Origin of the sequence: Martinezella calliandrae, from assembly GCF_030272695.1 — a bacterium.
GTDB classification, from domain to species: Bacteria; Pseudomonadota; Alphaproteobacteria; order Rhizobiales; family Rhizobiaceae; genus Rhizobium; species Rhizobium calliandrae.
In genome coordinates, this window is sequence record NZ_JARFYN010000019.1 from 1 (window position 1) to 105,423 (window position 105,423).

Consider the following 105,423-nt stretch of genomic DNA (forward strand, 5'->3'; position numbering starts at 1 on the left):
TGATAAGCGAAACCATCAGAAAGCTCCAAAACAGAGCTCCCTAAAGAATCCATATCACATCAAACCGCCACACCTTTTTTCAAATGCGATTCCCCTGCGTTTCAATCCATGCAGGTTCGATTCGTCCAACCCATCATTGACAGCGGCAAACTCCGGATGAAGCTCAGGTGAACGCTATCGTCATGCCATATTCAGTGCCTCCCGACTACCTTTGAATCAACGTCCTCGGAGACGTTGTACAAGAGCAAAATGTTCGGAGAAGCCCCGTGAACAAGTTCTTCATTGCCTCTGCAATCGCCCTTTCCTCTCTTGCAGCCACAACACTCCCCTCCCAGGCGCAAGGCTACGGTCCCGATTACCACCACCATCACTATCCCGATTATCATCACCGTCACTGCTTCACGAAAGTCGTGAAAGAATGGCACCACGGCCATAGGGTCGTTCGGGAAGAGCATGTCTGCCGGTAATATTTCTATATTTCTAAATCAGGCCCGGCCTTGCGCCGGGCCGTTCTTCGCGGCGACATCCGTCATAGCACCGAACCTGTCGAAGCCTCCAACCTTCACGAGATCGCCGGAAGACAATTTGAGGCCGGTTGGTCGCCGAACCATTGAACGAAGCGCCGCTGCTTTGAGGCAGATGTCAACTGGATGCTTGACGAGAGGGAGGTTGGTGGTCGCACGACCAGAAGCAATGATATGACCCAAGGCGCTCAGCGCTTCGACCACCTTGCCCTCGCGATCGGCATTCATGTTTGCCTTCATGAACTCGCGCACGCATTCGGAGAGGCGCCGATAGTCGCTGTCTTCCCAATCATCCTGAGATTGCGAGGAAGCCGTACCCAAGAGTTAGCGATAGACATCCAGGTCAGTGGGCTTGGTCGCGATGCCATCAGCGTCAGTCGACTTAAAAATGATCAACAAAGCTGAACACGAGATCGACATTACCACCCCATTTTGGGCAGAGGAGCGGAAAGAACAACATCACGCGTTCTCGGCCCATTTTACCGATGTATGTTGAAGTCTTCTCTGTTCGTCGTGGTGAGGTGATGGTGCCCCCGGCAGGGTTCGAACCCGCGACCCCCTGATTACAAATCAGGTGCTCTACCAACTGAGCTACAAGGGCACATCGGCATGCCAAGTAGCAGATTTTCATTTCCTGTAAAGGGAAAATCCGCCGTCTGGCTTTGGCGCCGCAGATCAAAACGCCTTTGCGGGTTCACCAGTCTCCGCAAAACGTCTTGTCGCATAGGGGGAATATCATTACCTAGTATGATTATTCAAAGGAAATTGCATGTCACGCGCTTTTCAATCTGTTTGTTTTCTCGCATCGACCGCACCGGAAGCCCAGGCCGCGCGGGAAGATTTGATTCGGCTTTACGGCCAGACGCCGCAGGAAGATGCGGATATTGTTGTGGCCCTCGGCGGCGATGGTTTCATGCTGCAGACTCTGCACAACACCATGAACTCCGGTAAGCGCGTCTATGGCATGAATCGCGGCTCCATCGGCTTCCTAATGAACGATTATCGCACGGAATGCCTGGCCGAGCGTATCGACGCGGCGGTCGAAAATGCCTTTCATCCGCTGCAGATGAGCACGCGCAACGAAGACGGCAGCACCTCCGTCGCACTCGCTATCAACGAGGTATCGTTGTTTCGCCAGTCCTATCAGGCGGCAAAGCTCAAGGTTGAGATCGACGGCCATGTGCGTCTGCCGGAACTGATCTGCGACGGCCTGATGGTGACGACGCCGGCCGGCTCAACCGCCTACAATCTTTCCGCCCACGGCCCCATCCTGCCGCTGGAGGCGCCGCTGCTCGCCATCACTCCCGTCAGTGCTTTTCGCCCGCGTCGTTGGCGCGGCGCCCTGTTGCCGAATAAGGTGACAATCGACATCACCGTGCTGGAGCCGGAAAAACGCCCTGTTAACGCGGTTGCCGACAACACCGAGGTCAAATCGGTCGTGGCCGTCAGGATCGCCCAGACCGAAGACACGACGGCACGCATTTTGTCGGATCCGGACAGGTCGTGGTCGGAGCGGATATTGGCGGAGCAGTTTTCGGATTGAGGTTTGTTTGCGCATCGGCGCAACGCGGCATCTCAGCCAACAAAAAGCCCCGTCTCCGGGGCCTTTCATCGATCAAATAGATCCTGCTATCAGTCCACGTCGTCGACAACCGCATCCGCGGCGCCGCTGATGCGGTGAGCTAGGGCGGCTTCCATGAACTCATTGAGATCGCCGTCCAGCACGTCGTCGGGGGCCGTGCTGGCGACACCGGTACGCAGGTCCTTGACGAGCTGATAGGGCTGCAGAACATAGGAACGGATCTGATGGCCCCAGCCGATATCGGTTTTCGAGGCGGCTTCGGCGTTGGCGGCTTCTTCCCGCTTCATCAGTTCCGCTTCGTACATGCGGGCGCGCAGCATGTCCCAGGCCTTGGCGCGGTTCTTGTGCTGTGAACGTTCTTGTTGGCACTGCACGACGATACCGGTCGGGATGTGCGTGATACGCACGGCCGAATCGGTCGTATTGACGTGCTGCCCGCCGGCGCCGGACGAACGATAGGTGTCGATGCGGCAGTCGCTTTCATTGATCTCGATCTGGATCGAGTCGTCGACGACAGGATAAACCCAGATCGACGAGAAGGAGGTATGACGGCGGGCGTTGCTGTCGTAGGGCGAGATGCGCACCAGGCGGTGAACGCCCGATTCGGTCTTCAGCCAGCCATAGGCATTGTGGCCCTTGACCAGCAGCGTCGCCGATTTGATGCCAGCTTCTTCGCCATCGTGGACTTCGAGCAGTTCCACCTTGAAGCGCTGCCGCTCGGCCCAGCGCGTGTACATGCGCAGCAGCATGTTCGCCCAGTCCTGGCTCTCGGTACCGCCGGCACCGGAATGAACTTCCAGGTAGGTGTCGTTGGAATCGGCCTCGCCCGACAGCATAGCTTCCACTTGCCGGCGCGCGGCTTCCGCCTTCAGGCCCTTGAGGGCTTCCTCGGCCTCGCGGACGACATCGGGATCGCCCTCTTCCTCGCCAAGCTCGATCAGCTCGACATTGTCGGAAAGCTGCCGCTCAAGAGCACGCACGCCGTTGATGCCGTCATCGAGCTGCTGGCGCTCGCGCATCAGCTTCTGTGCTTCGGTGGCATCGTTCCAGAGGGTCGGATCCTCTGCCTTGTTGTTCAACCAGTCCAGTCGTCTTACCGCCTGATCCCAGTCAAAGATGCCTCCTCAGCAGGCTTATGGCCTGCTTGGTTTCGTCGACTACATTCTCGATTTCCGCTCGCATATTTCCGTTTCTTTACTCGGCCATTCGCTGTGAACGGCTGTTCGATTCAAAGAGTGTTGGTGACATAGTGACACATGCCGCGACTGTAAAGCCCCGCGGCTGATCATCGAAGAAATCCGATGAGATCAGAAGAGACCGCCCGCGCCCGAGGTGACCGCCTGGTTGGCCTGCGGCGAAGTCTTCAGAATTTCCTCAGGAGCGACCTGCGCTGCCGCATCGCCGCCGCCGATGACCGTATAGGTGGTGGCCGGGCCGGTGCCGGGCTTGAAGGCCTCCATGATGGCGTCGGGATCACCGGGCTGTGCGGCCATGCCGGTCGCGCGGTTGACGGCCATCATGTTCATGCCTGCCGGGACCTGGAACTTCTGCGGCGCCTGATCCTTAGTGGCAGCCTGCATGAACTCGTTGAAGATCGGCGCAGCAATCGAGCCGCCGGTCGCGCCGCGGCCGAGCGTGCTCGGCGTGTCGTAGCCGATATAAAGGCCGGCGACAAGGCTCGGCGTAAAGCCGACGAACCAGGCGTCCTTCTCATCATTGGTCGTACCGGTCTTGCCGGCGACATCGGTGTTGAGCTTTACCTTGCCGGCCGCCGTGCCGCGGATGACGACGCCCTGCATCATCGACGTGACCTGATAGGCAGTCATCGGGTCAAGCACCTGCTCGCGATTATCGGCGATGACGGGCTCGTCCTGGTTCTGCCACGCGCTGAAATTGCAGGTGTCGCAGACTCGTTCCTCGTGCTTGAAGATAGTCGCGCCGTAACGGTCCTGAATGCGGTCGATCAATGTCGGCTTGATCTGCTTGCCGCCATTGGCAATGACCGAGTAGGCGGAAACCATACGCAGCACCGTCGTCTCGCCGGCGCCAAGCGCCATGGCAAGAACCGGATTCATATGGTCGTAGATACCGAAGCGGTCGGCATATTCGGCGACCAGCGGCATGCCCATATCGGCGGCGAGGCGCACGGTCATCAGGTTGCGTGAATGCTCGATGGCAAAGCGCAGCGTATGGGCGCCGCCGCCCTCGCCTTCATAGTTTTCCGGCTTCCACACCTGGCCGTTGCTGAGCGTGATCTGGAGCGGATCGTCGAGAATGACCGACGCAGGCGTATAGCCGTTATCCATGGCCGCGGCGTAAACGAAGGGCTTGAAAGACGAGCCCGGCTGGCGCTTTGCCTGGGTGGCGCGGTTGAACTCCGATTGCGCATAGGAGAAGCCGCCGACCATAGCGAGCACACGGCCGGTATGCGGGTCCATGACGACGAGGCCGCCCTGCACCTTCGGAGGCTGGCGCAGGCGATAGATGCTGGAATCGGAATCGCCGGTTTTCTGGACGTAGATCACGTCACCAGCGTTCAGTACGCCGCTCGGCGATTTCGCCGTCTTGCCGCCATTGGCTGAGCGATAGGCCCAGCGCATGTCGGCGGCGCCGATCGTACCGCGCTTTCGGTCGCCTGCGACCTTGCCGGCAGCGTCGACACTCGGCTGCAGGCCGATATCGACGGTCTGGTCGGACACCGAAAGCACGACGGCCAACTGCCATTCCGGCACATCGCTCAAGGCCGGGATCTTGGCAAGCTCCGAACCCCAGTCCTGCGATGTCGCGATCTGTTTGATCGGCCCGTGGAAGCCGCGGCGCTCGTCATAGTCGACGAGACCGTCCTGCAGTGCCTTGCGCGCTTCCAGCTGCATTTGCGGATCGAGCGAGGTGCGTACCGAAAGCCCGCCCTCATAAAGCATCTTCTCGCCGTACTGGTCGAGCAACTGGCGGCGAACTTCCTCTGAGAAATAGTCAGAGGCGAAAAGCGACGGCCCGTTCTTCGGCGGCACGACGCCGAGCGGCTGCTTTTTGGCGTCCTCGCCGTCGCTCTGGCTGACATAGCCGTTCTCGACCATGCGGTCGATCACCCAGTTGCGGCGCGTCATTGCAGCGTCGGGGTGGCGGAACGGATTATAGTTGGACGGACCCTTGGGCAGCGAAGCGAGATAGGCCGAGTCGGCAATGGTCAGCTCGTTCACCGACTTGTCGAAATAGGTGAGCGCGGCACCCGCGATGCCATAGGAATTCAGGCCGAAATAGATCTCGTTGAGATAAAGCTCGAGGATCTTGTCCTTGCTATAGGTCTGCTCGATGCGGAAGGAGAGGATCGCTTCCTTGATCTTGCGGTCGAAGGTCTGGTCGGCCGAAAGCAGGAAATTCTTGGCAACCTGCTGGGTGATGGTCGATGCGCCGACAAAACGGCGGCCGGAACCAATGTTCTGGAGGTTGACGGCAACGGCACGCATCAGGCCGCCGACATCGACACCGGGATGATTGTAGAAGTTCTTGTCTTCGGCTGAGAGGAAAGCGGCCTTGACGCGATCGGGAATGGCCTGGATCGGCAGGAACAGCCGGTTCTCGCGCGAATATTCCTTCATCAGCGCACCGTTACCGGCATGAATGCGGGTCGTCACCGGCGGAGCATACTTTGCCAGGACCTCATAGTCGGGCAGATCCTTGGAGACGACGCTCAGATAAATGGCCGCAGCCGCAGCCGCACCCAGGAACAGGATGCAGCCCAGCCCAAAGAAATATCCAATCAGTCTGACCATATGATGCTACCGGTGCTTCTCTTCATGCGGCGCATGTGCGAGACCATCGCACATTCACGGGCGTTTTGCACGCTCAAGGTGTTAATGCAAGACGGTAACGGCACAAAGCCGTGCATGCCGCCTGCGGGGCAAACAGTACTTCGCTGTAACGGCGGGAATGTGAGCAAAATAGGGCTCTCCGCCAGTATTCCTCACTTCATCCCAGACCATAAGCAGTGGCTGTTACATGGAAGACACGAACGGCGCTCATCGTCCCCATGCTCAGCCGCCATTCGCAATGGTCGAAACGCGGTATTGTTTCACGGCATCGGTAAGCCGGTCGGCCAATTTCTGCCGCCAATCAGGATCGAGGAGCAGCTTTTCATCATCCTTGTTCGAAAGGAAGCCGAGTTCGAGCAAAATCGAGGGAACGTCGGGCGCTTGCAGGACGCGGAAGCCGGCATGGCGATGCGGATTGTTGATCATGGCGATCTGGCCGGTGAACGAGGTCAGCACGTCCTGCGCCAGCGATATGGAAAAAGCCTGTGTCTCACGCCGCGTCAAATCCATCAGAATATCGGCGACCGCCGCGGGCTGAGCCTGCGTCTCGGCACCGGCGAGCTGATCGGAATTGTTTTCGCGATCGGCGACTTCGCTTGCGAGCTTATCGGAGGCCTTATCGGAGATCGTGTAGACGGTCGCGCCCCGGATATCCTTTTGCTTCAACGTGTCCGCATGCAGCGAAATGAACAGCGAGGCATGGTTCTGTCGGGCGATGGTGACCCGCTGCGACAATGACAGATATTCGTCCTTGTCGCGCGTCAGAAACGCCTTGATGCCGGGCTGGGCATTCAGCTTGTCGGCCAGAAGCTTGGCGAAGGTGAGCGTGATTTCTTTTTCCTGCGTGACCCCGTCGCTGGCGGTGGCGCCGGCATCGATGCCGCCATGACCGGCGTCGACAGCCACGAGAAAGGAGCCCGGATCGGCCTTTTCCATCGATGCCACCGGGCCGACATCCTTTGCGGTGTCGTCGTTGGTCCAGCTCTGTTGCCTGATCAGCTCCGCAAATTGCGCGGCGGGTAGCATCTCGGCGTCGAGTACCAGGCGATGCCCCTTGCCGTCTTCATCGGCCTGCACCTTGGCCATGACCAGCTTCACCGGCTTGGCCGCCGTCAGGACGATGCGGGCGCTGTCCTCATCCATGGTGCCGTAGCGTATGTCCTTGAAGAGGCCGACCGGCTTCAGATCCTTTGCCGGAAAGCCAAAGGCCGTTGCCGGAAGGTCAACGACAACGCGCACGGGGTTGTCGAGATAATGAACAAAGAAGGCCGGCTCGCGATCCAAATCGATGACGATTCGCGTACGGGCATCGTCGCCGGCGATGCGTGCGCCATAGGCGAGCAAGGGATCTGCCGCGGCTACAGCCGTCGCAAACGGCGAAAAGATTGAAAGAGCCGTCACTGCGAGGGCCGCTCCTGCAATTTGCAAAGCCCTCACCTCATTCTCCATCGCATGCCGCTATCCCTTTAACAACTGCTCACCGCGCCCCATATCGGTTCCAATGTTGTTTTTGAAGTCCAAAAATAACCGGAAAATCGCGGGTAATGCGGTGGTGTTGATGTGATGGCGTGCCGGGAGAAGAATCGGAAACGCCGTCCCCTCGTCTTCATCACACGACGAATCCATCAATATTATGGCATACTTGGCTTTCCCCTTGCTATTGTGACAGATTAAACATACAACGCATATTAGGGTAGAAGTGTTGACGGGATAGAGTCGCCGCAAAGGCAGCCGCCTCGAGTACTGGGCGCCACAAGCGGCCGTCATCCGCCGTCTCCGGTGCTTCTGCTCCCATACTGGATATCTGAGTTTCCGGTTTTGCGCGGGAAATTCATCGGTGGAGAGCCACCAAACGCTCTTTAAAAAGAGAGCACATTCATCGGACCCGGTTGATGGGTCTAAGGCATTGTCGATCTCGCTTGGTTACGGATGTTACCGCTGCAGCTTTTTCAGGAATTGAACAGACCCCGGGGAACTAAAGTCCCGGCCGTTGTCTGGCTGCTGTCATCGCAAAACAACCAATCGCGACTTTCATTATCCGGCGCAGCAATGGTGGATCGCATCCAGCCTGTCCCAGCGACAGGCCGGCGCCGTTCCGCATGCCGGCGCCGAGGAGCACAGCTTTCATGGCAGACAAAATGCTTATCGATGCGTCTCACGAGGAAGAGACGCGTGTTGTTGTCGTTCGCGGGAACCGCATAGAAGAATTTGACTTCGAGTCGCAGCACAAGAAGCAGATCCGCGGCAACATCTATCTCGCCAAGGTGACGAGGGTCGAGCCCTCGTTGCAGGCCGCCTTTGTGGATTACGGCGGCAACCGGCACGGCTTCCTGGCCTTTGCCGAAATTCATCCTGACTACTACCAGATCCCGCTTGCCGACCGGCAGGCACTCCTGAAGGCGGAAGCCGAAGAGCATCGCCGTGATGACGATGTCGAGCACGTCGAAACCGCGCTTGATCTTTCCCAGCAGGAACAGCCCGACATCGGTATCGTCCACAAGGACGAAGCTGAAGCTGAAGTCGTTGTCGCAGAAGAAGCCCAAGCGGAAGCCCCTGCCCAGGTAGCGGCTCCCGCCGAGGAAGAAGCTCCAGCAAAGAAGCCGAAGCCGCGCCGCAGTCGCAAAAAAGTGGTTGCCGAAGCTGCCGCCCAAGAGGCTCCTGCAGTCGAAGCGACGGCAACAGTCGACGCTCCAAGCGAAGACGAAGAAGGCCCGTCCGGCGAAATGGCAGCGATGGTTGAAACCGACTCGATTTCCGAAGACGTCGACGTTTCCAAGCGCCGTCATGACGACGACGACGACGACGATCATGACCACGAAGAAGAAGTGATCGAATCCGTCGGCGCCGAAGACGCGATGGAAGAGGTTCCGGACCGCACACAGCGCAAGCCGCGAAAGCAGTACCGCATCCAGGAAGTCATCAAGCGCCGCCAGATCTTGCTGGTGCAGGTGGCCAAGGAAGAGCGCGGCAACAAGGGTGCAGCGCTCACGACTTATTTGTCGCTTGCAGGCCGCTATTCCGTTCTGATGCCGAACACGGCGCGCGGCGGCGGCATCTCCCGCAAGATCACCAATCCGCAGGACCGCAAGCGCCTCAAGGAAATCGCAAAGATGCTCGAGGTGCCGCAAGGCATGGGCGTCATCCTGCGTACTGCCGGCGCCAACCGCACCAAGGTCGAGGTCAAGCGCGACTTCGAATATCTGATGCGCCTGTGGGAAAACGTCCGCACGCTGACGCTCGCTTCGACCGCTCCCTGCCTGGTCTACGAAGAAGGCAGCTTGATTAAGCGCTCGATCCGCGACCTCTACAACAAGGATATCGGCGAGATTATCGTTGCCGGCGAAGAGGGGTATCGCGAAGCCAAGGACTTCATGAAGATGCTGATGCCGAGCCACGCCAAGGTGGTTCAGCCCTATCGCGACATTCACCCGATTTTCTCGCGCTCCGGCATCGAAGCGCAGCTTGACCGCATGCTGCAGCCGCAGGTGACGCTGCGTTCTGGCGGCTACCTGATCATGAACCAGACGGAGGCGCTGGTTTCAATCGACGTCAACTCCGGCCGCTCGACCCGGGAGCATTCGATCGAAGACACCGCGCTCCAGACAAACCTGGAAGCGGCCGAAGAAATTGCGCGCCAACTGCGCCTGCGCGACCTTGCTGGCCTGATCGTCATCGACTTCATCGACATGGAAGAAAAGCGTAACAACCGTGCTGTCGAGAAGAAGCTGAAGGAGTGCCTGAAGAACGATCGCGCCCGCATCCAGGTCGGCCGCATCTCGCATTTTGGCCTGCTGGAAATGTCGCGTCAGCGCATCCGCGCTTCGGTTCTCGAAAGCACGACGCAGATCTGCTCGCATTGCGGCGGCACCGGTCACGTCCGCTCGCAGTCCTCCGTTGCGCTGCATGTCCTGCGCGGCATCGAAGAGTATCTGCTGAAGAATACGACGCATGATATCACCGTGCGGACCACGCCGGACATCGCGCTCTATCTGCTGAACCACAAGCGCCAGACGATTGTCGATTACGAAAACCGCTTCGGCGTCTCGATCGTCATCGACGCGGACAATGCGGTTGGCACGCAGCATTTTGCGATTGATCGCGGTGAGCCCGTCGAAAATCCGGTGAAGATCGAATCTCTGTTCAACTTCGCAGCCATTCCCGAGGATGAAGACGACGATATCGTCATCGAAGCCGACGAGGACGAAGACGAAGAACTCGAAGAAAAGGCCGCCGGCGTCGAACAGGAGCCTGTCGCCCGCTCTGAATCCAATGAAGGCGGCCGCAAGCGCAAGCGCCGCCGCCGCCGTCGCGGCCGTGGCAATGAGGCCCAAGCCGCCTCCGATTCCGCCGATACATCCCCTGAGGATGGTAGCGAAGAAGCGGATGAAGGCGACGAGGACGACAATAGCGGTAGCAGCGAAGTCGCTACCGTTTCTGGCGAGGATGGACAGCAGAAGCGCAAGCGCCGCCGTCGCGGCAAGCGCGGTGGCCGCCGCAATCGCGACGGTGAAGGCAATGAATTGGCCGCCGGCAGTGAAGCAGCCGGCTCCGACGAAGGCGTTGACGACGAGAATGACGGCGAAGAGGATGTCCTGACCGTCGATGAAATCATTGTCGCCGAAGGTGAAGCCGCCGTCGAAAGCCAGCCGGCCATGGCGGCTGTCGAAACTGCGCCCGTCGTTGCCGAAGAGGTGAAGCCCAAGAGCCGCAGCCGTCGCAAGCCGAAAGCCGAAGCATCGCCGGTCGAAGCCCCGGTTGCCGAAATGGCAGCTGCCGTTGACGCAGAAGTCGAAACTGTCGCCGAAATCGCCGGCGATCTCGACAGTGCCGTCGAACCGGTGGTCGCAGCGGAGTCCGAGGTGATCGAAGCCGAGGGCAAGCCGATACGCGCCAACCGCGAGTCGAACGTCTCTTCCTCCGAGCCGGTGGTCAGGTCCACCCGCACGAGCGAAGGCGGCGATACGGATGGCGAGCCGACCAAGCCGAAGAAGGCCGGTTGGTGGCAACGCCGTGGCTTCTTCTGAACACTGCTGTTCGGACCGAAATAACAAATCCGGCCGTGGCAACACGGCCGGATTTTTTGCCGGTTACAGTAATGCGGATGGAAGGTGCGCCATAATAGATTGTTCTGTTACACGAGCCCTCGTCCCTCGAGGGTCGCTTCGCTTCATCCCTTACACGTCGAACCGCGAGTTACGCTTTACGGCGCGGCAAGTTGCAAAGCCGGTTCCGCCCCGTCCTAAGGCGCATTTCGGCGCAACCTCGAAGGATTGGGCGGCCCGGTTCGGCTGCCAATCCTGAAATCCTAATCAAATACTTCCTAAAATACTTTCGAAACCTGCTGTAACTTACTGATATCGGATTTATTTCAGCCAGGCGGCCATGCGTTCCGCCGCCTCCTCGATCTCCGCGTTCGAGCCGGCATAGGAGATGCGCATCGTGCGGTGTCCCTCGATTGGATCGAAATCGAGGCCGGGTGTGGCGGCGACGTTGATTTCGGCCAGCATCTTGCGGGCGAAGGCCATGCTGTCGTTGGTGAACTTGCTGACATCGACGTAGGCGTAGAAAGCGCCATCCATCGGCGAAGCGATGGAGAAGCCGATTTCGGGCAGACGGCGCATTAGGAAATCGCGGTTGCGGCGATAGCTTTCGCGGTAGACATCCAGCTCCACCCCTGACCCGAGTGCTGCGGCCGCGGCAATCTGCGAAAGTTCCGGCGCTGAGATATAAAGGCTCTGGGCAACGCGCTCGATTGGTCGCACCAGTCGCTCCGGCAGCACCATCCAGCCGATACGCCAGCCGGTCATGCAGTAGTATTTCGAGAAGGAATTGATGACGATCGCTTCGTCAGTCAGTTCCAGAGCACTCGTCTCTTCGCCGACGAAGGTCAGGCCATGATAGATTTCGTCGGAGATGAAGGCGATCGAGCGGTCGGCGCAATACTCGGCGAGCGCTTTCAGCGCAGCCTTGCCCGTCACTGTACCGGTCGGATTGGCGGGGCTTGCGAGCAGCACGCCCTTCAAACGTTTGCCGCTGGCTGCTTGCGCTACCTCCAGGCTCTCCGGCGTCAGCGTGAATTGGGTCTCGGCGGTGACAGGCACTTCGAGGACGTCCAGCCCGAGGGCAGCGAGAATATTGCGATAGGCGGGATAGCCGGGACGGGCGATCGCAACGCTGTCGCCGGGATCGAACAGGGTCAGGAAGGCGAGATTGAATCCGGCCGACGAACCGGTGGTGATCGCGATCCGCTTTGGGTCGATGGTGAGCCCGTGCCGAATTCGATAGTGACCGGCTAGCGCCTGTTTCAGCGCCAGCGTGCCGAGTGCATCCGTGTAGCCGATGCGGCCGTGACCGAGTGCTTCGCGCGACGCCTCAAGCGCGGCCTGCGGCGTTGGATGCGATGGCTGGCCAACCGCCATTGAGATGACGGCATGTCCCGCCTGTCGCCGGCGCGTCGCCTCCGCCAGCACATCCATCGCGTGAAAGGGTTCGACATCGCTGCGTTTGGATAGGGAAAACAAGGTCACTTCTTTCTCGGATCGGATTAGCGCCAGACAATTGCCGCAATATTAGCCTGTTCACAATCCCGCGATTGCGGCTTTGTCGTGAAAATTCCTGTTTCTGGAAATAAGCATGCGCCCTAAATTGCTCGCAAGCATCTGTGGATTTTAATCAGGCAATGATATCCCGAAGCGGACGATAAACCTCAGCATCTACCCAAACGAGGACCCAATGACCTTTTTTTCCAAGACCCTGCTGACGGTTTCAGCGATCGCCATCACCGCGTCATTCGCAATGATCCAGCCCGCAGCCGCGCTGGATGACCAACAGAAAAAAGAATTTGGAGAGTTCATCAAGCAATATCTCGTCGAGCATCCGGAAGTTCTCTTGGACGCGCAGGCGGCGCTTGAGAAGAAACAGGATGAGCAGCGCATCGCTCAGTCGGCCCAGGCTGTCGCCCAAAACAAGGATGCCATCTTCAATTCCAAGAATGATGTCACGATCGGCAATCCAAAGGGCAACGTCACCGTCGTCGAATTCTTCGATTATAATTGTACCTATTGCCGCCATGCACTCCCCGATATGGACGCGCTGCTGAAGCAAGACCCGAACGTGCGTTTCGTGCTGAAGGAGTTCCCGATCCTTGGGCCGGACTCCGTTGCCGCATCCAGGGTCTCCGACGCTTTCCGTAAGCTAGCACCGGAAAAATATGCCGAATTCCACCATACGCTGCTCAGCAGCGACGGCCGCGCCTCGGAAGACAGCGCCATCGAAGTCGCGACCTCACTTGGCGTTACCGAGGCGGCAATCCGCGCCGAAATGGCCAAGAGCCCGAACAATGATTCGGTAAAGGCTACCTACCAGCTCGCCACTGATCTCAACGTCACCGGCACGCCGGCCTACGTCATCGGTAACGAGGCGATCTCGGGCGCGATCGGCCTCGACGCGATTCAACAGAAGATCGCCAATGTCCGCAGTTGCGGCAAGACGACCTGCTAAGCCGCGGAAATGATTGCCTCGTTCGTCTTAAAGGTTGCATAAAGGACACAGTGGCGTATCAGAAGATGCGCGAGCCATTCCGAAGTCGAGCCGATTTCAGGAGCATGCGTAAATTCGCCAAATTCGGGGCGTTTCCACACCTACACATGCGCAACCTATGCCCTGGGGGCTTTCCTATGGGCCCTCGGGAGTCTATAGGTTGCGCTGCACTTTGACGGAACCTCTGATGGCGCAAACCATTTTCGTCCTAAACGGACCCAATTTGAATGCCCTTGGCAAACGCGAGCCGGGCATCTATGGCGGCAAGACTCTCAAGGATATAGAAGCCGACTGCAAATCCGTGGGCGAAAGCCTCGGGTTCGTCATTGACTTTCGCCAGAGCAATCATGAGGGCGTGCTGGTCGACTGGCTCCATGAAGCCGGAGATGTCGCTGCCGGCATCGCCATCAATCCGGGCGCCTATGGCCATACGTCGATCGCGCTTCATGACGCAATCCGTGCCATTTCCATTCCAGTGGTGGAGGTTCATATCTCCAATATTCACGCACGCGAAGAATTCCGGCACAAATCGATGATCGCGCCCGCCGCTAAGGGCATGATCTGCGGTTTCGGGCCCTACGGCTACATCCTGGCGCTGCATGCGCTGAAATCCATCACGCAATAACAAGAATACAGGGCAAGACATCCATGGCTGAAAAGAAATTGGGCATCGACCAGGCGTTGATTCGCGACCTCGCTAATATTCTGAACGAGACGGATCTGACCGAGATCGAAGTCGAGCAGGAAGATCTGCGTATCCGCGTCTCGCGCGCCGGCACGACACAATATGTTCAAGCGCCAATCGCAGCACCCGCTTATGCCGCAGCCGCACCTGCCGTCGCCTCTGCGGCGGCCGCAGCCGCCGCACCTGTCGGCAAGTCCCGCAATCCCGATAACGTCGTCAGCGCACCGATGGTCGGCACAGTTTACATGGCGCCTGCACCGGGTGCTGCGCATTTCATCGAGGTCGGCGCTTCTGTCAAGGAAGGTCAGACGCTGCTGATTATCGAAGCGATGAAGACGATGAACCAGATCCCCGCGCCGAAATCCGGCATCGTGACCGAAATCCTCATTCAGGACGGTCGGCCGGTCGAATACGGCGAAGCCCTGGTCGTCATCGAGTAGGCCCCATGCCCATGATTTCGAAGATTCTCATAGCCAATCGCGGAGAGATCGCCCTTCGTGTGCTGCGCGCCTGCAAGGAGCTTGGCATTGCGAGCGTAGCGGTTCACTCGACCGCCGACGCCGACGCGATGCATGTGCGTCTAGCGGATGAAAGCGTGTGTATCGGCCCGCCGCCGTCGCGCGAGAGCTATCTCAACATTCACCAGATCGTCGCGGCCTGCGAGATCACTGGCGCCGACGCCGTGCATCCGGGCTATGGGTTCCTGTCGGAGAACGCCAAGTTCGCCGATATTCTTGAAGCACATGGCATTACCTTCATCGGACCGACGGCGGACCATATCCGCATCATGGGCGACAAGATCACCGCCAAGACGACCGCGCAGCAGCTCGGCATTCCTGTCGTTCCCGGCTCGGACGGCGAAGTGAAGACCGAGGCGGACGCGCTGCGGACGGCAAGGGAAATCGGCTACCCCGTGCTGATCAAGGCGACCGCCGGCGGCGGCGGCCGCGGCATGAAGGTGGCGCGCACGGAAGCGGATGTCATCGAAGCCTGGTCGACGGCGCGTACCGAAGCGGCGGCCGCCTTCGGCAATGAATCCGTGTACATGGAAAAATATCTCGGCAAGCCGCGCCACATCGAAATACAGGTGTTCGGCGACGGTGAGGGCAATGCCGTGCATCTCGGAGAGCGCGACTGCTCGCTGCAGCGCCGCCACCAGAAAGTTTGGGAAGAAGCCAATTCGCCGGCACTCAACGTCGAGCAGCGCATGAAGATCGGTCAGATCTGCGCCGACGCCATGAAGAAGTTGAAGTACCGCGGCGCCGGCACGATCGAGTTCCTCTACGAAAACGGCGAGTTCTATTTCATTGAAATGAACACGCGCCTGCAAGTGGAGCATCCAGTCACCGAAGCGATCACCGGCATCGATCTCGTGCACGAACAGATCCGCGTCGCCTCGGGCGGCGGTCTTTCGGTGACACAAGATGATGTGCATTTCCACGGTCACGCCATCGAATGCCGTATCAATGCCGAGGACGCGCGTACTTTCGTGCCCTCGCCCGGCACAATCACGCATTTCCATGCGCCGGGCGGCCTTGGCGTGCGCATCGATTCCGGCGCCTATCAGGGCTACAGAATCCCGCCTTATTATGACAGTCTGATCGGCAAGTTGATCGTGCATGGCCGCACTCGCGTCGAATGCATGATGCGTCTGCGCCGTGCGCTTGATGAGTTCGTGGTCGACGGCATCAAGACCACCCTACCCCTGTTCCAGGAACTGGTTTCCAATCAGGATATCGCCAATGGCGATTACGATATACACTGGCTGGAAAACTATCTGGCGAAGGGATCGGCTTGACCTATGGTAGGACCGCGTGGCAGAAATCCCGGCATTACTCCGGAGATTCTGTTGCGCGCCTATTCCATCGGGCTCTTCCCGATGGCGGAATCGGCTGACGATCCGGAAATCTTCTGGGTCGAGCCGGAGCTACGCGGCGTCCTGCCGCTCGACACGTTCCACGTTTCGAAAAGCCTGGCGAAGACCATCCGCCGCAAGCCCTTCGATATTCGTTTCAATACGGATTTCGACGGCGTTATCGCCGCCTGCGCCGAGCAGACCAACGGCCGACCAAGCACCTGGATCAACAAAACCATCCGGACGCTCTATTCGACCCTGCACCATATCGGCCACGCCCATTCTGTCGAGGCCTGGGAAGGCTCCAGGCTGGTCGGCGGGCTCTACGGCGTCTCGCTCGGCTCGGCCTTCTTTGGCGAGAGCATGTTTTCACGCCGCACAGACGCCTCGAAGATCTGCCTCGTCTATCTTGTCGAACGCCTCAAACAGCGCGGTTTCACCTTGCTCGATACCCAATTCACCACCGAGCATTTGAGAACATTCGGCGCAATTGACGTGCCGAAGGATCAATACGCAAGAATGCTGGAAAAGGCGATGGAATCACCCAATCTCAGCTTTAAGGACAATTGAAACCTAGCCGACGCGTACGAGCAGCCAGCGTTCGGAATAGGCACTTTGACCATCCTGGGGAGGGTAATTGTGGTAAAGCGTCACAGTTCATAAATGCCGCCATCAACAACCCGGTCGGCGACGTTGGTGCTGATAATAGTCGAGATAAGGTTAGCCGGCTTGAGCAATGCTCGGGAAACTCCATTGGTATGACGCGATCGCACGCGCGGCTTCGCTGAACAAATCAAGGAGCCGAGGATTGACAGAGTCGTCTACATATTCCGGTGTGGGTGTCATCTTGATGGCGGCTGGAGCACCGCCTGTGCCGCTGCTGAAATTGATATAGAGCTTGTCCTTGATTTGGTCCTGCGCCGCGTTCAAAGCCTGTTCTTCCAATGTTCGTATTTTCGTTTGAGCGTGGCGTATCCACACCTTTATCGCTGCAAGGCTGACGGACGACGTGAACAGTTCACCACTGAGGCTTTCCCGGCTTCAAATCCCGGTTGTTCTCTGCTATCGTTTCGCGCGAAGAGCGTTTGCGCGTTGAGGTTTCATTTTGCCTTTGTAATTGCCGGTCTCATCCAAAGCACCCAGTGCATCAGGGCGGCCTAGCTAGCGCCGACTGGTGAATATTCATGTCCATCGGGTGATGGCCTGAGACCGGTTTGGCATTATCAAACGCGCCCAGCGCAGCCACTGCTGTCTCAGCTCTTCAGCCGTCCTTCAACATCGCCACACCGTGCCCTGACGGGCTTGTCTCACCGCCAGCTTGTGGACTTCCAGACGGAAGACCAAGACGGTATGTGCAATGTTCTTCAGGTCCGTTGGACCATCTCGCCTCGAAGCTCGCCTCAGCCATGGATCGCCTGCAGCGGTTGTGGATCACCGAGACCCTTCAGATCGAGCGGCAAAATCAGGCTCAATTTTAATGGCAAGAGGCTTGACGCCTGGCTCATTTACAAATGCATCGATTGTCAAAAGACCTGGAACCGAACGCTGTTCGAGCGAAGGACCGTTCACGACCTAGCCCGCTCCACGCTCGAGGCATTGCAGCGCAGCGATCCGAATTGGGTGCGAGCCCAAGAATTCGATCTCGACGAATTGAAGCGAAAAGCCAATCGCATCGAGGAACTGCCGGAGGTCATCATTCGGAAAGTCGCCAGAAATGAGCCAAGCGAATGGACTGTGCTGGACATCGAGATATTAGTCGAGTTCCCAATGAATCTGCGTCTTGATCGGTTGCTGGCGTCAGAACTGGCGATCTCGCGTTCGCGGATTCAGGCTCTCCACGATGGGGGTAGATTGAAAGCCCATTCGGGCCGTCACGACTTTCTGCGCCACAGGCCCAAAGACGGGATGAGGATCACCCTCGACCTGTCGGAGGCGGCCGACCGTCAGGAAATAGCTGAAGCCGCGGCCGATCTGGGATGAAGCTAAAACTATGCCCGCAGAAGCAAGGCTTCTGCGGGCGGTACTTTGTAGTACATTTCTTGAAAGCGACTACTTAGCGCCAGCGCTATCCGGCGGCGGGATATCAGACTTCTGTTTGCACTCTTTCAGCCAGACGTCATAGATCGGATGTTCGACGGCGTTGAGGCCCGGGCTGTCGGCAAACATCCAACCGGTGAAGATGCGACGGATGCGGCGGTCGAGCGTGATCTCGTCCACCTCGACAAAGCCGTCGACCTTCTGCTGCTCGGTATCGTCACGGGAATAGCAGGCCTTCGGCGTCACCTGCAGCGCGCCGAATTGCACCGTCTCGTTGATGTAGACATCGAAAGTCGTGATGCGGCCGGTGATCTTGTCGAGGCCGGAGAAGACCGCGACGGGGTTGGAAATACGCGCCGCCTCCGCTGATGGCGGCACAAGAGCGCCCATGGCGAGGGCGAGCGCCACTCTCGACATCGCACGCAAAGAAGCGCTCCGCGTGAAAAACGTCATATCCGCCAATCTCCGCTTGGTCTCGGTCAAAGCGCCTAGCATGAGCCGGCACATTCTGCGCCTAAAGGCCAATTGTGGCCAAAGGACGGGCCGGCCTTCTATGCTCAGTTGCCCGGGGTCCAGGCGTCATAATCGCCAGTAACGCGCGGACGTTCGCCTGCAACGGACAGCGAGCCCGGCGGACGATAGGCCTGCGGCGAGCCAGTCGGATTGGCGCGGTGGGCCTTCTGCCATTCCTTGGCAACATAGTTGTCTTTGGTCGGCGGTACGTCGGTCCGATGATGCATCCAGCCGTGCCAGCCCGGAGGAATCGCGGAGGCTTCGGCATAACCCTTGTAGATCACCCAGCGCTTCGGAAGACCGTAGGAGGACATTCCGCCCTCGTAATAGACGTTGCCGAATTCATCCTCGCCGACGCGCTTGCCGAACCGCCAGGTCGCGAATCGGGTGCCCATCGTCTGACCGTTCCACCAAGTGAAGGTTTGTACGAGTAAATTCCACATGTCTTTTCCTTATGCCCGTTGGGAGCAGGCCAAACCAGAATTCGATAGTTTGCTTATGCCGCCTGACAAGCGGATTGTCCAGAGATTCACATGGGAAACGCGCTTCATTTCAAGGCCATCTTGAAGCCGAGATGGCTCGGCTTGAAACCCAATCTTTCATAGAAACGATGGGCATCCTTGCGAACGGCGTTCGAGGTCAATTGCACAAGCCGCACGCCGCGGCCTTTTGCCTCGGCAATGCAAAAATTGATCATCGCAGCACCGATCCCCTGCCCGCGCAGATCGACACGCGTCTGCACGGCTTCGATGATCATCGAGGAGGAGCCGCGGCCGTTCAGCGAAGTCATGAGCATGGTTTGGAACGTGCCGACAACGTCACCCGCCAGTTCGGCAACGTAGAGTGTCTGATTCGGCGAGGCCTGGATGGTGCGGAAGGCGCGGAGGTAGTCGTCATAGGCAGCCGGATCGACGGTATCGCCGTGCCCGCCGAGCGCATCGGCGGCGAAGAGCGAGATCAAGGCGCCAAGATCCGCCTCTCGGGCTTCGCGGATCAACAGATCAGTTCCAGTTATCGCCAAATTCTTCTGATCCATTTAGTGGCTTACCAGCCGCTTCTCAAACACTAGCGCCGGAATACCTGACTGTCCCGGCCCGGCATTTTCGTTGCGACCGACCTCGGCAAAGCCGTGGGCCTCGTAGAAGGAGATTGCTTCGGCATTCTCGGGCTCGACATCGAGGCGCATGACCTCAGCGTCCGGAAAGCAGGTTTCCAGCTCGGCGAAGATGTCGCGGCCGATGCCGTTTCGCTGCAGCGACGGGCGGACATAAAGCATATGCAGAAGAACGGTCTTTGTCATCTGCTCGGACATGACGGCATAGCCCATGCCGCCGATATCCTCGCCATTGTCGGCAACCAGGAACTCAGATTGCGGCTTTGCCAGCCGCGCTCTCAGCTTGGCCGGCGATAGAAGAAGTTCGATCAGTTCATCGACTTTCGCCGCGCCAAAGTGCCGGTCATAAGCGGCGTGCCAGGTCTCCACGAGAAGGTCGCGGACCTTCCCGAGATCCTGTTCGCCGGCCGTGCGCACGAAATACACGGAGCCTATTCCTCTTCGATGCCGAGCTTGGCCTTGACGAGGGCCTGCACGGCCTGCGGATTGGCCTTGCCACCGGTCGATTTCATCACCTGGCCGACGAACCAGCCGGCAAGCGTCGGCTTGGCCTTGACCTTAGCAACCTGGTCCGGATTGGCGGCGATGATCTCGTCGACGGCCTTTTCGATGGCGCCGGTGTCGGTGACCTGCTTCATGCCGCGGGCCTCGACAATCTCTGCGGGATCGCCGCCTTCAGTGAGCACGATCTCGAAAAGGTCCTTGGCGATCTTGCCGGAGATGGTTTCGGCCTTGATCAGGTCGATGATAGCGCCGAGCTGGGCGGGCGAAACCGGGGTCTCCTCAATGGTCTTGCCGGTTCTGTTCAAGGCGCCCAAGAGGTCGTTAATGACCCAGTTTGCGGCGATCTTGCCGTCACGGCCAGCGGCGACCGTTTCGAAATAATCGGCAATCGCCTTTTCCGAGACGAGCACGGAGGCGTCGTAGATCGAGAGGCCATGGTCGCGAACGAAACGCTCCTTCTTGTCGTCGGGCAATTCCGTCAGCTTGGCTCTCAAGGCATCAACAAACACGTCGTCGAATTCGAGCGGCAGCAGATCCGGATCGGGGAAATAGCGGTAGTCATGCGCATCTTCCTTGGTGCGCATGGAGCGGGTCTCGCCCTTGTTCGGATCAAACAGGCGGGTTTCCTGGTCGATCGTGCCACCGTCCTCGAGGATCGCGATCTGTCGGCGGGCTTCATATTCAATCGCTTGGCCGATGAAGCGAATGGAATTGACGTTCTTGATCTCGCAGCGTGTGCCGAACTCGCCGCCGGGGCGGCGCACGGAAACGTTGACGTCGGCACGCATCGAGCCTTCGTCCATGTTGCCGTCGCAGGTGCCGAGATAGCGAACGATCGAGCGCAGCTTGGTCATATACGCCTTGGCCTCATCCGACGAGCGCATGTCCGGCTTGGAGACGATTTCCATCAGTGCCACGCCGGAACGGTTGAGGTCGACATAGGACATGGTGGCGTGCTGGTCGTGCATCGACTTGCCGGCGTCCTGCTCCAGGTGCAGGCGCTCGATGCCGATCTCGATGTCCTCAAACTGGCCCTGGCGATCCGGACCGAGCGAAATGACGATCTTGCCCTCGCCGACGATCGGGTCCTTGTATTGCGAGATCTGATAGCCTTGCGGCAGGTCGGGATAGAAATAGTTCTTGCGGTCGAAGACCGAGCGCTTGTTGATCTTGGCCTTCAGGCCAAGGCCGGTGCGCACCGCCTGCTTGACGCATTCCTCATTGATGACGGGCAGCATGCCGGGCATGGCGGCATCGACCAACGAGACGTTGGAATTCTGCGGCTTGCCGAACTCGGTCGAAGCACCGGAGAAGAGCTTGGATTTGCTCAGCACCTGGGCATGGACTTCCATCCCGACAACAACTTCCCAGTCACCGGTGGCACCGGGAATGAAGCGCTTCGGATCTGGCGTGCGGACGTCGACAATGGTCATGAGAGGCTCTTGAAATGCTGTTCTTCTGAACTTTGTGAGGTAGAGCAATTGGCGGTGCGGCGCAAGGCTTTCAGCACTGCGCAGACGCTATATGCCCGTGCCCTATGCCCCGTCACCGCTGTCCACCAGCGCTTTTGAAAGTCCGACGGTCGGCACATCGCGATCGAGCTTCGGCGAATAGTCGACGGACAGCCAATGGATGGCGTAACCATTCGCCTTGAAGAATTCGATCGCATTGGTGTTGCCGGCGTGGGTCTGAACGGCGATCTTCTCCAGCCCCTGCTCCAGAACATCCTTCTCGATCTGTGCCAGCAATGCCGAACCAAGTCCCTGCCGCAGATGATCGGGATCGATCCAGAAATCGGAGATATTCTCGTCCAACGCTTCGCGCGCCGCCCAGCCGGCAACCAGTCCGTTGAGCTCCACGACAGTAATCGTCAGCCAGGCACCCTGGGTGAAATTCGAGAAGGCTTCACTGGCATTTTCCAACAGCGCGTCCGTGCCGCCAATCGACCCCATGGCCGTTTGCCATGACCGCAGGCCGATACTGACCAAGATCTCCGTCTCTCCCTCGTGCGCATTGCGAATATGGATCATCGGGCCCCCGCCGTTTCCAGTAGTAAAACACCGGAAAACGGCTTTTTCCAGCGGCCAAATAGCAACAGGTGCTGGGAGGCTGTCTATGTTTAACAAGGGTGAAACTTGACCGCAGGGTACAACCTGCTTTAGGTAAGACCCATGTTTAACTTTTCACAGACCCGGTAAACGCCCCGCCCGCAAGCCATCTTGAGCGCTGGGCCAGAGACGAAGCCTCGACTTCCCTACAGGGAACGTCGGATCGTTTTGTTGCGCCTTAGGGTGCTTTCCGGATCTTGAAAACCATGGATATTTCCCGCGCTGAACAGCGCATTCTGCATCTGCTCGCCCAAGGCGGGCGCATCGAAATCAACCGCACTGAAAACAAGAAGTTCGAGACGGTCAGCTGCTTCACCCGCGATGGCTGGCTCTATCCCGGCTTCGGCCTCGATCTCTTCCGCAAACTCAAACGCCTGAAGGCCATGAAATCGGCCGGAGGGCATCCCTATCGGATTACCGAGCGGTGATTGAGATTGGTCAGGGCGCAGCTGGATAATAGATAAAGCAATAGAGGTGGGGCCCTCACGGGGCTCCACCTCGTCCTAACATTACAGGCGAAGCAAACATTTGCCGGAGCACGCGATTTCTCTACAGTAGTTCGCCGCGCGCCAATTCAGCCGGCTATTTCCAAGATGCGATCGCTAATTCACCCTTTCACCAGCGGCGGTGTCCAAGCCGTTGAGAGCTTCGTCACGCGGCCAGTAAATCGCTACCGCTCACCACCACTTCGAAGGCGTGAACTTGCCCGCGGCCTGCTCGATGACGTGCGCGGTCTTGAACAGCGTTTCCTCGTCGAACGGCTTGCCGATCAGCTGGAGGCCGAGCGGCAGGCCCTTCGTGTCGAGGCCAGCGGGGACGGCGATGCCAGGGAGACCGGCCATGTTGACCGTCACTGTAAAGATGTCGTTGAGGTACATCTTGACCGGATCTGATACGAGGTTCTCGTCGGCAATACCGAAAGCCGAAGACGGCGTGGCGGGCGTCAGGATGGCGTCGACGCCGGCGTGGAAAGCGAGTTCGAAATCGCGTTTGATCAGCGTGCGAACTTTCTGGGCGCGCAGATAGTAAGCGTCGTAATAGCCGGCAGAGAGCACGTAGGTGCCGATCATGATGCGGCGCTTGACTTCCTGGCCGAAGCCGGCCGCGCGTGTCTTCTCATACATATCGACAATATCCTTGCCGTCGACACGCAGACCATAACGCACGCCGTCGTAGCGCGCGAGGTTCGACGAAGCTTCGGCGGGCGCGACGATATAATAGGCCGGCAGGGCGTATTTCGTGTGCGGTAGCGAGATATTGACGATCTCTGCGCCGGCATCCTTCAGCCAGGCGACGCCCTGCCGCCAAAGGGTCTCGATCTCCTCCGGCATACCGTCGATACGGTATTCGTTCGGGATGCCGATCTTCATGCCCTTGAGCGACTGGCCGAGCGAGGCTTCGTAATCCGGCACCGGCATGTCCACAGAAGTGGTATCCTTGGGGTCGACGCTGGCCATCGACTTCAACAGGATGGCGGCGTCTCGGACATCGCGGGCGATCGGGCCGGCCTGGTCGAGCGAGGAAGCGAAGGCGACCACGCCCCAACGCGAGCAGCGGCCGTAGGTCGGCTTGATACCGACCGTTCCCGTGAAGGCAGCAGGCTGGCGAATGGAGCCGCCAGTGTCTGTGGCGGTGGCGCCAGCGCAGAGATGCGCGGCAACGGCAGCGGCCGAACCGCCCGACGAGCCGCCGGGAACGAGCTGCTGGTTGGAGCCGGTAGCACGCCAGGGATTGATAACTGGACCGTAATAGGAGGTCTCGTTGGAGGAGCCCATCGCGAACTCATCCATATTGAGCTTGCCCAACATGACGGCGCCGTCGTTCCAGAGGTTCTGCGTGACGGTCGACTCGTAGTGCGGCTCGAAACCATCGAGGATGTGGCTGCAGGCCTGCGTGTGAATGCCTTCGGTGCTGAACAGGTCCTTGATCCCCAGCGGAATGCCTTCCAGCGCGCCGGCCTTGCCTTCAGCAAGGCGGACGTCCGACACCTTGGCCATTTCAAGCGCCTTTTGCGGCGTCACCTTCACATAGGCGTTGAACTGAGCGTTGGCCGCCTCGATCGCCGAAAGATAGGCCTCAGTCAACTCGGTGGCGGTGATATCCTTGGCGCGCAACTTTTCGCGAGCTTCGGCGATGGTCAGGCTGGTCAGTTCACTCATCTTGTTTCGCTTCAGGTCTAATGAGGGCAATGGGTCGGAACAGGCTCGTGCGGCCGTTATTCGACGACTTTAGGAACCAGAAAGAAATTCTGGTCGGTATTCGGGGCATTGGCGACGATGTCGGCGGCCTTGCCGCCGTCGGTGATACTATCCGCCCGCTTCTTCATCGCCATCGGCGTGACGGAAGTCATGGCTTCGACACCATCGACATTCACTTCGGAAAGCTGCTCGACGAAGCCCAGGATGCCGTTCAATTCGCCCATCATCCGCTCGGCTTCGTCATCGCTGACGGCGATGCGGGCGAGATGGGCGACGCGTTTCACGGTTGCAAGATCGACGGACATGGCATTCTCCGGATAGGACTTTTCCTACCCGCTATAAAGGCCATGTCCGCCATACGCAACGTACTTTTGTCAGGCGGAAACGCTGCCGCCCGGCTTCGGTGCTGCGACCGCCGTCTTCGAGCCTTCCAGACCGGCGATGAACTTTTCCGGGGTCTGGTCGATGATCGGGAAAGTGCCGTAATGGCAGGGAATGGCGGTCTTGAAATTGAAGAAGCGCTGGCAGGCTAGCGCGGCAACAGCGCCGCCCATGGTGAAGCGGTCGCCGATCGGCACAATGCCGATGTCCGGCTGGTGGAGTTCGTTGATCAGAACCATGTCAGAGAAGATGTCCGTATCACCCATGTGGAACAGCGTCGGTTCGTCGTCGAAATGCAGCATCAAGCCGTTCGGGTTGCCCAAGGAATGCGAAACGCCGTCCTCGGTAAGCTGAGCAGAGGAGTGCAGTGCATTGGTGAAAGTCGCCGAGAAGCTGCCCAACGGAACCGTGCCGCCGGTGTTGCCCATTTCCAGCTTGTCGACACCCTTGCTGCCGAGCCAGGCGGCGAGATCGGCATTGGCGAGAACGACGGCGCCGGTGTCTTTGGCGATCTGAACTGTGTCGCCGACATGATCGCCATGGCCGTGGGTTAGCAGGATATGGGTGATGCCGGCGCTGACGTCCTTGATGTTGAGCCCGGCGCCGGCAAAGGATGCATTATAGCTCAGGAAAGGGTCAATAAGGATTTTAGCCTTGCCCGTTTCGATGCGAAATGCGGCGTGGCCGAGCCAAGTGATTTTCATGGATTTTCTCCTTAATACTTGATTTCAAATGCAAGGCTGGTGTCTTAGGACATATCCGAAACCGTCACAAAGAAAAGCGGTACGGACTTCAATTTGTTTTGACGGGGGATGAGGCCTGGTGACGACGCTGACCATCGAAGACCTCGCCGTTATGCTCCTGCCCGGCCAGCCGATCGCTGGGCTCGATCTCGGCACCAAGACGATCGGACTTGCCATGTCCGATCTCGGCCGGCGGTTCGCCACGCCGCGCCCGGTGATCAAGCGCGTGAAATTCACGCAGGATGCTCAGGTGCTGCTCGCCTTCGCCGATAAAGAAAAGGTCGCGGCCTTCGTCATTGGCCTACCGATGAACATGGATGGCTCAGCCGGCCCCCGCGTGCAGGCGACGCGGGCCTTCGTGCGCAGCATGGCCGACAAGACCGACCTGCCCTTCGTCTTCTGGGATGAACGACTGTCGACGGTGGCCGCCGAACGGGCGCTGCTGGAAATGGACGTTTCACGCGCGAAACGCGCCGAGCGTATCGACTCGGCCGCCGCAAGCTTCATTCTTCAGGGGGCTTTGGACAGGCTTTCGGCTCTCGGCAGGACAGTCTTTCCCGAGACCTGACGACGCCGCCACCAGGCCAGGATAGCGGCGCGCTTGCGAAAGCCGAGGAGGCAGAAGACCAACAGGCTGTCGAATGCGACGGCGCGTGCGACCAACGGCGGAATGGTTTCGGGAGGAATGCCGAGTATCTTGCCATAGATCTGGAAGACCAGATCATGCATCTGCCGCGTGAACATGAAGACGCCGAAGCTCATGTCGTAGTATGACAGGTAGTACCACGCCCCGAGAAACGAGACGGGCGCGGCCCAGAATATCAGCAACCACTTCATGCGGTTCCCCTTCGACGCTGGTATTGCGTCGCTTCGACCGAACGGACCAGCCAATTCGACAGTGCCATAGCGCTCAACACTACTGCCGGCACTGTTATATCTAGTGCCAGAGCGGCGAAGAACATCATCGCCGCGACAAGAAACGCTATTTTTGCGGGTCTGGACCCCATGGCTGCACGCTTGGTGGTTAACAATCTCTTTTCGCACAGTGGCGAGTTCACCGATGCTGCGCAATGTAAACCATTTGTTAAGGTTAATGGCCGGGCGGAGTTGTGGATATCTCCCGCGCGGCTGGACCGTCAGCCGTAAATGCCGCGTACGATCCGCTTCAGTGCTATGGCCGCCTTCTCCCAATCCTTCGTGGTTTTCAGCACAAGACCGGCGCATTGGCCGCTGACGGCCGCCGAGAGAACGAGATGCTGGATGGCGGCGAAGATCACGGCATTAACGCCGATCGTGTCGATCCCTTTCGGCGGTGTTAGCGAGCCGCGCATGCGCTCGATCCAACCGGCAAGCGCTTTTGAGCGGGCCTCCGACAGCCGCCGCACCTGCTGGGTATTCTCGGATACCTCCCAAGCGACGATACGGCGCATCAGCGGATCTGCGCGCAAAGCCTCGAGGAACAACAGGGCGAGCCGCTCCATCAGGTCGCCATAGGTCAGCAGGAACATGCCGCCGGTGTCGTCGGGAATGCGATCCTTCACCCAGCTTCCGAGATTGGTGCCGATCGCCTCTACCAAGCCATCGAGGCCACCGTAGTAGCGATAGATCAGTTGCTTGTCGCAGCCGGCGCCGCGAGCGACCGCGTTGATGCCGAAATTCTGAAACCCCACATCCGCCAAGAGCCGTTTCGCGGCATCTAGGATCGCTTGTTCGGTAGCGGCGCGGTTACGCACCCGCTTCTGCGCTTCAGCCGGCGTTTCGATCGGTTTTTTCAGAACGGCGTTTGCCCTCGGCATTATCTCGACCCCAACCTGTCACCTGCTGGTGAATAACAAGCCGCACGGAAGTGAACAACGAGCCGATGAGTTTCGACGGGTTTAAAGCTGTGCAATCCACAGATTACAGAGATTGGCCGAACCAGACGGTGGTCTCCAAGGCCAATCCGGGCGGCAGTTCCAACCGGGAAAACCCGCGCGATGCCCAGAAGCGTATGCCATTGTGGTTGCCGACACTTGCACCCAGATGCACGCCTTTGACTCCATGGGCGCGGGCGGTGCGAAGCCATCTATCGAGAAGCGCGCTGCCGATGCCCTGTCCCTGCGTGCGCGGCAGCAGATTCATATGAATATGCGCCGGGAACGGATCGGTCAGAGCAGCGGGCGCTCGCTTCGGATGGTGGATCATGAAACTCCTCCGCTGATCCGCATCCCAGGCCGAAGGATCACCTGATGGCTCCGCATAGCGTTTGCGCAAGGCCGGCCACCACTCGCGCTCCAGGCGCTGCTCGAAAGCAACGGTATCGAAGGCGCCGACGATATAGCCGCAGACCCCCTCGCCATCCTCGGCCACCAATGCCGCTTCAGGATGAAGCGTGGCGTAAGGGGCGGAATAGATGTGCCCGATCATCCTTCCATCGCGATGGAGTAGTGTGGCGTCCTTGCCTGCATCGCCGGTCACCAGGGAGATGACATAGAGCTGGTCGATGTCATCGGGTTGGACGGGGCGGTGGTTGATCATGATTGCCTCTTCCATAGGTCTGGAAAATTACGCGTGCAGGATAGATTGGTCCGGACCGAATAATCATTTCAAAGTGACGGCTCACGTCCATTCGCTGATGCAATATACGATTAATCACTGGCTCGGAATCCTGCTGTCGATAGTAAATCACCTGGGAAGCGAACAGGGTATTTGAAATATCCCACTCGAATATCCGCGCGACGTCCGACCTTGAAGCCAGAAGCCAATCCTTCACAGGCATCAATAATGATGGCATGAAAGGCCTCCGCTTGCGTTAGCGACCAGTTTTCAACGGTAAATCGCCATCTTTCTTCGAGTTTCCGAAAGCGGCGACAGGCTGTACTCGCCTGACTTACTCGCCACGTGCAGCTCGCATCCGCTTCAGGAATGCGGCACTGTCGGAGGGGCCGGGTTTCCGGGGTCTTCTTCGGCGATCAGTGCGTCTTGAAGGGCTTGACCTTCGCTTCGCGTTCCTCGAGCAGACGCAACCCTGCCCGGACAACGTCGCTTGCGGAGCCATACCGACCCGTCTGCACCTGATGATCGAACGACAGCTTCAAGTCGCCGGCGGATATAACAAATCCACGATGTAGCTCGCGTCAAAGCGGGCATCCAGCATGCCGTAAGTGGCGCGCCAGCCGCCCGCCAGGCGGGTTTCGATGAAGGCATCGGCGATCTTGCCTGCGCCCAGGCGATAGAGTTCGGCGGCGCCGGCAGCGAGTGCCATCTGCTCGATCAGCAGACGGGCCGCCCCTTCGTCTTGCTGGCAAAGCGCCATGGCGGCGCGCAGAACATCGATGGTCTTCTTGCCGGCTGGACCGAGATCGCGGGCAAGGCCGGCGAAGACAGTTTCGAAAAGGTCCTTGCCCCGGTTCAGAACGCGCAGCACGTCGAGCGCCATGACGTTGCCGGAACCTTCCCATATCGCATTGACCGGCGCCTCGCGATAATGACGGGCGATCGGACGCTCCTCTATATAGCCGCTGCCGCCGATGCATTCCATCGCCTCGTAGATCAGCGCGGGCGCGATCTTGCAGCACCAATATTTCGCGACCGGCGTCATGACGCGGGCATAGGCGGCATCTTCACTACTGCTGCTTGCCTTGTCGAAGGCTTCCGCCAGACGAAAGGCGAGTGCGGTCGCCGCGGCGACATCGAGCGCCATGTCGGCAAGCACGCGCGTCATGATCGGCTGATGGACCAGCATCTTGCCGAAGACACTGCGACCGCGGGCATGGTGCACAGCTTCGGCCAGCGATGCGCGCATGATACCGGCAGACGCCAGCGCACAATCGAGGCGCGTCAGGGTCACCATATCGAGAATGGTGCGGATGCCGCCATCGGGGGCGCCGAGCAGGAAGCCGAAGGTATCGCTGAATTCAACTTCGGAGGACGCATTCGAGCGATTGCCGAGCTTGTCCTTCAGCCGCTGGAACTGCAGGCCGTTGGCCGAACCGTCTTCAAGCAACCGCGGCACCAGGAAGCAACCCATGCCGTCCTTGGTCTGCGCCAGCATGATGAAGGCGTCGCTCATCGGCGCCGACATGAACCATTTGTGACCCGAGAGCCGGTAGATGCCGTCGCTGACCTTGTCGGCGGTCGTCTTGTTGGCGCGCACATCTGTGCCGCCCTGCTTTTCCGTCATGCCCATGCCGATCGTCACGGCGCTCTTCTGCATGGCCGGCTTGTTGGATGAATCATATTTGCGCGACAGAATCTTCGGCGCCCAATCCTTCTGCACCGCCGGGGACGCCATCATCGCCGCGACCGAGGCGCTGGTCATGGTCAGAGGGCAGAGATGGCCACATTCCAATTGCGCCGTCAGATAAAAGCGCGCGGCGCGGACCTTGTGCGACTGCCCTTTGGCGTCGGGATCAGCCTGTGGATCCCAGATCGAGGAATGCAGACCTGACGACATGGAGCGGCGCATCAGCGCATGCCAGGCCGGATGAAACTCGACCACATCCAGCCGTTCGCCGCGCGGACCATGGGTGCGCAGTTGCGGCACCCCCTGGTTCGCCATGCGCGCCAGTTCCTGCGCCTCGTGCGAGGTGACGTAGCGGCCCATCTGCTCCAGATCTTCACGCGTCGAGCGCGGCAGGCCGGATGTCAAATCGACGATTAGCGGATCGGACCGATAGGCATTGATACCGGACCAGAGGCTCGGCTGGTTCAGTTCGGCAAATGTGTCTTCAGTCCGGGTCGGTTGGGTCATGGATCGCTTGTAGAGCAAGAGGGTTGCAAAAGGAAACTGGAAGTTTCGTCTCCCAACAGCATAGCTGCTGTAGCGAGATTCGGGCCAAATTGCATGGGGAACAAACGGGCGCGACGAATGCCCGCGCTTGCCCCTGGCGCACTCCCTCTTTATAGACCCCCTGACGAAATCCGGAGGACAGCGTCATGGCCTTCTTTCCCCACCGCCACCTTATCGGCATCAAGGGCCTCACCGAACAAGATATCACCTATCTTCTCGACAAAGCCGACGAGGCGGTGAAGATCAGCCTCCAGCGAGAAAAGAAAACGTCGACGCTTCGCGGGTTGACGCAGATCAATCTCTTTTTTGAAGCCTCGACGCGGACTCAGGCCTCCTTCGAGCTGGCAGGCAAGCGGCTAGGCGCCGACGTCATGAACATGTCGGTCGGCAATTCCTCCGTAAAGAAGGGCGAGACGCTGATCGACACGGCGATGACGCTGAATGCCATGCGTCCGGACGTGCTCGTCATCCGCCATTCCAGCGCGGGTGCCGCCTCTCTCCTAGCGCAAAAGGTTTCCTGCTCCGTCGTCAATGCCGGCGACGGCCAACACGAGCATCCTACGCAGGCGCTACTCGACGCGCTGACCATCCGCCGCGCCAAGGGCAAACTCTCGCGCATAATTGTCGCGATCTGCGGCGACGTGCTGCATTCGCGTGTCGCGCGCTCCAATATCCTGCTGCTGAACGCTATGGGCGCGCGGGTTCGCGTCGTGGCGCCCGCCACGTTGCTGCCCGCAGGGATCGCCGACATGGGCGTCGAAGTCTTCCATTCGATGAAGGAAGGGCTGAAGGACGCCGACGTGGTGATGATGTTGCGGCTGCAACGCGAGCGCATGTCCGGTGCCTTCGTGCCGTCAGTGCGCGAATATTTTCATTTCTATGGGCTCGATGCGGAGACGCTGAAGGCGGCCAAGGAGGATGCGCTGGTCATGCATCCCGGTCCGATGAACCGCGGCGTCGAAATCGCCTCCGAAGTGGCCGACGGCCCGCAAAGCGTGATCGCCGAGCAGGTGGAAATGGGCGTCGCGGTGCGCATGGCCGTCATGGAGGCGCTGCTGATTTCACAAAACCAGGGGCCGCGCACCGAGGGAGCTGGCGCATGAGCAACTCAATCGTTCTCCAGAATGTTCGTATCGTCGATCCCTCGCGCAATCTCGACGAGGTCGGCACGATCATCGTCGAAAACGGGGTCATCCTGGTTGCCGGCAAGGAAGTGCCGGGTCATGCCGCTCCGAAGGGGGCGAATGTGCGGGATTGCACCGGCCTCGTTGCAGTGCCCGGCCTTGTTGATGCCCGCGTGCATGTCGGAGAGCCCGGCGGCGAACATCGCGAGACCATCGCTTCTGCGAGCCGTGCGGCCGCTGCGGGCGGCGTTACCTCCTTCATCATGATGCCGGATACCGATCCAGTCATCGACGACATTGCGCTGGTCGAGTTCGTTAAGAAGACGGCGCGCGACACGGCTGTCGTCAACGTCTATCCGGCAGCGGCGATCACCAGGGGCCTCGCTGGCGAGGAGATGACGGAAATGGGCCTCCTCAAGGAAGCAGGCGCTGTGGTCTTCACCGACGCGCATTCCAGCGTCCACGACACGCAGGTCCTGCGCCGTATCATGACTTATGCGCGCGAATTCGGCGCTGTCGTCTCCTGCGAGACCCGTGACAAATATCTCGGCGCCAACGGCGTCATGCACGAGGGTTTGCTCGCGAGCTGGCTTGGGCTGTCGGGCATTCCGAAGGAAGCCGAGCTCATCCCGCTCGAGCGCGATCTAAGGATCGCAGCGCTGACCCGCAGCCACTATCACGCGGCGATGATCTCGGTGCCGGAATCGGCGGAGGCCATCCGCCTCGCCCGCACACGCGGCGCAAAAGTTACTTGCGGCATCTCGATCAACAATCTGGCCCTCAACGAAAACGATATCGGCGAATACCGCACCTTCTTCAAACTCTATCCACCGCTGCGCTCCGAGGATGACCGCACGGCCATGATCGAGGCGCTTGCAGACGGCACGATCGATATCATCGTTTCGTCGCACGACCCGCAGGACGTGGATACCAAGCGCCTGCCTTTCGGAGAGGCTGAGGACGGCGCGGTCGGGCTGGAAACACTGCTTGCAGCCGCGCTCCGCCTGCATCACAGCGGTGAAGTGGGCCTGATGCGGCTGATCGACGCTCTGTCGACGCGGCCGGCGCAGATCTTCGGTCTTGACGCCGGGACGCTAAAGCCCGGCGCCAAAGCGGATATTGCTTTGATCGATCTCGATGAGCCTTGGCTTGTCGCCAAAGACATGCTTCTTTCGCGCTCGAAGAATACACCATTCGAAGATGCGCGAATGACCGGGAGGGCGGTCGCGACTTATGTCGCGGGCGAGCTGGTTCACGGTCTCTAGGCAGAGCTGGGAATTAGGGGGAACATAAGGTAATGGCAGATTTCTGGACATGGCAGCTGACCCTGCCGACGGCGCTGGCAGCTATTGTCATCGGCTACCTGCTCGGCTCCATCCCCTTCGGCCTGCTTCTAACGCGCATGGCCGGCCTCGGCGATGTCCGCAAGATCGGCTCCGGCAATATCGGCGCGACCAATGTGCTGCGCACCGGCAACAAGCCGCTTGCGGCGGCAACGCTGCTACTCGATGCCTTGAAGGGCACGGCCGTCGTGCTGATCGTTTCGCACTTCTTCGGCGAGGACGCGGGCGTGCTCGCCGGCTTTGCGGCCTTCATCGGACACATCTTCCCGGTTTGGATCGGCTTCAAGGGCGGTAAGGGCGTTGCTACCTATCTAGGCATTCTCCTGGGTCTCGCGCCATTGATGGCCTTGATCTTCGCGATCATCTGGCTGGCCATCGCCTTCACCACCCGTTACTCCTCGCTTTCCGCTCTGGTTGCAACGCTTGTCATTCCGGTTGCACTGTGGATATTGGGTGCCGACAAGATTGCCGCGGCGATGGCAGTGATGACCATCGTCTCCTGGTACAAGCACAAGGCCAATATTATCAGGCTGACGGCCGGCACGGAAAGCAAGATCGGAGCGAAGGTGTAATAGCAAACAGGCAGCGTAGGATGAACCGGAATTGCGCTGACCGAAAAACAAAGATCCGCGCTGCGACGGCACCAATGGTTGCTGAAAGACGGCGCGCTGATCGTTACCAGCCCCGATGATGTCATCGAGGCGCTGAGGCCGCTGCTGAGCGCGATCTTTTCCGCGCGCAGCTCGCCGAAGCATCTGCCGAAAAGAGCGCCAAACCGATATCGCCGCCACCGGAACACACCGATTGCTGCCAGATCATCGATGCACTCGCACCGACGTCGGTCGACGATATCATCAGGCACATCGGTATCCTCCGTCCATGCCGTGCTTCTCGAACTGGACATGGCCGGCCGGCGGCATCGTCCCCGCGGCGGATTGGTGTCGATTTCGACGCTGGATTGAAAGTGTCGCGGACCATCCCGATATCATGGCGGCACCCCGCCGGGAGCGTCCGGAAACGTTTATCCCGATTTGTAACATTGATACCATTCCGCGGGGATCGCATCGCCGTGCCGACCGCAAAAATCGAACTCAGCTCTTGACCGCGACGAATTCCCTGTCCATGTCGGAAGGCCGGGGAAACTGAAATACCCGGCTTCTCCCGCGTCTTTTTCCGGCGCGACCTCGTATTCAGAGATTTATGATGAACGTTGTAGTGGTGGAATCGCCTGCCAAGGCCAAGACAATCAATAAGTATCTGGGACCCGGATATAAGGTTCTTGCTTCCTTCGGCCATGTGCGCGACCTACCTGCCAAGGACGGTTCGGTCCTTCCCGATCAAGACTTCGAGATGCTCTGGGAAGTCGATGGCGCTTCGCAAAAGCGCATGAAGGACATCGCCGATGCGGTGAAATCCTCCGACGGCCTGATTCTCGCGACCGACCCGGATCGCGAAGGCGAAGCGATTTCCTGGCACGTGCTCGACCTTCTGAACAAGAAGCGCGTCATCAACGGCAAGCCGGTAAAGCGCGTCGTCTTCAACGCCATCACCAAGAAAGCAGTGCTCGACGCAATGGCCGAGCCGCGCGACATCGACGTGCCGCTGGTCGACGCCTACCTTGCCCGCCGCGCCCTCGACTATCTCGTCGGCTTCAATTTGTCGCCGGTGCTGTGGCGAAAGCTGCCGGGCGCCCGCTCGGCCGGCCGCGTGCAGTCGGTAGCGCTTCGCCTCGTCTGCGACCGCGAGTCGGAGATCGAACGCTTCATCTCCGAAGAATACTGGAACCTCTCGGCGATCCTGAAGACACCGCGCGGTGACGAATTCGAAGCGCGGCTCGTGGCCGCCAACGGCAAGCGCCTGCAGCCGCGCTCGATCAGCAATGGCGAAGAAGCCGGCAAGCTGAAGGCGCTGCTGGAAGGCGCCGCCTACGTCGTCGACACGGTCGAAGCAAAGCCGGTCAAGCGCAATCCAAGCCCGCCTTTTACCACCTCGACCCTGCAGCAGGCCGCCTCCTCCAAGCTCGGGTTCTCGGCATCCCGCACGATGCAGATCGCGCAGAAGCTCTATGAAGGTGTCGATATCGGCGGCGAGACTGTCGGTCTCATCACCTATATGCGCACGGACGGCGTGCAGATGGCGCCGGAAGCGATCGACGCGGCGCGGCGCGCCATAACCGATCAGTTCGGCAACCGCTACCTGCCAGAAAAGGCGCGGTTCTATTCGACCAAGGCCAAGAACGCCCAGGAAGCGCACGAGGCGATCCGCCCGACCGATTTCGATCGCTCGCCGGATCGCGTCCGCAAATTCCTCGATGCCGACCAGATCAGGCTCTATGATCTCATCTGGAAGCGCGGCATCGCCAGCCAGATGGCCTCGGCCGAGATCGAGCGAACAACCGTCGAGATCCTGGCCGACAATGCTGGCCAGAATGCAGGCTTGCGCGCCGTCGGCTCGGTGATCCGCTTCGACGGCTTCATCGCCGCCTATACCGACCAGAAGGAAGACGGCGAGCAAAGTGACGATGCTGACGGCGAGGATGGCCGCCTGCCGGAGATCAACGCCCGTGATAACCTCGCCAAGCAGAAGATCAATTCGACGCAGCATTTTACCGAGCCGCCGCCGCGCTATTCGGAAGCATCGCTGATCAAGAAGATGGAAGAGCTCGGCATCGGCCGCCCGTCGACCTACGCGGCGACGCTGGCGACGCTTCGCGACCGCGATTATGTGACGATCGACAAACGCAAGCTGGTTCCGCAGGCCAAGGGCAGGCTCGTCACAGCCTTCCTCGAAAGCTTCTTCACGAAATACGTCGAATATGACTTTACCGCCGATCTCGAAGAAAAGCTCGACCGCATCTCCGCCGGTGAATTGAACTGGAAGGATGTGCTGCGTGACTTCTGGCGCGATTTCTTTGCCCAGATCGAGGACACGAAGGAGCTGCGCGTCACCAATGTCCTCGACGCGCTGAACGAAGCGCTTTCTCCGCTGGTCTTCCCCAAGCGCGAAGACGGCAGCGATCCGCGCATCTGCCAGGTCTGCGGCACGGGCAACCTGTCGCTGAAACTCGGCAAATACGGCGCCTTCATTGGCTGCTCGAACTATCCGGAATGCAACTACACGCGCCAGCTTTCCTCGGAAGGCGGCGCAGAGGCCGAAGCCACCGGCCTGAACGAACCGAAGGCACTCGGCACCGATCCGGTAACCGGCGAGGAGCTGACGCTGCGTTCCGGCCGCTTCGGGCCCTATATCCAGCGCGGTGACGGCAAGGATGCCAAACGCGCCTCGCTGCCGAAGGGATGGAAGCCCGAGGATATCGACTATGAAAAGGCCATGGCGCTAATCTCGCTTCCGCGCGATATTGGCAAACATCCGGAAACTGGCAAGATGATCTCGTCCGGCATCGGCCGCTACGGGCCGTTCCTGCTGCATGACGGCAGCTACGCCAATCTCGAGACGGTCGAGGACGTTTTCACCGTTGGCCTCAATCGCGCCGTCAGTGTTCTTGCCGAAAAGCAGAACAAAGTAGCCGGAGGCAGGGCTCGCAGCGGCACGCCGGCCGCATTGAAGGATCTCGGCGAACATCCGGACGGCGGCGGCGCTATCACCGTTCGGGACGGCAAATACGGCCCCTACGTCAATTGGGGCAAGGTCAATGCTACGCTGCCGAAGGGCACGGATCCGCAGGCGATCACGGCTGAAGAGGCCTTGGCGCTGATCGCCGCAAAAGCCGGCAAATCCGGCGGCGCGAAGACAGCCAGAACGTCGGCAAAGGCCAAAACCGCGGCTGCCGCCAGCAAGATGACGAAGACTGCGGCCAAGCCCAAGGCCAAAACGGCTGCAAAGGCTCCCGCCAAGGCGAAAACGGCCATGACAACGAAGAAGAGCGCAGAGTGAGCAGAGAACCGCGTGGCAGGATATCATCGTCGGAGCGACGCTCCGGCAAGGCTGGCCGTGCGGCAAAGAATAGCGGCGCGCAGGAACCGATGATGGCGATCGTGCACGGCGTGCTGCCGCCACGCGAAGTCATTCTGCGCTTCATCGCCGATCACCCGCAGCAGGCTTCCAAGCGGGAGCTTGCCAAAGCCTTCGGATTGAAGGGCGAGAGCCGTGTCGAACTCAAGAACCTCCTGCGCGAGCTCGAAGACGACGGCATGGTTCAGAAGAGCCGGAAGTCGCTCATCCGCCCCGGAGCATTGCCGCCGATCGCAGTCCTCGACATTACCACGCGCGACAAGGACGGCGAGCTGATCGGCCGTCCCACCGAATGGCCAGAAGAAAACGGCGTGGCACCGGCCGTGCTGATCAAACAATCCTCCTTGCCCGGCGGCCGCAACGGCAAGGGCAAGGCACCTGTGGCCGGCATGGGCGACCGGATCCTCGCCAAGATTTTTCCGGCTGTCGATCGCGGCGGCCCCGCCTATAGCGCGCGCATCATCAGGGTCATCGACAAGCGTCTGGCAGCGACCATGGGGGTCTTCCGCGAGACGCCGGGCGGCGGCGGACGCCTGATGCCTATCGAACGGCGCGGCGAAGAAATGATCATCGATCCGGATTATACCGGCGGCGCAGAGGACGGTGATCTGGTGGAGGTCGAAGTGGCTCGCCTCGGCCGCTTTGGCCTGCCGCGCGCCAAGGTGCTGTCAGTCATCGGCTCCGTCGCTTCGGAAAAGGCGATCTCGATGATCGCCATCCTTGCGCACGGCATTCCGCATGTGTTTCCGCAAGCTGCAATCGCCGAAGCGGACGCCGCCAAACCGGCCACGATGTCGCATCGCGACGATTGGCGCAGCCTGCCGCTGATCACCATCGATCCGGCCGACGCCAAGGACCATGACGACGCGGTCTATGCTGAAATGGACCCCTCGCCTGACAATCCGGGAGGCGTGATCGTCACCGTCGCCATCGCTGATGTCTCCTGGTATGTCCGTCCCGGTTCCGCACTGGATCGTGAGGCGTTGAAGCGCGGCAATTCGGTCTACTTCCCGGATCGCGTCGTGCCGATGTTGCCCGAGCGCATCTCCAACGATCTCTGTTCCCTCAAGGAAGGCGTAGACCGCCCCGCCCTTGCCGTGCGGATGATCTTTTCCAAGGAAGGCCGCAAGGCGGGCCACAGTTTTCATCGCATCATGATGAAGAGTACCGCCAAACTCTCCTATCAGCAGGCGCAGGCGGCGATCGACGGCAAGCCGGACGACAAGACCTTGCCGATGCTGGAGCCGATCCTCAAGCCGCTTTGGCATGCCTATGAGATCATGAGACGCGGCCGCGACCGGCGCCAGCCGCTTGAGCTCGACATGCCCGAACGCAAGATCCTGCTGAAGCCGGATGGCACGGTCGATCGCGTTTTCGTGCCGCCGCGTCTCGACGCCCACAAACTCATCGAAGAAATGATGATCCAGGCAAATGTCGCAGCCGCCGAAACGCTGGAAAAGAAGCGTCAGGTGCTGATCTACCGCATCCACGACGGCCCGACGCTTGCCAAGCAGGAAGTGCTGCGCGAATTCCTTGCGACGCTAGGCATCTCGCTCGTCAAAGGCGGAAATGTCCGCGCCAACAGTTTCAACGGCATCCTGGCGAAGGCCGAAGGTACAGCGCATCAAACCATGGTCAACGAGATGGTGTTGCGCTCGCAGAGCCAGGCTATCTACAGCCCCGACAATATCGGGCATTTCGGCCTGAACTTGATGAAATACGCCCATTTCACCTCGCCGATCCGCCGCTATGCGGACTTGATCGTGCATCGTGCCCTCGTCGGCTCGCTTGGCTTCGGTGAAGGCGGCATCACGCCGGACGAGGAGGCAACGCTCGACGATATCGCCGCCGAAATTTCCACCTTCGAGCGCCGCGCGATGGCTGCCGAGCGCGAGACGGTCGACCGGCTGATCGCGCATCATCTTGCCGGACGCGTCGGCGAAGAATTCGAGGCGCGCGTCGGCGGTGTCACCAAATCGGGACTTTTTGTCACCCTGCCCGCCTATGGCGCTGATGGTTTCATCCCTATATCTACGCTCGGCTCCGACTATTTCATTTATGACGAGGCGCATCAGGCGTTGACGGGTGAAAAGACGGGGCTCGGCTTTCGTCTTGGCGATAGCGTTGCGGTGCGTCTGGCGGAAGCGATTCCGCTTGCTGGCGCTTTGCGCTTCGAAATGCTGAGCGACGGCCGCGCCATGCCCACGGCGGTGCGCTCCTTCCACAAGGCGTCGCGACGCAATAAGACCCCGGCACGCAAAGCGCCGGGAACAAGACCGCCCCGCGGACGCCGATAAACGACGGTCGCCGGAAGGAAGGAAACGTTCATGACGAGCAGCCCGTCCGATCCCGTTACCCGCTATGTTGGCCCCGACGAGGCCGAACGCCCGCTCGGGCGCTCAATTGTCCGCGGCTTGCTGAACCGCTGCCCGAATTGCGGCACGGGAAAACTCTTCAGGGCCTTCTTAAAGCCTGTCGACCGTTGCGCCGTCTGCGGCGAGGAGCTGTTCCATCAGCGTGCCGACGACCTGCCGCCCTATCTGGTGGTCCTGCTGCTCGGCCATGTCGTGGTCGGTGGCTACATGTTGACGGATATGGCCTATCACCTGCCGATCTGGGCGCATCTCGCCATATGGGCTCCGATCACGGTGATCACCGCACTTGCCTCGATCCAGCCGATCAAAGGCGGCGTCATTGGCCTGCAATGGGCCCTACGGATGCATGGCTTCGGCGGCCATGACGACAGTCCGGAAGAATGGGATCAGGGGAACGGCCGCTCGTGAACGATGTGTTCGGACTGATCTCACCAGCCTTGCCGGCTGGCGGGGCCTGGCGTGCCCCATTACTCCCTTTGGGCAGAACCGCTATCGATCCAGCGCATATTCGTGATTCGCGGGAATTGCTTGAACTCCAATGGCTTGACATCGGCGGCATTTCTTGTCTGAACATGCCGGGCGTCGAGAGGATCATTCCGGAGGATGTGACCGATCCCATGAAAGCCGACCCGTCACCTGGATTTGGCCGAGCCGTGCCTTTCTATCTTCCGCGTTGCGAACGATTCGTTCGCTACATGCTCTAAGGATCAATTCATGTTTGAACCGACGAACGGCAAGGCCGGCCAAGTCGAAGAAATTCATTGGCCTTCGCTCGTCGCCGCCATTTCGTCCGTTTCCGCCGTCGGCATCGCTATCGGCCTCGGCCTTCCGCTTCTCAGCATCATCCTGGAAAAACGCGGCATTCCGTCGAGCCTGATCGGCCTGAATACCGCCATGATGGGGATCGCCGCGATGATAGCGGCCCTGATCACCACCAAGCTTGCGCACCGATTCGGTGTCGTGCAAACGATGATTTGGGCCGTCGTGCTCTCTGCACTGAGTTCGCTCGGGTTCTACTACGCCGAAAGCTTGCTGCTCTGGTTTCCCCTGCGCCTGATCTTCCACGGGGGCACCACCACCCTCTTCATCCTGTCGGAATTCTGGATCAACGCCGCCTCCCCGCCCTCCAAACGCGGCTTTGTCCTCGGCCTCTATTCCACCGTTTTCTCGCTCGGCTTTGCAGCCGGCCCCCTGCTTTTCTCGCTGGTCGGCAGCGAGGGGCTGACGCCCTTCATCATCGGCGCCTGCATCATTCTGGCGGCGACGATCCCGATCTTCATTGCCCGCAACGAGAGCCCCATCGTCGACGAAAAACCGGAACTGCATTTCATACGCTACGTCTTCCTAGTGCCGACGGCCACGGCTGCCGTCTTCGTTTTCGGCGCGGTGACCGTCGGCGGCGGATCGTTGTTCACCAGCTATGCGACTCGGCTTGGCTTTAACGAATCACAAGCCGCACTCCTGCTGACCGTGATGGGTGTCGGCAACTTCGTCTTCCAAATTCCCTTGGGGCTGCTTGCCGACCACTTGCGCGACAAGAGAACGCTTCTGTCAATCATGGCGGCCATCGGCCTGATCGGTGCGCTTCTATTGCCCTTGCTTGCCTCCAATTGGATACTTCTGGCGGTTATCCTGCTGTTCTGGGGCGGTTGCGTCTCGGGCATGTATACGGTGGGCCTAAGCCACCTCGGAACACGGCTGACGGGCGTCGATCTTGTGGCAGCCAATGCTGCTTTCGTTTTCTGTTATGCGGTTGGTATGGTGCTCGGCCCGCCGATGATCGGTAGTGCCATGGATATCGCCAACCCCAGCGGTTTTGCCTGGGCAATCGCCTTTTTCTTTGGGCTTTATGTCCTGCTTTCCGCGATACGGGTGCTTTTCATGGGCAGCAGGGGTTGACTTTTCGGGCGCGATTTGTAGTTTCGCGCCAGAATTTGCCGTGGACCTCCGCACCAGCTGTCCACGGCTTTCATTTTTCTTAAAGGCAGGACGACCATGGCCAAGGCTACCACCATCAAGATCAAGCTGCTGTCGACGGCCGACACAGGTTTCTTCTATGTCACGACGAAGAACAGCCGTACGATGACGGACAAGATGACGAAGACGAAATACGACCCGATCGCTAAGAAGCACGTCGAGTTCAAGGAAACAAAGATCAAGTAAGTTTTCTAAACTTCTGATTACAAAAGGGCGCAACCGCAAGGTTAGCGCCTTTTTCTTTCGGTGGTTTTCTTTTTTCTGTGTAAAACCTTATGAAGGTATAGGAAAAACAGTAAAATCTAAAACTCAACTTTCTGATATTGAATGACAATGAAAAACGCCGCTCTTCCTTTGGAAGGCGGCGTTTCAAGCTGGGGGCCGGCTAGCCTGCAAAACGGCACGAGGAACCGCTTGAAATTGCCTGCCAGCCGACCGACCCCACGACCCAGGAGATGCGGCGGACCTGAGCATCATGGGGTATTTCCACGCCCTTGCGGGCTATCCTTGTATGAAACTAAATTTGCGCGAAATCGGAAGAAAATCAACAAATTCTTAATGATAAAAAATCCTCGTTTGCGCGAATGGTTAAAATTCGTGTTTTCGTTCAGTTCTGTCGCCCGCAAAAATAACAATCCAAAAGCGAGTACACCTGAAAATCGAAGAGATAATTATCGTTTTCCTAGCAGGTTCTCACTACAGATATTTGAGCGCATTTGCCTACCATAATGAAAATCATGATACGCATCAGATACCCTCAGTTTTTTACTTAATCAACTTCTTGTCGCTCAAATTTATTGCAGCATACGCATAATAGACATCGTATTTCTATCAATATGGAAAGTATTTATAGGGATTTTCTGGGACGATTATCGAGCCTATTCTCTTGTGGAATCGGCATGCACATAACCGTGGAACAAAGATTAAAATTTGTTAATCCCTGTTCATAACTCAGAAAAGCCCTTAGATATTGAAGGGCCTTGATCTGGTTCGGATCGTTTCGATCAGGCGGCTGCCGCGACAACCCGGTTGCGGCCCGCGTTTTTGGCCTCGTACAGGGCGCGGTCGGCATGCTTCATCAATTGCTCGGGCGTTTCGACAGTCTCTAAACGGGACGCAATACCGAAGGAAGCCGTAACGTCGAGCGCGATCCCTGACGCCCGCAGCGTGAAGGGCATGGTCTGCACGGCAGCGCGGAGGCGCTCGGCAACGGCGGCGGAAACCTCAGCGGACGTATCCGGCATAACCACCACGAATTCCTCGCCGCCATAGCGGCAGGCCAGATCGGCGCCGCGCACGGTGGAGCGGATGCGGGCGGCAAACTCCCTCAGCACTTCGTCGCCTGCATCATGGCCATAGGTGTCGTTCACCTGCTTGAATCGATCGATATCCGTGATCAACACGGAGAGGGGCCGTCCGCGCGTCAAAGAGCGGTTGAAGAGGATCTTTAGGTGATTGTCGAGATAGCGCCTGTTATTGAGGCCGGTGAGCGCGTCAGTGACAGCAAGCTCGATCGTGTGCTGCACACTGGCACGCAGACGGTCGTTGTATCGTTTGCGGCGGATCTGGGTCAGGCAGCGGGCAACCAGCTCGTTCGGATCGAGCGGCCGGACGATATAGTCGTTGACGCCGAGATCGAGCGCACGGACGATCATCTCGTCAGCCCCTTGATCGGTCACCAGCAGCACCGGCAGGAAGCGGGTCCGCTCCAGCGAGCGGAGCTGCGAGCAAAGCCTTAGTGGGTCGTAGCCATCGAAATTCGAATTGACAATGACGAGCTCGAACGGCTTTTCCGCAGCTTCGACCAGGGCTGCCTGCGGATCGGACGTCACCGCCACCTCTGCGATCGGTTTCAGGGCGCGGATGATACGTTCCTGCGAATTGGCGCGGCCGTCGACCAGCAATACTTGGCCGTCCTCGTCGACGCGGCCATCGCCCGAGCGCATCAGGTCGTCGATGCCGAAGTTGCGAGCCGTCTCGTTACGCATGCGCAACTCATCGCTCAGCGTCTTCAGGCGCAACAGGCTTTTGACCCGCGAAATGAGTTGCAGGTCGTTTACCGGTTTGGTCAGAAAATCGTCGGCGCCAGCTTTCAGGCCACGCACGCGATCTGCCGGATAATCGAGCGCCGTGACCATGACCACGGGAATATGTGTTGTGCGTGGATCAGACTTCAGCCGCTCACAGACCTCGAAACCATCCATGCCAGGCATCATGATGTCGAGCAGGATGAGATCGACTTGCGTGCTCTCGCAGATGGCGAGTGCCTTCAAGCCGTCTTCCGCCGTTAGCACGTCGAAATACTCGGCCAGCAGCCGCGCTTCGAGCAGCTTTACGTTAGCGGGAACATCGTCAACCACCAGGATACGCGCGGTCATAAGTCTTTCCCCGCGCTCAGGCGTCGCCCAAATAAGTCTTGATGGTCTCGATGAATTTCGGGACAGAGATCGGTTTGGAGACATAGGCCTCGCAGCCGCCTTGACGAATACGCTCCTCGTCACCCTTCATCGCAAAGGCCGTGACCGCGATCACCGGGATGACGTGCAAATCATCGTCTTCCTTCAGCCACTTCGTCACCTCGAGCCCGGAGACTTCTGGAAGCTGGATATCCATGAGGATCAGGTCCGGGCGATGTTTTCGAGCGAGATCAAGCGCTTCCATACCGTTTCTGGTCTGGATCGTCGTGTAGCCGGACGCCTCGATCAGATCGCGAAAGAGCTTCATATTGAGCTCGTTGTCTTCTACAATCATCACCTGCTTAGGCATGGAGAGCTGTCCCTGCATCCGGTATTGCATCCATTCTATGAAAATATAACGTCGCGAGAAATCGATTCCAGAAATACTTGAATCCGACGCTAGCGGCATTTGGTTGAAAAATAGGTAACTTACCGCTCAAAATGCAAAGCAACTTCAAGAACCCAAAGAAGGCGGCCGCCGATCCGCAGGAAACCGCGATCGCCGTACTTGGCTGGCTCGCCAATGAGCCGGATATGTTTGGCCGCTTCCTAGCCCTTACCGGCGTCGAACCGGCGCAAGTGCGCGATGCCATCAACGAACCTGCATTTCTGGCAGGCATGCTGGATTTTCTGATGAACCACGAGCCGACATTGCTTGCTTTCTGCCAGGCAAGCGGCATCGCGCCCGAATCGGTTGCCGCGGCTTCAGCGCATTTCTCGCCGCCCGGTCTTTCCTCTGGGGAATATTGACCATGGATACTGCTGCAATCGAACTGGACACATCGCATGTCCGCCTCGGAGACCGGCCGCTGATCGTCTGCGATGTCGATGATGTCGTGCTCCACTTCTTCGCGCCTTTCCTGAACTACCTGGATAGTGAAGGCCATGAATTCCTGCCGCGTTCCTTCCGGCTGACCGGCAACGTCATTTCGAAGGCGAGCGGCAAGGCGCTGGAAGAAAAAGAAGTCCGTCGGTTGATCGATGCCTTTTTCGAAGCGCAGGAGCAGTGGCAGATGCCCTTCGATCGGGTCATCGACACCCTGGGCGGCTTCTCCAAGAACGCCGATATTGTCTTCCTCACCGCTATGCCGCCGCAATTCTGGACCCAGCGACGCCGCCTTCTCGACCGGCTCGGCCTCGCCTATCCGCTGCTCGCCTCGCTGCAACCCAAGGGACCGATCGTGCAGGCCCTGCATGGCGATCGCACCTTGCCTGTTACCTTCATCGACGATATGGCGCACAATCTGCATTCGGTTCGCGACCATGTAGCAACCTGCCTTCTCATCAACCTGAAGCCGGATTCGATCGTCCACCGCATGGCGCCGGCTGCCGCGGCGGATATACCCCAGGCGAATGAGTGGGCTCAGGCGGAGCCGTTGATCCACGCCCACATCGCCGGCTGAGAACCCCCGCGCCGGCATCAGAGAACGAGGCGCATCAAGGGACGCCCGTCCTTTCGTTTTGCGACTTCGGAAAATCCGGCCGCCTCGAATATCCGCAGCGAGCCGACGTAGAGACCGACCGATTTCGACTGTTTCGTCCGTTCGATCGGACAGCCTTCGAGAATGCGCGCACCCGAGGTCGTGGCAAAATTCACCGCCTCCGACAGCATGCGATGGCTGTATCCCTTGCCACGATCACGCGAATTCATGAAAAAGCAGCTCACGGCCCAAACCGAGCTGCCTTCGGCATCGGCCGGATCGAGCGGCCGTGATACGGTTTTCGGCGAATTCCACATCGGTAGTTCCGATCGAGGACCTACCTGCGCCCAGGCGATCGGACGCTGGCCGATATAGCCGAGAAGGCCGGGCGGCGGGCCCTTTGTGACACGAGCCCGCATGAATTCCTTCTTCGCATCGCCATCCATCGTCTTCCGCTCTGAGGTCGGAATCCGGAAATGGGTGCACCAGCAGCCATAACAGGCGCCACTTGGCCCGAAAAGCGTTTCGAAATCGCCCCAGCGATCGGCCGTCAAAGGCACTGCTTTCAATTCCACCAGCATCTCCTCCCGCTGCTTTCCGTCTTGAGACTCACGAATTTAAAACATAAGGTAGCTATGTTCAATTTTTGTTCTATTTTTATGACCAGCGCGCCAGATAAAGTTTCCGGTTTTTGCCGCGATTGCTTGAGCGAGCAATCCCCCGAGCGCACGCGTTGCCGGGCCTGCGGCAGTCCGCGCCTGGTCTATCATCGCGAGCTCTATGGCCTGACGCTCGCGCATATCGATTGCGATGCCTTCTATGCGTCGATCGAGAAGCGCGACAATCCGGAACTGGCCGACAGGCCGGTCATCATCGGCGGCGGCAAACGTGGCGTCGTGTCCACCGCCTGCTACATCGCCCGCATCCATGGCGTCCGGTCGGCCATGCCGATGTTCAGAGCGCTCGAGGCCTGCCCGCAGGCGGTCGTCATCCGCCCGAACATGGAAAAATATGTCCGCGTCGGTCGCGAGGTGCGCGCGCTGATGCTGGAGCTGACACCGCTGGTACAGCCGCTTTCGATCGACGAGGCCTTTCTGGAGCTCGATGGTACGCAGCGCCTGCATCATGATCCCCCGGCTCGTATCCTTGCAAAATTCGCCAAGCGCATCGAAAGCGAGATCGGCATCACCATTTCCGTCGGCCTTTCCTACTGCAAGTTCCTCGCCAAGGTCGCCTCCGACCTGCAGAAGCCGCGTGGATTTTCCGTCATCGGGCGGCAGGAGGCCATCTCGTTTCTGGAACCACGGCCGGTGACCACAATATGGGGCGTCGGCAAGGCTTTCGCGGCGACGCTGGAAAGCGACGGCATCCGCACTATTGGCCAATTGCAGACGATGGAGGAAGGCGACCTCATGCGCCGCTACGGCGTTATCGGCCAGCGACTTTCCCGTCTGTCGCGCGGCATCGACGACCGCACAGTGCATCCGAACGAGGCGGCAAAGAGCGTATCGTCGGAGACGACCTTTTTCGACGACATTTCCCGCCACGACGATCTGGTGCCGATTTTGCGCGATCTGTCGGAGAAGGTATCGCGCCGCCTCAAGCGCAGCGGCATCGCCGGGCGAACTGTCGTGCTGAAGCTGAAGACTGCGGATTTCAAAAGCCGTACCCGCAACCGCCGGCTCGAGGACCCGACGCAGCTTGCCGACCGCATTTTCCGCACCGGCTTGCGACTGCTCGAGCATGAGACCGACGGAACCAAGTTTCGCCTCATCGGCATCGGGGTCACCGACCTCTGCGACGCTGCCCGCGCCGACCCTCCCGATCTGGTTGACGAACAGGCGATGCGCCGGGCCGCGGCGGAAGCGGCGATGGACAAGCTCAGGGAAAAATTCGGCAACAAGACAGTCGAAACCGGCTATACATTCAGCGGCAAGCGCGAGAGCTGAACCATCGCCGGCAGCATGTCCGTCTCTTCATCGAAAAGTGCCGCGCGATTGGCGAGCGCCTGCTCGTAGTCCGGCCTGATCGAGATCGCCTTTTCATAACTCGCCAGCGCCTCGTCGGAGCGCCCCAGGCGGCGTAGCGCGTTTCCCTTGTTGTTATAGGCAATCGCATGATTTGGCTCGAGGGCGATCGCCTGATCATAGCGGACGATGGCGCCTTCGAAATCCCTGACCGCGGCGAGAAGATTGCCGTAGGTGCAATGGGCTGCGGCTGAGTCGGGGCGAAGCTCCAACGCCCGCCCGATCTCGGCCTCAGCCTCCTTCGCCTCCCCGCGCAGCAGCAGGAGTATGCTCAGCCGATGTGCTGCATCGAAGTCTCCGGGGTTTTCGGCGATCGCAGCGCGACATTGCTTTTCTGCCTCGGCGCGGTCGATGGCACCTTGACTGTCGGTCACGGTGTCCGTGACCGCGTCATCGGATGTGATTGCCTGCCATAGCATCCGCGACGCCACAATTTCGCGGTAGAGCGCCAGGGCATCCTTGTGTAACGGCTCGATCGCGAGAACCTGTCGGCAGCCTATCTCGGCATTGGCCAGATCGCCGGCTGAATACAGGCTTTTGATGCGGGCAATGACGAACGGCAGGCAATGCGGGTCCAGCCGCTCGCCGAGATTCCGCCCCGTCCTGGTGTCGATCCGGAAGCGCTCGATCCGCCGGCTGACCGAACCGAAAATAAACTTGTGCTCATAATTGCCGGGTCCGAGATCGTAGATGCGAAAGCCGCTCTCTATCGCCCAGCGGATCGTATGGGCATGTACCATCAGGCCCGGCGACAGGCCTCGGATCGAGACATCGCGCCCGCTCAGGAAACAGAGCAAGCTCTTTCTGGGGCGATCGATAAGGACGGCGGAGGCCGCTATCGGCACCTGGTCATGCCAGAGAATCGGTAGAAAAAGACCGCCGCTGCGCAAGCAATCCGGTAGAATGGCGTGCGAGTTGTCGAGAACATAGCGCGTGTAGCCAGGATTGCGCCTTCCCCATTGCCTTTCCCAAAGGCTGAGCAGCGTCGCCAAATCCGCTTCGATGGTCTCGGCGTTGCCGTGGGTCACCCGGAATCCCGCGGCCCCATCCAGCTGACGCAGGCAATGACGGATGTTCCGCCGCGCCCGCCAATGCAATTTGTCACGAAGGAACGAGCCGAAATCCGCCGGCAGCGTCACATGGACATGGATTTCCGGATCGATCCGCTCGGCCGCATCCGAAATCTGCGCAGGGCGCTTGACCCTGTCGCCGACAAAGTCCGCCGGCGGAAAATGCTCGAGGAATGACCCGATCCGCGCAGACGACCGATCGATATCGTCAAGATGCAGGCTGGACCAGTGAAAAGAGCGAACGCAATCAGCAAAGGCTGGGACGGCAGCATTGGCGAAGGCGGGATCGCAGAGAATACCGGTATAGGAGGCAAAATAGGAGCCGCCCAGGACGATGGTGTTGTAGAAGCCTTTGCCCCGGTCCAATCCGGTGCCAAGCTGGATCGGGAAGAAGGCCACATAGGCGCCTTCAGCATCTTCCCTTGCAGCCAATACCATCCAGGGCAGAGAACGCGAGGCAAACCAGCTCGATATCCAGGTCCAGGACAAGAAGCACTGCGCTTCCGGGTCGATCTCATAGATCCGATCCCAGTTGTCTTTCAGCGCTTGCAGATCTTCCAGCTTTTCGATCACGTCCACATGCATGTCGAACGCCCGCCCGGTTCCCCATCCTGCAATTTAAGATACACATAAAATACATTCTGTAGCAATTGCGACTATCGGGCAGGCCTTTGCCGGATGAAACGCCCAAAAAGCAATTTAAGCGGATGGCATGCCTTCAAGTCTTCCTTAAACTTCGAAGTCTAACCTGCGGCGATACGAGTATTGCGTTTTGGTATGTTTATATGACGTCGCGTTTTCTTTTCGGACTTGGCCTGTTGTCGGCCACAGCCCTCATTCATCCTGCCTTTGGCGCGGAAGATGCCCGCACATTACAGATCGTCGTGTCGAAGGACCAGCAATCGCTTGCCGTCTTTGACGGCGACAAGGTGGTGGCGACGTCGAAGGTTTCGACCGGCAAACGCGGTCACGCGACACCGAGCGGAATCTTCTCCATTCTGGAGAAGGAGGTCTATCACGAGTCTAATCTCTATTCGGATTCTCCGATGCCCTTCATGCAGCGGCTAACCTGGTCTGGCATCGCACTGCACGAATCCAGTTCGGTACCGACTTATCCTGCCTCGCATGGCTGCGTGCGCATGCCCAAGGCTTTCGCCAAGATGCTCTACCAGATGACCGAGCGCGGCGTGCATGTCGTCATCGCCGATCAGCCGCTGGTGCCGCAGCTTTTCGAACATGCCATGCTGTTCCAGCCCGAAGCCGTCCCCGCCTCTGTTCTGTTTTCCGATCTTGAACTGCGCCCGACGACGGCCTTCCTAACGCAAGCACAGCCGGTGCAGGTCGCCACCAACGACGTCGCTGCCCTGCCCATGCCAAAGCCTACACAGGCGGCACCCGTCGATGCGGCGCCGCTCGGCATCCTCATCACCCGCCGGGGTCTGCGCGAAAATGTCCGCGACCTGCAGGGGCTGCTGAACGGCATCGGTTTTGCGACCGGGACACCGGACGGGATGCTCGGACCGGCGACTGTGCAGGCGATCGAGGACTTCAAGAAAGCGCATAACATCAAGACATCGGGCGGACTGGTGAGCCCGGCTTTGATGAAGGCCGTCTACAACGTTGCCGGCAAGGGCGAGCCGCCGAACGGCGAAATCATGGTTCGCCAGAACTTCAAGCCGCTATTTGACGCTCCCGCTGTCATCGCCGAGCCCCAGGAAGCGCTCGGCACGCATTTCTTCACCGCCCATACGATCGACAAGGTGAACGGCAAAGCGGACTGGTTTGGCGTGACGCTGGAAGACGATCTTTCCAAGGAAACGAAAAAGCGGCTGGGCATCACCAGCGAGGCGCAAGCGGAATCGCCAGACGCCACCGATCGTGCGCTCGATCGCATCACGATACCCAATGACATTAGGCGCAAGATCGAGGACCTACTGACGGCCGGCTCGTCGCTGACGATTTCCGACACCGGCATCGGCCCGGAAACCGGCGACCAGACCGATTTCATCACCATCACCAATCGCGGCGCCCTTGGGAAAAAGGGCTAGACCAGCTCGACGTCAATTACGCCGGGCGCGGTGCGCAGTGCGGCCGCGATTTCCGGCGTGATGCGATATTTCTCCGGCAGCGCGACTTCCACCTCGCGCTTGCCCTCCTCCTTGATGACGATGAAGGAGACGAGGCCGTCGCCCTTGGCGTTGAGGTGGACGGCCACCGCCTTCAGGGGGCCGGAATCGCGGACGTAGACGCGTAGCGCCTTCTGCATCTGCAGCGACTTTTCCTCCAGCGATTGCGCCGTCTGCAGGCGCAGGCTGATGCCTTCCGGCCGCTCGTCCGCCTGCGCGGTAATGACGAAGGATTTGCCGACTTCGAGCACGTCGCGATATTGATTGAGCACCTCCGAGAACAGCACGGCCTCGAACTGGCCTGAGGCATCGGAGAAGACGAAGATGCCCATCTTGTTGCCGGTGCGCGTCTTGCGCTCTTGCTTCGAGATGACGGTGCCGGCCAGGCGGCCGTTGCTGGCCCCCTGCTTCACCGCCGTCGAGAAATCGGCGAAGGTCTGCACGCGCATCTTGTTCAGCACGTTCTTGTAGGTGTCCAGCGGATGGGCCGTGAGATAGAAGCCGAGCACCTGGAATTCGCGCAGCAGCCGCTCCGAGGCAAGCCAGGGCGTAAAGGGTGGCAGAAGGATCTTCTCAGGTCCCGAAGCCGCACTTCCGAACATGTCGGACTGGCCGCTTCGCTTGTTCTCCTGCGCGACTTGCGCATAGCCCATGATCCGGTCCAGCCCGCCGATCAGTTGCGCGCGGTCGATATCGAAACAATCGAAGGCGCCCGCGGCAATCAGGCTTTCCAGCACACGGCGGTTGATCTGCTTCGGATCGATGCGCAGGCAGAAATCCTCGATGCCAGCAAAAGGCCGGTCGCCGCGCACCTCGACAATATGAGCGACAGCAGATTCGCCGACACCTTTGATGGCGGCCAGTGCGTAATAGATGCGATTTTCGCCCGTCTCGAAATGACGGAACGAGGTCTGAATCGACGGCGCGATGACTTCAATGCCGAGACGCTTGGCGTCCTGGCGGAAGTCGTTGACCTTTTCGGTGTTCGCCATATCGAGCGTCATAGACGCCGCAAGGAACTCCACCGGATAATGCGCCTTCATATAGGCCGTCTGGTAGGAGACGATGGCGTAGGCAGCGGCGTGCGATTTGTTGAAGCCGTAGTTGGCGAACTTGGCGAGCAGGTCGAAAATGACGTCCGCCTGGCCCTTCGACACGCCATTCTTGACGGCGCCATCGACGAAGCGTTCGCGCTGCTGGTCCATCTCGGCCTTGATCTTCTTGCCCATGGCGCGGCGCAGAAGATCAGCCTCACCGAGCGAATAGCCGGAAAGTACCTGCGCGATCTGCATCACCTGTTCCTGATAGACGATGACGCCCTGTGTTTCCTTCAGGAGATGGTCGATCGTCGGATGGATCGATTCGATCTCCTCTTCGCCATGCTTGCGGGCATTGTAGACCGGGATATTTTCCATCGGGCCTGGACGGTAGAGAGCCACCAGCGCGATGATATCCTCGATGCAGTCCGGGCGCATACCGATCAGAGCCTTGCGCATGCCGGCACTTTCCACCTGGAACACGCCGACCGTCTCGCCACGCGAGAGCATGTCGTAGGTCGTCTTATCGTCGAGCGGGATGCTGGCGAGATCAAGCGTAATTCCGCGCTTGGCGACGAAATCGACCGCCGTCTTCAGCACCGTCAGCGTCTTCAGGCCGAGGAAGTCGAACTTCACCAGGCCGGCCTGCTCCACCCACTTCATGTTGAACTGAGTGACCGGCATGTCGGAGCGCGGGTCTCGATACATCGGCACGAGCTTCGACAGCGGCCGGTCGCCGATGACGATACCGGCGGCATGCGTCGAGGCGTGGCGATAAAGGCCCTCGATCTTCTGGGCAATGTCGAGCAGACGGGCGACGACCGGTTCCTTGTCGGCTTCCTCCTGAAGGCGCGGCTCTTCCTCGATCGCCTTGCTGAGCGGCGTCGGATTGGCGGGATTGTTCGGCACCAGCTTGCAGATCTTATCGACCTGACCATAGGGCATTTCCAGCACGCGGCCGACGTCGCGAAGGGCGGCGCGCGCCTGAAGCGAACCAAAAGTGATGATTTGCGCTACCTGTTCTCGGCCATATTTGCGCTGCACGTAACGGATCACCTCTTCGCGGCGGTCCTGGCAGAAATCGATATCGAAGTCGGGCATCGATACGCGTTCCGGATTGAGGAAGCGCTCGAACAGCAGCGAGAAGCGCAGCGGGTCGACGTCGGTGATCGTCAGCGCATAGGCGACCAGCGAGCCCGCGCCCGAACCGCGTCCGGGTCCGACCGGGATATCGTGCTGCTTGGCCCATTTGATGAAGTCCGAGACGATCAGGAAGTAACCGGGGAACTTCATGCGCTGGATAACGCTGAGCTCGAATTCCAATCGCTCGCGATAATCGTTCTCCACATAGCCCGGCGCCATGCCGAGCGAGGCGAGCCGCCGGTCGAGACCTTCGACCGCCTGGGCGCGCAATTCTGCCGCCTCGGCGCGTTCGGCCTCCTCCGCATCGTCGGTGGCGCCGGTGAAGCGCGGGAGGATCGGCTTGCGTGTCTTCAGGACGAAGGAACAGCGCCGGGCGATCTCGACGGTGTTTTCCAAGGCTTCCGGAAGATTGGCGAATAGCTTCGCCATATCGGCGCGGCTCTTCAAATAATGGTCCGGCGTCAGCCGGAAACGGGTATCGTCCGAAACGATGGCATTGTGGGCGACGGCCATCAGCGCGTCATGAGCATCATAATCGTCGCGGGTCGGGAAAAACGCCTCGTTGGTTGCGACCAGCGGCAGGTCATGCTCGTAGGCGAGCGCGATCATCTTCTGTTCGTGGCGGCGATCATAGGTGCCATGACGTTGCAGTTCGACATAAAGGCGATCGCCAAACAGGTCCTTCAGTGTCAGCAGGCGCGACAGAGCCTGCGGCGCATGACCCTCCTTCAGCGCCATATCGACCGGGCCGCCGAGTGAACCGGTCAGCGCGATCACGCCATCTGTACCGATCTCCTCCAACCAGGAGGCGGTGATATGAGGGGCGTTGTTGCCTTCGCCGCCAAGATAAGCGCGGCTGACGAGATCGACCAGCCGCTCATAGCCCCGCTCCGTAGCTGCAAGCAACACGATGGACGGCAGCTTGGCCAAGGCCTGCTGCCACCCACGCTTCTCGCTCTCGACACCGTCTTCCATGTCGATAGACACCTGGCAGCCGATGATCGGCTGCAGCCCCTCGTCCATCGCCTTTTGGGAGAACTCCAGTGCAACGAAAAGGTTGTTCGTATCGGTAATGGCAATGGCCGGCTGATTGTCGCCGGCCGCCTTGGCGAGGATCTTCTTCAGCGGCAATGCGCCTTCGAGCAGCGAATAGGCAGAATGGACGCGAAGATGCACGAATTCCGGCGTGTCACCGACCGGCGCATTCGGTGCGCCGCTGCTACCCATATCCGCCATCATATGCCCTTCCGCATGCCCAAATGAATCGGCTGCATTGTCGGCATAGCGGACGATAAAGTCCAGAAGTTGATCTCATGAATCACGAGCGCATCGCAACACCCGTGGGGACAAGAGTCACATCGCCATCATGATGAGGGAAAAACTGGCAACAAACATGACGATGGAGGTGAATGCTGCAACGTCTCGAATGATATCGGTCATTTACGCGCTCCTTACTCGTTATGTTTCCTTTTTGTTCTATTTATGTTCGAGAGTCAATAGGTGCATCAATAAATTTCACTGTCGTTGTTTTGGTCGAAGTCGATGGACCGAAGGCACAACCCTAAGCTATGAAAACGCGAACGGAGAGATCACGATGAAATCACTTGCCTGCGCTCTCATTCTGCTTTCGGCTACATCGGCACTTCACGCCGAAGATATGGTCGCGCCCGACCGCATCATCGACGCCGCAATCGGCGACTGGAACAAGGACGGCAAGCCGGACCTTGCATTGCTGGCGTTGGCCCCGCCGAACGATCAGGCCGACAATACAATCGGCATCTATATTTATCTACGCGACCAAGAACATGCGCTGCTGAAGCTGGCGGCCGCCGCACCTGACAAGATATCGGGGAGTGCCGAGCCCGGCGGCATGGTCGGTCAGGAGCCGTCAATCGCGGCGCTGCCCAATGGTTCGATTGCCGTTACCTCGCAGAACGACGCGATCGGGCGGGATCGCTGGCATCGGACTCTCACCCTCGCCTTCCGTAACAACGCCTTCGTCGTTGCGGGCTACACCTATGATTACCGGGATACTCTCAATCCTGACGGTGGCTTCACCTGCGACTACAATGTCCTGACGGGTAAAGCGACAAAGGGCGGCAAGGAACTCAAGACCGACGCCAAGACCATCAAGATCCAGGACTGGAATGTCGATATCGGCCAGAAAAGCTGTGGCCTAAGCCAGTAACGACAGCCATTTGTTCACTATATGTTCTTTACACGATACGGCATGCGTGCCATCCTCAGCTCTCATCATGGGATGGAGAGAGCCGTGCCGGATCTTGCAGAGCTGAATTATTTTATTGTCACTGCGAAGGCGGAGACCTATGTCGGCGACGGCATGGCTCTACCGTCCTGCCGCAACGGTTCGCATGATTTCGGCTACACCAGCGGGCGCTGGCGCTATCTCGACAGCTATTTCGGCGGCACGGATTTCGCCGGACAGGAATTGGTCTGGCTGGACGACGAACCAGTATGGGCCATGAACTATTTCGGACGGATCGCGGAGCCTGATCTGATCGACGCCAAGGCTGCGGGAATGATCACCAAAGCGGCTCTCATGCGGCTTTACCTTGATGAGAAACGCTTTCTTGGCGGCTTTGAATTCAACCATCCGCTTGGCCGCTATGTCGATCGCAGCACCGGTAACTGCGATCATTTTATCGGCCGCGAGGTCATCCTGGTGAATGAGTGCAAGGCATATGAGCTCGACTATCGCGGCGGGCTGATCGTCCCCTGACGAATGCCGTCAAAACTCAACGACCTTGCCGTCGTGGATGGTAACGCGACGATCCATGCGAGCGGCGAGTTCGTGATTATGCGTGGCAATCAGCGCTGCGAGACCCGACTGCCGCACCAGTGCTTCGAGCGCGTCGAAAACATAGTGCGCGGTATCCGGATCGAGGTTGCCGGTCGGCTCGTCGGCCAAAAGCACCAACGGTGCGTTGGCGACAGCGCGGGCGATGGCGACACGCTGCTGCTCACCGCCGGAAAGCTCGGCCGGGCGATGGTCGGCGCGGTGGCCGATGCGCATATAGTCGAGAAGCTGGGCAGCGCGGGCGGCCGCTTCATTCCAGGAGAGACCGGAAATCAGTTGCGGCATCATGATATTTTCCAGCGCCGAAAACTCCGGAAGCAAATGGTGGAACTGGTAGACGAAGCCGATCTCGCTGCGGCGGACGGCCGTACGCTTTTCGTCGGATAGTCCCTCGCAAGCACAGCCGTTGATCGTCACCTCGCCGCCATCGGGGTGCTCGAGCAGACCCGCGACATGCAGAAGCGTCGATTTCCCCGTTCCTGACGGTGCGACAAGGGCTACGATCTCGCCGCTACTCAAGGCAAAATCTGCGCCCTTCAGGATCGAAAGCCGCGTCTCACCCTGCCCGTAATGACGCTCCACGCCCGTAAGCTGGAGAACGACGTTGCGCTTCATCAAATGTGGAATTCCTTATTCGTACCGTAGCGCCTGCACTGGATCGAGCCGCGAGGCGCGCCAGGCCGGAAAGATCGTGGCGAGGAAGGAGAGCGTCAACGCCATCACGACCACTGAAGCGGTCTCACCGAGATTCATTTGCGCCGGCAACTTGCTGAGGAAATAGACCTCGGGATTGAAGATCACGGTGCCGGATATCCAGGAGAAGAACTGGCGGATCGATTCAATGTTGAGGCAGACGACGACACCGAGCGCCACGCCAGCGACAGTGCCGACAACGCCGATCGCCGCACCCGTCATGAAGAAGATCCGCATGATCGCCCCGGATGTCGCGCCCATGGTGCGTAAGATGGCGATATCGCTTCCCTTGTCCTTCACCAGCATGATCAAGCCGGAAATAATATTAAGCGCAGCGACGATGACGATCAGCGTCAGGATCATGAACATGGTGTTGCGCTCGACCTGCAGTGCCGAGAAAAAGGTCTCATTCACCTGCCGCCAGTCGGTGAGAAAAACCTGCCGCCCTGCCGCCGCCTCGATCTGCGGCCTCAATTCGTCGACATCATCCGGATTATTGACGAACAGCTCGATCTTCTCGACGATCCCTTCCGCATTGAAAAAGAGCTGCGACTCCTCCAGCGGCATGAAGACCACGGAGGAATCGTATTCGGACATGCCGACTTCGAAGATGCCGGAGATCGGATAGGCTTTGACGCGCGGATTGACTCCGAAGGGCGTCACGTCGCCGTCGGGCGCAGTAAGCGTGATCTGATCGCCGACGGTAAGTCCGAGCTGCCGGGCCAGACGTGAACCGACCATAACGCCCTGCCCGGCTTTGAAGCCGACCATGTCACCATCGACGATGTGGTCCGAAACGGTCTTGAGCTTGGTGAGGTCCTCGGATCGGATGCCGCGCACGAGAGCACCGGTGCCCGAACCGCCGCGGCCGGAGGCAAGCGTCTCTCCTTCGACCAGCGGCAGAGCCATGGTGACGCCGGGGACAGCGGCGAGCCTCTGCGCCAGCGAGGCATAATCATTCAGCGGCGAATCCACCGCCTGGACAACGACATGACCGTTAAAGCCGAGGATCTGCTTGAAGAGTTCCGCGCGAAATCCGTTCATGACGGCCATGACAATGATCAAAGCCGCGACGCCGAGCATGATGCCGACCAGCGAGAAGCCAGCGATGACCGAAATAGACGCTTCCTTGCGCCGGGCGCGCAGATACCGCCATGCGACAAGCCGCTCGAAGCCAGAAAACGGGCGCGCTGACGGGCTGGTTTTGAGGACCTTCTCCTGCTGCTCCATTACCGCGCTCGCCGCCATTCGCTTCTCATCCTATCGTTCCATCAGCCCGCCAGCCGATTGAGCGCCGCTTCGACGGTCATCGTCTCCCGGGCACCCGTCTTGCGGTCCTTGACTTCCACTTCGCCACTCGCGATCGAACGAGGCCCGACGATGATCTGCACCGGCACGCCAATCAGATCGGCGGTGGCAAACTTCGTTCCGGCGCGATCGTCCCTGTCGTCGAGAAGCACATCCTTGCCGGCCTTTGACAGCGCAGCATAGGTCATCTCGCAAGCGGCGTCGCAGGCCTGATCGCCGGCCTTCATGTTGATCACGACGGCATCAAAGGGCGCGACCGAGGCCGGCCAGATGATTCCGTTCTCGTCATGCGATGCTTCGATGATGGCGGGAACAAGGCGTGTCGGGCCAATACCGTAAGATCCCATGTGGACGGCATGCTCCTTGCCGTCAGGTCCTTGCACTTTCGCGCCCATTGGCTCAGAATATTTGGTTCCGAAATAGAAGATATGACCGACTTCGATGCCGCGGGCCGACAAGCGCTCGGCCTCGGGGATGGCATTGAAGGCTGCCTCGTCATGCATTTCGGAGGTTGCCGCATAAAGCGAGGTCCACTTGTCGAAGATACCCTTCAGCCCTGCCACATCATCAAAGTTCGTGTCTTCCGCAGGAATGTCGAAATTGACGAAATCTTTGTGGCAAAAGACTTCCGATTCGCCGGTGTCGGCAAGGATTATGAATTCATGGCTGAGGTTGCCGCCGATGGGGCCGGTATCGGCGCGCATCGGGATTGCCCTGAGGCCGAGGCGATTGAAGGTACGCAGATAGGCCGTGAACATCTTATTATAGGATTGCACAGCACCTTCCATCGTCAGATCGAAGGAATAGGCGTCCTTCATCATGAACTCGCGCGAGCGCATGGTGCCAAAGCGAGGACGGATCTCGTCGCGGAACTTCAACTGGATATGGTAAAGGTTCAACGGCAAATCCTTGTAGGACTTGACGTAGGAACGGAAGATGTCGGTGACCATCTCCTCATTCGTCGGGCCATAGAGCATCGGCCGCTCCTGACGGTCCTGGATGCGGAGCATCTCCTTGCCATAGGCGTCATAGCGGCCGCTTTCCTGCCAGAGCTCAGCCGACTGCAACGTCGGCATCAGCAGCTCGATTGCGCCGGAACGGTTCTGTTCCTCACGAATGATATTGTTGACCTTGTCGAGAACGCGCTTACCAAGGGGCAGCCAGGAATAGATGCCCTGCGACTGCTGGCGGATCATGCCGGCGCGCAGCATCAGCCGATGAGAAACAATTTCAGCCTCTTTGGGATTTTCCTTCAGAATGGGCATGAAGTAGCGAGACAGACGCATGGGCGGATTCCAGATGGTTTGACGTTCCGCATCCAGCGGAATCGCTCGAAAAATTAACTGCTGGAGGCGTTCATAACTGCTTCGGCGCAGGAAAGAAACCCGCATTTAGCGCGAGCAAACCGGGTGAACACCCGCAAAAGCAGAGTAACCTCGTATATTTTTCGAATTTCGAAAAGATGCACGTTTCTAAGGATTTGTGAGCGAAATCTGTCAACAGAAAAATTCTGCGCGACTGTAGCAAAAATGCAAAAAAATAGATGACAAGGCTCAATCTTTGAGCTAATTTTAGCTCACAAAAGAGGCAAGAAGGCTAAATTCTTGCCGTTTCGCGGTCAAGTCTTGGGAGGATCAGATCTTAGGCGCGCTTGCTCGCAGCCCCGGCAACGGATAAGGATCACGCGATACTTAAAAACAAGGCTTTCAGCCTTGTTTTTTTTTGCTTATCTACCCTGAGCGATCGCCTGTTTATTTCAATCGACGGGCTTTAACCTGTTTCCAGCCACAATGAACTTACGTTGCGGAAGGATCACCGTTTGCGCCGCCTCTTTGCCTCAGGCAGATGACAGGGGTGTGACGAATTCTGGGCTATTCAGTGACGACCGATTTTCATCCGAAAATTGCGGAAAATTTTCAAGGATGAACCTCAGCCATCAATCGCGTGGAACAATCGGCGGGATCGAGTCGAAGCCAAAGCCGAGATAGTGCGAGCTGACATACCATGCGCCGTAGATCACCGCCGATACCAGCGTCGTGATCAGCACGATCCTCCAGCCGCGAAATTTCGTCGGCGCACTCTCGACGGTGCCGAGGATGACATGGTTGTCTTCGGCTTGCGTGCGCAAACCAAACGGCAGGACGGCGAAAAGCGTGATCCACCAGACAACGAAATAGACCGCGCAAGTCGAAAAAATCTGCTGGGCCATTATGCTCCCCTTGAAGCAGGCCGCGAACCGGCTGCCCTCTCCTCACTCAAACCAGCTTATAGAACCAAAGCCCCGCATTTCAAAGCACAGCTCAGCGCGCTAATGTCACATAACTGCGCCGCGCTGCCAGCATGGCGCGCAAAGGACGCAGCAACACCTCCGGATTGCGCGGGGTCAGCGTTGCTCGAGTTCAATGAGAGTCCCGAAGAAATCCTTGGGATGCAGGAAGAGCACCGGTTTGCCGTGAGCGCCGATCTTCGGCTCGCCATTGCCGAGTACGCGAGCACCCGCCGCAATTAGCTGATCGCGCACCGCGAGGATATCATCCACCTCGTAGCAGATATGGTGCATGCCGCCGTCCGGATTCTTGATGAGGAAGGCCGATACCGGTGAGGCATCGCCGAGTGGTTCCAGCAACTCGACCTTCGTGTTCGGCAATTCGATGAAAACGACGGTGACGCCATGTTCCGGCAGAGATTGCGGCGCCGACACTTTGGCGCCGAGCGTATCGCGGTAGATGGCGGAAGCGACAGCGATGTCAGGAACGGCAATAGCAATGTGATTGATGCACCCGAGCATGGCTGCCCCCTTCCTCTCGATCAGATCGAATCGCCTGTTACCCCGTGACGCGCGTGACGAACACGGTCACGACCGGTTTCTTGCCCCAGCTCTGGTTGGCCGCGGCGCGCACAGCGCGGCGGACGGCCTCCTGCAGCATGTCGATATCCTTGCGGCGGGCGCGCGGAATGCTCTCGATGGCGCCGACGATGGCGTCGAAGAGCGTGTCTTCCATATCCTCGCCCTCGTCGTCATAGGCCGGAAGGCCGATCGGCACGAGATCGGGATCGCCGACGATATCATAACGGGCGTCGAGTACGACGTTAACGGCGACATGGCCGACATAGGAGAGCTTCTTGCGCTCGCCAATGCCCATCTCGTCGAAATCGCCGATCAGCGTGCCGTCCTTGAAGATGCGTCCATGCGGCGCCTCGCCAATCACCTCGACCGGCCCCGGCGCCAACCGCAAAATATCGCCATTGCGAACCCGCGGCACGATGGAAATACCGGATTGCTCGGCCAATTCCTTGTGCGCGGTCAGATGCGTTGCCTCGCCATGCACCGGCACCACGACCTTCGGCCGAGTCCATTCATACATCCTCTGTAGCTCGTTGCGGCGCGGATGGCCGGAGACGTGAACCAGCGCCTCGGCGTCCGTCACCACATGCACCCCCTGCTCGGTGAGGCCGTTCTTGATATCCTGGATTGCCTTCTCGTTGCCCGGAATGGCGCGCGAGGAGAAAACGACGATATCGCCGGCGGCAAGCGCCACATTGCGCATCTCATCGCGGGAGAGTTTCGCAAGGGCAGCACGCGGTTCGCCCTGGCTGCCGGTCAGAATGACGACGACCTTGTCGCGCGGGATATAGCCATATTCGTCTTCGGCGATGAACGGCTTGATGCCCTCCATAATACCGATGTCACGCGCGACATCGACAACGCGCTTCAGCGAACTGCCCAGCAGCAATATCTCGCGGCCCGCCGCCTCGGCGGCTTCAGCGATGGTGCGGATACGGCCGACATTCGACGAGAAAGTGGTGATCGCCACCCGCCCCTCGGCATTCTCGATGATCTTGCGCAGGCTTTCCGAAACATCCTTTTCCGAGGGAGAGACGCCGTCACGCAACGCATTAGTGGAATCACACATAAGCGCCAGCACGCCTTCGTCGCCGAGCTGGCGGAAACGGGCCTCGTCTGTCAGCGGTCCGAGCGATGGTTCGTGGTCGATCTTCCAGTCGCCGGTGTGGATGACATTGCCGACCGGCGTGCGGATCATCAGGGACATTGGTTCGGGAATGGAGTGATTGACGGCCACGCCCTCGATACTGAACGGACCAACGTTGATACGATCGCCGGCCTTGAACGGCGTGACGGGGATCTCACCCACCGACTTCTCATAGTCGCGCTTGGCTTCCAGCAACCCGGCGGTAAAGGCCGATGCGTAGATAGGAACATTGAGGCCGGGCCAGAGATCACTGAGCGCCCCGTAGTGGTCCTCATGCGCATGCGTGATGATGATGCCTTTGAGATTCTTGCGCTCCTTGGCGAGGAAGCGGATGTCGGGGAGCACGAGATCGACCCCCGGCAGATCCGGCCCTGGAAAGGTGACGCCGCAATCGACCATGATCCACTGGCGACGTTCCGGCGCGCCATAGCCGTAAAGCGCGAGATTCATGCCGATCTCGCCGACGCCGCCAAGTGGCAGAAACACCAGTTCGTCTTGGTTCGCCATATCTATCTTCTACCTAACGATTAAAAAAAACGTCGCCCGCGGCGATCGGCAAAATCTTGCCGTCACCGGTATCGAGCATCAACAAGCCATTATCATCGATTCCGACGAAATGGCCGGAAATCGAACGGTCCGGCAGGTGTACAGTGATCTTTTCACCAATGCCGCAGGCGACCTCGCGCCAACGTGCGGTCACCTCGCGAATGCCTTTGCCGCCGTTCCAGACGGTGAGCGCTTCGGCCATGGACGCATAGAGATGAGCAAACAACTCTTCCGGCGACACTGTCGTGCCATGCTCATGTAGACAGGTGACTGGGTAGTGCGGATTTTCCGGCATCACCGAAACGTTGATGCCAATGCCGATCACCAGCGCATATCGTCCATCGGGAAGTGCCTCCCCCTCGATCAGAATGCCGCAGGTCTTCTTACGGCCGATCAGAATGTCATTCGGCCATTTGACCTCGACAGGCTCGGCGGCCAGCGGCAACACACTGCGCACCGCCTGGTGCACAGCAACCGCAACCGCGAGAGGGAGGGAACCCAGGCGATTCACGGGAGCCGGATCAATCAGAAGAAGTGAAGCATAGAGGTTGCCGCGTTCGGACGCCCATAGGCGCCCACGGCGCCCGCGGCCGCCCGTCTGGCGGCCTGCCGTCACCCAGAGATTGCCGGCATCACCTGTTCGCGCCCGCTCTAGGCACTCGCTGTTGGTGGACGCAGTCTCTGAAAGAGCATCATGCCGGAAGTCGCCGAGCGACTTCCGGCTGTTCATGTCAGACGCCATCAAAACAGCGTCGCGGCAGCAAGATCGGCCGCACCGCCGATAGCACCGCCGAAGAAGACGTAGGTGATGACGAAGAGACCGGAGAGCCCGAAGACCAGACGCAGAGATCCGGCGGTGCGGGTGAATTCGTCCTTGGCTTCATCGAACCACATGACCTTGATGACGCGCAGATAATAGTAGGCGCCGACGACCGATGCGAGAACGCCGATGATGGCGAGCGCATAGAGATGGGCCTGAATGGCCGCTACAAAGACAAAGTACTTCCCGAAGAAACCGGCGAGCGGCGGGATACCGGCAAGCGAGAACATCAGCGCCGTCAGCACCACCGCCATGAACGGATTGGTCGTCGAAAGACCGGCGAGGTCGTCGATGTCTTCAACTTGGCGGCCGTCCTTGCGACGCATCGCCATGATGATGGCGAAGGAGCCGAGCGTCATGACCATGTAGATGACCATATAAAGCATGACACCGGAGACACCAGTCTTGTTGCCGGCAGCGAGGCCGACCAGCGCATAACCCATGTGACCGATGGAGGAATAGGCCATCAGTCGCTTGAAATTGCGCTGACCGATCGCGGCGAAAGAGCCAAGCAGCATGGAAGCGATCGAGATGAAGACGATGATCTGCTGCCAGTCGGCGAGCACCGGCTGGAAGGCGGTAACGACAATACGCGTCAGGATCGCCATGGCCGCAACCTTCGGAGCACCGGCGAAGAAGGCGGTGACGGGAGTCGGCGCACCTTCATAAACATCCGGCGTCCACATGTGGAACGGCACGGCGGAAATCTTGAAGGCTAGGCCTGCGAGAACGAAAACCAGGCCAAAAACGAGGCCGAGCGAACGGGTTTCCGCGGTAAGAGCCGTAGCGATTGCGTCGAAAGTCGTGTGACCGGTAAAGCCGTAGACCAGCGACATGCCATAGAGCAGCATGCCCGAGGACAGTGCGCCGAGTACGAAATACTTCAAGCCGGCTTCCGTCGACTTGATGCTATCGCGATTGATGGCGGCAACGACGTAAAGTGCCAGCGACTGCAGCTCCAGCGACAGGTAGAGCGAGATCAGGTCATGTGCCGAGATCATCAGCAGGATGCCGAGGGTTGCCAACAGCAACAGCACCGGGAATTCGAATCGATCGAGCTGCTGCTCACGCGCCTGCCCCATGCTCATAAACATGGCGACGATCGAGCCCACCACGGCCACGATCTTCATGAAACGAGAGAAGCCGTCGGCGAGATAGGCGCCGCCGTAAGCCAAGCCTTCGCCCGGCACGAAAATGATCCAGAGACCGGCCACCGCGAGAACCGCAATGGCAAGGCCGGTGACCGTCGGTCCCGACCGTTCGCCCGCAAAGACGCCGATCATGAGCAGCACAAGCGCACCGACCGCGAGGATGAGCTCCGGGATGGAAAGGTGCAGGCTTGCAAGAATTGTGTCAGCAGTCATGTCGAATAAGTCCCGTCATCAATTCATCGACAGCGCAACATTCTGCGCGGCGTGCAGGGCTGCGGTGTAGTTGTTCACGAGCAGATCCACCGAGGCGGCAGTCGCATCGAAGATCGGAGCCGGATAGACGCCGAAGAAAATCGTCAGCGCGATCAGCGGATAGAGGATGAGCTGTTCGCGCGGCGACAGATCGAGCAGCTTCTTGAGGTTTTCCTTCTCCAGCGCGCCGAAGATGATCCGGCGATAGAGCCAAAGCGCATAAGCGGCTGAAAGAATGACGCCAGTGGCAGCGAACAGCGCAACCCACGTGTTGGCGCGGAAGACACCGATCAGGGTCAGGAATTCACCGATGAAGCCGGAGGTGCCGGGCAGACCCACATTCGCCATGGTGAACACCATCATCGCGACTGCGTATTTCGGCATATTGCTGACGAGACCACCATAGGCCGCGATCTCGCGGGTATGGGTGCGGTCATAGATCACACCAACGCAAAGGAAGAGCGCACCCGAGACGATGCCGTGCGACAGCATCTGGAAGATCGCACCCTGAACGCCCTGCTGGTTGGCAGCAAAGATGCCCATGGTGACATAACCCATGTGCGCAACCGAGGAATAGGCAATCAGCTTCTTCATGTCCTCCTGCATCAGCGCCACCAGCGAAGTGTAGATGATGGCGATGACAGACAGCGCAAAGACGAGCGGCGCGAAATATTCCGATGCGTTCGGGAACATGCCGATCGAGAAGCGGATGAGACCATAGCCGCCGAGCTTCAGAAGAATACCCGCAAGGATAACCGAGCCCGCGGTCGGCGCCTGAACGTGCGCATCAGGCAACCAGGTGTGCACCGGCCACATCGGCATCTTCACCGCAAAGGAGGCAAAGAAAGCCAACCACAGCCATATCTGCATCTGCGGCGGGAACTTGTAGGCAAGCATAGTCGGGATGTCGGTCGTGCCGGACTGCCAGTACATCGCCATAATGGCGAGAAGCATCAGCACAGAGCCGAGCAGCGTGTAGAGGAAGAACTTGTAGCTGGCGTAGACGCGATCCCTGCCGCCCCAGACACCAATGATCAGGAACATCGGAATGAGGCCCGCTTCGAAGAAGACGTAGAACAGCACGATATCCAGCGATGTGAACACGCCGACCATCATCGTCTCGAGGACGAGGAAGGCGATCATGTAGTCCTTCAGACGCTTCTCGACCGAGAGCCAGCTCGCCAGCACGCAGAAGGGCAACAGGAAGGTCGTCAGGATGACGAACAGCATGGAAATGCCGTCGACTCCCATGTGATAGCTTATGCCGGAGTTGAGCCAGTCGTGCTTTTCGATCATCTGGAAGCCCGGGTTGGCATTGTCGAAGCCAATCCAGACAAACAGCGAGACGATGAAGGTGAAGACCGTCGTCAGGAGCGATACGTTCAGAATGTTGCGGCGGCCGTTGGGTCCGTCATCCCGCATGAACAGCAGGAGAAGGACACCCACCAGCGGCAGGAACGTGACCGTTGAAAGAATAGGCCAATCGGTCATCAGAGGGAACTCCCGAGCATCATCCAAGTAACGAGGGCTGCAATGCCGAGCAGCATCGCGAAGGCATAGTGATAGAGGTAACCGGTCTGCAGGCGAACGACGCGGTTGGTCACATCGACGACTCGAGCGGCGACACCGTTCGGGCCGATCCCGTCAATGACACCGATATCGCCCTTCTGCCAGAGGAAGCGACCAAGCGCTTTAGCGGAGCGGACGAAGAGAAAGTCATAGAGCTCGTCGAAGTACCACTTGTTCAAGAGGAACTCGTAGAGCACGCGATGCTGCTGCGCGAGAATACGCGGTGTCTCCGGCGACCTGATATACATGTACCAAGCCAGTACGAAGCCGACCAACATGGCGACGAACGGGCTGACGCTGACCCAAGCCGGAACATGTTCCATCTCTTCGAAGATATGGTTCGCAGGCAATGTGAACAGCGCGGTCTTCCAGAACTCGCCATAGGCCTCGCCAACGAAATCGCTTCTGAAAACCATGCCGGCGAGGATAGCCCCAAGCCCCAGCAGATAGAGCGGGATCAGCATGACGTTCGGCGATTCATGCACATGGTGCATGACTTCGTGCGAAGCGCGGGGCTTGCCGAAGAAGGTCAAGAAGATCAGGCGCCAGGAGTAGAAGCTGGTAAACAGCGCTGCGATGACCAGGAGCGTAAAGGCGAATCCGGCGACCGAGCTGTGCGAGGCGTAGGCGGCCTCGATGATGGCATCCTTCGAAATGAAGCCAGCAAAACCGAAATGGGTGAAGGGAATACCGACGCCGGTAATCGCTACCGTACCGATAATCATAACCCAGAAGGTTTTGTTGATGTGCGGACGCAGGCCACCCATGTGACGCATGTCCTGCTCGCCGTCGACGGCGTGGATAACCGAACCGGCCCCCAAGAACAGCAGGGCCTTGAAGAAGGCGTGCGTAAACAGGTGGAAGATACCCGCGCCATAGGCGCCGACGCCGAGAGCGACGAACATGTAGCCGAGCTGCGAACAGGTCGAATAGGCGATGACCCGCTTGATGTCGTTCTGCACCAGGCCGACCGTCGCCGCAAAGAAGGCGGTGATCGCCCCGATGACGGTGACGAAAGCCAGCGCGTCCGGGGACAGTTCGAAGATCGGCGACATGCGGGCGACGAGAAAGACACCGGCAGTGACCATCGTGGCAGCATGGATGAGCGCCGACACCGGGGTGGGGCCTTCCATGGCGTCCGGCAGCCAGGTGTGCAGCAGGAACTGCGCCGACTTACCCATCGCGCCCATGAAGAGGAGCAGGCAGACGCCGGTCAGTGCTTGCGCACGATCAAGATGCATGCCGAACAGGTTGAGCACGATGTCGCCCGGCTGACCGCCCTGCCCTGCGGCAAAGCTCTGAGCGTTGCCGAAGATGACGTCGAAATTGATCGAGCCGAAGAGAACGAAGACGCCCGCGATGCCGAGCACGAAGCCGAAGTCGCCAACGCGGTTGACGATAAAGGCCTTTATCGCAGCTGCAGAGGCCGACGGCTTCTTGTACCAGAAACCGATGAGCAGATAGGAGGCCAGACCGACCCCTTCCCAGCCGAAGAACATTTGAGCAAGGTTATCGGAGGTCACCAGCATCAGCATGGCGAAGGTGAAGAGTGAAAGGTAGGCGAAGAAGCGCGGACGATGCGGATCGTGATGCATGTATCCGATCGAGTAGACGTGAACCAGGGTCGAAACCGTGTTCACGACGATCAACATCACCGAGGTCAGCGTATCGATGCGCAGCGTCCAGGAGACGTCGATACCGCCGGACTGGATCCAACGCAGCACTTCGACCTTGATCGGGCCATCGGCATGACCGAGCGCGACCGTGAAGAAAACGATCCAGGACAGAACCGCGGCGACGATCATCAAGCCGCTAGTGACATATTCCGAAGCTTTGGCGCCGATCCCGCGGCCGAAAAGGCCTGCGATAATCGCGCCGATCAGGGGAAGAAAGACGATAGCCTTATATAAAAACATAGCTTTATCAGCCCTTCATCATGTTGACGTCTTCGACCGCGATGGAACCGCGGTTACGATAGAAGACGACGAGAATTGCAAGACCGATGGCCGCTTCGGCAGCGGCGACAGTCAGAATGAACAGAGCGAAAACCTGGCCGACGATGTCGTTGAGGAACGTCGAAAAGGCGACCATGTTGATGTTGACCGCGAGCAAAATGAGTTCGATCGACATCAGGATGATGATCACATTCTTGCGGTTCAGGAAAATGCCGAAGACGCCGAGCACGAAAAGGATGGCGCTGACCGTCAGGTAGTGGGAAAGTCCGATGACCATATTCTTGTTCCTTTGACCCTCGTGCCTCGCCTTAGACGCCCTGCCCCGGCTTGACCTTGACCACCTCGACGGCGGTCGCGGGCGTGCGGGCGACCTGTTGGGGAATGCTCTGACGCTTGATGTGCGTGCGATGCTTCAGTGTCAGCACGATCGCGCCGATCATCGCGACCAGGAGCACAAGGCCGGCAATCTCGAAGAAATAAACGTAGTTGGTATAGAGTACGTCGCCGAGCGCGGCGGTGTTCGTCCGGGTCGTCAGCGCGGGGATCGGCATGGCGACCGACTTTGCGATCGTGGGCGAAATCACGCTGCCGCCGATGACGACGATCAGTTCGGCGGCGAGGATGATGCCGATCAGCGCGCCGATCGGCGCATATTCCAGAATACCTGCCCTGAGCTCGGAGAAGTCGATGTCGAGCATCATGACGACAAAGAGGAAGAGAACCGCGACGGCGCCGACATAGACGACCAGCAGGATCATCGCCAGGAACTCCGCCCCCATCAGGAGGAAGAGACCCGCCGCATTAAAGAAGACCAGGATGAGGAACAGGACCGAATGGACCGGATTCCGCGACGAGATAACCATGAACGCCGACGCTACCGCGACAAAGGCGAAGATATAGAAAAAAAGAGCCTGCAGACCCATGTTGGTGCCTTTTTCGTCTTCCCCCGGGCAGCCGGGAGTGTCCCTGCCCGATGGGACTTGGCTGGACAAAATGTCCGGCAAAGCCCCGGTCTCTATTCGACCGCGACGGCGACAATCTCGGCCGCCCGTCTCGGCATATTCAAAATTCCGCTTAGCGGTACGGCGAGTCCATCGCGATATTGCGCGCGATTTCACGCTCCCAGCGGTCGCCATTTTCCAGAAGCCGCGCCTTGTCGAAGTAAAGCTCTTCGCGGGTTTCGGTAGCGAATTCGAAGTTCGGCCCTTCGACGATCGCATCGACCGGGCATGCTTCTTGGCAGAAGCCGCAATAGATGCACTTCACCATGTCGATGTCGTAGCGCACCGTGCGGCGGGTGCCATCGTTGCGGCGCGGCCCGGCTTCGATGGTGATGGCCTGAGCAGGACAGATGGCTTCGCAGAGCTTGCAGGCGATGCAGCGCTCTTCACCATTCGGATAGCGCCGCAGCGCATGTTCACCGCGGAAGCGCGGGCTGACCGGCCCCTTTTCGAAGGGATAATTGATCGTCGCCTTCTGCTTGAAGAAGTAGCGCATCGACAGAAAGAATGCGCCGACGAATTCCTTGAGGAACAGCGAGCTGACGGCGTTGGAAATTCCGGCCATCTTCAACCTCCAAATCTGCTTGAAGCGAGGATCGACATCATCATGCCCATCCTGTCAGCTTCAGCACGAATGCAACGATAACGACCATCGCCAGCGACAGCGGCAGGAAGACCTTCCAGCCGAGGCGCATGAGCTGGTCGTAGCGGTAGCGCGGCACGAACGCCTTGACCATCGCGAACATGAAGAAGACGAGGCACGACTTCAGCAGGAACCAGATGATGCCCGGGACCCAGTTCAGGATCCAGATATCGATCGGCGGCAGCCAGCCACCGAGGAAGAGGATCGTGGTCAGCGAGCACATCAGAACGACGGCGGCATATTCGCCAAGCATGAACATCATATATGGCGAGGAGCCATATTCGACCATGAAGCCGGCAACAAGCTCCGATTCCGCTTCCGGAAGATCGAAAGGCGGACGGTTCGTTTCAGCGAGGGCCGAAATGAAGAACACGATGAACATCGGGAACAGCGACAGCCAGTGCCAGTCGAGGAACGACGCCGGCAGGCCGAGCTTGGTGCCGAGGCCGGTCTGCTGCGACATGACGATATCGGTCAGGTTCAGCGAGCCGACGCAAAGCAGCACTGTGACGATGACGAAGCCGATCGAGACTTCATAGGACACCATCTGCGCGGCTGAACGCAGCGCGCCGAGGAACGGATACTTCGAGTTCGAAGCCCAGCCCCCCATGATGATGCCGTACACTTCAAGCGACGAGATCGCCAGAATGTAGAGGATGCCGACATTGATGTCGGCGATGACCCAGCCATGCGCCACCGGCACGACAGCCCAGGTGGAGAGCGCCAGAACCACGGAAACGAGTGGGGCCAGCAAAAAGACGGTCTTGTTGGCGCCGGCCGGGATGATCGGCTCCTTGACCATGAACTTCAGAAGGTCAGCGAAGGACTGGAATAGGCCGAAAGGACCGACGACGTTCGGGCCACGGCGCAGCTGAACCGCTGCCCAGATCTTGCGGTCGGCAAGAAGGATGTAGGCGATGAAGATCAGCAGGCAAACGAGGAGCAGCAGGGACTGACCGATGATAATCAGCGCCGGCCAAAGATAGGTCGAAACGAATGAATCCATAGTCCTTTGCCCTTACTCTGCCGCAGCCTGGAAATTGTTGCGGGCCAATGCCGAGCACTCCGCCATGACGGCAGAGGCACGCGCTATCGGGTTCGTCAAATAGAAGTCTTTGATCGGCGAAGCAAACCCGGATTTTGTCATCGCGCCGGCTTTTTTCGCGAGTGCGACAATTTGGGCGCTATCGCCTTCGGCGATCTCGTCAATGCCTGCGAAATGCGGGAAAGCAGCATAGAGCTTGGCACGCAATTCTCTCAACGAATCAAAGGGAAGCTTCTTGCCGAGCACGTCGGAAAGGGCACGAATGATGGCCCAGTCCTCGCGCGCGTCGCCCGGCGCGAAGCCAGCACGGTTGCCCATCTGAACTCGGCCTTCGGTGTTGACCCAGGTGCCCGACTTCTCGGTGTAGGTGGCGGCCGGCAGGATAACGTCGGCAATGTGCGCGCCGTTGTCGCCATGCGAGCCGATATAGACGGTGAACTTCGCGCCCTTGCGGCTGAAGTCCAGCTCGTCGGCACCGAGCAGGAAGAGAACGTCCATCGACGAGAGCATCGCGGCAGCATTGACGCCCTTTGCGCCCGGCACAAAGCCGAGGTCGAGGCCGCCAACACGGGAAGCCGCGGTGTGCAACACGGCAAAGCCGTTCCAACCGTCCTTCACGACGCCGACAGCGGCGGCGAGCTTGGCGGCATTCGCAAGCACCTCAGCACCGTCTTCGCGAATAAGCGCGCCCTGGCCGATGATGATCATCGGCTTTTCCGCGTTCTTAAGAACATCGGCAAAGCCGTGCGTTCCGCCGACGACATCGGCCAGCGTATCCGGACCGGCGCCGAGATAATCATAGGAGTAACGCAGGTCGGCATGTTCGCCGATCACGCCGATCGGGAACTTGCCGCGGCGCCAGCGCTTGCGGATTCTTGAGTTCAACACGGCCGCTTCGAAGCGCGGGTTGGCACCGATGATCAGCAGCGCATCGGCGGCTTCGATGCCCTCGATGCTCGGGTTGAAGATGTAGCTTGCGCGGCCTAGCGACGGATCAAGCGCCGTCCCGTCCTGGCGACAGTCGAGATTTTCTGATCCCAGCGACTTCAGTAGTTCGGAGAGCGCGTACATCTCTTCGACAGAAGCGAGGTCGCCGGCAATCGCACCGATCCTGTCGCCGCTGGTGGCGGCAACCGCGGACTTGATGGCGGTAAAGGCGTCGCTCCAAGTCGAAGCCTGCAGGCGTCCGTCCTTGCGGACATAGGGCTTGTCGAGGCGCTGCGTCTTCAGACCGTCCCAGATGAAGCGGGTCTTGTCGGAGATCCATTCTTCATTGATCTGCTCGTTGACGCGCGGCAGGACGCGCATGACTTCGCGCCCGCGGGTATCGACGCGGATGGCCGAGCCAAGCGCGTCCATGACGTCGATCGATTCGGTCTTGTTCAGCTCCCACGGACGGGCCGTGAACGCGAAGGGCTTCGAGGTCAGCGCGCCGACCGGGCAAAGGTCGACGACGTTGCCCTGTAGCTCGGAGGTCATCGCCTGCTCGAGATAGGTGGTGATTTCCGCATCTTCACCGCGGCCGATCAGGCCGAGTTCGGAAATGCCGGCGACTTCCGTCGTGAAGCGGACGCAGCGCGTGCAGTGGATGCAGCGGTTCATCACGGTCTTGACGAGCGGACCGATATATTTGTCCTCGACGGCGCGCTTGTCTTCCTGATAGCGCGAACTATCGATGCCGAAGGCCATCGCCTGGTCCTGAAGGTCGCATTCGCCGCCCTGGTCGCAGATCGGGCAATCCAGCGGATGGTTGATCAGCAGGAACTCCATTACGCCCTCGCGGGCCTTCTTGACCATCGGCGTATTGGTGAAGACTTCCGGAAGCTCGCCGTTCGGGCCGCCGCGGATGTCGCGCACGCCCATGGCGCAGGAGGCCTGCGGCTTCGGCGGGCCTCCCTTCACCTCGACGAGGCACATGCGGCAATTGCCGGCCACCGACAACCGTTCATGGAAGCAGAAGCGCGGGACTTCGGCGCCGGCTTCCTCGCACGCCTGGATAAGCGTGTAGTGATCCGGAACTTCGATCTCTTTACCGTCAATCTTCAGTTTTGCCATCGTCCACTCAGTCCTATCTCACGTCTGCCGCCGAACCTGGCCTCAGACAATTTCATGACCGCAATACCGTCTCGCCAGCGGCACGGCATTTCAGCCGTGTGGCACCGGTTTTGCTCACAATCACCTTTGCCGAACCTTGCCCCCACAAGATCGGCACCCCGGCTGAAACGTCGCGGGCCGCGCCCGCAACATGCTCACCGCTCAATTTCACGCTCTTCGGCAGCTTGCGGCATAGCCGAAGAAAATCCTCAGCCCCGGCCCTTTGGCCGGAGCGCTTTTGCCTGGCCGACCCAGTCGTCACGACGGATACGACCGTCGAAACCGAGCTCCGAATCGATCCGTTCGATATCCGCCTCACTCCAGGCAGCGATATCGACAAAGCGCTGAATGCCGCGCCCGTTCAGAACCTGCTCGAGCTTCGGACCGATGCCCGATATCCGCTTCAAGTCATCCGCCTTAGCGGCCGCCTTGCGGCTGCGCGCCGGCGCCGCCGCCGGCTTTGTCGCGACCGGCTCCGCAGCAACGGCTTTGGCACTGGTCCTGGCTTTGGCCGGCGCCTTCGCCGGCGCTGCTTTCGCGGCGACCCGCTTCGGCTCGACCTTCTTCACCTCAGCCGGCTTGGCAGCGGGCGATGCCGTCACCGGCTTTGGCTCCTCGGTCCCGTCACTCTTTGCCGCCGGCTCAGGCGCAGCTGCCCCATTGTTTTCCTCGTCGAACGCGACAGCGAGCTTGTTGGTCGCCTCGACCGCGCCTTGCAGCGCGCCGAAGAACGCGCCCGCCATCTGCGAGGAGAAGCCGAACCCAATCGCGGTCGCGGCGGCAAAGGCAGCAGCCGGATGCGACATCAACGGATGGATCGGCAAGGTAGGCGAATTCCGCAGCATGTCCGCAGCAATACGGGTGAGATCAGCCGACATATCGTCCGCTCCGCTATTCTGCTTGGTATCTGTGGTCTTCGCCATGATCGTCCTTACTCGGCCGCTTCCAGCACCGCGCCGTGGCTCGTCGCATTGGCCGTATATTGGTCGATGCGTTTTTCGATTTCCGGGCGGAAGTTGCGGATCAGGCCCTGTACCGGCCATGCGGCGGCGTCGCCGAGCGCACAGATGGTATGACCTTCGATCTGCTTCGTCACCTGGAACAGCATGTCGATTTCGCGCTTCTGCGCATTGCCCCGGGCCATGCGCTCCAGCACGCGCCACATCCAGCCCGTGCCTTCGCGGCACGGCGTGCATTGGCCGCAGCTTTCGTGCTTGAAGAAGGCCGAGATACGGGCAATCGCCTTGATGATATCCGTCGACTTGTCCATGACGATCGCAGCCGCGGTACCGAAGGACGATTTGACTTCGCGCAGGCCGTCGAAATCCATCGGGCAGTCGATGATGTCCGCTGCCGGAACAACCGGGCACGACGCGCCGCCGGGGATGACGGCAAGCAGATTGTCCCAGCCACCGCGAATGCCGCCGGCGTGCTTTTCAATCAATTCGCGGAAGCTGATGCCCATCGCCTCTTCGACCGTGCACGGACGATTGACGTGACCGGAAATCATGAACAGCTTGGTGCCGACATTGTTCGGACGGCCGAAGGAGGAGAACCAGCTGGCGCCGCGGCGCAGGATCGTCGGGGCAACGGCGATCGACTCGACGTTGTTGACGGTGGTCGGGCAGCCATAGAGACCCATGTTGGCCGGGAACGGCGGCTTCAGGCGCGGCTGGCCCTTCTTGCCTTCCAAGCTTTCGAGCAGCGCGGTTTCTTCGCCGCAGATATAAGCGCCGGCGCCGTGATGAACAAAAACGTCAAAGTCCCACCCGAGCTTGTTGTTTTTGCCCAGAAGTCCAGCATCGTAGCATTCGTCGATCGCCGCCTGCAGGGCTTCGCGCTCGCGCATGTATTCGCCGCGAACATAGATGTAGGCGGTGTGAGCGCCCATGGCGAAGCCGGCGACAACGCAGCCTTCGATCAGCGTATGCGGATCGTGGCGCATAATATCGCGGTCCTTGCAGGTGCCTGGCTCGGACTCGTCGGCGTTGACGACGAGATAGTGCGGACGGCCATCGCTTTCCTTCGGCATGAAGGACCACTTCAGACCGGTCGGGAAGCCTGCGCCACCACGACCGCGAAGGCCGGAAGCCTTCATCTCGTTGACGATCCAGTCCCGGCCCTTTTCGAGGATCTGCTTGGTGCCGTCCCAGTGGCCGCGCGCCATCGCGCCTTTCAGGGACTTGTCCTTGAGACCGTAAATATTGGTAAAGATGCGATCCTGATCCTGTAACATACCTTACCTCTTACTCAGCCTTGTCGCCGACAGCCGTATTGTCTTCTTTGGCCGGAGCCGCCTTCGGATGCTCTGCGGGCAGCACGGTTTCGCCGTCGGCTGGGCTCTTCAGCGCCGGGTTGGTCTCAGCATCGCCACTGACGGGCCTTGCTGCCTCGGATGGCGGTAGAGCGACCGTTTCGGCGACGACCTTAACACCAGACTTCTTCTTCGTCGCCGGCTTCGGCGAATCCCTTAGCGAAGTCAAACCGCCTTCCGGCGCGGAGAAAATACGATCGATCTGCGGACCGGTCGGGACTTCGCTGCCCTTGCCTGCGACGAATGCATCGATGATCTCTTCGAGACGTTCCGGCGTCAGATCCTCATAGGTATCCTTGCCGATCACGACCATCGGTGCGTTGACGCAAGCGCCCTGACATTCAACCTCTTCCCAGGAGAGCGTGCCTTCGGCATTGCGCTCCAGTGCGTGGCCGGCGATCCGGCTCTTACAGACCTTCACCAGGCCTTCGGCGCCGCGCAACATGCAGGGGGTCGTGCCGCAAACCTGGATATGAGCGCGGCTGCCGACCGGATGCAGTTGAAACTGCGTGTAGAAGGTGGCGACCTCGAGCGCGCGGATATAGGCCATGTCAAGCATATCGGCGATCTTTTCGATGGCCGCCTTGGTGACCCATCCGTCCTGCTCCTGCGCGCGCATCATCAGCGGGATGATCGCGGATTGTTGGCGGCCCTCGGGATATTTCTTGATCGTCTTTTCCGCCCAAGCCGCGTTCTCCTGGTTAAAGGCGAATGCGGCAGGCTGGAATTGATCTTCGGCTAGTCGACGAACGGACATCTTTCACGCCTTATCTCAGTTTAAGGACCCACACCGCGTATCCGTCAGAGACGAAAATTCGCAGGCATAGGCCGACTGGTCTTTCTGCATAAACACAACGAATTTACCGCCATTCGGTACAGCGGCCTTTATTTCATAGCCGCGTGACACGAGATCGGCCATGGTCGATGTCGCGCTCTGCGAGGCTGTATTCCCACTCTTGGCACTATTCGAGCTTTTCACATTCGAACCTTGCACAGAGATGCTGGGCAACGCCTGCGTCTTTCCTACCTGCTGAGCCGAAGCTCCGGAAGCAACGAGAACCGCAGCAACGATGACCGGCCAAAGCTGCATCAGCGATCCACCTCACCGAATACGATGTCGAGCGAACCGAGCACGGCCGCGACGTCGGCAAGCAAATGGCCGCGGCACATGAAATCCATCGCCTGCAGATGCGCATAGCCCGGAGCACGGATCTTGCAGCGATACGGCTTGTTCGAACCGTCGGAGACGAGATAGACGCCGAACTCGCCCTTCGGCGCTTCGACGGCGGCATAAACCTCACCGGCCGGCACATGATAGCCTTCGGTGTAGAGCTTGAAGTGGTGGATCAGCGCTTCCATCGAGCGCTTCATCTCACCGCGCTTCGGCGGCACGACCTTACCGTCGAGCGAAGAGACCGGGCCAGTCTTGGCATCCCCGAGCAAGCGATTGACGCACTGCTTCATGATGCGGACGGACTGGCGCATCTCGATCATGCGGATCAGATAACGATCGTAGCAGTCTCCGTTCTTGCCGATCGGAATGTCGAATTCGAGATCGGAGTAGCATTCATAGGGCTGCGCGCGGCGCAAATCCCACGCAGCACCCGAGCCGCGTACCATGACGCCCGAGAAGCCCCAGGCCCAACAGTCTTCTAGCGACACGACGCCGATATCGACGTTACGCTGCTTGAAAATGCGGTTGCCAGTGAGCAACTCGTCAATATCGTCAAGAGCCTTCAGGAAGGGATCGCACCAGTCGCCGATATCCTGCACCAGCTTTTCCGGCAAATCCTGGTGGACGCCGCCCGGACGGAAATAGGCGGCATGCATGCGCGAGCCCGAGGCGCGCTCGTAGAACACCATTAGCTTTTCGCGCTCTTCGAAGCCCCAGAGCGGCGGCGTCAGGGCCCCGACGTCCATGGCCTGCGTCGTCACGTTCAGTAGATGCGACAGGATGCGGCCGATTTCCGAATAGAGGACGCGGATCAACTGGCCGCGAATCGGGATCTCGATGCCAAGCAGCTTTTCGACGGCCAGCGCATAGGCATGTTCCTGGTTCATCGGCGCCACATAATCGAGGCGGTCGAAATAAGGGACGGCCTGCAGATAGGTCTTCGTTTCGATCAGCTTTTCCGTGCCGCGATGCAGCAGGCCGATATGGGGATCGACGCGTTCCACAATTTCGCCGTCCAATTCGAGGACAAGACGCAATACGCCGTGCGCAGCCGGGTGCTGCGGACCGAAATTGATGTTGAAGTTGCGAACGTTGTGTTCTGTCATGGCGGCGATGCTCGCGTTTTCAGATCTTCAGAGAATGGCAGGCTTCGCCCGCCACACGCCACAAAATTATGCCTTCGCCTTCTCATCGCCCGGTAGCACGTAGTCCGTGCCTTCCCAGGGGGACAAAAAGTCGAAGTTACGGAATTCCTGCTTCAACTCTACCGGCTCGTAGATGACCCGCTTGGCAGCGTCGTCATAACGGACTTCGACGAAACCGGTGGTCGGGAAATCCTTGCGCAGTGGATGGCCTTCGAAGCCATAGTCGGTCAGTAGGCGGCGCAGATCCGGGTGGCCGGTGAAGAGAACGCCGTACATGTCCCAGGTTTCGCGCTCGAACCAATCGGCGCCCGGATAGACGCCGCAGGCGGAGGGAACCGGCTGATCTTCGGCGACCGGAACCTTGACGCGGATGCGCAGGTTCTTCTTCGGCGAAAGCAAGTGATAGACGACGTCGAACCGATCGGGACGCTGCGGCCAGTCAACGCCGCAAATATCCGTCAGGTTGACGAAACCGCATTTGGCATCATCGCGCAGGAACGTCAGCAGCGCGACCACGTTTGCGGCTGTTGTCGTCACGTTCAGTTCGCCATACTTGATTTCGAACGACGAAATCAGGGCGCCGCGGACTTCCGTGAGATAGGTGGCGAGCTCGTTCAGGGCTTCACTCATATTGCCTTGTCCCCTGCATTACCGTTCGATCGTGCCGGTGCGCCGGATTTTCTTCTGCAGCAGAAGCACGCCGTAAAGCAGTGCCTCGGCTGTGGGAGGACAGCCCGGTACATAGATGTCGATCGGCACCACGCGGTCGCAGCCACGCACAACGGAATAAGAATAATGATAATAGCCGCCGCCATTGGCGCAGGAGCCCATCGAGATGACGTAGCGCGGCTCCGGCATCTGGTCGTAGACCTTGCGCAGAGCCGGAGCCATCTTGTTGGTCAGCGTGCCGGCGACGATCATGACGTCGGACTGACGCGGTGAGGCGCGCGGCGCGAAACCGAAGCGCTCGACGTCATAACGCGGCATGGAAACCTGCATCATTTCGACAGCGCAGCAGGCGAGACCGAAGGTCATCCACATCAGCGAGCCGGTGCGGGCCCAATTGATCAGCTCGTCCGTCGAAGTGACCAGAAAGCCCTTGTCGGCAAGTTCATTGTTGATCTCGCCGAAGAACGGATCATTGCTGCCAGCGGGCTTGCCCGTTGCGGGATCGATAATCCCCTTCGGCTGCGGCGCAACGAGCGTAGTGTTGCTTTGGGTTACTCCCATTCGAGCGCTCCCTTCTTCCATTCATAGATAAAGCCGATGGTCAGCACCGCCAGGAACACCATCATCGACCAGAACCCGAACCAGCCGATCGCACCGAAGGATACGGCCCAGGGGAAAAGGAAGGCGACTTCCAGGTCAAAGATGATGAAGAGAATCGACACAAGGTAGAAGCGGATGTCGAACTTCATGCGGGCGTCGTCGAATGCGTTGAAGCCGCATTCGTAAGCCGACAGCTTTTCCGAATCAGGCGCCTTGAAGGCGACGGCAAACGGCGTAATCAACAACGCCAGGCCGATCACCACGGCAATACCAATGAAAATCGCTATCGGAATATAGGAACTGAGCAGTCCAGTCATCATGTCCATCCCTGCTTGCCATGGACGCCGGGGTGGCGCCTTTGAGCAAATGCCCAAGCCAAGCGAAAGAGCGTTGCAACAAAGCCGTGGTTAGCGCAGCCGGAGCGCGGGCGCAAGCCTTTTGAATGTGTCGTTTCAAGCACTACCGAACCGGGCTTATCAGCAAGCTGCAACGATATCGCGACAAATCGGCGCAAACATAGAACAGTGTTTTCGCAGACGCAGCAAATTGATGATTGATTGTAATGGCTTGAAACAAATGGCGCGAGTGACGGGGCTCGAACCCGCGACCTCCGGCGTGACAGGCCGGCACTCTAACCGACTGAGCTACACCCGCGCAACGTTTGACCTATTGGCCAGGCGAAAATCCGGAATTAGTGCTTTAAAATGGCGCGAGTGACGGGGCTCGAACCCGCGACCTCCGGCGTGACAGGCCGGCACTCTAACCGACTGAGCTACACCCGCATTTCATTTCAAGCATTCCGGATGCTTTCGCACCCATCAAAGCGGCCTCTCGCCGTTTGATGAGCGGCTAACTACGGGGTTCGTGTTTGGGTGTCAAGCAGGTTTAAATACAAATCCATGACAGAGTGCGAATTGTTTGCACAACCTTCGCCGACGCATCTCGGCTCCGCCGATTTGGCATGGCAGGTTCGCGCCTCACGCATTTCAAAAGCGGCTCATACACGCCCCCCACATATGCTGCTTTTGCGAAAGGACATAGTGGCGATATCGACTTGGAGGGGCGACGCCATCAAAAAAATCAAAAAATCTTCACAAACACTCTTGCGGTTTTTTGCCGTTCCGCATAGATCACGGCCACCGAACGCAGCGGGGCAATGACCGCTTGCATGACGGGCGATTAGCTCAGTTGGTAGAGCGCCTCGTTTACACCGAGGATGTCGGGAGTTCGAGTCTCTCATCGCCCACCATTTTCCAAACATGAAATTGATTGGTTGATATCGTGGCTTTCGAGCTACTTCGCAGCGCCTTTTTGCGTAGCAGAACGGTGCAAACGCCCTGCGCCGCTGGCGTCGATCTAGCGCTTCCAATCAACGGGGCCATCGTCGAGCGGTTGAAGCTTTAACACCAGATGCGAGTCGGGAGTTTGCATGCACGGCGAAGGACCGCATGATCTGGCTGAGGGCATCCTGGTGGCTATGGAATGGCGAGTGCTAGCGCGATTGATAATCCATCTGAAGCTGCAAGGGATAGACGAAGAATCGCGGTTTGTCGGCGATCTAGCGCTCGGTCGTCGCCTCAACCTCGCGCGCCTGTGGAGCCAGCCGGCATATTCCACTAGCGGATGATAGAGCGCTTGGCGCCGATAGCCAGGACGGAGAATCCACAGAAAAGCGTTGGGAAGATTGTAGAGGAGATGATGCACCAGCCTCCGCCGAGAAGCTGTGCCCGAAGCGACGGCCCCAATCCGACTCGGGAAGGCTCGCTGAAGCCTCCACGATGTAGAGCGAATCGACGGGAAAGTCGGAATTGGATGACATTCCGTCGCGCTCGATGGTTACCCAATCCGGTCGCGGATATCACATCTCGACCACATTGCTACACATTCAGTGGAGAGAATTTCGCCGCTGCCGATAAAGACGTCCACGATTGCCCGCGCGCCCACAATGCCCGCTTTCGTATCATCTGGACACCGTTCGCCTATCTCTGCCTCCATCACCGTGAATCAGTTTCACGGGGTCCGACAAATCGGGAGAGTGGAAAAAACGATTTGAACGGAGAAGGACAATCTGCGCCGCCTGCACGAGACGCAGACGCTTGGGGACCGGGCGATCAATCCCGCATGCAGCCGAGACAAATCAAACCCGAAAATCCTGATCGGAACGAATCTGCATATTCGATCGATGTGACAATCGCAGCCTCCATCACAATCTGAAAGAGCTGCCGCCTTTGCAAACCGATGGAGCCGTTTCGCATTTATCCGCGATACTGCTCGTCGGTTACATATTCCATCCAGTCGGCGGCTTTGCCGTCCTGCATTTCCTGAATGGCGATATGCGTCAACGCGGTATCCGGCCCGGCGCCGTGCCAGTGTTTTTCGCCCGGCGCAAACCAGAGGACGTCGCCGTCGTTGATTTCCCGGATTTCGCCGCCCCAGCTCTGGGCAAGGCCTTTGCCGGATGTCACCACCAGAGTCTGGCCAAAGGGATGCGTATGCCAGGCCGTGCGGGCGCCCGGATCGAAGCTGACATTGACGACCTGGATGCGGGCCGGTGCCTGCGCCTGCATCAATGGTTCCTGGCGTACGGTGCCGGTGAAATATTCGGCCGGCGCCATCAGCGACGGGCGCGATCCTTTAGGCTTGATCTCCATGGCGTTTCTCCTGCCTTGCCGAGCTGGCGTCTTGCTCTCCGCCGTCAGCCTATGCCATCCGATGACGTCATCCAAGCGACAACGTCGATGTCCGGCCTGACGCTTTAAAGGTGGATCAGATCCAAGTCCGTTCCGATCTCGCGTTTGGCAATCTCGACCAGGCTCATTTCGTGAGTGAAGAGTATGGTCTGGAAATGCTCCGTCGTGCCGGCGAGCGCCTTGAGGCCGGCGCTAGCGCGGTCATCGTCGAAAGTCTGGAAAATGTCGTCGACGATCAATGGCGCGGGCTCGTTGCGGGATGAATAATCCTCCAGAAAGGCGAGCCGCAAAGCGAGGTAAAGTTGATCGCCCGTGCCCTCGCTCAGGCCCTCCAGCGGTACGCGCTCGCCGCCTGAGCGCTCCGCCAGCAATTGCAAAACGTCCTTTTCGTCATGCTCTTCAACCAGTCGCGTGAAGCGGCGGCTAGTCAGCAGCGAGAACAAATCCCCCGCCCGCGTGATGACCGGATCGGCCTGGTGCTCGCGGTAGGCTTCCATCGAGCTTGTCAGCATCCGTGCTGCAAGTTTCAGCACCACCCATTGCCGCGCCAAGTCCTTGGCTTCCCGTTCAGCGGAGAGCTTTTCGAAGACGGCGTATTCGGCGCTGATGCCGGTCTCTAGCGCGCGCTGCTGGCGCTGGTTTTCCGACAAACGCGCCATGAGTTCGCCATGCGCCGTGAATTGCCGGAGATCTTCGGCGGTCAACCGCTCGATCTCCAGTTCGGCGGCGACGCGCTCGAAGCCGATAAGCTGGGCGCGGGCTTCATCCTCGCCCACGCCATCGGCCTGTTGGCGGAAGCGGCCCCGGCTTTCGGCCAACCGGGTGTTCAGCCGGGCGCGCTCGCGCAGGCGCGACAACAAGGCCGGCAGATCGATATCGTCCGGCAGACCCGCTGTCAGCCTAGCGAGGTCGGCCATCACCGCAGCAAGCGCCTCGCCACAGCGGACGGCCTGCGCCTCCGCCTGCTGGCGTTCCTCATCGAGCCGGTCGCGCTTCTTCTGTTCGCCGTGCGCCGCACCAGCGCGTGCGTGCAACGCTTCGGCCGCGGCGTCCGACGGCAGGTGGTCGAGTTCATAGCCAGCGGTTGCGGCAAGTGTTGCGAGCCGACGCTCGAAATCGGCCATGTCGCGTCGCATCCCGCTGACGCGGCGTTGGCGGTTGTCGTGCTCCGCCAAAACGTCCGGCAGCTCGGTCCACGCCTTCAGTGCCGCCGCCGCCATATCCAGCGTTGCATCCGTGGGAAGGCCGAACAGGGGGACGGCTCTGCCGAAAGCGTCGCGCCAATCGGCCTGATCGCACTCGATATCCCGCTGCTGCGCGCTAAGACGCATCAGCCGGTCGCGTGCCGCGACGATTTCGCCTTCACGCGTGCGGCTCTCGCTCCAGCGCTCCGAAAGCAGACGGAGGTGTTTTCTCAACCCTTCTGCCATCGCACCCGTCGGCAGCCGGCCGCTTTTATAGCCGGTGGCGTCGGCAATATCCTTCAGTGCCGGCGAGACCCCTGCTTCGGCAAGGGCAGCTTCATCCCGCTCGTCCAGCAGATCGCGCAGAGCGCGGCGTTCCCGGAACAACCCTTCGACCGCGCGCCGCCACTCCAGCATGGCTGCCGGGTCGAGGGCAGTGATACCGCAGGGCTCGAACAGCGCCGCAAAGGCCGCAAGCGCTTTTGCCAATGTTTCTTCGCACTCTCGCAGTCGCTTCGCGGCAGCCTCACGCTCCTGTCGCAGCCGCTCCTGTCGCAACCTGTTGTCCGCATGACGCGAAACCCGCTCTGCATCGCTCAGCGCGATATCGGCAAGGCGATCCGCTTCCGCCATACTTGTCGTGAGGGTGGCGATCGCCTTGCCATTGGAAGGCACGCCACCATCCGCCAATGCGTTGCGGATCGATTGCCACAGGACATCGCGAGTGTCGCGCGCGTCGGCAATTTGTTCATGCGTCACGATCGGACCCGTGCGCTCGGCTGCTTCCAGCGCCTGCTCGATCTCGGCTAGCTGCTCGTTACAGGTGCGCGCCTTATCGGATGCCTCGCGCAGGCTGCTGCGCATGGCGTCAATCGTTTCGCGATGCGCGGCAATCTCGGCACTATCCGGCAGCGGCGCGGTAAAGAGCGCGCCGATATCGGCAACCGGCGGGCGCAAACGAGCGGCCGCCTCTTGAAGGTCCGCTTTGATACGGCGGATCTGTGTCTCCAATCCATCCAAGCGGGCAAGGGCGGAGAGACCCGGGGTCAATGCCTCCAGCTGGTCGATATAGGGCCGAGGATCGATTAGGCGACCCGAGAAACTCTCTCTCTCCAACGCCGTCAATTGTCTGTGTTCGCTGTCCGCTTGCGCTGCGATCCCCTGGCCTTGCAGAAGCAAATGCCTGCCTTCTTCGACCAATTCGGAGAGGCGTGCGCGCTCGGCATCGCTCGGCTGCCGCTTGTCCAAATGCGCAACGTCGGCAAAGCCAAGACGGCGGGCGAGCTGCGCAAGTGCTGCGTCATAGCCCGCCAACTCCTGATCGACGCGCGGCAGATCATCTCGCTGGCTGCGGTAGTTGCCGGTATCGGCAAAGAGCTGTGTGATATCGTCCGATATCCGCAGCAGCGTTTCGTCTATCTCAATCGATGACAGCTCTTCGCGGGTGCGCGCGGCTAGCTGCTCGGCGCGGCGCAGCTCATCCTCGGCGGAACGCTTGTCGCTCACGCCCTGCTCCAGCCGGTCCGCAAAACTGTCCGGCATCGCGTCCAGATCGGTGAGGCTGACGAGAGCCGCCATCTCGCGGTCGATATCGGCCAAGAGCGGCTGCAACGTCTTCAACCTCTGTAATCGGTCGAGTGCCTGCCGCGTCTGGCGGCGCTGGTCCTGCAGGCGCTCCAATTCTGCCTCGATCTCCGCGGCTTCCGTTAACAGCTTCTTCCAGTCACCGGATTTGAGCTCACTGTCGCGTTCGGCCTTGCGGGCCTTGTCATGGCGGTCCAGCGCCTGATAGAAACTGCGATCCTTCGACCGTCGCTGGGCATAGATCCCGTCCGCTTCGCCCTCGAGAGACTGCCGCAAGCGAGAGAGGCCGGTAAGACCGGAGGCGGCGGAAAACAATAGGCTGCCGATCTCTCCGCCGCTGTGCAGCATGGCCGTTGCTCCCTGGCGCAAACGGAGGGAATCGAGGCCGAAAGCGCGTTCGAATACGTCGCGGCTCAAATTTCCGAGGAACGGCGACAGGGCATCCTCGGCAAGCGGAGTCTCCTTTTCATCAGGCGCGAGCAACGTGTTCTTGCGCCCGCGGCGGCGGCGGAAAGCCAGTGGTGCGCCATCGCGCGCGCTGATGGCGGCGCCGACACGCAGGCTTGTCGGTTCATGCAGGAAGCTCTGTTCGGCGGCAGCGGGAAAGCCGAAAAGCAGATCGGAAATAGCGCTGAGCGCAGAGGATTTGCCCGCCTCGTTCGGCCCATAAATGACATGCAGCTTCGCGCCGGCGCGAAAATCGAGCGTGCGGTCGGTCAGCGCGCCGTAGCGGAGGATGTGGAGCCTATCGAAGCGCATGGGTCAGCCTGCCCCCTGCCCGCGCGCCAGCAGCAATTGCCGCGCCTCCTCGATCAGCATCTCGATGGTATCGTCCAACGGCAACTGAGACGTCCCGAGGCCTGCAGGCAAGCGTGTTGCGATCTCACCGACGAGCCTGTTCGCCTCCGCCACGATATTCGCATCGCCGACATGTTCGGCCAGCAATTGGCCGAGATCGAGCGTGCCATTGGCCTTGACAGCGCTCGCGGCCGGCGGCTCCAGCCGCAGTTCCAGCTTCTCCAGCCAGATGTCCTCATGCACGCGGTGGCACGCCGCCTCGACTTCGTCGCGCCATTGCTGGCGATTGGCGGCAATGACGCCCTGCAGCGGCGTTGTACCCGACAGCCGGACACGCAGCGCCATCATGCGCCCCGCCATATCATCAGCAAGCGGCTGCGCGGCCTGCTCGACTCGACGCAGGATCGCTGCCTGGTCATCGTCGGGATCGACAGCGATATCGACCTGCCCAAACCGCGCCTCGTCGACGATCAGGCGCTCATGGCTGATACGGCCGCCCTCCTCGACGGTCACAAGTACAGCGCCCTTGGCGCCGCGCTCGCGAATGCTCCGGCCCTGCAGATTGCCGGGGAAGATCACCAGCGGGTCGCTCGCCACCACCTCGTAGTCGTGGACGTGGCCCAGAGCCCAATAGTCGTAGCCGCGCGACCGCAAGTCATTGACCGAGCACGGCGCATAGGGCGCATGCGGCTCGCGGCCGGTGAGCGACGTGTGGAGAACGCCGATGTTGAACCAGCCGGACACCGGCGCGGGATAGCCAAGCGCCAGGTTGTCGTTGGCCGAGCGCTCGGCAAAGCCCTGTCCGTGCAGCGCCACCTGCAAGGCCTCCAGCTTGACGGAGTCGGGCTTGTTCGTCGGGAATTCGTAGACATTGGCAGGCAGCGTTATCGTCTTGGTGATGACGCTGGCCGCATCGTGATTGCCGCGCAGCAGATAGACCGGAATGCCGGTACGCTCCAGCCGCGCCAACTCCCGATTGAAGAACAGGCCGATCTTATTGTCCTTCCAATCGCCGTCATAGACATCGCCGGCAATCAGCAGGAAATCGACCTGTTTTTCGATCGCCAACCCCACGAGTGTCGAAAAAGCCTTGCGGCTGGCCTCCACGAAGACAGAAGCGACGGCAGCATCCTTCAGCGCCAGCCCCTGGAAAGGGCTGCCGAGGTGGAGGTCGGCGGCATGGATGAAGCTGAAAGAGGGCATAAGCTCCGGTCATCATCAGATATCTGGCACCCTCTTTTAGGGAAATACTGGTTCGATGAACACCGTGCCGCATCCGTCATCCAACGGTTTCGTCTATTGCCGGCTCCTGTCATACTCCTATGTCACACAATTGCGATTTCGGAGTTTCGTCCTAGGCTTGTCCGCACTCTGGGCGGCTGGTAGTGCCTTGGCATTTCATCACGAACGGAGACAATCCCATGAAACACCATGCTTTCGGCCGCACGTCCTTTATCGTTACGGATGTTGGCTTTGGCGCCTGGCAGATCGGCGGCGCCTGGGGCGATGTCAGCGAGGCCGACGGTCGCGCCGCGTTAAATGCCGCTCTCGACTCCGGCATGACCTTCATCGACACGGCTGACGTTTATGGAGATGGCCGCTCGGAAAAGATTATCGCGGACGTGCTGAAGGCTCGCGGCGGCACGCGCCCGATGGTGGCGACCAAAGCCGGCCGGCGCCTCAACCCGCATGTCGCCGACGGCTACAACAAGGCTAATCTTGAAGGCTTCATCGACCGCAGCCTGAAAAACCTCGGCGTCGAGAGTCTGGACCTGGTTCAGTTGCATTGCCCGCCAACGGAGGTTTTCTATCGCCCGGAAGTCTTCGCCGGTCTCGACGAACTGCAGAAGGCCGGCAAGATCAAGGGATACGGCGTCAGTGTCTCGACAGTCGAGGAGGGATTGAAGGCGATCGAATATCCGGACGTGCTCAGTATCCAGATTATCTACAACATCTTTCGCCAGCGTCCCGACCATCTTTTCTTCAAGGAAGCCAAGCGCAGGAACGTCGCGGTCGTCGTCCGTGTGCCGCTCGCTTCCGGACTGCTTTCCGGCAAGATCACTCGCGACACCAAGTTCGCCAGCGACGATCATCGCAACTTTAACCGCCACGGTGAGGCCTTCGATGTCGGCGAGACCTTTGCCGGCGTGCCTTTCGACGTCGGTCTGCAGGCCGTCGAAGAAGTCCGCAAGCTGGTCCCCTCGGGCACCAGTATGGCCGCCTTTGCGCTGCGCTGGATCTTGATGAGCGAAGCGGCCACGGTCGTCATCCCCGGCGCCCGCAATGCCGAGCAGGCCAAGGCCAATGCAGCCGCCGCCGACCTCGCACCGCTTTCAGCCGAAGTCATGTCGGCAACGCGCGAAATCTACAAGCGCCTGATCGCGCCGCACGTTCATCAGCGCTGGTAACGGCTGGCGTTTTTCTGAGGGCAAATGGCCGGGCGCTAACCCGGCCATGAATATTTTGAGCCGTCGGCCGGCATCCGAAAACGACGCATAGCCGTCCGTCCCGAAACTCAGGGTTCAAGGAGGAAATTCAATGAAAGTGGCTCTCGTAACCGGCGCCTCACGCGGACTTGGCGCAGTGATCGCGCGGGAACTTGGGGAGGCAGGTTGGGCCGTTGCGGTCAACTATGCACATGACACCTGCGGGGCAGACTCCGTGGTCGACTCGATCCGACAGCGGGGCGGCAAAGCCTATGCGGCGAAATTCAGCGTCATCGACAAGGCTCAGCTTACCGTTGGCCTTACTGCTATCAAGGACGCGCTAGGGCCCGTCGACCTGATCGTAAACAATGCGACCGGGCCGCAGCCGGAAATGCCGCTGATGGAGCAATCCTGGCAGACCCATCTCGATCAGCTCGAGTTCTTCGTCAAAGCGCCGTTGGAACTGCTCCAGGCCGTATTGCCCGATTGGCGGACGCGCAAATCCGGGCGAGTTGTCAATATCGGCTCGGAGGTAGCGGAACTCGGTAATCCTTACTTCGGAAACTATGCGTCGGCAAAAGGCGCCATGCTTTCCATGACCCGCTCCTGGGCCCGGGAACTCGCGCCGGAGGGAATTACCGTCAATCTCATAGCTCCCGGCTGGATTCCCGTCGAACGGCACGCCGCAGCGTCCCAGCAGGCGATCGATGGGTATCTAGCTCAAACCCCACTGAGACATTTTGGAACACCGGAGGATGTCGCCCACATGGTGGCATTCCTCGCCTCGAACAAGGCCGACTTTCTCACGGGCCAGAAATTCGCTGTCAACGGAGGGCGGACACTCCTTTGATCGCCCTGTTTTCCACGACTTCGGCCTGTGACTGAACATCAAGGGCTCGGTGTATAAGCACCCTCCAGCGGGATAGGGAGTTGATATGATCGTTCGTTCTTGGCGCGCCGTTGCTGGCTCTGACGAAGTGCTGTCAGCTTATGCAAAACATCTCGAGACGACCACCTTCGTTGAAATGGCGTTGCTTCCCGGCCACTTGGGGGCGACCCTCGCCCGCAAAGTTCGAGGCGAGAACAATGAGCTGGTGGTTATGAGCTTTTGGGCCGATATGACCTCTGCTGGTCATTTTGGCAAAGGCGATTTCGACGATGCGGTGGTGAAGCCAAGCACGCAGAAACTTTTGCGCTCCTTCGATTTGAAGGTCGAGTACTTCGAGACCGTGGTTTCGACCGGGCTTGTGTCCGGTCATGATCGCCCCGGCAGCGAATAGAGCTGGCGGGCCTGCCCGAAAGTAATCACCGGTTGCCTTTGCTACATAGACCACAAAAAGGGGGTCCGAAATGCTTCGAACCCCCCTATAGCCTCCACCATGGGGCAAATGCCCCGATAGGCGGGTGAAAACGGATCAGCCGTTGACGGCGTCCTTCAGGCCCTTGCCGGGCGTGAACTTCGGCACGTTACGAGCCGCGATATCGACTTCGGCGCCGGTGGACGGGTTACGGCCCTTCGTGGCTGCACGGTGGGAAACGGTGAAGCTGCCGAAACCTGCGAGACGAATGTCGCCGCCCTTCTTCAGTTCAGCCTGGACGGTATCGAAAACAGCGTCAACAGCGGAAGTAGCGTCAGCCTTCGTAATACCGGCCTTCTCGGCCACTGCGGACACGAGCTCATTCTTATTCATGTTTCCACCCCTTTCTACTGGTATGAAACGACTCATCTTGTAAGCGGGGCGCAGAATACGAGTGCTCTAGCCCGCCGCAACCCCCAAAAGCCCTGCAAATCAAGGAAAAGCAAGCACCGCCAAAAGCTTTTCACAAAAAAAGACCGGCAAAAATGCCGGTCTTTTCTGGTTTTTTGTCAATTCGGCGCAAATGAGGCACGACCACGCTTAATGCGCGATGGTTGCTCCAACATCGTCGACACCTTCAACCGTTGCGATCACGGGCGTTTCGACGGTGCCATCCCACTCGATCGGCTCGGGCCTGCGGACCAGTGCATGCTTGATTACCTCGCCCATGCGGGATACCGGGATGATCTCCATGTTGTTCTTCACGTTGTCCGGAATCTCCGCCAGATCCTTGGCGTTTTCCTCCGGAATCAGCACCTTCTTGATGCCGCCGCGAAGCGCTGCAAGCAGCTTTTCCTTTAGCCCGCCGATCGGCAGCACGCGGCCCCGCAGCGTGATTTCACCGGTCATGGCGACATCCTTGGAAACGGGGATGCCGGTCATGATCGAGACGATGGCGGTCGCCATGGCGACACCGGCCGAGGGACCATCCTTCGGCGTCGCACCTTCCGGTACGTGCACGTGGATGTCGCTCTTGTCGAAGAGCGGCGGCTGGACGCCGAAATCGACGGCGCGCGAGCGGACATACGAGGCCGCCGCGGAAATCGATTCCTTCATGACTTCCTTCAGGTTGCCGGTGACCGTCATACGGCCCTTGCCTGGCATCATCACGCCTTCGATCGTCAGCAGCTCGCCGCCGACTTCCGTCCAGGCCAGACCCGTTACGACACCGACCTGATCGTCGCGCTCGGCTTCGCCATGGCGGAAACGCGGAACGCCGAGATATTCGTCGATGTTGGCAGCGGTGACCGCAACGGACTTAGTCTTGCCCTTGATGATCTCGGTGACCGCCTTGCGGGCGAGCTTCATCAATTCGCGCTCGAAGTTACGCACGCCAGCCTCGCGGGTGTACTGCTGGCTGATCGCCATCAGGGCATCATCGCTGACCGAAAACTCGTTCGGCTGCAGCGCATGTTCCTTGATGGCCTTCGGCAGCAGGTGCCGCTTGGCTATTTCGCGCTTCTCGTCTTCGGTGTAGCCGGCGATACGGATGATCTCCATGCGGTCCATCAGCGGCGCAGGGATGTTCAGCGTGTTCGCCGTCGTGATGAACATCACGTCGGACAAATCGTATTCGACTTCCAGGTAATGATCCATGAAGGTCGAGTTCTGCGCAGGGTCCAGCACTTCCAGCAGAGCCGAAGACGGATCGCCGCGGAAATCCATGCCCATCTTGTCGACTTCGTCGAGCAGGAAGAGCGGATTGGACTTCTTGGCCTTCTTCATCGACTGGATGATCTTGCCGGGCATCGAGCCGATATAGGTGCGGCGGTGACCGCGGATTTCAGCTTCGTCACGAACGCCGCCAAGCGCCATGCGGACATACTCACGGCCGGTCGCCTTGGCGATCGACTGGGCGAGCGAAGTCTTGCCAACACCGGGAGGGCCGACGAGGCACAGGATCGGGCCCTTGATCTTGGTCGCACGAGCCTGAACAGCCAGATACTCGACGATACGCTCCTTGACTTTTTCCAGACCGAAATGATCTGCTTCGAGGATCTTCTCGGCATTGTTCAGATCGGTCTTGATCTTCGACTTCTTGTGCCAAGGGATGCCCAGCAGCCAGTCGAGATAGTTGCGCACGACGGTGGCTTCCGCCGACATCGGGCTCATCTGCCGCAGCTTCTTCAGCTCCGCATCGGCCTTTTCCTTGGCTTCCTTAGACAGCTTCGTCTTAGAGATACGCTCTTCCAGTTCGGCCATCTCGTCGCGGCCCTCTTCGCCGTCGCCAAGCTCCTTCTGGATCGCCTTCATCTGCTCATTCAGATAGTATTCGCGCTGGGTCTTCTCCATCTGGCGCTTGACGCGCGAGCGGATGCGCTTTTCGACCTGCAGAACCGAAATCTCGCCTTCCATGAAGCCGAGCGCCTTTTCCAGACGACCCTTAACGCTGGTGGTTTCCAGCATCTCCTGCTTCTCGGTGATCTTGATCGACAGATGCGAAGCGACCGTATCGGCGAGCTTCGAATAGTCATCGATCTGGCTGGCTGCACCGACCACTTCCGGCGAAATCTTCTTATTGAGCTTTACATAGCTTTCAAATTCCGAAACGACCGAGCGGCTCAGCGCCTCCAGTTCGACCGGGTCTTCGTTCGGCTCATGCAAAATATGGCCGAGGGCTTCATAAAAATCCTCGCGGCTCGTGTAAGCGTCGATCTCTGCGCGTGCACGGCCTTCGACCAGCACCTTGACGGTGCCGTCTGGGAGCTTCAGGAGCTGCAGTACGTTGGCTACGGTGCCGACCCTGTGGATTGCCTCCGGGGTGGGATCGTCATCACTGGCATTGATCTGGGTGACGAGCATGATCTGCTTGTCCGACCCCATCACCTCTTCCAGCGCGCGGATGGACTTCTCCCGTCCGACGAACAGCGGCACGATCATGTGGGGGAAAACCACGATGTCGCGCAATGGCAATACCGGATAGGCAATGCTCTCATTTGCCGCAGACGTTTTCTTAGTCATGTCATTTCCTTTCCGTCGTCCCGTTCCCGGGCTCTCTGCCGGCGGGGGGATTAGCCGGCTCTCTCACTTGGTTTAGAAGTGGAGCTTCACATTATCTATTTCAAGTCGTGCAGGACGCGCCGTCAGACGACGGAACGCGCATTTCACGAAGAGGAACGCAACAACAAACACCGGACCCCGGCTACTCGAACACTGCCGGCAACGCGGTACCCGGAGGACCAAAGCCGGACACAAAATACATATTCGCCGAGGATACCCGGAATCACGCCATCATGGCCGCGGCAAACGCCCTTCACAACCGGTTTAGTCGGCGTTTCGATAGGCTTATCCCGGACTTTATCAGCAAACTGTACGATTTTTCAAATAGAAAGGGGCCCGTCAACGACGAGCCCCGGAATTAGACCGCAAATTGGGCGGTCAGGCGGTAGCGTTGGCCTTTTCTTCCTGCCGGTCGGCATAGATGTAGAGCGGGCGCGCGGAGCCGCGCACGACCTCTTCGGAGATGACCACTTCGCGAACACCTTCCAGCGCTGGCAGATCGAACATAGTGTCGAGCAGGATCTTCTCCATGATCGACCGCAGTCCTCGAGCACCGGTCTTGCGCACGATCGCCTTGCGGGCGATTTCGCGCAGCGCATCCTCGTGGAATGTCAACTCGACATCTTCCATCTCGAACAGGCGCTGATACTGCTTCACCAGCGCATTCTTGGGTTCCGACAGGATCTGGATCAGGGCATCCTCATCCAGGTCTTCCAGCGTCGCGAGGACGGGCAGACGGCCGATGAATTCCGGGATCAGGCCGAACTTGACGAGGTCTTCCGGTTCCAATTCGCGCAGCACTTCGCCGACGCGGCGGTCATCGGGCGCCTTAACGGCGGCGCTGAAGCCGATCGAGGTCTTCTCGCCGCGGGCGGAGATGATCTTGTCGAGACCGGCAAAGGCGCCACCGCAGATGAACAGGATGTTCGTCGTGTCGACCTGCAAGAATTCCTGCTGCGGATGCTTGCGGCCACCCTGTGGGGGAACCGAAGCGACCGTGCCTTCCATGATCTTCAGCAACGCCTGCTGCACGCCCTCGCCCGAAACGTCGCGGGTGATCGACGGATTGTCCGACTTGCGCGAAATCTTGTCGACTTCGTCGATGTAGACGATGCCGCGCTGCGCGCGTTCGACGTTATAGTCGGCAGCCTGCAGCAGCTTCAGGATGATGTTTTCGACATCTTCGCCGACGTAGCCGGCCTCGGTCAGCGTCGTAGCGTCAGCCATGGTGAAGGGAACGTCAATAATACGGGCCAGCGTCTGCGCAAGATAGGTCTTGCCGCAACCGGTGGGACCGACGAGCATGATATTCGACTTCGCCAGCTCGACATCGCCGTTCTTGGACGCATGTGCGAGGCGCTTGTAGTGGTTATGAACCGCAACAGACAGGATCTTCTTTGCCTGTCTCTGACCGATGACATATTCGTCGAGAACCTTGATGATGTCCTGCGGTGTCGGCACACCGTCGCGGGACTTAACCATCGAGGACTTGTTCTCCTCCCGGATGATGTCCATGCACAACTCGACGCATTCATCGCAGATGAAGACGGTCGGTCCGGCAATAAGCTTCCGGACTTCATGCTGGCTCTTGCCGCAGAATGAACAATACAGGGTATTCTTGGAGTCGCCGCCGTTGCTGCCGCTGACTTTGCTCATGTCATTTTCCTTCCAGCACGCCGCTGATTTCCAGATTGAAATCGCGGTCCACTCAATGCGCCCGCCGGACCTGCCCCTCGTTTCATCAGCAGATCGCGGCGCTCTTCGGGGTACTGAACGTAGCCCAGACACCCATGCCAGGGCTGCGGTGGCAACGAATCCCCCTTCGAATGCCGAATGCTATGTCATAAAAACACTACACAGCATTAATGCGTACTATTACCGTGTTCTACACCACATTAAACCCCTATTCGATCACAAATGGGATAGAACTGTGGCGTAGACGACACCGTCCGTGGATAAACTCAGGCGGCGGTTTCACCTTCCATTTCGGTACGAGACGTCAGCACTTTGTCGATCAGACCCCAGTCCCTGGCCTCTTCGGAGGACATGAAATGGTCACGATCGAGCGTCTGCTCGACCTCTTCGTAGGTACGGCCGCAATGTTTGACATAAACTTCGTTCAGGCGCCGCTTCATCTTGATGATGTCGCGAGCATGACGCTCGATGTCCGAAGCCTGCCCCTGGAAACCGCCGGAAGGCTGGTGAACCATGATGCGCGAATTCGGCGTGGCAAAACGCATGTCCTTGTCGCCGGCGGCGAGCAGCAGCGACCCCATCGACGCGGCCTGGCCGATGCAAAGCGTCGATACGGCAGGCTTGATGAACTGCATCGTGTCGTAGATCGCCATGCCGGCGGTGACAACGCCGCCGGGTGAATTGATGTAGAGCGCGATTTCTTTCTTCGGGTTTTCCGCCTCGAGGAAAAGAAGCTGGGCGCAGACCAGCGTGGCCATCTGATCTTCGACCGGGCCGGTCAAGAAGATGATACGTTCCTTCAGCAGGCGAGAATAGATGTCGTACGACCGTTCCCCGCGGTTGGTCTGCTCAACAACCATCGGCACCAGAGCCATAGCTGTATCGACTGGATTTCTCATGTGCGTCCTTTACCAAGCTTGCCCCCGACGGCAAAAACGCCGGGAATCGAATAAAAATCCTCTTACCCTACATAGAGTGTCACTGCCCTGTACTTCAAGACGCGCGAAAGGATAACGTCAAAAAGGCCTATGGCTCAGTAGATGTTGAGGAAGCGTTTCTACCGGTTGATTTCCCTATGCCAATAGACTTGATGACGCGATGCGCGCGGTCCACCGTTTTTCCCAACTGCAGGGTGAAGGAAGGATGAAGCACAGATGATGTTGGCACAGCATCAATCCAAGCGCAGGCAAAATTTACCACGCAATTTAAGGAACTGACCATCTTATTCGCCGATAATGCGTCCATTGCAGGCGTAACCGCGTGCTTTGCGCCGACGATATTAGCGCCGCGGTAAGGGAGAAACGCAGATCGTGCTTAATATCACGACGGGACTGACCATCTGGTGTTCGGAGGCGATTACACTCGCCACCGTACTTTTCTTTGCCTGGCGGCATGATCGCCAGACGCCTACCTATCTGATGTGGGCACTGGGATTTTCCGCCAGTGCCGTCGGATTTGCGCTTGTTGCGGCGCGAGGTCTGATTCCGGATATCCTGTCGATCGAAATCGGCAATGGCATTACTCTGTTCGGTGAAAGCGCCTGGATCGCGGGTTTTTGCCGGCTTGACAAGCAAAAGCCCGAATGGTCGGCACTGTTGCCGCCGGCCATCTGGGTTGTCGGCATCGAGCTGCCTTGGATTCACGAGAGCTTCGCCAATCGCGTCATTCTTTACGATCTTGCCGGCGCTGTCGGCGCTACGCTGCTCGCCTCGGCTGTTCGGCCGGCAGAGGGCAGGCGCGAGGCGGTGCGCGGCCAGCTCGGCTTTGTGTTCATGGCCCTCGCCTGTGTTTTTTTTGTTTCCGCCGTATCGATGACGCTTCTGCGCCCAGATCTCCAAGCGTCGCTGATCTATCGCGGTTACACTGCCCTCGGCAGCGCGCTGCTCATCACCACTGCCATTGCGCTGAGCGGCCGACTGCTGATGGAGCGGTCCGAGCGACGCTGGCGGGCAATCTCGATCACCGATACACTGACAGGCGTCCTCAACCGGCGCGGCTTGCAGGACTATTTCGAGCTTGTCGCAGGAACTTCCACTAAGGAGTCGCAGAAGATCGCTGCGCTGCTGTTCGATCTCGACCACTTCAAGGCGATCAACGACCGCTACGGCCATCAGACGGGCGATATCGTGCTTGCCGAATTCGCCCGCATCGGACGGCAATTCGTTCCCCGCGACGGCGCCTTCGGCCGTATGGGCGGCGAGGAATTCACTGCCTTCGTCATGGTCGACGACCAGGCCGAGGCCGAGGCGATCGCCGAGACAATCCGCGCGGATTTCTGCCGGGTGCCGCTTCTTGCGGGCCGCTCACTGGTGCCGGCGACAGTCAGCATCGGTCTGGCGATCATGCCGCGCGACAGCGCCAATTGGGACCGGCTCGTCTCGGCGGCCGATCGGGCGCTCTATGCCGCCAAACGCGCCGGTCGCAACTGCACGATCGTCTTTAGCGAGCTGGAGGCGACAATGGCGATGGACACACCGCCTGATCCAAATGGCGGCGAGCTCGTGCCGACGCTTGACGACCAGATCCATGCGCTGCGCCGCCTCGGCACGCTATCGAGGATGTAACGGTCTTTTCCCAGCCGATTTAATGGGATAATCCTTTAATCATGACCATATCTTCTGTCTTCTCCATCGATCCCGTCGCGCGTCGCGTGGCCCTCAATGGCCGCGATCCCGCCTTCTACAGCAATCCAAACGCCGTCTATGCTGCTTTGCACGCCGAATGTCCCACCTTCTATTGGGAGCAGCAGAAGCGATGGTATTTCATCGGCTATGACCATGTGAACGGCCTGCTGCGCGATCGCCGCTTTGGCCGGCAGATCCTGCATATCGCCTCCCGTGAAGAGCTCGGCCAGCCCGCGCCATTGCCGCATCTGAAAAACTTTGATCTTGCCGAGCAGCATTCGCTGCTGGAGCTGGAGCCGCCAGAGCACACGCGGCTTAGAACTCTCGTCAACCGGGCCTTCGTTTCCCGGCATGTGGAGAAGATGAAACCGGAGCTGGCTGAGCTGGCCAACCGGCTGATCGATAGTTTCGAGAAAGACGGCGAGGTCGAACTACTGTCGGCCTTTGCCGACGTCATTCCCGTCACCATGATCGCGCGGATGATCGGCATCCCGGAAGAGATGGGACCGCAATTGCTGGCGTGGTCGCATGCATATGTGCGTATGTATATGTTCGGCCGCACACGTGAGGACGAACTTGCCGCCGATCAGGCGTCCAAGGAATTTGCCGACTATGTGAAAACCGTCATTCGCGAGCGCCGCGCCAATCCGCGCGACGATCTCCTCACCCATATGATCACAACGGAGCACAAAGGCCAATATCTCACGGAGGATGAGCTGGTCTCGACGACAATCGTGCTGCTCAACGCCGGCCATGAGGCGACGGTACACCAGATCGGCAATTCCGTCCGTGTCATCCTGGAAAGCGGCTATGCACCGGCCGAACTTTTCAAAGACGAGATGACGACGGAACGCACGGTGGAGGAATCATTGCGCATCTGTGCGCCGGTGCATATTTTCGAGCGCTGGTGCCTGGAGCCGGCAGAGGTTGACGGCGTTTCTTTCCAGCGCGGCGACAAGGTGGCGTTGATTCTGGCTGCGGCCAATCTGGACCCCACGAAATTCTCTGATCCCCTCACCTTCAAGCCCGACCGCAATGAAGCGCCGAACCTCTCTTTCGGCGCCGGCATCCATTTCTGCATCGGCGCGCCGTTGGCGCGGCTGGAGCTGAATGTCGTGCTGCCGCTCCTGTTTGAACGCCTGCCCGGCCTGAGGCTTACGAACACGCCCGAGGTCAAGGATGTCTATCAGTTCCACGGCCTCGATAGGCTCGAACTGAGCTGGTGAGCTATGGCCGGCTTCTTGCCGAAATGAGATACCCGGCGGCTCGCGATTGGTCTGCTGATCGATTGCCCGTCACGCGTCGATGGAAGGACGATCCATTCGGTTCACTGATTTGCCCGAAACGCAAAAAGGCGCGCCCGGCCGGCGCGCCATCGCAAGATCGCTGGCAGTAGCCGGCATCCCCGCCATATCAGCCGTAGCGGCCGGTGATGTAGTCTTCCGTGCGCTTGACCTTCGGCGCCTGGAAAATCTGTTCGGTCGCGCCGTATTCGATCAACTCGCCGAGATACATGAAGGCGGTGCTGTCGGAGATGCGGCTTGCCTGCTGCATGTTATGCGTCACGATGACGACCGTGAACTCGCCCTTCAGTTGCGATACCAATTCCTCGACCTTGGCGGTCGAGATCGGATCAAGAGCCGAGGTCGGTTCGTCGAGAAGCAGCACGGACGGCTTGACCGCGATGGCGCGGGCGATGCAGAGACGCTGCTGTTGGCCGCCGGAAAGCCCAAGTCCGCTCTGGTGCAGCTTTTCCTTCACTTCGCTCCAGAGCGCTGTTTCCGTCAACGCCGCTTCGACGCGGGCATCCATTTCCACCTTGGAAATTTTCTCATAAAGCCGGATGCCGAAAGCGACGTTTTCATAGATCGACATCGGGAACGGCGTGGGCTTCTGGAACACCATGCCGACCTTGGCGCGCAAATCGTTCAGATCGACGTCCTTGGAGAGGATGTTGCGGCCGTCCAGGAGGATCTCGCCCCCAACCGTCTGGCCCGGATAGAGATCATACATCCGGTTGAAGGTGCGCAGCAGCGTAGACTTACCGCAACCCGAAGGGCCGATGAAGGCGGTGACCGCATTTTTGCGGATGCTCATATTCACACCCTTCAGGACGCGATGGCCGTTCTGATAGGTGAAATCGAGGTTCTTCACCTCAAGTTTCGCGACCATGCCGGGATCCGACGGGGAGACGGCGTCCTTTCCCGGCTGCGTTTTGACGCTCTGGAAATTGCTATCGCTCATGTTCATGGTTTCATTCCTATCGTTCGGCCGCTTCGTCAGTGGCGGCGCCCACTCAAGACACGGGCAAGAATGTTGAGGGCAAGGATGGCAACAGTGATGATCAGCGCGCCGGCCCAGGCCAGTTGTTTCAAATCCTCGCCGGCATCGGCGGCGAGCGTGTTGATCGCAACCGGCAGCGTAGCGATCGGACCGGTCAGGCCCGCATTCATGAATTTGCTGTAACCGGCCGTGAAGAGAAGAGGAGCGGTTTCGCCGCTGATACGGGCAACAGCCAGCAGGATCCCGGTGAGGATACCTGTCCAGGCGGAACGGTAAATCACCATCATCATGGACTTCCATCGCGGCGCGCCGAGCGCGGCGGTCGCCTCACGAAGCGCATTTGGCACCAGCAATAGCATGTCCTGCGTCGTGCGGTTGACGACCGGAAGGGCAATCAGCGCCAGCGCGAAGATGCCGGCGATGGCAGAGTTGCCGTGCATGGGCACGACCACGATGCCATAGACGAACACGCCGATGATGATCGATGGCGCGGACAGTAGGATGTCGTTAATGAACTTGGCAGCCTCGGCAAGTTTGGTGCCGTTCGCATATTCCACGAGATAGGTGCCGGCGAGAATGCCGATCGGCGCTGCGATCAGGATGGCGAGGCCAGTGACCACCAAGGTGCCGTAGATTGCGTTGACCAGGCCGCCGCGCGAGCCCTGGGCCGGGATCGACATGGTGAACACGTCGAGGCTGAGCGCCGTTATGCCGCGATAAAGCAGGGTCACAAGGATCACGCTGAGAAAGAATATGCCAAGGATAGCCGCGATAAAGCACAGGGCCATCATCACCCGGTTCTTCCCATAGCGCCTCGACACTAGATTCTGACGAATTGCATCTTCCATCGGTTTTCCCTCAAAGCGAGTCGACGCGGCCGATCATCCACCTAGCCACTGCGAGTACGCAGAAGGAAAGGATGAACAAGAGCAGGCCGAGCGCAATCAGGCTGGACAATTGCAGACCGTCGGCATCGCCGAAGTTGTTCGCGATCTGGGCGGAAATAGTGGTGGACGGCGAGATGATCGACGCTTGCAGACGGCTCACCGAGCCTACAACGAAGGTGACGGCCATGGTTTCGCCGAGCGCGCGGCCGAGGCCGAGCATGATGCCGCCGACGAGGCCGCGACGTGTATAGGGGATCAGGATGTGACGAGCCACTTCCCATGTGGTCATACCCATACCGTAAGCGGATTCGCGCAACATCGGCGGCACGGTGCTAAATACGTCGCGCGAGATGGCTGTAATGAACGGCAAGATCATGATAGCTAGCACGAAGCTTGCGGTCAACAAACCGACGCCCGGCGCCGGTGGTTGGAACAGCAGGCCGACCAACGGTACCTGGCCGACGGTCATCATAAGGAAGGGCAAAATATGAGTCTGCATCAACGGCACCAGAATGAACAGACCAACGATGCCGTAGATAATAGAGGGAACACCAGCGAGAAGCTCGATCGCAGTGCTGATCGGCTGTCGCAGGCTGCCGGGGCAAAGTTCCGTGAGGAAGATGGCGATGCCGATGCCCAGGGGAATAGCAATCAGCATTGCAATGAGTGAACTCACCAGCGTGCCGACCACGGCAGGCACAGCGCCATAGATATCGACGGGGGCGCTCCATTTCGTGCCCCAGAGGAACGAAAACCCGAAGGTTTCGAAGGTTGGCAAGGCATTGACGACAAGAACCGCAAGGATCGCCAGCAGCATAAGCACGACAAGAGCAGCCGAGCCAAGCGTCATAAAGTAGAAAATCCGATCCTGTGTTCGGAATTTTCTGGTGATGGCGGTGGTATCCATTGCCTGGAAGCCAGCCGTCTGACCAGCCGTTTGAGTCGCGTCAGCCATCGATTTCCCCTTGTCCTATCACAAAAGGCGGACAGGGCCGTGCCCTGCCCTGTCCGCCGCAACTTCTCATCTAGCACAAATTACTTCGCGCCAAAGTCCTTCTTCCACGATTGCTCGACAACTGCGGCAACAGTCTCCGGAACCGGCAGATAGGACAGGTCGGTCGCGTTCTTCTGACCGTTCTCATAGGCCCACTTGAAGAACTTCAACGCGTCTTCGTTGGCAGCAGGATCAGCCGGCTTCTTGTAGAGCAGAACCCAGGTCGAAGCTGCAATCGGCCAGCTCTTGTCGCCCGGCTGATTGGTGATGATCAGGTTGAAGTTCTTGGCATGGGCCCAATCGGCGTTGGAAGCAGCGGCCTTGAACGTGTCGAGGTTCGGCTCGATGACCTTACCGGCAGCATTCTTCATTTTCGCAAACCCGATGTGGTTGGCGACGACGTAGGAATATTCAACGTAGGAGATCGAACCAGCCGTCTGGTTGACGGTGGTGGAGACGCCTTCGGAACCCTTCGCGCCGAAGCCGGTCGGCCATTCAACCGCGGTTTCCGAGCCAACCTTTTCCTTCCACTCCGGCGAAACCTTCGACAGGTAATTGGTGAAGTTGAAGGTCGTGCCCGAGCTGTCGGCGCGATAAACGACGGAGATCGGCGTGGAGGGCAGCTTCAGGTCGGGGTTAAGGGCCTTGATGGCAGCATCGTCCCACTTGGCGATCTTGCCGAGGAAGATGTCAGCGAGCGTCTTGCCATCGAGAACGAGTTCGCCCGGCTTTACGCCAGTTATGTTATAGGAAACGACGATGCCGCCGGAGATCATCGGGAACTGGGCAATGCCGTGCTTCTCGAGGTCAGCGTCGCTCATCGGCTTATCCGAAGCGCCGAATATGATGGTCTTGTCGAGCAGCTGCTTGATGCCGGCGCCCGAACCGACCGACTGGTAGTTGACGACATTGTTCGTTGCAGCCTTATAGCCTTCGGCCCACTTGGACAGAACAGGCGCGATGAAGCTCGACCCGGCGCCCGTGACGTCGGCAGCCGAGGCCGAAACGGACATAGCCGCGATGAAGCCTGCAGTCAGGCAAAGCGAACGAAATTTTTGATTCAACATGATTGAACTCACTTCCCAGAGTGATGAAAGGATGGCGAGCAGGTGACAGCGTAGAGTGGCCCATCTGTTAGTCCCTCCACTTCAATCTCCTGGCGACAATGATGGCTCTAATGCCGCAGTGTTTCAGTTTGATGACAGTTTCGTGAAAGGCCGGTGACACAACCTGCGGCAAGGGAAACGGCCGTGTCGCGGGCCATGCCGCAAAGGCTAGGTGGCATCGGAAAGACACCGGCATTCAGGCTTTCGACAACTGCCGTCATGACATGATTCGAAGCGCCTTCAGAGGCGGATCACATAATCCTTTCGAGTCGTTTCAATGACTTCCCAGGTTCCCCTGAAGCCGGGTCTGAAGATCATCCGATCGCCGGCGCGCAGATGAAAAACCTCGCCGTTTTCGCCGGTTACCACTGAATAGCCGGAAAGAATGTGGAAGTACTCCCACTCGTCATAGAGGATTTGCCATTTTCCCGGCGTTGCCTCCCATATGCCGGCGTAAAGCCCGCCGCCGGCTTCATCGATATTCCAGGTACGGAACTTTGGCGCACCGGAAACAATGCGATCGTCGGCGGGAGCGCCGGCTTCCGGTTCCATGCCGTGGGTGTCCAATCGTAAATAGGCCGTCATAAATCTCCCATCCCGAACCCGGAATGCTCCCTTGTCAAACCTTCGCCAGCGCCTGTTCGAGGTCGGCGATGATATCCTTGACGTCCTCGATGCCGATCGACAGACGCACGACATCCGGGCCGGCGCCGGCGGCAATTTTCTGCTCGTCGGTAAGCTGCTTATGCGTCGTCGAGGCGGGGTGGATGACCAAGGAGCGTGTGTCGCCGATGTTGGCGAGATGGGAAAAGAGTTCCAGGCCCTCCACCAGTCCCTTGCCCGCTTCATAGCCGCCCTTCAACCCGAAGGTGAAGACGGCCCCTGCCCCCTTCGGTGAGTAGCGCTGTTGCAGTGCATGGTTCGGATCGTCCTGAAGGCCGGCATAGTTCACCCAGGCTACCTTATCTTGCTCTTTCAGCCAGTGGGCGACAGCGATCGCATTGTCGCAATGGCGCTGCATGCGTAGCGGCAGCGTTTCGATGCCCGTGAGAAGCAAAAAGGCGTTGAAAGGGGAGATTGCGGGGCCGAGATCGCGCAAGCCAAGGACCCGACAGGCAATCGCGAAGGCAAAATTGCCAAAGGTCGCATGTAGCACGATGCCGTTATATTCCGGCCTCGGCGTCGACAACATTGGATAGTTACCGGAGGCCGACCAATCGAAGGTGCCGCCGTCGATGATCATGCCGCCCATGGAATTGCCGTGGCCACCGATGAATTTGGTCAACGAATGCACGACGACGTCGGCGCCATGTTCCAGCGGCCGGATGAGATAGGGGCTGGCCATGGTGTTGTCGACGATCAGCGGCAGGCCATGCCTGCGGGCAACCGCTGCAATCGCTGCGATATCGACGAAGGTGCCGCCGGGATTGGCGAGGCTTTCAATGAAGATGCCGCGCGTGCGGCTGTCGATTTGCGCTTCGAAAGCGGTGGGATCGGCGAGATCGGCCCAGCGCACGTGCCAGTCGAAATTCTGGAAGGCGTGACCGAACTGGTTGATCGAGCCGCCGTAGAGCCTTCTGGCCGCGACGAAATTGTCGCCCGGCTGCATGATGGTGTGAAAGACGATCATCTGGGCGGCATGGCCGGAAGCGACGGCGAGGCCGGCCGTTCCCCCTTCGAGGGCGGCCACGCGCTCCTCAAGGACGGCCTGGGTCGGGTTCATGATGCGTGTATAGATATTGCCGAATTGCTGCAGCCCGAAGAGCGCGGCGGCATGGTCCGCATCCTGAAAGACGAAGGAGGTTGTCTGATAGATCGGCGTCGCCCGGGCGCCAGTCGTGGGGTCCGGCTGTGCGCCGGCATGGATCGCCAGCGTTGCGAAACCTGGATTGTTTGTCGGCATACACTCTCCTCCCGCCAATTATTATGACAGCAGGATCATAGCGTCCCAAGTCCGAAAGTTAACCGTGAACTTTGCCAAGCTTTTGCTCGCATTGAAAAAACCTGCCCACTTTCGGCAATATCGCGCGACGAATGGATAGGTTTGGCAGAAAGACGCGGCCGCCTGCATCAGGCGACCAGCCGCGGATATTCGATGGCCGGGCAACGGTCCATGACGACCTTGACGCCAGCCGCTTCCGCTCTTGCCGCGGCAGCATCGTCCCTCACGCCAAGCTGCCCCCAGATGACCGGTGGGCGCGGTTCGATCATGATCGTCTCTTCGACCACCGATCTCAGGTATTCCGGTGCGCGGAAGACATCCACCATGTCGACAGGTTCGGGGATATCAGCCAAGTGGCCAAAGACCCACTGGCCGAGGATCTCCTTACCGGCCTGTCCGGGATTGACAGGAATTACGCGATAGCCTCGCGCCAGCAGATAGGCCATGACACCGTTGCTCGGGCGCGCCGGATTGGGTGAGGCGCCGACGAGAGCGATGGTCCGTACGGATAATAGAATGTCAGCGATATAAGAATCGTCATAACGGTCATGGTTCATCACAAGGCCTCCCGTTCGATCACACTTGCGTTTTGCCACAATTCCGGAAACTTCGGCCGCGGCTTTTGCGTATATATATTGCATTATAACAATTTCAGGGAGGATTGCCCCGATGAAAAAAATCGTGCTGCTCGGCCTGCTGATTACCTCGGCCGCCACGCCCGCTTTAGCGATCTCGCGTTATAATTCCATGTCTTTCACCTGCGGCCAGGCCAAGGCAATCATTGACCGCGAACGGGCGGTGATCATGCGCCATCCGTCCAGCAGAGTACGCAACATGACGCTTTATGACCGCTTCGTTTCAGACAGCAATGCCTGTGACTCCGGATACTATGCCTATCAGGATTATTTGCCGACCAAAGACAGATCGGATTGCCCCGTCTATACCTGCCGGCCGTCGACGGACTTCGACCGTCATGATTTGCTGCTTATCCCGCATTGACGGCAGTCTGATAAGGTAGCGTGCCACCGGCGGTTATCTCGCATCGATTTTTGCGCCGGCTTTTTAGTCTGTGGTCTCAATGGCGTGTTTGATGGTCTTGTAGCGCCGAATGGTTTCTCCCGTCTTCCAAAGCGATTTGAAACGATGCCGTTCCGGACCAAGTGGCCAGGTTCTTATGAAATGCAATTTTTGTTCACTATTTATTCGGAGGTTAATTAGCGAGGGGGTAAGGAGATACGAATAAAAAAAGCCACTCGCGAGCAGGATCGCATACGCTTCCATATTGGATTCTCACACAACTACTGAGAGCATTGCTGAGAACGGCGAAGACCGACCAATTCTCCATTAGCAAATATCAGAGTGATACAAACGCCTCCGTGTCCGCAGAGTGCGCTGTAGGAACACGCGACTCGCCATTTCGTGCACACGATGGCTTGCGGCCCCCAGTAATACGAAGCGACGGCTCGGCTCCGCTGACCGTGCCGCTGTCCGAAAGGATCACGCCCGCAGAATGCGGTGGACGAAGATGACGAAGGGGGCTTATCGATAGCGAAACGCGTACCCATGTCGGCCGTTGCTACGGTATACCTTTTCGAAGCGGTGGTTCGATGCTTTGGGCGTGACGCCAGTCCCGCGCTGCTCTACATCTGATTGTAGATAGAGCTTTCACGGGGCGTAAGTATCGATGAACAACCTTACTGGTCTGCTTTTGGGGGCGGGTGCATCCTACGAGCTGGGAATGCCACTAGTATGGGAGCTGACGGGCGAAATCAAAACCTGGCTTACTGCGGACAAAATCCGCGCCTTTAACGCGAGCTGGCGTCAACAAGGTGGCGGATATTCTGACAGGGTCATCGACGACTTCGTTTCAATGCTGGGCCTTCCAGCAGTTCACTACGAAGCTATTCTTGGATATTTGGAGGCTCAGCGAGGTCGCCAAGCGGAATATGCCCACGAATACCATAACCTTTATTCCTGGCTTGTCGAATTAGTCTATCATCTGCTGTATGCCCGCCAAATCAAAAATACGATTTACCTCGACAAGCATTTGCCATTCTTTGACGGCTTTCGCGTCCTTGCCAACGCCAATTGCCCGCTGTGGGTGTTCACTCTAAATCACGATGTCCTGTTGGAGGCAATTGCTGCGCGCCTTTCTATCCCTGTACACAGTGGCTTCAGCGAAACTCTTGTGAGGCTACCTCGCCGCGACAATAACGGCAGGAAGCAAGGGGAAGTAAGAGCCGCGGTAATCAAGGGCTATGACCTTGAGCAAGGCAGCATGTTTTACCCAAACCCACCAATGCCTGGTGTCAACGTATTAAAGATACATGGAGCGTTGGATATTTTCACCTTCAATGACGGAAGGGATATACTAAAACTGCTCCCTGACGGGCCGGGTCCTCACGCCATTGTAGATGCTCTTCGTGCGACCAATGAAGAGCTGTTTTATCCCCTTGCTGGTGCACCTCAAGGGAAGGTGAAAACTACAAACGAAATCACCTATGCAGACGATGCTGGTGAGATGCAGTGAACCGCGTCGGGTTTGCCGGAGGCTCCAACTCGTGAGAAAGTGGAGCCGATATGAGCAAGACGACCAACAAATTTTCACCTGAAGTTCGTGACCGAG

Annotated in this window: 95 protein-coding genes, 4 tRNA genes and 2 pseudogenes; 35 read left to right on the top strand and 66 right to left on the bottom strand. The window is 59.2% G+C overall.

What is annotated here, in order from left to right:
* Window positions 1-266 precede the first annotated feature (266 nt).
* Window positions 267-467, top strand: coding sequence for a hypothetical protein (locus PY650_RS16260; RefSeq protein ID WP_285880425.1), 201 nt, complete (start codon window positions 267-269; stop codon window positions 465-467).
* A gap of 18 nt (window positions 468-485) precedes the next feature.
* Here PY650_RS16260 and PY650_RS16265 read toward each other — a convergent pair whose 3' ends face one another.
* Together PY650_RS16265 and PY650_RS16270 are read right to left on the bottom strand one after the other, a co-directional pair.
* Window positions 486-845: a hypothetical protein gene (locus PY650_RS16265; protein WP_285880426.1), complete on the bottom strand. Its 360-nt coding sequence runs from the start codon at window positions 843-845 to the stop codon at window positions 486-488.
* Window positions 846-1,049: 204 nt separating this feature from the next.
* A tRNA-Thr gene (locus PY650_RS16270) sits at window positions 1,050-1,125 on the bottom strand.
* A gap of 168 nt (window positions 1,126-1,293) precedes the next feature.
* On the opposite strand from PY650_RS16270, the gene PY650_RS16275 reads away from it, so the two are divergent.
* Complete coding sequence (locus tag PY650_RS16275; RefSeq protein ID WP_285880427.1) at window positions 1,294-2,067, top strand: NAD kinase; 774 nt, start codon at window positions 1,294-1,296, stop codon at window positions 2,065-2,067.
* Window positions 2,068-2,156: 89 nt separating this feature from the next.
* On the opposite strand, the gene prfB is transcribed toward PY650_RS16275, so the two are convergent.
* From prfB to PY650_RS16290, 3 genes are all read right to left on the bottom strand, one after another.
* Window positions 2,157-3,288, bottom strand: a protein-coding gene (gene prfB, locus PY650_RS16280; protein WP_285880428.1) for a peptide chain release factor 2 whose coding sequence is annotated in 2 segments (ribosomal slippage) — window positions 2,157-3,218 and window positions 3,220-3,288 — 1,131 coding nt in all. Because the reading frame shifts where the segments join, the coding sequence is not laid out codon by codon here.
* Window positions 3,289-3,413: 125 nt separating this feature from the next.
* On the bottom strand, window positions 3,414-5,879 hold the full coding sequence (locus PY650_RS16285) for a penicillin-binding protein 1A (RefSeq protein ID WP_285880429.1): 2,466 nt from the start codon (window positions 5,877-5,879) through the stop codon (window positions 3,414-3,416).
* Window positions 5,880-6,140: 261 nt separating this feature from the next.
* Window positions 6,141-7,355 carry an N-acetylmuramoyl-L-alanine amidase gene (locus PY650_RS16290; protein ID WP_432761539.1) on the bottom strand — a complete coding sequence of 405 codons (1,215 nt, stop codon included), beginning with the start codon at window positions 7,353-7,355 and terminating at the stop codon, window positions 6,141-6,143.
* A gap of 689 nt (window positions 7,356-8,044) precedes the next feature.
* On the opposite strand from PY650_RS16290, the gene PY650_RS16295 reads away from it, so the two are divergent.
* Window positions 8,045-10,942 carry an Rne/Rng family ribonuclease gene (locus PY650_RS16295; RefSeq protein ID WP_285880430.1) on the top strand — a complete coding sequence of 966 codons (2,898 nt, stop codon included), beginning with the start codon at window positions 8,045-8,047 and terminating at the stop codon, window positions 10,940-10,942.
* Window positions 10,943-11,281: 339 nt separating this feature from the next.
* On the opposite strand, the gene PY650_RS16300 is transcribed toward PY650_RS16295, so the two are convergent.
* On the bottom strand, window positions 11,282-12,439 hold the full coding sequence (locus tag PY650_RS16300; RefSeq protein WP_285880525.1) for a pyridoxal phosphate-dependent aminotransferase: 1,158 nt from the start codon (window positions 12,437-12,439) through the stop codon (window positions 11,282-11,284).
* Window positions 12,440-12,650: 211 nt separating this feature from the next.
* Here PY650_RS16300 and PY650_RS16305 point away from each other — a divergent pair, with 211 nt between their 5' ends.
* The 5 genes from PY650_RS16305 to aat all read left to right on the top strand — a co-directional run bounded on the left by PY650_RS16305 (window position 12,651) and on the right by aat (window position 16,567).
* Window positions 12,651-13,418, top strand: a complete 768-nt coding sequence (locus PY650_RS16305; RefSeq protein WP_285880431.1) for a DsbA family protein — start codon at window positions 12,651-12,653, stop codon at window positions 13,416-13,418.
* Window positions 13,419-13,644: 226 nt separating this feature from the next.
* The gene (gene aroQ, locus PY650_RS16310; protein ID WP_285880433.1) at window positions 13,645-14,082 is read left to right on the top strand and encodes a type II 3-dehydroquinate dehydratase; all 438 of its coding nucleotides are present in this window, start codon (window positions 13,645-13,647) and stop codon (window positions 14,080-14,082) included.
* Window positions 14,083-14,105: 23 nt separating this feature from the next.
* A complete protein-coding gene (gene accB / locus PY650_RS16315; protein WP_285880435.1) occupies window positions 14,106-14,582 on the top strand; it encodes an acetyl-CoA carboxylase biotin carboxyl carrier protein in 477 nt (158 codons plus the stop codon).
* Between the two features lie 5 nt (window positions 14,583-14,587).
* Window positions 14,588-15,940, top strand: a complete 1,353-nt coding sequence (gene accC, locus PY650_RS16320; RefSeq protein WP_285880436.1) for an acetyl-CoA carboxylase biotin carboxylase subunit — start codon at window positions 14,588-14,590, stop codon at window positions 15,938-15,940.
* A gap of 3 nt (window positions 15,941-15,943) precedes the next feature.
* Window positions 15,944-16,567: a leucyl/phenylalanyl-tRNA--protein transferase gene (gene aat / locus PY650_RS16325; RefSeq protein WP_285880438.1), complete on the top strand. Its 624-nt coding sequence runs from the start codon at window positions 15,944-15,946 to the stop codon at window positions 16,565-16,567.
* A gap of 150 nt (window positions 16,568-16,717) precedes the next feature.
* Here aat and PY650_RS16330 read toward each other — a convergent pair whose 3' ends face one another.
* Window positions 16,718-16,942, bottom strand: coding sequence for a hypothetical protein (locus tag PY650_RS16330; protein ID WP_285880440.1), 225 nt, complete (start codon window positions 16,940-16,942; stop codon window positions 16,718-16,720).
* 405 nt (window positions 16,943-17,347) lie between these two features.
* Between PY650_RS16330 and PY650_RS16335 the strand changes: the two genes are divergently transcribed.
* Window positions 17,348-17,977, top strand: coding sequence for a DUF1062 domain-containing protein (locus tag PY650_RS16335; protein WP_285880441.1), 630 nt, complete (start codon window positions 17,348-17,350; stop codon window positions 17,975-17,977).
* Between the two features lie 69 nt (window positions 17,978-18,046).
* Here PY650_RS16335 and PY650_RS16340 read toward each other — a convergent pair whose 3' ends face one another.
* The 6 genes from PY650_RS16340 to PY650_RS16365 form a co-directional block, all read right to left on the bottom strand.
* A complete protein-coding gene (locus tag PY650_RS16340; protein ID WP_285880442.1) occupies window positions 18,047-18,487 on the bottom strand; it encodes a DUF2155 domain-containing protein in 441 nt (146 codons plus the stop codon).
* 104 nt (window positions 18,488-18,591) lie between these two features.
* A complete protein-coding gene (locus PY650_RS16345) occupies window positions 18,592-18,990 on the bottom strand; it encodes an NADH:ubiquinone oxidoreductase subunit NDUFA12 (protein ID WP_104822731.1) in 399 nt (132 codons plus the stop codon).
* A gap of 104 nt (window positions 18,991-19,094) precedes the next feature.
* Complete coding sequence (locus PY650_RS16350) at window positions 19,095-19,583, bottom strand: GNAT family N-acetyltransferase (RefSeq protein WP_285880443.1); 489 nt, start codon at window positions 19,581-19,583, stop codon at window positions 19,095-19,097.
* Window positions 19,584-20,087, bottom strand: a complete 504-nt coding sequence (locus PY650_RS16355) for a GNAT family N-acetyltransferase (protein WP_285880445.1) — start codon at window positions 20,085-20,087, stop codon at window positions 19,584-19,586.
* A gap of 5 nt (window positions 20,088-20,092) precedes the next feature.
* Complete coding sequence (gene gatB / locus PY650_RS16360; protein WP_285880447.1) at window positions 20,093-21,598, bottom strand: Asp-tRNA(Asn)/Glu-tRNA(Gln) amidotransferase subunit GatB; 1,506 nt, start codon at window positions 21,596-21,598, stop codon at window positions 20,093-20,095.
* A gap of 102 nt (window positions 21,599-21,700) precedes the next feature.
* Window positions 21,701-22,195, bottom strand: coding sequence for a GNAT family N-acetyltransferase (locus tag PY650_RS16365; protein ID WP_285880449.1), 495 nt, complete (start codon window positions 22,193-22,195; stop codon window positions 21,701-21,703).
* A 284-nt stretch (window positions 22,196-22,479) separates the two neighbouring features.
* On the opposite strand from PY650_RS16365, the gene PY650_RS16370 reads away from it, so the two are divergent.
* Window positions 22,480-22,701 carry a YjhX family toxin gene (locus PY650_RS16370; protein WP_285880450.1) on the top strand — a complete coding sequence of 74 codons (222 nt, stop codon included), beginning with the start codon at window positions 22,480-22,482 and terminating at the stop codon, window positions 22,699-22,701.
* Between the two features lie 249 nt (window positions 22,702-22,950).
* Here the strand turns inward: PY650_RS16370 and gatA are convergent, their stop codons facing one another.
* The 3 genes from gatA to PY650_RS16385 all read right to left on the bottom strand — a co-directional run bounded on the left by gatA (window position 22,951) and on the right by PY650_RS16385 (window position 25,556).
* The gene (gene gatA / locus PY650_RS16375) at window positions 22,951-24,432 is read right to left on the bottom strand and encodes an Asp-tRNA(Asn)/Glu-tRNA(Gln) amidotransferase subunit GatA (RefSeq protein WP_285880452.1); all 1,482 of its coding nucleotides are present in this window, start codon (window positions 24,430-24,432) and stop codon (window positions 22,951-22,953) included.
* Between the two features lie 56 nt (window positions 24,433-24,488).
* The gene (gene gatC, locus PY650_RS16380) at window positions 24,489-24,776 is read right to left on the bottom strand and encodes an Asp-tRNA(Asn)/Glu-tRNA(Gln) amidotransferase subunit GatC (RefSeq protein ID WP_285880453.1); all 288 of its coding nucleotides are present in this window, start codon (window positions 24,774-24,776) and stop codon (window positions 24,489-24,491) included.
* A gap of 69 nt (window positions 24,777-24,845) precedes the next feature.
* On the bottom strand, window positions 24,846-25,556 hold the full coding sequence (locus tag PY650_RS16385) for a metal-dependent hydrolase (protein ID WP_285880454.1): 711 nt from the start codon (window positions 25,554-25,556) through the stop codon (window positions 24,846-24,848).
* A gap of 118 nt (window positions 25,557-25,674) precedes the next feature.
* Between PY650_RS16385 and ruvX the strand changes: the two genes are divergently transcribed.
* Window positions 25,675-26,163: a Holliday junction resolvase RuvX gene (gene ruvX / locus PY650_RS16390; RefSeq protein ID WP_285880455.1), complete on the top strand. Its 489-nt coding sequence runs from the start codon at window positions 25,675-25,677 to the stop codon at window positions 26,161-26,163.
* Here the strand turns inward: ruvX and PY650_RS16395 are convergent.
* From PY650_RS16395 to PY650_RS16415, 5 genes and pseudogenes are all read right to left on the bottom strand, one after another.
* Complete coding sequence (locus tag PY650_RS16395) at window positions 26,106-26,432, bottom strand: DUF6105 family protein (protein WP_285880456.1); 327 nt, start codon at window positions 26,430-26,432, stop codon at window positions 26,106-26,108. The genes ruvX and PY650_RS16395 overlap by 58 nt on opposite strands.
* A 299-nt stretch (window positions 26,433-26,731) precedes the next feature.
* The gene (locus tag PY650_RS16400; protein WP_285880457.1) at window positions 26,732-27,391 is read right to left on the bottom strand and encodes a TetR/AcrR family transcriptional regulator; all 660 of its coding nucleotides are present in this window, start codon (window positions 27,389-27,391) and stop codon (window positions 26,732-26,734) included.
* A gap of 103 nt (window positions 27,392-27,494) precedes the next feature.
* Entirely contained in the window at window positions 27,495-28,112 is a 618-nt protein-coding gene (locus tag PY650_RS16405) for a GNAT family N-acetyltransferase (protein WP_285880460.1), read from the bottom strand.
* Between the two features lie 352 nt (window positions 28,113-28,464).
* Window positions 28,465-28,687 (bottom strand): annotated as a pseudogene (locus PY650_RS16410) (type II toxin-antitoxin system ParD family antitoxin).
* Window positions 28,669-30,327 carry an acyl-CoA dehydrogenase family protein gene (locus tag PY650_RS16415; protein WP_285880461.1) on the bottom strand — a complete coding sequence of 553 codons (1,659 nt, stop codon included), beginning with the start codon at window positions 30,325-30,327 and terminating at the stop codon, window positions 28,669-28,671. The pseudogene PY650_RS16410 and the gene PY650_RS16415 overlap by 19 nt, the downstream one beginning before the upstream one ends.
* A 185-nt stretch (window positions 30,328-30,512) precedes the next feature.
* Here PY650_RS16415 and PY650_RS16420 point away from each other — a divergent pair, with 185 nt between their 5' ends.
* The 10 genes from PY650_RS16420 (at window position 30,513) to rpmG (ending at window position 41,343) form a co-directional block, all read left to right on the top strand.
* Window positions 30,513-31,469, top strand: coding sequence for an aspartate carbamoyltransferase catalytic subunit (locus PY650_RS16420; protein WP_285880462.1), 957 nt, complete (start codon window positions 30,513-30,515; stop codon window positions 31,467-31,469).
* Window positions 31,466-32,755, top strand: coding sequence for a dihydroorotase (locus PY650_RS16425; protein WP_285880463.1), 1,290 nt, complete (start codon window positions 31,466-31,468; stop codon window positions 32,753-32,755). The genes PY650_RS16420 and PY650_RS16425 overlap by 4 nt, the downstream gene beginning before the upstream one ends.
* A gap of 32 nt (window positions 32,756-32,787) precedes the next feature.
* On the top strand, window positions 32,788-33,405 hold the full coding sequence (plsY, locus tag PY650_RS16430) for a glycerol-3-phosphate 1-O-acyltransferase PlsY (protein WP_285880464.1): 618 nt from the start codon (window positions 32,788-32,790) through the stop codon (window positions 33,403-33,405).
* A gap of 78 nt (window positions 33,406-33,483) precedes the next feature.
* Window positions 33,484-33,795 carry a hypothetical protein gene (locus PY650_RS16435; RefSeq protein WP_285880465.1) on the top strand — a complete coding sequence of 104 codons (312 nt, stop codon included), beginning with the start codon at window positions 33,484-33,486 and terminating at the stop codon, window positions 33,793-33,795.
* 241 nt (window positions 33,796-34,036) lie between these two features.
* Window positions 34,037-36,727, top strand: a complete 2,691-nt coding sequence (gene topA / locus PY650_RS16440) for a type I DNA topoisomerase (protein ID WP_285880466.1) — start codon at window positions 34,037-34,039, stop codon at window positions 36,725-36,727.
* Complete coding sequence (gene rnr, locus PY650_RS16445) at window positions 36,724-39,102, top strand: ribonuclease R (protein WP_285880467.1); 2,379 nt, start codon at window positions 36,724-36,726, stop codon at window positions 39,100-39,102. Before topA ends, rnr begins: the two co-directional genes overlap by 4 nt.
* 30 nt (window positions 39,103-39,132) lie before the next feature.
* Window positions 39,133-39,588: a DUF983 domain-containing protein gene (locus PY650_RS16450; protein WP_285880469.1), complete on the top strand. Its 456-nt coding sequence runs from the start codon at window positions 39,133-39,135 to the stop codon at window positions 39,586-39,588.
* Complete coding sequence (locus tag PY650_RS16455; RefSeq protein ID WP_285880470.1) at window positions 39,585-39,884, top strand: hypothetical protein; 300 nt, start codon at window positions 39,585-39,587, stop codon at window positions 39,882-39,884. Before PY650_RS16450 ends, PY650_RS16455 begins: the two co-directional genes overlap by 4 nt.
* 10 nt (window positions 39,885-39,894) lie before the next feature.
* On the top strand, window positions 39,895-41,079 hold the full coding sequence (locus tag PY650_RS16460) for an MFS transporter (RefSeq protein WP_285880471.1): 1,185 nt from the start codon (window positions 39,895-39,897) through the stop codon (window positions 41,077-41,079).
* Window positions 41,080-41,175: 96 nt separating this feature from the next.
* Window positions 41,176-41,343: a 50S ribosomal protein L33 gene (rpmG, locus tag PY650_RS16465; RefSeq protein ID WP_003587245.1), complete on the top strand. Its 168-nt coding sequence runs from the start codon at window positions 41,176-41,178 to the stop codon at window positions 41,341-41,343.
* Between the two features lie 818 nt (window positions 41,344-42,161).
* Here rpmG and PY650_RS16470 read toward each other — a convergent pair.
* Together PY650_RS16470 and PY650_RS16475 are read right to left on the bottom strand one after the other, a co-directional pair.
* Entirely contained in the window at window positions 42,162-43,535 is a 1,374-nt protein-coding gene (locus tag PY650_RS16470; RefSeq protein ID WP_285880472.1) for a PleD family two-component system response regulator, read from the bottom strand.
* Between the two features lie 16 nt (window positions 43,536-43,551).
* Window positions 43,552-43,923 (bottom strand): response regulator, encoded by a 372-nt coding sequence (locus PY650_RS16475; protein WP_028754034.1) that lies wholly within the window; start codon window positions 43,921-43,923, stop codon window positions 43,552-43,554.
* 131 nt (window positions 43,924-44,054) lie between these two features.
* On the opposite strand from PY650_RS16475, the gene PY650_RS16480 reads away from it, so the two are divergent.
* Both PY650_RS16480 and PY650_RS16485 read left to right on the top strand, forming a co-directional pair.
* Window positions 44,055-44,363, top strand: coding sequence for a DUF3572 domain-containing protein (locus PY650_RS16480; protein ID WP_285880473.1), 309 nt, complete (start codon window positions 44,055-44,057; stop codon window positions 44,361-44,363).
* Window positions 44,364-44,365: 2 nt separating this feature from the next.
* On the top strand, window positions 44,366-45,016 hold the full coding sequence (locus PY650_RS16485; RefSeq protein ID WP_285880474.1) for a hypothetical protein: 651 nt from the start codon (window positions 44,366-44,368) through the stop codon (window positions 45,014-45,016).
* A 17-nt stretch (window positions 45,017-45,033) separates the two neighbouring features.
* On the opposite strand, the gene PY650_RS16490 is transcribed toward PY650_RS16485, so the two are convergent.
* Window positions 45,034-45,615 carry a GNAT family N-acetyltransferase gene (locus tag PY650_RS16490; RefSeq protein WP_285880475.1) on the bottom strand — a complete coding sequence of 194 codons (582 nt, stop codon included), beginning with the start codon at window positions 45,613-45,615 and terminating at the stop codon, window positions 45,034-45,036.
* A 78-nt stretch (window positions 45,616-45,693) separates the two neighbouring features.
* Between PY650_RS16490 and PY650_RS16495 the strand changes: the two genes are divergently transcribed.
* Window positions 45,694-46,983, top strand: coding sequence for a DNA polymerase IV (locus PY650_RS16495; RefSeq protein ID WP_285880476.1), 1,290 nt, complete (start codon window positions 45,694-45,696; stop codon window positions 46,981-46,983).
* On the opposite strand, the gene PY650_RS16500 is transcribed toward PY650_RS16495, so the two are convergent.
* Entirely contained in the window at window positions 46,953-48,716 is a 1,764-nt protein-coding gene (locus PY650_RS16500; RefSeq protein WP_285880478.1) for a GNAT family N-acetyltransferase, read from the bottom strand. The genes PY650_RS16495 and PY650_RS16500 overlap by 31 nt on opposite strands.
* A 200-nt stretch (window positions 48,717-48,916) precedes the next feature.
* On the opposite strand from PY650_RS16500, the gene PY650_RS16505 reads away from it, so the two are divergent.
* The gene (locus tag PY650_RS16505; protein ID WP_285880479.1) at window positions 48,917-50,179 is read left to right on the top strand and encodes a L,D-transpeptidase family protein; all 1,263 of its coding nucleotides are present in this window, start codon (window positions 48,917-48,919) and stop codon (window positions 50,177-50,179) included.
* Here PY650_RS16505 and dnaE read toward each other — a convergent pair.
* On the bottom strand, window positions 50,176-53,673 hold the full coding sequence (gene dnaE / locus PY650_RS16510; protein ID WP_285880526.1) for a DNA polymerase III subunit alpha: 3,498 nt from the start codon (window positions 53,671-53,673) through the stop codon (window positions 50,176-50,178). The genes PY650_RS16505 and dnaE overlap by 4 nt on opposite strands.
* A 358-nt stretch (window positions 53,674-54,031) precedes the next feature.
* On the opposite strand from dnaE, the gene PY650_RS16515 reads away from it, so the two are divergent.
* Window positions 54,032-54,625 (top strand): hypothetical protein, encoded by a 594-nt coding sequence (locus PY650_RS16515; RefSeq protein ID WP_285880480.1) that lies wholly within the window; start codon window positions 54,032-54,034, stop codon window positions 54,623-54,625.
* Window positions 54,626-54,709: 84 nt separating this feature from the next.
* Window positions 54,710-55,177, top strand: a complete 468-nt coding sequence (locus PY650_RS16520) for a DUF5680 domain-containing protein (protein WP_285880481.1) — start codon at window positions 54,710-54,712, stop codon at window positions 55,175-55,177.
* A 9-nt stretch (window positions 55,178-55,186) separates the two neighbouring features.
* On the opposite strand, the gene PY650_RS16525 is transcribed toward PY650_RS16520, so the two are convergent.
* The 25 genes and pseudogenes from PY650_RS16525 to PY650_RS16645 form a co-directional block, all read right to left on the bottom strand.
* A complete protein-coding gene (locus PY650_RS16525; RefSeq protein WP_285880482.1) occupies window positions 55,187-55,870 on the bottom strand; it encodes an ABC transporter ATP-binding protein in 684 nt (227 codons plus the stop codon).
* Between the two features lie 15 nt (window positions 55,871-55,885).
* Window positions 55,886-57,196 carry a lipoprotein-releasing ABC transporter permease subunit gene (locus PY650_RS16530; RefSeq protein WP_285880483.1) on the bottom strand — a complete coding sequence of 437 codons (1,311 nt, stop codon included), beginning with the start codon at window positions 57,194-57,196 and terminating at the stop codon, window positions 55,886-55,888.
* A 23-nt stretch (window positions 57,197-57,219) separates the two neighbouring features.
* Entirely contained in the window at window positions 57,220-58,542 is a 1,323-nt protein-coding gene (gene proS / locus PY650_RS16535; RefSeq protein WP_285880484.1) for a proline--tRNA ligase, read from the bottom strand.
* 650 nt (window positions 58,543-59,192) lie between these two features.
* Window positions 59,193-59,465, bottom strand: a complete 273-nt coding sequence (locus PY650_RS16540) for a DUF1467 family protein (RefSeq protein ID WP_285880486.1) — start codon at window positions 59,463-59,465, stop codon at window positions 59,193-59,195.
* A 174-nt stretch (window positions 59,466-59,639) separates the two neighbouring features.
* Window positions 59,640-60,044 carry a methylmalonyl-CoA epimerase gene (gene mce / locus PY650_RS16545; RefSeq protein ID WP_285880488.1) on the bottom strand — a complete coding sequence of 135 codons (405 nt, stop codon included), beginning with the start codon at window positions 60,042-60,044 and terminating at the stop codon, window positions 59,640-59,642.
* Between the two features lie 37 nt (window positions 60,045-60,081).
* Complete coding sequence (locus PY650_RS16550) at window positions 60,082-61,755, bottom strand: ribonuclease J (RefSeq protein WP_285880489.1); 1,674 nt, start codon at window positions 61,753-61,755, stop codon at window positions 60,082-60,084.
* 13 nt (window positions 61,756-61,768) lie between these two features.
* Entirely contained in the window at window positions 61,769-62,536 is a 768-nt protein-coding gene (locus tag PY650_RS16555) for a biotin--[acetyl-CoA-carboxylase] ligase (RefSeq protein ID WP_285880490.1), read from the bottom strand.
* Window positions 62,536-63,978 carry an NADH-quinone oxidoreductase subunit NuoN gene (gene nuoN, locus PY650_RS16560; RefSeq protein ID WP_285880491.1) on the bottom strand — a complete coding sequence of 481 codons (1,443 nt, stop codon included), beginning with the start codon at window positions 63,976-63,978 and terminating at the stop codon, window positions 62,536-62,538. Before nuoN ends, PY650_RS16555 begins: the two co-directional genes overlap by 1 nt.
* A gap of 18 nt (window positions 63,979-63,996) precedes the next feature.
* A complete protein-coding gene (locus PY650_RS16565; protein ID WP_285880493.1) occupies window positions 63,997-65,508 on the bottom strand; it encodes an NADH-quinone oxidoreductase subunit M in 1,512 nt (503 codons plus the stop codon).
* Window positions 65,508-67,502: an NADH-quinone oxidoreductase subunit L gene (gene nuoL / locus PY650_RS16570; RefSeq protein ID WP_285880494.1), complete on the bottom strand. Its 1,995-nt coding sequence runs from the start codon at window positions 67,500-67,502 to the stop codon at window positions 65,508-65,510. The genes PY650_RS16565 and nuoL overlap by 1 nt, the downstream gene beginning before the upstream one ends.
* 7 nt (window positions 67,503-67,509) lie before the next feature.
* Window positions 67,510-67,818 carry an NADH-quinone oxidoreductase subunit NuoK gene (gene nuoK / locus PY650_RS16575; RefSeq protein WP_285870011.1) on the bottom strand — a complete coding sequence of 103 codons (309 nt, stop codon included), beginning with the start codon at window positions 67,816-67,818 and terminating at the stop codon, window positions 67,510-67,512.
* A 31-nt stretch (window positions 67,819-67,849) separates the two neighbouring features.
* Window positions 67,850-68,464, bottom strand: coding sequence for an NADH-quinone oxidoreductase subunit J (locus tag PY650_RS16580; RefSeq protein WP_285880527.1), 615 nt, complete (start codon window positions 68,462-68,464; stop codon window positions 67,850-67,852).
* Between the two features lie 151 nt (window positions 68,465-68,615).
* On the bottom strand, window positions 68,616-69,107 hold the full coding sequence (gene nuoI, locus PY650_RS16585; protein WP_028754013.1) for an NADH-quinone oxidoreductase subunit NuoI: 492 nt from the start codon (window positions 69,105-69,107) through the stop codon (window positions 68,616-68,618).
* A gap of 40 nt (window positions 69,108-69,147) precedes the next feature.
* Window positions 69,148-70,191: an NADH-quinone oxidoreductase subunit NuoH gene (gene nuoH / locus PY650_RS16590; protein ID WP_285870013.1), complete on the bottom strand. Its 1,044-nt coding sequence runs from the start codon at window positions 70,189-70,191 to the stop codon at window positions 69,148-69,150.
* A 12-nt stretch (window positions 70,192-70,203) separates the two neighbouring features.
* Window positions 70,204-72,285 (bottom strand): NADH-quinone oxidoreductase subunit NuoG, encoded by a 2,082-nt coding sequence (nuoG, locus tag PY650_RS16595; protein WP_285880495.1) that lies wholly within the window; start codon window positions 72,283-72,285, stop codon window positions 70,204-70,206.
* Between the two features lie 248 nt (window positions 72,286-72,533).
* Window positions 72,534-73,247, bottom strand: coding sequence for a helix-hairpin-helix domain-containing protein (locus PY650_RS16600; RefSeq protein WP_285880496.1), 714 nt, complete (start codon window positions 73,245-73,247; stop codon window positions 72,534-72,536).
* Between the two features lie 8 nt (window positions 73,248-73,255).
* A complete protein-coding gene (gene nuoF / locus PY650_RS16605; RefSeq protein ID WP_285880498.1) occupies window positions 73,256-74,560 on the bottom strand; it encodes an NADH-quinone oxidoreductase subunit NuoF in 1,305 nt (434 codons plus the stop codon).
* A gap of 55 nt (window positions 74,561-74,615) precedes the next feature.
* Window positions 74,616-75,395: pseudogene (nuoE, locus tag PY650_RS16610) on the bottom strand (NADH-quinone oxidoreductase subunit NuoE); the annotation flags it as partial.
* A gap of 15 nt (window positions 75,396-75,410) precedes the next feature.
* On the bottom strand, window positions 75,411-75,728 hold the full coding sequence (locus tag PY650_RS16615; RefSeq protein ID WP_285880500.1) for a hypothetical protein: 318 nt from the start codon (window positions 75,726-75,728) through the stop codon (window positions 75,411-75,413).
* Window positions 75,728-76,918: an NADH-quinone oxidoreductase subunit D gene (locus tag PY650_RS16620; RefSeq protein ID WP_107107737.1), complete on the bottom strand. Its 1,191-nt coding sequence runs from the start codon at window positions 76,916-76,918 to the stop codon at window positions 75,728-75,730. The genes PY650_RS16615 and PY650_RS16620 overlap by 1 nt, the downstream gene beginning before the upstream one ends.
* Before the next feature lie 66 nt (window positions 76,919-76,984).
* Window positions 76,985-77,587 (bottom strand): NADH-quinone oxidoreductase subunit C, encoded by a 603-nt coding sequence (locus PY650_RS16625; RefSeq protein WP_285880502.1) that lies wholly within the window; start codon window positions 77,585-77,587, stop codon window positions 76,985-76,987.
* An 18-nt stretch (window positions 77,588-77,605) separates the two neighbouring features.
* The gene (locus tag PY650_RS16630; RefSeq protein WP_285880504.1) at window positions 77,606-78,187 is read right to left on the bottom strand and encodes a NuoB/complex I 20 kDa subunit family protein; all 582 of its coding nucleotides are present in this window, start codon (window positions 78,185-78,187) and stop codon (window positions 77,606-77,608) included.
* Window positions 78,178-78,543, bottom strand: a complete 366-nt coding sequence (locus PY650_RS16635) for an NADH-quinone oxidoreductase subunit A (RefSeq protein ID WP_028754004.1) — start codon at window positions 78,541-78,543, stop codon at window positions 78,178-78,180. Before PY650_RS16635 ends, PY650_RS16630 begins: the two co-directional genes overlap by 10 nt.
* A gap of 260 nt (window positions 78,544-78,803) precedes the next feature.
* Window positions 78,804-78,880 (bottom strand) — tRNA-Asp (locus tag PY650_RS16640).
* A gap of 51 nt (window positions 78,881-78,931) precedes the next feature.
* Window positions 78,932-79,008: transfer RNA gene (locus tag PY650_RS16645), tRNA-Asp, on the bottom strand.
* Window positions 79,009-79,399: 391 nt separating this feature from the next.
* On the opposite strand from PY650_RS16645, the gene PY650_RS16650 reads away from it, so the two are divergent.
* Window positions 79,400-79,475 (top strand) — tRNA-Val (locus PY650_RS16650).
* A gap of 309 nt (window positions 79,476-79,784) precedes the next feature.
* Here PY650_RS16650 and PY650_RS16655 read toward each other — a convergent pair.
* The 4 genes from PY650_RS16655 to PY650_RS16670 form a co-directional block, all read right to left on the bottom strand.
* The gene (locus PY650_RS16655) at window positions 79,785-80,045 is read right to left on the bottom strand and encodes a hypothetical protein (RefSeq protein ID WP_285880505.1); all 261 of its coding nucleotides are present in this window, start codon (window positions 80,043-80,045) and stop codon (window positions 79,785-79,787) included.
* A gap of 436 nt (window positions 80,046-80,481) precedes the next feature.
* Window positions 80,482-80,877 carry a (R)-mandelonitrile lyase gene (locus PY650_RS16660; protein ID WP_285880506.1) on the bottom strand — a complete coding sequence of 132 codons (396 nt, stop codon included), beginning with the start codon at window positions 80,875-80,877 and terminating at the stop codon, window positions 80,482-80,484.
* Between the two features lie 104 nt (window positions 80,878-80,981).
* Window positions 80,982-84,443 (bottom strand): ATP-binding protein, encoded by a 3,462-nt coding sequence (locus PY650_RS16665; RefSeq protein WP_285880508.1) that lies wholly within the window; start codon window positions 84,441-84,443, stop codon window positions 80,982-80,984.
* Between the two features lie 3 nt (window positions 84,444-84,446).
* Window positions 84,447-85,685: a metallophosphoesterase family protein gene (locus tag PY650_RS16670; RefSeq protein WP_285880509.1), complete on the bottom strand. Its 1,239-nt coding sequence runs from the start codon at window positions 85,683-85,685 to the stop codon at window positions 84,447-84,449.
* Window positions 85,686-85,903: 218 nt separating this feature from the next.
* Between PY650_RS16670 and PY650_RS16675 the strand changes: the two genes are divergently transcribed.
* From PY650_RS16675 to PY650_RS16685, 3 genes are all read left to right on the top strand, one after another.
* Window positions 85,904-86,890, top strand: a complete 987-nt coding sequence (locus tag PY650_RS16675) for an aldo/keto reductase (RefSeq protein ID WP_285880510.1) — start codon at window positions 85,904-85,906, stop codon at window positions 86,888-86,890.
* 130 nt (window positions 86,891-87,020) lie between these two features.
* Window positions 87,021-87,758 (top strand): SDR family oxidoreductase, encoded by a 738-nt coding sequence (locus PY650_RS16680; RefSeq protein ID WP_285880511.1) that lies wholly within the window; start codon window positions 87,021-87,023, stop codon window positions 87,756-87,758.
* A gap of 85 nt (window positions 87,759-87,843) precedes the next feature.
* Window positions 87,844-88,188 (top strand): hypothetical protein, encoded by a 345-nt coding sequence (locus PY650_RS16685; RefSeq protein ID WP_285880512.1) that lies wholly within the window; start codon window positions 87,844-87,846, stop codon window positions 88,186-88,188.
* A 135-nt stretch (window positions 88,189-88,323) separates the two neighbouring features.
* On the opposite strand, the gene hupB is transcribed toward PY650_RS16685, so the two are convergent.
* The 4 genes from hupB to clpP all read right to left on the bottom strand — a co-directional run bounded on the left by hupB (window position 88,324) and on the right by clpP (window position 93,860).
* Entirely contained in the window at window positions 88,324-88,599 is a 276-nt protein-coding gene (hupB, locus tag PY650_RS16690; RefSeq protein ID WP_285880513.1) for a DNA-binding protein HupB, read from the bottom strand.
* Window positions 88,600-88,806: 207 nt separating this feature from the next.
* Entirely contained in the window at window positions 88,807-91,227 is a 2,421-nt protein-coding gene (gene lon, locus PY650_RS16695) for an endopeptidase La (protein ID WP_285880514.1), read from the bottom strand.
* 417 nt (window positions 91,228-91,644) lie between these two features.
* Window positions 91,645-92,922 carry an ATP-dependent Clp protease ATP-binding subunit ClpX gene (clpX, locus tag PY650_RS16700; RefSeq protein ID WP_028753990.1) on the bottom strand — a complete coding sequence of 426 codons (1,278 nt, stop codon included), beginning with the start codon at window positions 92,920-92,922 and terminating at the stop codon, window positions 91,645-91,647.
* Window positions 92,923-93,227: 305 nt separating this feature from the next.
* Window positions 93,228-93,860 (bottom strand): ATP-dependent Clp endopeptidase proteolytic subunit ClpP, encoded by a 633-nt coding sequence (clpP, locus tag PY650_RS16705; protein ID WP_285880515.1) that lies wholly within the window; start codon window positions 93,858-93,860, stop codon window positions 93,228-93,230.
* A gap of 411 nt (window positions 93,861-94,271) precedes the next feature.
* Between clpP and PY650_RS16710 the strand changes: the two genes are divergently transcribed.
* Together PY650_RS16710 and PY650_RS16715 are read left to right on the top strand one after the other, a co-directional pair.
* On the top strand, window positions 94,272-95,525 hold the full coding sequence (locus PY650_RS16710) for a GGDEF domain-containing protein (RefSeq protein ID WP_285880516.1): 1,254 nt from the start codon (window positions 94,272-94,274) through the stop codon (window positions 95,523-95,525).
* A 41-nt stretch (window positions 95,526-95,566) separates the two neighbouring features.
* The gene (locus PY650_RS16715; protein WP_285880517.1) at window positions 95,567-96,811 is read left to right on the top strand and encodes a cytochrome P450; all 1,245 of its coding nucleotides are present in this window, start codon (window positions 95,567-95,569) and stop codon (window positions 96,809-96,811) included.
* 187 nt (window positions 96,812-96,998) lie between these two features.
* On the opposite strand, the gene pstB is transcribed toward PY650_RS16715, so the two are convergent.
* From pstB to PY650_RS16750, 7 genes are all read right to left on the bottom strand, one after another.
* Entirely contained in the window at window positions 96,999-97,757 is a 759-nt protein-coding gene (gene pstB, locus PY650_RS16720; RefSeq protein ID WP_285880529.1) for a phosphate ABC transporter ATP-binding protein PstB, read from the bottom strand.
* A gap of 107 nt (window positions 97,758-97,864) precedes the next feature.
* Window positions 97,865-98,716: a phosphate ABC transporter permease PstA gene (gene pstA, locus PY650_RS16725; RefSeq protein WP_285880518.1), complete on the bottom strand. Its 852-nt coding sequence runs from the start codon at window positions 98,714-98,716 to the stop codon at window positions 97,865-97,867.
* A 10-nt stretch (window positions 98,717-98,726) separates the two neighbouring features.
* Window positions 98,727-99,710, bottom strand: a complete 984-nt coding sequence (gene pstC / locus PY650_RS16730; RefSeq protein ID WP_285880519.1) for a phosphate ABC transporter permease subunit PstC — start codon at window positions 99,708-99,710, stop codon at window positions 98,727-98,729.
* Between the two features lie 80 nt (window positions 99,711-99,790).
* Window positions 99,791-100,762 (bottom strand): phosphate ABC transporter substrate-binding protein PstS, encoded by a 972-nt coding sequence (gene pstS, locus PY650_RS16735; protein WP_285880530.1) that lies wholly within the window; start codon window positions 100,760-100,762, stop codon window positions 99,791-99,793.
* Window positions 100,763-101,095: 333 nt separating this feature from the next.
* Window positions 101,096-101,440 carry a cupin domain-containing protein gene (locus PY650_RS16740; protein ID WP_285880520.1) on the bottom strand — a complete coding sequence of 115 codons (345 nt, stop codon included), beginning with the start codon at window positions 101,438-101,440 and terminating at the stop codon, window positions 101,096-101,098.
* Window positions 101,441-101,474: 34 nt separating this feature from the next.
* A complete protein-coding gene (locus PY650_RS16745) occupies window positions 101,475-102,758 on the bottom strand; it encodes an O-acetylhomoserine aminocarboxypropyltransferase (RefSeq protein WP_285880521.1) in 1,284 nt (427 codons plus the stop codon).
* A 167-nt stretch (window positions 102,759-102,925) separates the two neighbouring features.
* The gene (locus PY650_RS16750) at window positions 102,926-103,354 is read right to left on the bottom strand and encodes a CoA-binding protein (protein ID WP_120703816.1); all 429 of its coding nucleotides are present in this window, start codon (window positions 103,352-103,354) and stop codon (window positions 102,926-102,928) included.
* Window positions 103,355-103,466: 112 nt separating this feature from the next.
* On the opposite strand from PY650_RS16750, the gene PY650_RS16755 reads away from it, so the two are divergent.
* Entirely contained in the window at window positions 103,467-103,796 is a 330-nt protein-coding gene (locus PY650_RS16755) for a hypothetical protein (protein WP_285880522.1), read from the top strand.
* Window positions 103,797-104,481: 685 nt separating this feature from the next.
* Window positions 104,482-105,327 carry a hypothetical protein gene (locus tag PY650_RS16760; protein WP_285880523.1) on the top strand — a complete coding sequence of 282 codons (846 nt, stop codon included), beginning with the start codon at window positions 104,482-104,484 and terminating at the stop codon, window positions 105,325-105,327.
* The last annotated feature ends 96 nt before the right edge of the window (window positions 105,328-105,423 follow it).

Coding starts and splice junctions, on each gene's coding strand:
- PY650_RS16495 (WP_285880476.1), top strand. CDS start 45,694: ATGACCAGCGCGCCAGATAAAGTTTCCGGTTTTTGCCGCGATTGCTTG.
- nuoK (WP_285870011.1), bottom strand. CDS start 67,818: ATGGTCATCGGACTTTCCCACTACCTGACGGTCAGCGCCATCCTTTTC.
- PY650_RS16680 (WP_285880511.1), top strand. CDS start 87,021: ATGAAAGTGGCTCTCGTAACCGGCGCCTCACGCGGACTTGGCGCAGTG.
- PY650_RS16745 (WP_285880521.1), bottom strand. CDS start 102,758: ATGCCGACAAACAATCCAGGTTTCGCAACGCTGGCGATCCATGCCGGC.
- nuoI (WP_028754013.1), bottom strand. CDS start 69,107: ATGGCCGGAATTTCCAACGCCGTCAGCTCGCTGTTCCTCAAGGAATTC.
- proS (WP_285880484.1), bottom strand. CDS start 58,542: ATGCGTCTGTCTCGCTACTTCATGCCCATTCTGAAGGAAAATCCCAAA.
- PY650_RS16460 (WP_285880471.1), top strand. CDS start 39,895: ATGTTTGAACCGACGAACGGCAAGGCCGGCCAAGTCGAAGAAATTCAT.
- pstS (WP_285880530.1), bottom strand. CDS start 100,762: ATGTCCGTTTCGGCCTCGGCTGCCGACGTCACGGGCGCCGGGTCGAGC.
- PY650_RS16470 (WP_285880472.1), bottom strand. CDS start 43,535: ATGACCGCGCGTATCCTGGTGGTTGACGATGTTCCCGCTAACGTAAAG.
- nuoN (WP_285880491.1), bottom strand. CDS start 63,978: ATGACTGCTGACACAATTCTTGCAAGCCTGCACCTTTCCATCCCGGAG.
- PY650_RS16370 (WP_285880450.1), top strand. CDS start 22,480: ATGGATATTTCCCGCGCTGAACAGCGCATTCTGCATCTGCTCGCCCAA.
- PY650_RS16420 (WP_285880462.1), top strand. CDS start 30,513: ATGGCCTTCTTTCCCCACCGCCACCTTATCGGCATCAAGGGCCTCACC.
- PY650_RS16415 (WP_285880461.1), bottom strand. CDS start 30,327: ATGACCCAACCGACCCGGACTGAAGACACATTTGCCGAACTGAACCAG.
- plsY (WP_285880464.1), top strand. CDS start 32,788: ATGGCAGATTTCTGGACATGGCAGCTGACCCTGCCGACGGCGCTGGCA.
- PY650_RS16275 (WP_285880427.1), top strand. CDS start 1,294: ATGTCACGCGCTTTTCAATCTGTTTGTTTTCTCGCATCGACCGCACCG.
- PY650_RS16615 (WP_285880500.1), bottom strand. CDS start 75,728: ATGCAGCTTTGGCCGGTCATCGTTGCTGCGGTTCTCGTTGCTTCCGGA.
- PY650_RS16395 (WP_285880456.1), bottom strand. CDS start 26,432: ATGAAGTGGTTGCTGATATTCTGGGCCGCGCCCGTCTCGTTTCTCGGG.
- PY650_RS16655 (WP_285880505.1), bottom strand. CDS start 80,045: ATGTCATCCAATTCCGACTTTCCCGTCGATTCGCTCTACATCGTGGAG.
- rpmG (WP_003587245.1), top strand. CDS start 41,176: ATGGCCAAGGCTACCACCATCAAGATCAAGCTGCTGTCGACGGCCGAC.
- PY650_RS16295 (WP_285880430.1), top strand. CDS start 8,045: ATGGCAGACAAAATGCTTATCGATGCGTCTCACGAGGAAGAGACGCGT.
- accC (WP_285880436.1), top strand. CDS start 14,588: ATGCCCATGATTTCGAAGATTCTCATAGCCAATCGCGGAGAGATCGCC.
- accB (WP_285880435.1), top strand. CDS start 14,106: ATGGCTGAAAAGAAATTGGGCATCGACCAGGCGTTGATTCGCGACCTC.
- PY650_RS16625 (WP_285880502.1), bottom strand. CDS start 77,587: ATGAGTGAAGCCCTGAACGAGCTCGCCACCTATCTCACGGAAGTCCGC.
- gatC (WP_285880453.1), bottom strand. CDS start 24,776: ATGTCCGTCGATCTTGCAACCGTGAAACGCGTCGCCCATCTCGCCCGC.
- PY650_RS16620 (WP_107107737.1), bottom strand. CDS start 76,918: ATGACAGAACACAACGTTCGCAACTTCAACATCAATTTCGGTCCGCAG.
- PY650_RS16385 (WP_285880454.1), bottom strand. CDS start 25,556: ATGAAAATCACTTGGCTCGGCCACGCCGCATTTCGCATCGAAACGGGC.
- PY650_RS16635 (WP_028754004.1), bottom strand. CDS start 78,543: ATGACTGGACTGCTCAGTTCCTATATTCCGATAGCGATTTTCATTGGT.
- PY650_RS16500 (WP_285880478.1), bottom strand. CDS start 48,716: ATGCATGTGGACGTGATCGAAAAGCTGGAAGATCTGCAAGCGCTGAAA.
- PY650_RS16740 (WP_285880520.1), bottom strand. CDS start 101,440: ATGACGGCCTATTTACGATTGGACACCCACGGCATGGAACCGGAAGCC.
- PY650_RS16565 (WP_285880493.1), bottom strand. CDS start 65,508: ATGACCGATTGGCCTATTCTTTCAACGGTCACGTTCCTGCCGCTGGTG.
- PY650_RS16525 (WP_285880482.1), bottom strand. CDS start 55,870: ATGAAGCGCAACGTCGTTCTCCAGCTTACGGGCGTGGAGCGTCATTAC.
- nuoF (WP_285880498.1), bottom strand. CDS start 74,560: ATGTTACAGGATCAGGATCGCATCTTTACCAATATTTACGGTCTCAAG.
- PY650_RS16750 (WP_120703816.1), bottom strand. CDS start 103,354: ATGAACCATGACCGTTATGACGATTCTTATATCGCTGACATTCTATTA.
- lon (WP_285880514.1), bottom strand. CDS start 91,227: ATGACTAAGAAAACGTCTGCGGCAAATGAGAGCATTGCCTATCCGGTA.
- aroQ (WP_285880433.1), top strand. CDS start 13,645: ATGGCGCAAACCATTTTCGTCCTAAACGGACCCAATTTGAATGCCCTT.
- nuoG (WP_285880495.1), bottom strand. CDS start 72,285: ATGGCAAAACTGAAGATTGACGGTAAAGAGATCGAAGTTCCGGATCAC.
- PY650_RS16550 (WP_285880489.1), bottom strand. CDS start 61,755: ATGGCGAACCAAGACGAACTGGTGTTTCTGCCACTTGGCGGCGTCGGC.
- PY650_RS16340 (WP_285880442.1), bottom strand. CDS start 18,487: ATGACGTTTTTCACGCGGAGCGCTTCTTTGCGTGCGATGTCGAGAGTG.
- nuoL (WP_285880494.1), bottom strand. CDS start 67,502: ATGTTTTTATATAAGGCTATCGTCTTTCTTCCCCTGATCGGCGCGATT.
- PY650_RS16715 (WP_285880517.1), top strand. CDS start 95,567: ATGACCATATCTTCTGTCTTCTCCATCGATCCCGTCGCGCGTCGCGTG.
- nuoH (WP_285870013.1), bottom strand. CDS start 70,191: ATGGATTCATTCGTTTCGACCTATCTTTGGCCGGCGCTGATTATCATC.
- PY650_RS16490 (WP_285880475.1), bottom strand. CDS start 45,615: ATGCTGGTGGAATTGAAAGCAGTGCCTTTGACGGCCGATCGCTGGGGC.
- PY650_RS16475 (WP_028754034.1), bottom strand. CDS start 43,923: ATGCCTAAGCAGGTGATGATTGTAGAAGACAACGAGCTCAATATGAAG.
- PY650_RS16400 (WP_285880457.1), bottom strand. CDS start 27,391: ATGCCGAGGGCAAACGCCGTTCTGAAAAAACCGATCGAAACGCCGGCT.
- dnaE (WP_285880526.1), bottom strand. CDS start 53,673: ATGGCGGATATGGGTAGCAGCGGCGCACCGAATGCGCCGGTCGGTGAC.
- PY650_RS16425 (WP_285880463.1), top strand. CDS start 31,466: ATGAGCAACTCAATCGTTCTCCAGAATGTTCGTATCGTCGATCCCTCG.
- PY650_RS16350 (WP_285880443.1), bottom strand. CDS start 19,583: ATGGATCAGAAGAATTTGGCGATAACTGGAACTGATCTGTTGATCCGC.
- gatA (WP_285880452.1), bottom strand. CDS start 24,432: ATGAGTGAACTGACCAGCCTGACCATCGCCGAAGCTCGCGAAAAGTTG.
- PY650_RS16630 (WP_285880504.1), bottom strand. CDS start 78,187: ATGGGAGTAACCCAAAGCAACACTACGCTCGTTGCGCCGCAGCCGAAG.
- hupB (WP_285880513.1), bottom strand. CDS start 88,599: ATGAATAAGAATGAGCTCGTGTCCGCAGTGGCCGAGAAGGCCGGTATT.
- PY650_RS16530 (WP_285880483.1), bottom strand. CDS start 57,196: ATGGCGGCGAGCGCGGTAATGGAGCAGCAGGAGAAGGTCCTCAAAACC.
- PY650_RS16515 (WP_285880480.1), top strand. CDS start 54,032: ATGAAATCACTTGCCTGCGCTCTCATTCTGCTTTCGGCTACATCGGCA.
- PY650_RS16540 (WP_285880486.1), bottom strand. CDS start 59,465: ATGGCCCAGCAGATTTTTTCGACTTGCGCGGTCTATTTCGTTGTCTGG.
- PY650_RS16675 (WP_285880510.1), top strand. CDS start 85,904: ATGAAACACCATGCTTTCGGCCGCACGTCCTTTATCGTTACGGATGTT.
- PY650_RS16305 (WP_285880431.1), top strand. CDS start 12,651: ATGACCTTTTTTTCCAAGACCCTGCTGACGGTTTCAGCGATCGCCATC.
- PY650_RS16600 (WP_285880496.1), bottom strand. CDS start 73,247: ATGGCGAAGACCACAGATACCAAGCAGAATAGCGGAGCGGACGATATG.
- mce (WP_285880488.1), bottom strand. CDS start 60,044: ATGCTCGGGTGCATCAATCACATTGCTATTGCCGTTCCTGACATCGCT.
- PY650_RS16285 (WP_285880429.1), bottom strand. CDS start 5,879: ATGGTCAGACTGATTGGATATTTCTTTGGGCTGGGCTGCATCCTGTTC.
- pstC (WP_285880519.1), bottom strand. CDS start 99,710: ATGGCTGACGCGACTCAAACGGCTGGTCAGACGGCTGGCTTCCAGGCA.
- gatB (WP_285880447.1), bottom strand. CDS start 21,598: ATGACCATTGTCGACGTCCGCACGCCAGATCCGAAGCGCTTCATTCCC.
- pstB (WP_285880529.1), bottom strand. CDS start 97,757: ATGGTCGCGAAACTTGAGGTGAAGAACCTCGATTTCACCTATCAGAAC.
- PY650_RS16555 (WP_285880490.1), bottom strand. CDS start 62,536: ATGGCGTCTGACATGAACAGCCGGAAGTCGCTCGGCGACTTCCGGCAT.
- PY650_RS16685 (WP_285880512.1), top strand. CDS start 87,844: ATGATCGTTCGTTCTTGGCGCGCCGTTGCTGGCTCTGACGAAGTGCTG.
- pstA (WP_285880518.1), bottom strand. CDS start 98,716: ATGGAAGATGCAATTCGTCAGAATCTAGTGTCGAGGCGCTATGGGAAG.
- PY650_RS16365 (WP_285880449.1), bottom strand. CDS start 22,195: ATGATCCATATTCGCAATGCGCACGAGGGAGAGACGGAGATCTTGGTC.
- PY650_RS16405 (WP_285880460.1), bottom strand. CDS start 28,112: ATGATCAACCACCGCCCCGTCCAACCCGATGACATCGACCAGCTCTAT.
- clpX (WP_028753990.1), bottom strand. CDS start 92,922: ATGAGCAAAGTCAGCGGCAGCAACGGCGGCGACTCCAAGAATACCCTG.
- PY650_RS16580 (WP_285880527.1), bottom strand. CDS start 68,464: ATGGGTCTGCAGGCTCTTTTTTTCTATATCTTCGCCTTTGTCGCGGTA.
- PY650_RS16505 (WP_285880479.1), top strand. CDS start 48,917: ATGACGTCGCGTTTTCTTTTCGGACTTGGCCTGTTGTCGGCCACAGCC.
- aat (WP_285880438.1), top strand. CDS start 15,944: ATGGTAGGACCGCGTGGCAGAAATCCCGGCATTACTCCGGAGATTCTG.
- clpP (WP_285880515.1), bottom strand. CDS start 93,860: ATGAGAAATCCAGTCGATACAGCTATGGCTCTGGTGCCGATGGTTGTT.
- PY650_RS16335 (WP_285880441.1), top strand. CDS start 17,348: ATGTGCAATGTTCTTCAGGTCCGTTGGACCATCTCGCCTCGAAGCTCG.
- PY650_RS16665 (WP_285880508.1), bottom strand. CDS start 84,443: ATGCGCTTCGATAGGCTCCACATCCTCCGCTACGGCGCGCTGACCGAC.
- PY650_RS16660 (WP_285880506.1), bottom strand. CDS start 80,877: ATGGAGATCAAGCCTAAAGGATCGCGCCCGTCGCTGATGGCGCCGGCC.
- PY650_RS16755 (WP_285880522.1), top strand. CDS start 103,467: ATGAAAAAAATCGTGCTGCTCGGCCTGCTGATTACCTCGGCCGCCACG.
- topA (WP_285880466.1), top strand. CDS start 34,037: ATGAACGTTGTAGTGGTGGAATCGCCTGCCAAGGCCAAGACAATCAAT.
- PY650_RS16760 (WP_285880523.1), top strand. CDS start 104,482: ATGAACAACCTTACTGGTCTGCTTTTGGGGGCGGGTGCATCCTACGAG.
- PY650_RS16670 (WP_285880509.1), bottom strand. CDS start 85,685: ATGCCCTCTTTCAGCTTCATCCATGCCGCCGACCTCCACCTCGGCAGC.
- PY650_RS16485 (WP_285880474.1), top strand. CDS start 44,366: ATGGATACTGCTGCAATCGAACTGGACACATCGCATGTCCGCCTCGGA.
- PY650_RS16345 (WP_104822731.1), bottom strand. CDS start 18,990: ATGTGGAATTTACTCGTACAAACCTTCACTTGGTGGAACGGTCAGACG.
- PY650_RS16450 (WP_285880469.1), top strand. CDS start 39,133: ATGACGAGCAGCCCGTCCGATCCCGTTACCCGCTATGTTGGCCCCGAC.
- PY650_RS16480 (WP_285880473.1), top strand. CDS start 44,055: ATGCAAAGCAACTTCAAGAACCCAAAGAAGGCGGCCGCCGATCCGCAG.